This window comes from Synechococcus sp. CS-603 (assembly GCF_977929215.1).
In genome coordinates, this window is record NZ_OZ376778.1 from 1,986,744 (window position 1) to 2,094,747 (window position 108,004).

A 108,004-nucleotide genomic window follows, 5' to 3' on the forward strand; every position below is an offset into this window, starting at 1 on the left:
CCCTGCTGCTGGTGTTCGGCTGCCTGATCGCGGCATTGGTCCAAACCGTGCTGCCGCGCAGCTGGCTGCTGGCCGTGGGAGGGGCACCAACCCTCTCGATCCTCAGCTTGATGCTGCTGAGCCTGGTCGTGTCGGTGTGCTCGAGCGTGGATGCCTTCCTGGCCTTGGGGTTCGCCGCCCAGGTCACACCCGGTGCCCTGCTGGCCTTCCTGCTGCTGGGGCCGGTGATCGACCTCAAGCTGATCGGCCTGTTCGGCGTCTTGCTGCGCCCGCGCGCCATCCTGCTCACGGCAGCAGGAGCAGGTCTGGTGGTGCTGTTGATTGGCCAATGGGCGAATCTGATCCTGTTATGAGCTGGCGACCTGGCTTCAACAGCGGCCTCAAGGCCCTGAGCCTGGGGCTCTGGGGGGTGGTGCTGGTGCAGAGCGGCGCCAGTGGCCGTCTCGACCTGCTCCTGCGCGCCGTCTTCCATCCGCTGGTGTGGATCAGTGGCGGGCTGCTGCTGGCGCTGGCCGTGCTCGAACTGGTCAGCGGTCAGGAGGCGCCGCTACCACGGCGCCAGCGCCTGGGCTTTCTGGCGGGCTGCCTGGCGGCGTTGGCGGTGTTGCTGCTGCCGCCGGTGCCCTCCTTCGCCGACCTGGCCGCCAACCGCAGCCAGGACTTTCAACCGGGCCCGGGCCTTAATTTCGTTGTGCCACCGGGCCAACGCAGCCTCACCGAGTGGGTGCGCCTGCTGCGCAGCGAACCGGACCCCAAGCTGCACCAGGGCGATCCGGTCAAGATCAGCGGCTTCGTGCTACCCGTGCCGGGTGATCGCCCCCAGCTGGCGCGCCTGCTGGTGCGCTGTTGCCTGGTCGATGCGGTGCCGGTGGGCCTGCCCGTGCTCTGGCCTGCTGATCAACCCACCCCCGAAGCCGATCTGTGGTTGGCGATTGAAGGGGTGATGGAGAACGAAACCGTGGCCGGCCAGAATCGCAGTGTGGTGCGGGTGCGCCAGGTCCGCCCGATCCCCCGCCCCCAACGGCCGCTGGAACCATGAAAGGCCTGCGATGAAAGCTTTGGCCCGGAACACGGTGGCTGTGATGTTGCTGGCAGGGGTCGGCGTGGCCCTGGCCCAGCAGCAGCTGTTGGTGCGCATGCCGCCCCGCTTGCAATCCCTGCGCCAGGCGGCGGCCAGCTCAGGACCCGCGGCGCTGAGTCTGGAGTTCAGCCGGCCGATGGAGCGCTCCTCGGTGGCAGCCGGCAGCAGCCTGAACCCGCCGATCCCCTTCAGCCTGCAGGGCCAGTCCAACCCCCTGTTGCTGTTGCCGCAGGCAGGCGAGCGGATCGATGGCCCGCTGGTGCTGGAACTGACCGGTCGCGATCGCCGCGGGCTCGCCCTCGCTGGTGGCCGCTGGCGCTGGGATCCCCGCCCCCACCTGCTCGCGGTGGTGCCGGTGAACGGCGGCGAACAGGTACAGGTGCGCCAGCACGATGGCGCCTGGACCCCGCTCACCCCGGTCTGGCCGTCGATCCCGGAGCTCGAACCCATGGCCGACGGTGGCGGCCTTGGCCTTGTCAGCCGCGATCTGGAGGCCAATCACCAGGTCTGGCGGCTGCCGATCAGCCAGGAAAACCTGGTGGCGCTGCCTGGAAGCCTCCAGCCGGTGGGAGCCGGAACCTTACAGCCCTTCGGCGGGCCGCCCCTGCGCTTTGCCCAGCTCAGCAGCAACCGCCTGGGCGAACTGCTGGTGCAGGCAGCGCCCCGGCAGCCCGGCAACGACCAGCTGGTGCTCTGGGAACGCGGCGGCGGCCGCTCCATTCTCGAAATCGAAAGCAGCGGGCCGGTGGCCCTGCTCCCCCAGGGCGGCGAGCTGATCGTGCCGGAGCAGGAAGGCCTGGCCCTGCGCACCCTGCCGCCCCGGCCGATCCAGCGGCAGGTGCTGCCCGGCAGCCGCGATCTCAGCAGTTTCTGTCCGGTGGCCGGCCGCGCCCTGTTGGTGCGCCACTGGCCCGATTTCCGGCGTTCACTGGAACTGGTGGAACCCGGCCAGGCGCCCCGCTCGCTCTGGCTGGGCAGCGAAGGGCTGGTGGCTAGCGCCTGCTCGCGCAGTGGCGAGCGGGTCTGGGCGCTGTTGATTGAAGGGGTCGGCCAACCCAGGCTCACGCTGCTGGCCCTCAACCGCGCGGGCCAGGTGCTGCAGCGACGCCCCCTGGAGGGCTGGGAGCTGGAGCCGGGCACCGGGCTCGACTACGACCCCACCGGCGACCGCCTGCTGCTGGCCCTGCGGCCCCTGCTCCCCATCGGCGTTGCTGGCAGGAGCGCAGCTCCCCAGGCCCAGGCCGCCCTGATCGATGCCACCAGCCTGGAGCTCACCTTGCTCGGCAAGCCGGTGAGGCAGGTGCGCTGGCTGGTGGCGGGCTGATCCCTAACCGATCGCCCCCTGGCGCGGTGCCAGGGTCAGGGCACCCAGGAAGCCCAGCAACTGCACAATCACCACACAGGGCCCGGACGGCAGGTTCAAGGCCCCCGAGAGCAGCAGGCCCAGCACCGCGCAGAGGGCCCCGAGGCCCGAGGCCAGCAGCACGTAGGAATTGAAGTGGCTGCTCACCAACCGGGAGGCACAGGCGGGGATCACCACAAACGCACTGATCAGCAGCACCCCCACGGCCTTGATCGAGATCGCCACCACCAGGGCCAACAAAAGAATGAACAGCAGACGATGAACGGGAACGGCCACCCCACGCGAGAGGGCGAGCGATTCATCGATGGTGAGCAGGATCTGGTCGCGGCGGGTGAGGGCCAGATAGGCCAGGGCCGTGAGCAGCAGGGCCGAGATCAGGCCCAGATCCAGCCAGGACACACCGAGGATGTCGCCGAATAGCAGGCTCTGGATGTTGCCCTGGTAGGTGCGCACGAAGCTGAGGGCCACCACCGCCACCGACAACGACGAGGAATAGACGATGTTGAGCAGGGCATCGGTGGGCAGGCGGCTGCGCTCCACCAACCGACTCACCAACAGGGCGAAGATCACCGCAAAGGGGATCAACACCAGGGTGGGATTGAGCCCCAGCAGGATGCCGATAGTGATGCCCAGCAACGACGAGTGGCCCAGGGCATCGCTAAAGAAGGAGAGCTGGCGCAACACGGCAAAACTGCCCAGCAGGCCGCCGAGGGCGCCGGTGAGCAGGCCACCGAGGAGGGCCCGCTGCATGAACGGCAACTGCAGCAGCTCCAGGAAGGGGGCGGCTTCGCTCATCAGGAGGATGGGTTGGCGTGGCGATGGTGGTACGGAACGAAACCCCGGCCGTAGACACGCTCCAGCTGGGAGGGGCTGAGGGCGTGATCGGGCGGCCCGGAGCAGCAAAGGCGGCGGTTGAGGCAGAGCACGCCATCGCAGGTCCGGCGCACCATCTCCAGGTCATGGGATACCTGCAGGACAGTCCAGCCCTCGCTGCGGCGCAGGTCGAACAGCAGGCCATAGAACTGCTCGGCCATCTGGCTGTCGAGGCCGGCCTGGGCCTCATCGAGCACCAACAGGCGGCGGGGGCGCACCACGCAAAACGCGAGCAGCACCCGTTTGGTCTGGCCGCCGGAGAGCTCGCTGATCAGGCGATCGGCCAGGTCGCTGCAGTGGGTTTTGGCCAGGGCCCGGCGAACGGCCGCTCGCCGGGCCTCGCCTCCAACCCAGTTGAACCGAATCCCGGCCGGATCCCAGCCCAGGCCCACGAATTCAGCCACGCTGAGTGGGCAGCGGTTGCGCACACCGAAGCTCTGGGGCAGGTAGGCCACCTGGTCGCGCACCAAAGAGGGCAGCTGACCTTTGCGCCCGAGCCGCCGGCCCAGCAGCCGCACCTCGCCGCTCCTGTGGGGAAGGATGCCGAGCAGGGCCTGCACCAGGCTACTTTTGCCGGCACCGTTGGGACCGATCAGGGCGGTATCGCTCTCGGCCGCCAAATCAAAGCTGACGTTCTCCACTGCCACGGCGCCCTCCCGGCAGACCGTCAGCCCGCTGACTTCGAGAACCATTTCCGCCATCAGCCCAGCCTACCCAGTGTTCTGACTCCAGATCAGGGCGCGAAGGCCGCCGCCAGGGCCTTGCCGTTGCGGCGCATCTGGCTGAGGTAGTAGCCAGGCTTGCCGGCCTCGGCCGGGCCGGTTTCAAGCGGATCAAACACGCCGATCTTCACGCCCAGATCGGCGGCGAGGGCATTGAAGGATTGGCGCCCCTCCTGGGGCTCGCTGAGCAGGGTCTTGAGCTCGGTCTGCTCGACCAACTGGCTGACGCGCTGCAGGTCGGCCGGGGTGGGATTCAGCTCGGGAGACTCCACCACAAAGGCGACCTTGAGCTGGTAGCGCTCGGCGAAGTAGGGGGCGAAATCGTGATAGGCCACGAAGGTTTTGCCAGCAAACGGTTTGAGCTGGCTGGCCAACTCGGCATTGAGGGAGCGGAGTTCATCGACGAAGGCAGCGGCATTGGCGCTGAACTGCTCGGCGCAGTCGGGCTTCGCGGCGATCAGGCCATCGCGGATGGTGTCCACCTGCTGGACGGCGCGGAGGGGATCGAGCCAGACGTGGGGATTGATCGGACCGTGATCGTGGCCGTGATCGTGGCCGTCGGCATGGTCGGGGTCTTTGGCGTCTTTTTCAGTGTTCTCCAGGGTGGGGATGCCGGCGCTGGAGTCGATCACCTGGAGGCCGCTGTTGTCGGCGTTGACGATCAGCTTGTCGAGGAAGGTTTCCAGGCCCAGGCCGTTCTTGACGAGCACGTCGGCCTTCTGCAGCCGCACCAGATCACCGGGGGTGGCCTGGAAATCGTGGGGGCTGACCGTGGTTGGCATCAGGGCCTCCACCGTGGCGCAGGTGCCGGCCACAGCTTTGGTGAATTCAGTGATCGGCAGGAAGGTGGTGACCACATGGAGGGCGGCATCGCTGGAGGGCGCAGGCCCAGACGCATCGCTGCCACAGGAAGCCAGCAGGACGGCGGCCAGCAGGGCCATCGGGCGGAGCGGTGCGTTCAAAGGAGTGACCAGAACAAACGGATCGGGCCGCCAGAATCGACCAGCGGCGATTTGAGAATGGTACTCATTCAGGAAGCTATGCAGGCCGGCTTTGGCCAATCAGCCCCTGGCGAGCGGCGACAAGCGAAGCTCACTCCATAGGATCGCGTGGTGTTCTCAGTGCCCTTCGCCATGGCCGCCCAGGTCGCCGATCCAGCGGTCCGCCAAGGTCAGCTCAACCCCAAACAGACCCATCTGCTGGAGCAACTGCAACAGGCCAGCGAGGAACTCACGGGCCAGGAGCTCCATGCTCGCCTGCGCGGAACCCCCCACGGCATGGGTCTGGCCACCGTGTATCGCCACCTGCGCACCCTGCAGCAACGCGGCCTGGTGCGCTGCCGCCATCTGCCCAGCGGCGAAGCCCTGTTCGCTCCCACCGAACGGGATGAGCACCATCTCACCTGCGTCGATTGCGGCAGCACGGTGGTGCTGCAGAGCTGCCCGATGCACGAGGCCCACCTGAGTGCCAGCCAGCTGGGTGGCTTCCAGCTCCTGTTCCACACCCTCGAATTCTTCGGGCTCTGCGCCGGCTGTCAGGAGCGCCAAAACTCGGCTTAAGCCCAAGACTCGGCTGAAGCCCAAGACTCGCCCTCAGCCCAGACCAGCAGCCAAACCAGTTTCTTGATCGATGCCCGGCCCGCTTCAGTCGCCCCAGATCCGCAGCAGGTTGCTGTAGCTGCGGCTGATCAGGTCGAAGGCCTCCCCCTTGCCCTGCTGGCTGAACAGGAGCCGCCGGGCTGTGTCGAGCTCAAACAGAAGTTCCCGTTGCTCGGCGCTGCGGATGCGGCTCTGGATCCAGCCCACGCAGACCAGCCGATCGCCATCGCTCACGGGCTCCACCCGGTGCAGCAGGGTGCTCGGGTAGACGATCAAATCGCCGGCAGGGAGCCGAAAGGTCTCCTCACCATGGGGAAACTCCAGCACCAGTTCGCCGTCGCTATAGGCATCAGGCTCCGATAGAAACAAGGTGAAGGAGAGATCGGATCGCCCCTCCGCCATGTAGGCGTTATCCACGTGGCGGCCATAGCCCTCACCGGGGCCTGAGCGGCAAAAGCGCAAGCTGTGGATCCGCGCCGGCAGGGCGGCTGAGGCCAGCAGGGGATGGCCCTGCAAGGCCTGATGCACCAGCGGCAGCAGGCTTTGATGCAAGGCCGAACCCCGCGGCAACTGGCGGTTGTGCTTCACGGTTCGGGCATGCCAGCCGGCGCTGTCTTGGCCCGGGCGCCAGTCGGCCTCGGGAGCGAGCAGACGACGGCACCAACCGGCGAGCTGGTCGGCTGGCAGCAGCGAGTCGATCTGGAAACGCATCGGAGCAGAAACAAAGGGATGGGGGCGCTGCAGCGGGCGGGCGGGCTGGAGTGGGGCTGGCTGGCGCGGGCCTCGTAACAAAAAGCACCCGGGCGGGTGACCGTTCCAACCCAGCGCTTCAACCCACCGCTTCTGCGACCCACGGCTGCTGAGGCCCATTCAGAATCTCTCTCACACGATTCGGATCGACCATGTCACGACCCAGCATCGCCCTCTTTCTTGCCGCCAGCGGACTGATCGCCGGCGTGGCGGGCTGCGGCATGGTCCCTGGATTGAACGAGCAACGGATGCCCTGGGACAGGGAATCGCGGCGCGATAACGACGACAGGGATGACAACGAAGACCAACAAAGGGAAGGCCGTGAATGGGGCGAAGACAGGGAAGGCGGCGAGGGTGGCGAAGGAGGAGAGGGAGGCGAAGGCGGTGAAGGAGGAGAAGGCGACGACGACTGAAGAGCTCCAGCTCCCTTAGCCGGCGGCCCAACTGCTCAAAGACCACAAACCAGGCCCTTTGCCATCGCAACGCGAACGATTATCATTCTTACCAAGATCCGAGCTGGCTTCGCCACCCGGATGTTGCGCAAACCGTCCGTCCGCCCTCCAGCCGCCCATGTTCACCCGCCTGATCGCCCCTGCAGCCCTGGGTCTGCTCTCCCCTTTGGCCCCCATCCACGCCCCGGCCACGGCTGCTCCCGCCACAGTCCCAGCCACCGTTCAGGCCACCGCGATCAACCTCGCCGCAATCGACGCCTACGCCGCCTCAGCGCGATCAGGCCTGGAGCAGGTCACCAGCATCACCCAGTTCTCCGATGTGCAACCCACCGAGTGGGCCTATCAGGCCCTCTCCAGCCTGGTGGAGCGCTACGGCTGCGTGGCGGGTTATCCCGATGGCACCTTCCGTGGCAAGCGCTCGCTCAGCCGCTGGGAAGCCGCTGCCCTCCTCAACGCCTGCCTGGATCGGATCACCGAGGTGACCGATGAGCTGCGCAGGCTGATGAAGGAGTTTGAAACCGAACTGGCCGTGCTCAAGGGCCGGGTCGATGGCCTGGAGGCCAAAGTCGGCGAGCTGGAGGCCAGCCAGTTCTCCACCACCACCAAGCTCAGCGGCCTGGCCACCTTTGTGGTGGGGGCCAACGCCTTCAGCGGCAGCGCCAATGCCGAGGTGGACTCCGCCCGCGCCCAGGTGGGGGCCACCACCTTCAGCTACGACCTGCAGCTCAGCCTTGACACCAGCTTCACCGGCAAGGACCTGCTGCGCTCGATCCTGCGGGCCGGCAACTTCAGCGATTCGGTCTTCGGTGGCGCCGGACCAACCGGCGGCATCGCCGGCTTGGAAGTGGCCTTCCAGGAAGACTCCGGCCCCAATTCCGTGGGCATCGACAAGCTCTACTACCAGACACCACTCGGCGCCGGCTTCACCGCCACCGTTGGCGGCCGCGTTGGCCAGGAAGACATGCTCGCCCTTTGGCCCAGCGTCTATCCAGCTGACACCGTCTTGAACGTGCTCACCCTCAACGGGGCACCGGTGGCCTACAACAAAAACCTCGGTGCCGGTGCCGGCCTCTGGTGGCAGTCCAACGGCTTCAGTGTCAGCGCCAACTACGTGGCGGCCAACGGCAACCTCGGCAATCCCAGTGAGGGTGGCATCGGCACCAACGCCTCCGCCGGCACCGGCACCGTTCAGATCGGTTACGGCGCCGAGCAGTGGGGCCTCGCCGCGATCTATTCCTACCTACAGGCCGGCGTCGATGTGCCTGGCGCCACGCCTTTCACCGCAGCAGCCCTGGTGGAGAACCCCGCCAGTCGCACCAATGCCGTTGGCCTCAGTGGTTACTGGCAACCGGCCAACTCCGGCTGGATTCCCTCGATCAGCGCTGGCTGGGGGATCAACACCACCTCCTACGACAGCGATCAGAGTGATGGTGCGTTGACCACCAGTCAGTCGTGGATGGTGGGGCTGCAGTGGAGCGATGCCTTCTTTAAGGGCAATGCCCTCGGCATGGCCGTGGGACAACCGGTGTTTGCCACCGCCCTGCAGGGCGGCGAGACCCCCAACGACGGCAATTTCGCTTGGGAGTGGTGGTACAAGGTTCAAGTCACCGACAACATTTCGGTGACCCCAGCGCTCTTCTACCTCAGCCGCCCTTTGGGTCAGGACACACCCTCGGGTGAGAGCTTCCGCCAGCTTGGCGGGCTCGTGAAAACCACCTTCCAGTTTTGATCGCCCGGTCTTAACTATGAAATTGGTCTGGCAACGATCGATCAACCTTCGTGGCCGCCCGTTCCACCAACCTTCATAATCAGATTCGAAACGGTTTCAGCGGGGAACAGCCGCTGAAGGCAACAGGGAAAGTGCCGTTCGAATCGGCCGCTGTCCCGCAACTGTGATTTGGCTTGTTTTCAAGTCGATAAGTCAGGATTCCTGCCGTTTTGCACAATCCAACCGTCTAACCTGCGAGGCACAGTGTGACGACTTTCAAGGCTAAGTCGGCCAGTCTTTTTGGCATGGCAGCACTCAGTGCCGCCATTGTTTTGCTTTCTCCAGCACCTGCCCAGGCGATGCACATCGCTGAGGGGTTTTTGCCTTTTTCTTGGGCCGTCTTCTGGTGGCTGGTGTCCCTGCCATTCCTGCTGATAGGGATGCGCTCGATGGCTCGAATCACCCGTGAGCATCCCGAATTGAAGCTGCTGCTGGCGCTGGCCGGCGCCTTCACCTTCGTGCTCTCCGCCCTGAAGCTGCCCTCGGTGACAGGCAGTTGCTCCCACCCCACCGGAACAGGGCTGGGGGCGATCTTGTTCGGTCCCTGGGTGATGACCGTGCTCGGATCCGTCGTGCTGCTGTTTCAGGCGTTGTTGCTGGCCCATGGCGGCCTTACCACCCTGGGCGCCAACATGTTTTCGATGGCGATCGTTGGTCCGCTGGTGGCCTGGCTGGTGTTCCGCAGCCTCAATTCAACCGGCAACACACGCCTGGCCGTCTTCGCAGCGGCGGCCCTGGCTGATCTCGCCACCTATGTGGTCACCGCCGGCCAGCTGGCCCTGGCCTTTCCCGCTGCCAGTGGTGGATTCAGCGCCTCATTCCTGAAGTTCGGCAGTATTTTCGCGATCACCCAGCTGCCCCTTGCGATCACCGAAGGTCTGCTCACAGTGCTGGTCTGGAACTGGCTGCAGAACTACGGCCAACGCGAACTGACCACCCTCCAACAGCTCGCCCAGAAGGCCTGAAACCATGACAAACCCCAAACCCCAACAACGGGCGCAGCACAACTGGCTGCTGGTGGCCGGCGTGCTGGCCCTGACGATCTTTCCTTTGCTGTTCGTTCGCGGTGAGTATGCCGGCTCTGATGGCCAGGGTCAGGAGGCGATCGAAACGCTTCAGCCCAACTATGAAGCCTGGTTTGAGCCCCTCGTCGAGCTGCCCAGCTCGGAGATCGAGAGCCTGCTCTTTTCCAGCCAGGCAGCCCTGGGAGCCGGTGTGATCGGCTACGTGATCGGTCTCTATCGGGGCCGCAGCGAAGGCAGGAACCAGACCGATTCGGTCTCCAAGTCCACGTGCTCCAAGCCAAAGGATGAGCCTTCGGCTCTATGAGCCACGTCCTCGATGCCCTGGCCCACGGCAATCGCCTCAGGGGGTTGCCACCGGGCCAGAAGTTGGCCTTTTCGGGGATCCTGCTCGCGCTGGCCTTGGTAGCTCCAGCCCCGATCCAGCTGCTGCTCACGTTGTGGGTTGGCGTCTGGATCGTGGGCCATGCCGCCATTCCAGCGCGCCTCTACCTGCCGATCCTGCTGCTGCCCCTTGGTTTTGCCGTGGCCAGCCTGCCGGCCCTGCTGCTTGGCCTGGTGGGAAGCGAGAACTTCGCCAGCGTCCAGGCCGACGTCTGGCAAGGCCTGGGCCATCCGCTGGGGGGCTGGACCTTGTATGTCAGCAAGCTTGGAATCAACCAGGCCTCGTTGCTGCTGACCCGTTCGCTTGCGGCCACCAGTGCGATGCTCTTCCTGCTGCTGACCACGCCGATCCACGAGCTGATCGGGGTACTGCGCAAGCTGCGTTGGCCGCCGCTGCTGCTGGAGTTGATGGTTTATGTCTATGGCTTCATCTTCACGTTGATGGCCATTGTTGAAGACATCCACGTGGCCCAACAGGCCCGTTCGGGCTACATCAGCTGGAAACGATCTCTACACAGCTTCGCTCTGCTGATCGGTCAATTGCTCGAGCGTTCCTTGAACTCCTATCGCTCCTTGTCCATGGGCCTGGCCGCCCGGGGCTTCCGCTCCGAGTTGCGCGTGATCAGCGGTCAAAGCTTTCGTCGCTCCCGGAGCCTGGAAGCGGAGGCTGTTGCTGGAATCCTGCTGCTCAGTGGCCTCAGCCTTGCGCTGCAACCATGAGAGCAGCAGCCGTGAGAGCCGCCAAGCCATCGAGTGAAACTCCATTGCTGGAGTTCGATGCCGTGGATTATCAGTATTCCTGTTCTCTGGCGCCATCCATTCGGCAGTTGAGCCTGCGCATTCCCGAGGGGGCCCGCTGTGGCTTGATTGGCGAAAACGGCTGCGGCAAAACCACCCTGTTCCTGCTTGCCAATGGCCTGCTGCGGCCCCAACACGGCCGGATTCGCTGGCGCGGCGAACCGATTGCCTATCAGCGCCAGGCACTCGCCCAGCTGAGGCAACGGGTGGGGCTGGTGTTCCAAAACCCCGAGCACCAGCTCGTGGCCACCAGCGTGGCCGAAGACCTCTCCTACGGGCTGGTCAACCTGGGCATGGACGACAACGAAATTCTCTGGCGGGTTAAGCAGGCCATCGTCCACTTCGATCTCGAAGCGCTGGTGGATCGGCCGGTGCACGGGCTCAGCCTGGGCGAGAAAAAGCAACTCTCGCTGGCCGACGTGATGATGCTGGAACCTGAGCTGTTACTGCTCGATGAACCCACCGCCTACCTCAGCCCCGGCCATTGCCGCGAGCTATTGCTTCAGCTCCAACGCATCCACGCAGCAGGAACAGCGATCGTGGTGGCCAGCCATGACCTTGATTTTCTTGATGGCTGGGCCGAATGGCTGTTCGTGATGGATCGCGGCGAACTCGTGCTGGAGGGCCCCCCGGCCGAGGTGTTTGCCCAGAGACAACAACTCGAAGCGCTGAACCTGGGGATTCCACCCCGCCTAGCCCTGCTGAAACGCTGGCGTGAGCTGGCCCAGCGGCACTTGAAGCTGCCGCCAGTGGAGCTTGAGGCGCTGGAGCGATTACTGCGTGAGCCGGAACAATCTGATTGCAACCAACAACCCGCCCAAACCCCTGGACTGGGGGATTGAAACCCTCACCGCATCGACTCCCCGCTACGAAACGATGGGCTCAAAGGCGGCAGCCGAACTGGATGTCGCCCTGATCGAGCAGGCGGCCGAGGCGCAGGGCTGCGGCCTCCTCCACCCGCGAAAAGCTGGCTTGCTGGGCAACCACCCAGTCGAGCTCGGCGGGGGTGATCACACCGCTGGACACAGACTCAAGAAACAGCTCTCCGACGGTCATGGAAATGGTTGCGGAATGTAAACATTCTGCCGCACCGGTGGCCCGGCTGCGGGCTAAGCCGTTGCAGCAGCTTGAAACGTCAGACTCACATTTCTTAATCAGATCAGCCATGCTGGGTGAAGTTGATCGCCAACCATGACCACCCTCACCTTGCTGGAAGTGTTCCTTGGCTTCCTCACCGCCGCGATGGCGCTGTGGGCCGTGACCCTCTCCGCCCCAACCCAAGCCTCCCCTCCCTCCCTGGAGAGCATCACCCGATGAACTCCTTTTTGAACCGCTATTTCCTCAAGGAAGGCTGGCGAGCCAGTGCTGGCCTGCTGATCCTCCGCCTGGCGATCGGCACGATGATGATCCACCACGGTTACGAGAAGCTGGCTGATCCCGCCAACTTCGCGGCGGCCTATGTGGAGCCACTGCACCTGCCCTTTCCAATCCTGATGGCCAACGTGGCCGGCCTCTCTGAGGTGATCGGCTCCTGGTTCTTGATCCTCGGCTTCCTCTCGCCCATCGGCGCCCTGGCCCTGGTGGGCACGATGTCTGTGGCGGGATACCACCACATCCTCACCAGTGGCTTCAACATCTATCTGATGGAGCTGGTGGTGCTCTATTTCGGAGGCAGCCTGGCGATCCTGCTGATGGGCCCCGGCCGCATCTCCTTCGATGCCGGCATCGTTACTGGCCTTCTGCAAACCGATGTAGAGCAGGAGTCATTCTTTTCTTCCACCACCGGCCAGCCCATCCCAGTCGAAGTGTCTGATCGGCAAGCAGCCAGCAGGCCAACCGCCGGGCGGCGCTGATCCACGCCAAGGGGCGGCTCCAGGGCATCAGGCTGGTTTCAAGGCGTCAGACTGTGCGCAGAACCAGGCCTTGGGCCGTCCTCCCCTCCATGACCAGCACCACCACGGCATCAACTGCTCCAGCCCCTGATCGCACCGACGCGCTGGTTACGGGCCTGCCGGTGACCATCCTCACCGGTTTCCTTGGGGCTGGTAAAACCACCTTGCTCATCCACATCCTCAGTAATCAGGAGGGGATCAAAACCGCCGTTCTGGTCAATGAGTTTGGCGAAATCGGCATCGACAACGATCTGATCATCTCCACTGGCGACGACACGGTGGAGCTGAGCAATGGCTGCATCTGTTGCTCGATCAATGGCGAGCTGCTTGAGGCCGTTGAACGGATCCTTCAGCGCCCTGACCCCGTCGATTATCTGGTTGTTGAAACCACAGGCCTGGCTGACCCCTTACCGGTTGCCATGACCTTCCTGGGAAGTGAGCTGCGTGACAGCACCCGACTCGATTCGATCATCACTTTGATCGATGCCGAGAATTTTGATGCCGAGCTGGTGAACAGTGAGGTGGGTCGGGCCCAGATCGTCTACGGCGACATCCTCTTGCTGAACAAAGGAGATCTGGTCGAGGAAGAGCGCTTGCTGGCGTTGGAGCAGCAGCTTCTCGAGATCAAGCCGGAAGCTCGGATCCTGCGTTCGATCAAGGGGGCAGTTCCGCTGCCCTTGCTCCTCAGCGTTGGGTTGTTCGAATCCGACCGGATGGCGGAGGAGCAAGCCGCCGAAGCCGCGCACGATCACAGCCACGACGAGCATCACGGCCATGACCATGGGCATCACCATGATCACGGGCATGACCACGGCCATAACCACGAATCCAGCCACGCTGCAGAAGACCCCGCAGAACACCCGTCAGACCATCTGGCGATCGAAGGCTTCACGTCGCTGTCGTTTGCAGCAGAAGGCCCCTTTGGCTTGCGCAAATTTCAGAATTTTCTCGACAATCAACTGCCGCCCGGGGTGTTTCGCGCCAAAGGCATCCTCTGGTTCAAGGAAAGTGAGCGGCGCCATGTGTTCCACCTGGCCGGTAAGCGTTTCTCGATCGACGACAGCGACTGGCCTGGTGAGCGCAAGAACCAGTTGGTGCTGATCGGCAAAAACCTCGACCACGCCAAATTGCGTGAGCAGCTGCGGGCGTGTGTTTCCAAGGACGCCGGCAAGGGATTCGGCTGATCAGCCCCCATACTTGCCATGCAGTGGTTCCCCGGATTCAGCCTGGGGAGGCAACGAGGAAAGTCCGGTGCGGGTCAATCTCCCCAGGGGGATGACCACTCCAGTCCGGCACTGTCCCGCAGCTGTGATGGACCCGGTCAAAAGCTTCGGCCTTGAATCCTGTCCTCAGTCAGAACGCTCGCCCTGTTTCGCCCCTTTTCCATCCCATCGCCGGCGCGGACCGGTCGTACCCACCATGCCAACACCTTCCTTCCTGTCTCCCTCTGGCCGGCAACTCGGCCTGGCAGCCTGCGCCGGCCTGGGGCTGAGTCTGATCGGGGCCGTACCTGCCTCCGCCCACTCCATCGCTGGCGCCGGTTTGGCAACGGGCTTCAGCCATCCGCTGCTGGGGCTTGATCACCTGCTGCTGCTGGTCGGGGTCGGGGCTTCGGCCTCCTTCATCAGCTCAACGCTGTTGCTCTATGCCCTGGCAGGCGCTGCGTTGGGCTCCCTGTTCGGCCTCAGCGGTGGCCAGCTGCCCCTGGCGGAACTGGTCGCGGCCCTGGCTGTCTCGCTGCTCGGTCTGCTGATCCTGCGCAGCCGCCGCCAGGCCGGCGCCCCGCCCGCCACCCTCTACGGGCTGGTGGTGATGGGTTCAGTCGCCGTTCACGCCATGCTGCATGGCCATGAAGCCAGTGGAGCCAACAGCTGGTGGCTGGGTGCTTTCCTGGCCTCAACCCTGGTGGTTGGCGTCAGTTATGGGGTGCTGCGCAAGCTCGGCACAGTCTGGACCCTGCGGCTCGCTGGACTGCTCAGCCTCGCTGGCGGGGTCCTCGCCCTGGCCCAGATCGAGGCCTTGCGGGCCGTCGGTGCCGGTTAACCGGCCTCGGTTGGCAACGATTGGAACAAATTTGCCGCCGATCCTGGCTATTCTTTGGAGACTAAACGCCGGAGACATGGCTGAACTTCTGCTCTTGACCGGCGTCTTCGCCCTGTTTGGCCTCGCCCTGTGGCTCACCACCGACTCCGATGACGACAACTCCGGAGGTGGTCTGATGCAGCCTTCTCTTGTTCCGATCCCGATCCGCTCCTCCAATCGCACCCGCTGAGCGCTTAGCCATCACTTCCCCCGATCTTTGGATCGGGGTTTTTTTATGGGAGCTTGGGCCGCGCCTCCCTTGAAATCACAGGCGGACCATCAGCCGTAGCAAAAGCTACGTTCAGCTGCCCTAATTGATCGGCCCGTTGCTTATGGGGTTCCCTAACTTCAGCCAATTGACGCCTGAGCCGAAGCCGGCGTCTGAATCTGAGGATGCAGGTCCCCAGCATCCCTACTAATGCACATCTAACTCACCCATGCCCACCCACGTTGACCAGTCCAAGACAAAGCATCGCGGCCTCTCCGCCCTGCTGGTGGCTGCGACAGTCGGAGCCCTTGGAATCGCCACGATCGCTTGCACCCCATCGGAAGACTCGCAGCAGACGAAGGAGGTGAATGTCTACTCCGGACGGCACTACAACACGGACAAAGAGCTTTACAAACAGTTCACCGAAGAGACCGGCATCAAGGTGAATCTGCTGGAAGCCAAGGACGACGAATTGCTGGCGCGGCTCAAGACCGAGGGAAACAACAGCCCGGCCGATGTGCTGGTGCTGGTCGATGCGGCCCGGCTGCAGCGGGCCCAGGATGACAACCTGTTTCAGCCGATCGACTCCGAAGCCCTGAACCGCGACGTGCCCGCCGAGTTGCGTGATCCCAAGGGGAACTGGTTCGCCCTGACCCGCCGGGCTCGGGTGATCATGGTCAACCCTGACGTGGTGAACCCTGATCAGGTCACCAGTTACGCCGATTTGACCAATCCCGCTTTGAAGGGCAAGCTCTGCCTGCGCAACAGGGCCAGTGTCTACAACCAATCGCTGGTGGCTGATGTGCTGGTTCAAGAAGGCGAGGCCGACACCGCGCAATGGGTGAAGGGAATGGTGGCCAACGTGACTCAGCCACTCTTCACCAGCGACACGCCGATGCTGCGCGCCCTCGGCAATGGTGAGTGCGGCGTCACGGTGGCCAACCAGTACTACCTGGCCCGCATGCTCTCACCCGAGGCCCCTGCCAACGATCGCGACCCCGCCGCCAACATTCGCGTCGTCTTTCCCAATCCCACCCACGTCAACGTCACCGCAGCCGGTGTCACCAGCAGCTCCAAGAATCCCAAGGCGGCCACCATGCTGATCGAGTTTCTGGCCTCACCTAGCACAGGCAAGGGCTACGCCTCGGCAAACAACGAATACCCACTCACAGGGTTCGGTGACAACCCAATCCTCAACAACTGGGGAAGCTTCACAGCCTCGAAGGTCAGCGTTGAGCAGTTGGCCAACGCGAACAAGCAGGCCACCGAATTGATGGCCGAAAACGGCTGGAAGTAAGCCAGCCGCCCATCCCAACTCCCCTCGCGAGGAATCCACCTGTTACCCACTCCGCGTCGATGACAGCCTCCCCCCTCTCGCAGCCGGCGCTGATCGCCCGCCGGTCCATGCCAGGCGGGAGGCTCAGCATCGTGATCGTCGTTTTGGCGATCTGTCTACTGGCCCTGGTGCCGCTCCTCGCCCTGCTGCGTGATGGCTTCGCCGGCGGGGCCGAGGGGGTGGGGCTCGGCTTCGACGGTCCAGCTCAGATCGTCGGAACTCTGCAACTGGTGGTGGGCGAGGGGATTCTCGGGGCCGTGCTGGGCACCGCCACCGGCTGGCTCACCGCCGCCTGCAGCTTTCCGGGCCGCCGGATCCTGCGCATCGCCCAGCTGATCCCATTGGCCTTTCCCGCCTACCTGCTTGCCGCCAGCCTTATCGACTGGGGCAGCCACCACGGCCTGCGCGTTCATGGCGTCGGTTGGGCCCTGATCTTGCTGACGTTGACCACGTACAGCTACGTGTTCCTACTGAGCACGGAAAGTTTTTCGATCAGTGGCAAGGCCCTGCTCGAAGCCAGCCGCAGTCTGGGGGTGGGGCCATGGCGCAGTTTCTGGCGGGTTGCCCTGCCGATTGCCCTGCCCTCGATCGGAGCCGGTGTGGCCCTGAGCGCGATGGAGGTGGTCAATGACCTTGGTGCGGTGCGCTTGCTGGGAGTTCCGACGCTCTCAGCCGGTATTTTCGATCGCTGGCAGGTGGATGGCGATCCAGGGGGCGCGGCCCTGCTCTCGCTGATCGCCTTGGCGATCGTGCTGTTGCTGGTGTTCGCCGAGCGGACCCTGCGTCGCCGCAGTCGGCGCTGGAATCTGGCGGAAGGCAGCAGCTCCAGGCACATCTGGGAACTGGTGGGTTGGCGTGCCTTAGCTGCCCAGTTGATCACCGCCCTGCCGCCAATCGCCACCTTGACCATTCCGATCCTCTGGGTCGCCGAAGGCTGGCAGGGAATGGGGAACGAGCCCATCCAAGACCTGCTTCCCCTCGCCGGCCGCAGTCTGGGCCTGGCCCTTCAGGCCACAGTGATCACCGCGTTCGCGGCCCTGTTACTGGCGATCATCAGGCGCTGGAGTCCCCAGAACCTGGTGCGCCAGCTCAGTTTTGTCGCGGGCATGGGCTACGCGGTGCCTGGCAGCGTGCTCGCCCTTGGCCTGATGCTGTTCGGTGGGCCGCTGGCGATCAGCCCTCTGATGCTTCTGATCTGGGGTTACGGGGTGCGCTTTTTGGCAGTGTCCAAGCAGGGACTGGATGCGGCCTTGGAGCGGCTCCCCCCAAGCATCGACGAATCGGCCACCAGCCTGGGCTGCTCCTGGTTCGGCGTGCTCAGGCGCATCCATCTGCCTCTGTTGAAGGGGCCGATGCTGGTGGGCAGCCTGCTGGTCTTCGTTGATGTGGTCAAGGAGCTGCCGTTGACCCTCTCGCTGCGCCCCTTCGACTTCGACACCCTGGCGGTGCGGGTGTTCCAGTACGCCAGCGACGAACGGGTGGGGGCGGCCATGGGCCCTGCCCTGATGATCATGGTGCTCGGCTTGGTCGCCTCCATGGCCCTGGTGCCGAGCCTGGAAAGCCTCAGCCAGGACACGCTCAAACGTCAGCCTGTCCAATCCGACCAATTCGCAGCTCAGATCTCGCCGGGATTGCCGGCCAAGGTCCACGCCTGAGCCGTGTGAAATGGGCTACCCGCCATAGTTGCCATTGATCTACACATTTGTCAGAACGTCTGGACAGTCAAACGTCTGGACAATCAGGTCAAGAGCCAACGCTAGAGGCCTCCTATTGATGGATCAATTTCACAGAGCCTCAAGAGACGATCGCAACGATCTTCAGTGCACACACCAGCTCACCAGCCTCCGCGACTGGTGCATGGAACGGTTGTCGATCCTCTCGCTCCAGCCCGACCTGGAGGATGCCCGCGCCATGACCAGGGAATACCAGGAGATGTTGATGGAAACCAGTGCCTCCTCAACACTCTGGATGCAAGTCTGGCGAAGCCGCTGAGCGCTGCCTTGGCGGCGCTGTGTATCTTTTCATACGTTCTCCACGATCAATCGCAACCTGATTGTGATGGCTTCACTTCTTAGCTTGAGAGGTGGAGACATCCAGCCCATTGATTCACCCACAGGAAGAGCGATTGTTCACTGATACCCATCCGACCTTGCTGATCCGGCTGGGTTTCTCCGCCTTGTTATTCACCGTGATTTTTGGTGCGATCGCGGTAGCCAGTGTCGGAAGCAGGCCACTGCAGCTCCAGGTCTTGGAGCTGCCGGGCGATCGCCCGGCTGTGCAAGGGCACAACGCAGATCGCTAGATGTGCTTTCTCACCAGGTCATTCAGCGATCAGCAGCCGCTGGAGGCATTGCTGAGGCGTGAGGCCACCGAGAGCCATGTGGCACCTGCTGCCGTTATAGATCCCCAGATAGCGGGGTAGCCAGCGGTTGCGTTCATCCGATGTTTGGTAGGCGATCACGTAAGCCCATTCCGCCAGGATGGTTTTGATGAACCGTTCGGCCTTCCCGTTGGTCTGCGGCGTGTAGGGCTTGGTGCGGATGGGCTTGAGATCCAAGGCGCGACAGGCTTTTCGCCAGTCTCCAGAGCGGTAGGAGGGGCCGTTGTCTGAGAGGATCCGCCGACAGGTGATCCCCTGCTCAGAGAACCAGCCGACGGCACGGGCCAGGAATCCAACGGTCGTCTCCTTCTGCTCATCAGCCAGCACTTCGACGTAGGCCAGGCGGGTGGCGTCGTCGATCGCGACGTGCACCTTTTCGTAGCCGGCACCTCGGGAGGAGCCTTGACGACGGTCGCCGGTGATGCGGTGGCCGACCCGCTCAAACCTGGCCAGCTGTTTGATGTCGACATGGATCATGTCCCCGGGGCGCTCCCACTGGTAGCGACGAACAAGACGTTTGGGGTCAAGGTTCTTCAGGCGTCCCAGGCCCAGGCCCTTCATGAGCCGACCAACGGTGGAGAGGGGCGCACAGAGAGCCCTGGCGATGCGGCGGAGCGTGCAGCGCTGGTGCCGCAGGTCTACAGCCTGCTGGAGTTGCTGCGGATCGAGCGTCCGCCGCTGGCTGCGGCGAACACTCCGTCGATCCGCCAGTGCCGCTACGCCGCCTGCTCGAAACCTGGAGAGCCACTTGTAGGCCGTACGCAGGCTGATCCCGGCTTGTGCTGCAAGGGCTTTGAGTGGCACGCCTTCATCGAGATGCCGGCGGATGAGCCGTTCCCGACTGATGGGTGTCAGTCGGGCCAGAGGGTGGCTATGCATGGTGTGTGAGGTCTTGGGACGGTGGTGACACTCCGACCCTGGCGACCTCACACCCCCTTGTCAGCTGAACAACGTGGTGGGACTACACAGCTAGAGCCGAATCAAACCCTTGGCTGGGTGTCCTCCTATTCTGATTGTCAATTCAGGTACCACCATGGTTTCAGATGTCATACAAGCGTCCAAAGCTCTGGGGACCGGGGGAAGAGCCGTCTCGCAGCCCCTCGAAGAAGCCCTGCTCGATGGCTTGCAGCAGCACCTGAGCATGGAACTCAATGCCAGTTCGGCCTACTGGGCCCTGGCCATCTGGTTCGCCGAGCGGGAATTCCGCGGTTTCTCGCTCTACTTCAAGCAGGAATCAGATCAGGAACGCGGACACGCCGGCATCTTTGCCGATTATTTGGTTGGTCGCGGTCAGCCTGTCGCCCTCGATGCCATCGACAAGCCCCGCCAGAACTGGGACAGCCTCGAAGAGGTCTTCGCCGCTGTATTCCAGATTGAAACAGAGGTCACCACCTCCCTGATGCAGCTTTATTCGCTGGCGGAACGTTCCGGTGACGTGCGCACCACCGTCTTCCTTGACCCGTTGATCGAAAAGCAAACGGGCGCCGAGGCCGAGTCGGCTCACCTGCTCGGACGGCTTCGGCTGTGCGAAAACAATCCGGCGGCCCTGCTGCTACTCGACGGCGAACTGTTCGCCGGTCAGTCTTCACCCGCCAGCATGGGCAGCTGAGCCTCCGGGCCTTGGGCTGCGCCGGGTGAGTTCCAACAGGAACTCAATTCCGAGCGGGTCGAGATTGGGTTGCTGTTTGAGCTGGCGGGCAATGGCCTGCAGTTCGCACTGACGTTGCTGGAGCTGCTGCTGTTCCGCTCGTAGGCGAGCAAGCAGCCCCTTGGCCTGGCAACAGCCCAGATCCATGGCGATTCTTTTGTTGCGGCCATGGATCCGGCCCATTTCGCGGCAGAGTCCGCCCACCAAGCTGCCGACCTGATTGGGAAGGCGAGGGGGAGGCGCGGTCTGCATCAGCCTTGGATCAGATCTCATGTCGCTTCGAGCGGGGCCGATTCCACCAGCGCTGGAGCCAGTCGCAACACCGCTTCGCCGGCTGGGGATTGCAGCAGATCGGCCTGACGGATCCTGGAGATCAAGCGGGTGGTGGTGACCCGGGTAGTGCCGATCAATTCACCGATTCGCTCATGGGTGAGGCGGAATGGCAGGTCGCACCAGGAACCGCAGCGGCGGCCCAGCCGCCTGACCAGCAGGCCAAGCAAGGCATGGAGGCGTTGCTCAGCGCTGCCGAGGTGGCGGATGCGCAGCAGTTGCAACGTCCACTCATTGACAGGATCGAAGCCGTCACCGCTGAGAGCTTCGGAATCGCTGCGGAAACAGAGAGGCGTGAGTGCTTCGACGCAGACCCCTTCACTGCAGAGCCGATCGGTGCGCAACAGGTCACCGGCCTGAAGAAAGGCCAGGGTCATGCCCTCGGTTTCTTCACAGGGGCAAAACACCCTGGCGATGCCTTCGAGCACTTCAATGCAGTGACCACCAGGACCGGAGCGCGTGCTGGGATCCAGCAGCACCGTCTGGCCGACGGGCATGCGTACGGAAGCGGCTGGCGTGTCAGGCAAAAAGCGAAAAGCCACGGGTCGGGGCTATTGCGAATGACTCGCAATCTAAACAGTCGACCGGCTTTCTTGCAAGTGGTTCTCAATAGCAATTGGTAGTTGCAAATGACCTGGTGCTTTTTGAGCCCCCGATCTGTGCGATCCGCACGCTGGGCCAACGAAGACTGGCGGCAGAGTTTCAGCGACCCGATCCACAACCTCAACGCCATGATCCGAATCCTGGGTGATCGCGACAGCCTGCTGGCCGCTCTCACCGCCCACTGGGCCGACCAATCCATCGGCCTGAGCGCGCCACCACAAGCTGCCGATCGCTTCGCACTCCAGCGTCGTGTTCAGGGCGCTAAGTCGCGCCGATCTGCCGACTAGAAGCTGGATTGGGCGCCCGACTCGCCTCTGTCCTGGCAGTTGCGGCAAAGGGCCCTGACATTGAGAACGCATTCGATCAGGCGAAATCCCTGGGCGCTGGCGGCCTGCTCGCCTGCGGTAAGCACCGGGGCACTCTCGAATTCCTCGGTGCGGCCGCAGCCGATGCAGACAAGATGGTGGTGGTCGCGGTGGGTGTCACTGAACAACTCAAAGCGACGCCCCCCTTCGGGCAGTTCCAGCTCCCGCAACAGCTCCATCGCGCTGAGCAGGCGCAGGGTGCGATAAACCGTAGCCAGCGACACTTTCTCTTCTGCCCCCAGCAGGCGCTGGTGCACCTCCTCAGCGCTGAGGTGACTACCTTCGCCGATGCGTTTGAACAGGGCTAGAACCTTCTGCCGCTGGGGCGTGAGCCTCTGGCCCCGGCCATGCAGGCTGGTGCGCAGTTCAGTGGCCTGCAGTGGTTCGCCGCTGAGGGGGGTGGTACGGGCAGACACGAACACAACCCTGTCGTTCTCAATAGTAAGGGCAGTTGCGAATTTTTGACGACTTAAGCCGTTGGGCCGCTTGGGCCCATGGAGCCGGTGGCGGCCCGGGCTGATCGCCGGCGCTCAGCGGTGGCCACCAGGGCGTCATCGAGCCAGGACGTCAGGGCCGCCAACACGTCGGCCAGGGTGACCAGCAGCCGGTAACTGAGGGCAACCGCCAGCAGTGGGGCCTCAGGGATCTCCAGACCAAGGCGCAACAACAGCACCGCCTCGAACACCCCCAGCCCGCCTGGCGCGCCCGGCACCACCAGACCGACGGTCCAGGCCAGCAGAAAGCCCGCCAACCAACTGGGCCAGGCCAAGCTCAGCTGCTGGTCAAAGGCGAGCACACAGCAGGCGAAACCCAGGAAACGCAGCAACACAAACACCAGCTGGGGCAGTAGCGGCAGCAGCGGATAACCAGGCAGGGCGAATGGCACCAGGGCCTCCACCTCGTCGGGGCGAAGCTCCAAAGCCAATTGGCGAGCCCGACGTCGCTCCAGCCTGGCGAGCAGGGGATTAAGCCAGCGCGGACCCAGCACAACCAATGGCAGCAGGGCCAGCAGGCTCAGACCGCCCTGCCAGCCACCCAGGGGGATCAACAACAGGGCAGCACTGGCCGCCAGGATCGGATCAAGCAGCACGGCCACCAGGGCCTGGGGCGTGGTCAGGCTCGAGCCTGCTGGGACACTCAGCAAGGCGGCTTCGCCATTGGCCTTGGCTTGCTCGCCCAGGCGCAGCCGTTGCACCCTGGCCGCCAGATGCCAGATGCCTCCAGGCAAATACTTAAGCAGGTTGGAGCGCAGGTAGAAGCGCACGCAGGCGTCCCAGGCAGGCCGAAAGCCGAGCCAGCGCAGCCCCACCGTCCAGGCCAGACCATTGACCACCAGGCTCAGCAGGCTGATGCCGATGCCGATCGTCAGCCACAGCCAACCCTGGGGGTCGAGGCGCGTGGCCAGTAGCTGGGGCCCATTGCCGAGCAGGGCGGCGGCGACGAAGCCGAAGCTCAGCAGGCTCACCCAAAGGCGCGACCCACCCGGGAGTGGGTGCTTGGCCAGCCAGGCCGGCCAACGGCGCAGAAAAGAGAGGGAGGGGAACGTCGGCATCAAACGACTCGACCTGTCTGTTCAGCATTGTCGTTGCCGGTGTCATTGCCGATGCCATGCAGCTCGCCATGCTCCAGACCCAGGGCGTGGTTCACGCCATCGCGCAGCTGGCGCAGGCTGAGGCCGTGCTGCCGGGCCAGGGCCGCCAGGTCGTCGTACTCGGGTTTGGTGCGCTCGCTGCCATCGGGAAGCCGGGCCACTTTCAGCCGGACCGGTCCCCAGGGAGTGCTCAGTTGACGCATCCGCCGCGGCAGATGCCAGCGCTGCTGCAGCTGTTCGCGCACCCCCAGGCTGCTGCTGTGGCGCCACCAGATCGCGCGCAAGCCCTCGGCCTGATCAGGGCGTGCAACCAGCGTAATCACCAGGCCGCTGCGGCCTTTCTTCATCTGGGCCGCCTGGGTGAACACCTCCAGGGCCCCAGCAGCCCGAAGCTCCTCGGCCAGGAAGGCCAGATCCTCGGCGCTGGCGTCATCCATCTGGGCTTGCTGCAGCAGCACCGTCTCCAACCGGGGCCCATCGGAGCTTGATGGCGCGTCAGCCAACGGGTCGGGGTTCTGCGCCAACCAGAGGCGCAGCAGATTGGGACGGTCGTCCAGCTGCCGGTGGCCCAGGCCGATCCCCACGGCAGCCGGCACCATCGGCGGCGAGGCGCCAAAACTCTCGGCCCAGGCGGCGATCAGGGCCAGACCCGTGGGCGTGGTCAACTCGCCAGGCGGCAAACCCGCGCCACCTGCCAAAGGGATGCGATGACGGCGGGCCAGCTCCAGCACCGCAGGAGCTGGCAAAGGCAGCAGGCCGTGGGCCGTGGTCACCGAACCATGGCCTGCCGGCAGCGGCGAACAGATCAGCCGATCAACGCCGAAATGCAGCAAGCCAGCGCAGACCCCCACCACATCGACAACGGCATCCACCGCCCCCACTTCGTGGAAATGAACAGACTCCGCGGCATGGCCGTGGACGGCGCCCTCGGCCTCGGCCAAACAACCGAACACCTTGAGCACCTGCTGCTTCAGCGTCGGATCGATCGGGCCGTCGCTGATTCGCTGGCGCAGGTCAAGCCAGGTTCGCTGCGGCGGTTGCGCCTCCAGCAGCTCCAGCGTGAGGCGAGAACCGCGCAGCCCACCACTGCGCGCCTGTTCACAGCGCAAGCGGTAGGCAGCGTCAAATCCGAGGCTGGCCAACGGGCCCTCCACAACGGAATGGGGCAGGCCCAAATCGAACAGGGCCGCCAGCACCATGTCGCCGGCCACGCCGGTGGGGCAATCGAGGTAGGCCAGGCCCATGGCTTCAGCGCATCAGGCGGGGGGCTGCGGCCAGCAGTTGCTCGGCGCGGCTCTCGAGCTGGTCACGCTGCCGGCGCAACAACTGCTCAACTTCCCGGCGCGCCCGCCTTTGCTCCAGCTGGGCTGTGGCCACATCAAATCCCGACAATCCCCACAGCCGCCCGAGCAGGGCCCTGTCATCGCCGCCGCCTCTGGAGCTGCCATAGAGCAGTGTTTCGGCGGCGATACCGGCCTGGAGCACCCGGCTCCAGCGGCGCAGATCTTCGGCTGCCAACTTGGCGTGGGCTGGCGGTTCGAATTCGGTGCTGCCATTGACGTTGAGGCCGGCCCGCAGGCAGGCCAGGCTGCCGATCAACACCCGCCGGATCGGCAGGTCATTGCATTCAGCCAGCAGCGAATGGCCCGCCTCATGGATGGCGATTCGCCGCAGGCGCGCCTGGCCGCCTGGCAGGGCTTCAGCCAGCAAATGCCCGCCGCGCCCACCAAACCGCACCCCATCAACGGTGATCGCCACCAAGGCACCGCCCGCCGCCAAGGCGATCAACCAGGGGGAGATCCCCAGCAGTGGCCCCAACACCGCCAGCGCTGTCACGCTGGCCACGGCGATGCCAGCGCTGAGCGTGGCGACGGAGCCATCGCCGGGATCGCCGGGTGTCCCTGGCGAACGACCAGTTGCCAGGGATTCAGTGGATTTGGGGCGCTCCTCAGGCAAGGTTCAGCCCCCCGGCCGGATGATCGCGCTGCGCAGACCCGCGCGTGGCTGGATCTCGCCATGGCTAGCGCTTGACTTGCCGTTTCGCTTGTTACTGCCGCGATCCTTGCCGCCGCGGTTGCCGCGCTGGGCCACTGGAGCGATCACTTCATAGCGCTCCGTGCACAGATGGCTGCCCTGACGACGTAGGTCAAGGGAAACGAAGTGACGCAGGTGCTCCAGGGGAATCTCGCCCTTGAGCTGCAATTTGAATGGCTGAACGCGGCTGCCGTCGGCGCGGGGCTTCTGGCGGATCTTGATTACCACCTCGCCACTCTCAGGTCGGGTGTAGATCAACTCGCCGCGAACGGAGAAGTAGTCGTCTCCCTCGGGAAGTTCATCGCCGTTGCCTGGGCTCGATTCCGCCGTCTCCACAGGCTCAGCGGCTGTGGGGGAGTCGAGGGTGCTCGGCTCCCAGACGCCAACGATCTGGAGGTGGAGGTTGTCGGTTTCGCGCAGACGTGGGTAGACGACCCAGAGATGGGGAGTGGCCATGTCGAGGTGGCGGCGAACCAGGCTGAGCACACGACCCAGTACAACGGCTTCGATCTCGGTGCCGTCGTCGCTGCGGATCACACCGCGGCTGGGCTGCTCGGCGTCGGTCGGAACGTACTGACCGCGGACCAAGCCAATGGCCCGGTACTGCATCGGTTCGGTAACCGGGGAAATCGGATGGTGACGCATTGTGAGGGGGGGCAACCAATGGCCCAGTGCGCAATCTAGCCAGGCCTCCAGGCAGCAGACTCAGGGGCAAACGAATTCAGCCATGGCTCCCCGCCTGACCGTTGGTGGCATCGTCGGCGCCCCCCGGGGCCTCTGGCTGGGTGGGTCTGCACTGCTTCTCGCCCTTGCCGCGTTGTCGGCCGGCTGGTGGCTGGGCCAGCGCGGCTTCGGCATGGCCGGCGCTGATCGCTCCGAGCAAGAAGCGCTCAAGCAAGTCAATTTGCTCCAGGAGGATCTCAGCAGCGGCAAAGCCACCGCCAGCCAGCAACAACGCTTGCTGGAATTGCTGTTGGCACTTCAAAAGAATGCCGAAGCCACGGCGTTGCTGGAGCGAATGGCGGATCAGCAGCCCGATCGCTGGCCACTGCGGTTGATGCTGGCCGAACTAAGGCGCGATCAGAATGACCGCAAGGGAGCCGAGCGCGAGGTACGCCAGCTGCTCAACATCAAGCCCGACCGGATCGAAGCCCTGCAACTGATGGCCTTGCTCCAATTCGAGCAGGGGCGGGGCGAACAGGCCCAAAGCCAGCTGGAGGCCGCCCACAAGGCAGCGTCCAAGTCCACTCAGCAAGCAGAGCCCGCCCAGCAAGCCAAGGCGCTGCAGGTCGGCCTGCTGCTCGCAGACCTCTTACAACGCCGGGGGAAGCAACAGGAGGCCGATCAGCTCTACCGGAAGCTGGCCAAAGACCATCCCAACAGCATGGAACCCAGCTTGGCTCTGGCCCTGCTCAGCCATGAGCGCGGCCAGACCCAGGCCGCCCTAAACCTTCTCGCTGAAGCCAGGAAACGGCTTCCTGATCCCCAGGATCCCCGGCTGGATCAGGTGGCGGCCTCCTGGGGACTGGCCCCCTTGCGAGAGGCCGCCAATGGCCAGGCTCCTAGGGCGCCATCACCCCTGCCGATCCAGGGATCTGGGGCCCCGCTGGCCCCTGGACCTCCAGCTCCCTGAGGGCACGGTCGACAGCATCGCCGGGATTGGTGGCGTCTTTGAGGCCCTGACTGCGGCGAAGCATGTTCATCAGCTCAAGTGGATTGGTGGCGTCGATGATCCCCTTTTCCTTGGCAGGGCCGTCATCGAAGAACTGTCGCTGCTGCAGCGATTGGCCGCTCCCTGTGCCAACCCCCAAGCCTTCGGCACCGGCCGGAGACAGGAGGAAAGGAACGCTGAGCAAGGCCAAGGCGCTGAGAGCCATGCAACGGGCCATGGCGAAACAGGCGGAGGTTATGGGGCAATGCTAAGGGTCTTCGCCAACGGCTCGACCCGCCCGCCATGCGCATCGCCACCTGGAACGTGAATTCCGTCCGCAGCCGGCTTGAGCAGGTGCTGGCCTGGCTGGAGCGGCAACGCCCCGATGTGCTTTGCCTTCAGGAAACCAAGGTCGAGGACCATCTGTTCCCCGCTGAGGCCTTCGAAGCCCTGGGTTACAGCGCTGCCATCAGCGGTCAGAAGGCTTACAACGGTGTCGCCATCCTCAGCCAACTCCCCCTGGAGGATGTGAAGGTTGGCTTTGGCGCTCTGTTGCCAGGCGATGGGGCCGCCGGACCCTTGAGTGAACAGAAACGGCTGATCAGCGCCCTGGTGGATGGGGTGCGGGTGCTGAACCTCTACGTCCCGAATGGATCGGCTCTGGGCAGCGAGAAATACGCCTACAAGCTCGATTGGCTGTCCTGTTTGCGGCGCTATCTCGAGGCCCAGGGCGAGCAGGCCGAGGCGCTCTGCATGGTGGGAGATTTCAACATCGCCCTGGAGGACCGGGACATCCACGACCCTGGCCGTCTGGGCGGCGGCATCATGGCCAGCGACGCCGAGCGCCAGGCCCTGCGCGCGGCATTAAGCGATCGGCTGCACGATGTCTTCCGTCTCTTCGAGCCCAACGGAGAGCATTGGAGCTGGTGGGACTACCGCAGCGGCGCCTGGGACCGCGACCGGGGCTGGCGGATCGATCACATCTACCTCACAGACGATCTGATCGCCTGCGCCACCGGCTGTGCCATCGACAAAGTGGTCCGCGGCAACACCCAACCCAGCGACCATGCCCCGGTGGTGGTGAATCTGCAGTGGCCAGAAGAAGACATCGATGACGACTAAATCAAGTCGATCAGCCTCGATCAACCGCTGGTCTCTAAGAAGACGGGCATGAACGGGAAAGGGTCCTGGCTCAGAACACTTCCACAGTTTCGGGGACCACATCTGCGCCGATCCCATCCCTGTAGATGGTCAGGCTGCGGGCCCGCCGAGCCGATTCGCCACAACTGCGCGGGGTGGGGAACAGTTTGCCGGGGTTGGCGCGACCTTCGGGATCAAATGCCCGGCGCACCCGTTGCATGGTGGCCAGATCCTCGGGGCTGAACATCCAGTCGAGATAGCAGCGCTTGTCGGAGCCGACCCCGTGCTCACCGGTGATGCTGCCGCCGGCATCAATGCACAGACGCAAAATGTCGGCTCCCAGTTCCTGGACGCGATCCAACACGCCGGGGCTGCTGGCGTCGTAGAGGATCAGGGGGTGAAGATTGCCATCACCGGCATGGAAGACGTTGGCCACCGGCAGTTTGTAGCGGGCGCTCAGGGCTTCAATCGCCGCCAGCACGGCCGGTAGGGCACTGCGCGGAACCACCCCATCCTGAACGTAATAGGTGGGGGTGATCCGGCCCACCGCTGCAAAAGCAGACTTGCGACCTTTCCAGAGCAGGGCCCGATCCGCTTCGCTGCGGGCCCGACGGATCGAGCGGGCACCGGCCAGGCGGCAGAGGTCGATCGTGTGCTCTGCCGCCGCGCTCACTTCCTCGCTGCGGCCATCGAGCTCAATCAGCAGCACAGCGGCCGCATCTCGCGGGTATTCGTCGTGGCCGAAGAGGTCGTCGACCGCATTGATGGTGAAGTTATCCATGATCTCCATCCCAGCCGGCAACACCGCCGCCGCCGTGACACTGCGCACCGCCTCACCGGCGGCCTCCATCGCACTGAAATCGGCAAGCAGCACTTCAACGGTCTGCGGTTGGGGCAGCAGCCGCAGGGTGATGGCCGTGGCAATGCCGAGGGTGCCTTCGCTGCCGATGAACACACCACGCAAATCCAGTCCCGGCATCTCCGCCAACGAACCGCCCAGCCGGGTGATCTGGCCATCGGGCAAGACCACCTCCAGCTCGAGCACGTGGTTGCTGGTGACGCCGTATTTGAGGCAATGCACCCCACCGGCGTTCTCAGCCACGTTGCCGCCGATGCTGCAGACCACCTGGCTGGAGGGATCGGGGGCGTAATAAAAGCCTTCGCCGCTCACCGCCCGGGTCACCCAGCTGTTGACCACCCCGGGCTGCACGGTGATGCGCTGATTCTCCAGATCGAGAGCCAGCACCGAGCGCATGCGGCTGGTCACCACCAGCAGGGCTTCCTGTTCCACCACCGCTCCGCCGGAGAGGCCGGTGCCACTGCCCCGCGCCACGAACGGCACTCCCAGCTCATGGCAGCAGCGCAGAATGGCGGCCACTTGCTCGGTGGTTTCCGGCAGCACCACCAGCGGGGGCTCATGCCGGTGCAGGGTAAGGCCGTCGCTGTCATAGGTGAGCAGCTCCTGGCGCTTCGCCACGAGGGCCCGCGCTGGCAGGATCCGTCGCAGACGTTGCTCAATTCGCTTCCAGGGAAGGCACAAGGTGCTGGGCGTATCCACCAAGGAAAGCAGGTTCAGCCATCTGGACTTTAACGAGCAGGCGCCAGCTCAGCGAAATCGTCCGTTGTTGCGTAAGGATGGGAAATGGTTTCGCATCTGAGGGCTGGTCTTGCCGCTTCAGTTGCCGGAGCACCTCCTGACGTCTGCGGATTCAGCTTTGACTACGGCCCCCGTATCGGCTCCTGCCCTGAACACCGACCGGTCCCAGGAACTGTTCAACGCCGCTCTCAAGCTGATGCCGGGCGGCGTGAGTTCCCCGGTGCGGGCTTTTCGCTCCGTGGGCGGGCAGCCGATCGTCTTTGACCGCGTCAAAGGGGCCTACGCCTGGGATGTGGATGGCAACCGCTACATCGATTACATCGGCAGTTGGGGGCCGGCGATCTGCGGCCACGCCCATCCCGAGGTGATCGCCGCCCTGCATCAGGCCCTCGACAAGGGCACCAGCTTTGGCGCCCCCTGCGCCCTGGAGAACCGGTTGGCGGAACTGGTGATCGAGGCGGTCCCCAGCGTGGAGATGGTGCGCTTCGTCAACTCCGGCACCGAAGCCTGCATGTCGGTGCTGCGGCTGATGCGTGCCTTCACTGGCCGCGAGAAGCTGATCAAGTTCGAAGGCTGTTACCACGGCCACGCCGACATGTTCCTGGTCAAGGCCGGCTCCGGCGTTGCCACGCTCGGCCTGCCCGATTCCCCCGGCGTGCCCCGCAGCACCACCGCCAACACCCTCACCGCCCCGTACAACGACCTGGAGGCCGTTAAAAAGCTCTTTGCCGAAAATCCGGGCGAAATCGCCGGGGTGATCCTGGAGCCGGTGGTGGGCAATGCCGGCTTCATCGTGCCCGAACCGGGCTTTCTGGAAGGCTTGCGCGAACTCACCCGCGACCACGGCGCCCTGCTCACCTTCGATGAGGTGATGACCGGCTTCCGCATCGCCTACGGCGGCGCCCAGGCCAAGTTCGGTGTCACCCCCGACCTCACCACCCTGGGCAAGGTGATCGGCGGTGGTCTGCCCGTGGGGGCCTACGGCGGCCGAGCCGACATCATGGACCTGGTGGCTCCGGCCGGTCCGATGTATCAGGCCGGCACCCTTAGCGGCAATCCCCTGGCGATGACCGCCGGAATCAAAACCCTCGAACTGCTCAAGCAACCCGGCACCTACGAGCGCCTGGACACAATCACCCAGCGTCTCTGCGCAGGCATCCTGGCGGCGGGCAAGGAAGCTGGGCTGCCGATCAGCGGCGCCCACATCAGCGCCATGTTCGGCTTCTTCCTCTGTGATGGCCCGGTGCGCAACTTCGAGGAGGCCAAGGCGGCCGACACCGCCAAATTCGGCCAGCTGCACCGCGCCATGCTTGAGCGGGGCGTGTATCTGGCCCCCAGCGCCTTCGAAGCGGGCTTCACGTCCCTGGCCCACAGCGACTCCGACATCGACGCCACCCTCACCGCCTTCAGGGCCTGCTTCGCCGCGATCGCCTGAGGGTTGCGGCTGCAGGCAGCAAGTGCCAGGTCTGGCGGGCTTGCAGCGAACACTTTCAGGGCACTTGCGGCGAAAGCGATTTCAGCCTGGGCAGCTTCAGCCCAGCATCAGGCCGCCGTCCTCGCGCAGATACTCCTGCCAACTGCGCAGGTCATAAACGAGCTCTTCGAGGCTCAGCAACGCCAGTTCCCGCTCCAGAGCAAGGCGAAGCCGGCGCTCCAGGGCCTGGGCCACCCGTTCTCCAGCCAACTCTGGGCCGGGCTCCAGCCCTTCAGCCACTGACTCTGTAACTGATTCTGGTACTGAATCTGGAGCTGGCTCGCTGACTGGATCAGCGGCCGGATCGGCCCCCACGGCCCTGAGCACCTCCACCAGGGAAATTGCTGCGGGCTTGCGGCTGAGTCGATAGCCGCCGCTGCGGCCCCGCCGCGCCTCCACCAACCCCGCGCGGCGCAGCAGCAACAGCACCTGCTCCAGCATCGGGGCCGGCATCTCCTGGCTGGAAGCCAGATCGGGCCCTGAACGCCAGCGTTCGGGCTCCAACGCAAGCTCCAGCAAAGCCTGGATCGCCTGCAGGCCCCGGCGCTTGAGCATCATTTTACTTGCTCAAGGCGCACACAACCGCCAAACTAGGCCAGCAGGAATTTTCTATTATGCAAACATATGACTTCTGGGTCTGCATAAATTGCAGAAACGAGAAGAACTCCTTTCCGGAACTGGCTCCAGAACTGCTGGTGCTGGTACAAGCTTCTACTCTGAAGACTGGGAGTGCTTAGCCTAGAAAAATATTAATACAGGAATCGCGATCGGGCGGCCCATTTAGCAACTTACGACTAAACTTTTTCATTTTCAGGAGTTCTACGTGCTTGGTAAAATATTGAGCAGGCTCATCACGGGAAAGCCGAGATACAGAAGCGCTCCAAAAATTGAAATCTCAAGTGTAATATCCTATGAAGACTATATAAATATTGCAAATGACGAGCTGAGGACCGACTTAATTAATTTAACATTTGAGAAGAAGCTCGCCCTTGACTCTTCTAAGAAGTTTGCATACAATGGCTACTGCTATGTGTTCAAGGCTTTTGTCGACTTTATTGTAGATTATGATTATGCTTATAAAGTAGATAATATCTTGATGCCAAATTGGAGAGAAAGACTAGCATGTCCAGTCTGTCATCTCAACAACAGAATGCGTGCCGCTGTTCATATATTTAGACTAGAAACTCAAGCAAATGAAAACGCAAAAATCTATATCACTGAACAAACGACTATTCTTTGCAAGCTATTCCAGCAATCTTACAAGAATACATGTGGTAGCGAGTATCTAGGAGAGCTTGTAAGGCGTGGAAGCAGCAACAGCAATGGAATCAGAAACGAAGATCTTACGAACTTATCGTTTAATTCAAACAGATTCGACGCAATATTGTCATTCGACGTTTTAGAGCATATTCCAAACTACAAGAAAGCACTAGAAGAGTGCTACCGCTGCATTAAGCCTGGTGGGTCAATATTTATTAGTGCACCTTTTGAGCTTGCTTCTAAAAAGAATATAATGCGAGCTTACTTGTGTCAAGCAGGAGGCTTGGTCCATCTGCTGCCCCCCGAATATCACGGCGATCCAATTAATCCTGAAGGATGTCTTTGCTTTTATCATTTTGGCTGGGATATTCTCGATGATCTTAGAGAGGTGGGATTTAGTGATGCCAAAGCCCTTCTTTATTGGTCTAAAGAATTTGGGTATTTAGGCGGTGAACAATTAATACTTGTGGCACAAAAAGAATGATAAATATTATACTGCCTAGGAAGTGCATCGACCTAGGCAGCGCGGGCCGCCAGCCGTTCGAGCACATGCTCAAGCGTGTAACCAAATAGCACCGGATCGGGATCGCAGGCATCGATGTCGGCCAGGCCCAATTCGGCCCAGCGCCCATCGAGATGGGCCTCCAGCTCGGCCGGGCGGCTGAGCGGTTCGCCCCAGGCGTGGCGCTTCTCCGGACCGATCTTGGTGGTGGCGTCGATCGCCAGCCTGCCGCCCAGGCCCAGCCGCTCGCTGGCGAAATCAAGTGAATCGAACGGGGTGTCCTCCAACACGAACAGATCCCGCTGGGGATCTACCTGGGCGCTGATCGCCCAGATCACCTGGCGGGGATCACGGATGTTGATGCTGCGGTCGACCACCACCACGAACTTGGTGTAGGTGAACTGGGGCAGGGCGCTCCAGAAGGCCATCGCCGCCCGCTTGGCCTGGCCGGGGTAGGCCTTGTCGATGGCGATCACGGCCAGCTTGTAGCTCAGCCCTTCCATCGGCAGGAAGAAATCGACGATCTCCGGGATCTGCTGGCGCAGGATCGGCGTATAGATCCGGTTCAGGGCGATCGCCAGCATCGCCTCCTCTTTCGGCGGCCGGCCGCTGAAGGTGGTGAGAAACAGCGGGTTACGCCGCTGGGTGACGCACTGAAAGCGCACCAAAGGTGAAGCCTCCACACCGCCGTAGAAGCCCATGTGGTCGCCGAACGGACCATCGGGCAGCTCCTCTCCCGGGGTGATCGTGCCCTCCAGCACCACCTCGCTGTGGGACGGCACTTCCAGGTCAACGGTTTTGCACTTGGCCAGCCGCACCCCTTCACCGGCATAGATGCCGGCGAACAGCCATTCGGAGAGCTGCACCGGAATCGGCGTGGCGGCCGCCATCACCAGCAGGGGGTGGACGCCGATGGCCACCGCCACCTCCAGGGGCTTGCCCATGGCAGCGGCCTTGCGCAGGTGCCGGGCGCCGCCGCGCACGCTCAGCCAGTGCACCGTCATCGTGTTCACCGACTGGCGCTGCAGCCGGTAGACGCCCACATTGGGTACGCCGGTTTCCGGATCCTTGGTGATCACCAGGCCCAGGGTGATCACCCCGCCGGCATCGCCGGGCCAGGGCCGCAGCAGGGGCAGCGCGTCAAGGTTCACCTGATCGCCCTTGAACACCTGCTGGTGGCAGGGGGGAATCAGGTCGCGGTCGGGGCGGGCCTTGACCACATCCCAGAGCACGCCACCGAAGCGCATCGCCTCCTTGAGCCCCTTGGGGGGGCGAGGCTGCTGCAGCAGGGCAAGCCGCTCGCCGAGGTCTTCGAGCTGCTCGGCGTGTTCCATCCCCATGCTCCAGACCACGCGCTGGACGGTGCCGAGCAGGTTCACCGCCACAGGCATCGGGCTGCCGATCACATTTTCAAACAGCAGGCCCGGGCCGCCGCGGGCCAGCACCCGGTCGGCGATCGCGGCGAGCTCCAGATCGGGATCCACCGGGGCGGTGATTCGCCGCAGTTGTCCGCGCTCTTCGAGCAGGGCAAGAAAGCCGCGAAGGTCGCGTGTTGCGCTCTTTGGCAACGCCACCGTCATAGGGGCAAGGATCAGGTGCTGCTTACTGTGACGCACCTCCCCCTTCGGCCGCGCCGTGCAGATCCTCACCTTCCACAGCTCGGAATCCGTGCCGCCGCTGGGGCCCGAAGCAGCGGGCAACCCAGGCGCTGGATCCAGCCCCGATGCCGCCGTGGTGATCGACGTGTTGCGCGCCACAACCACAATCGCCTGGGCCCTGCAGAACGGTGCAGAAGCGGTCCAGGCCTTCGCCGATCTGCAGGCGCTGGAGGCGGCAGCTGCTGGCTGGCCGGCTGAGAAACGGCTGCGGGCCGGCGAGCGAGGCGGCACTCGGGTTCAGGGGTTTGATCTGGGTAATTCCCCCCTGGCTGTCACGCCGGAGTTGGTGGGTGGCAAACGGATCTTTCTGAGCACCACCAATGGCACGCGCTCACTCGATCGGGTCAGCGGCGTGCCCCTGCTGCTGACAGCCTGTCTGCCTAACCGCAATGCCGTTGCCCAGCGGCTGCTCGAGCAAGGGGCCAGCACGGTCTGGATCGTGGGCAGCGGCTGGGAAGGGGCCTACTCCCTGGAGGACACCCTGGCCGCCGGGGCTGTCACCGCCGCCGCCATCGAACTGGGCCTGAAAAGGGGCGAAACGGTGGAGTCAGGCAATGACGAAACGATGGCCGCCCTGGCGCTCTGGCAGCAGTGGAAGCACGACCCTGAAGCCTGCCTGCGACTGGCCAGCCATGGCAAGCGACTGGAGGCCTTGGGGAACCACGATGCCGACTTCCGCTGCTGCGCGGCTCTGGACAATCTGCAAATCGTGCCAATCCAGACCACACCGGGCGTGCTCAAGGCCAGCTGACGCAACGCCACGGGGGCTGCCTGAGGCCCGGAGCCCCTCCCCTACAGTTCCGCCGACCTGCCCTTCTTCTTCGGTGTCGAGCTTCCTTGCAGCTGCCCTGCAAATGACCAGCACGCCGGATCCGGAGGCGAATTTCACCGCCGCTGAGGAACTGATCGAGCTGGCCGCCAGGCGCGGCGCCGAACTGGTTGGTTTGCCGGAGAATTTCGCCTTCATGGGCGATGACTCCCGCCGCCTGGAGTTGGCTCCCAGCCTGGCCGAACGCTGCAGCCGTTTTCTGGTCACGATGGCCCGGCGTTACCAAGTCACCCTGCTGGGGGGTGGATTCCCTGTGCCGGCCGGCGAGCGCGTCACCTTCAACCGTGCCGAGTTGGTGGGCAAGGACGGCCAGCTGCTGGCCCGCTACGACAAAATCCACCTCTTCGATGTGGATCTGCCGGACGGCAACACCTACCGCGAATCGGAAACGGTTCAGCCCGGCACCGCCCTACCGCCGGTTGTCGATGTGCCCGGGCTCTGCAGGGTGGGCTTGTCAATCTGCTACGACGTGCGCTTCCCGGAGCTCTACCGCCATCTGGCTGGAGCTGGAGCAGAGCTGGTGATGATTCCAGCCGCCTTCACCGCCTTCACCGGCAAGGATCATTGGCAGGTGCTGCTGCAGGCAAGGGCGATTGAGAACACCGCCTACGTGCTGGCGCCCGCGCAGACCGGCTTGCACTATGGGCGCAGGCAAACCCATGGGCACGCGCTGGTGATCGATCCCTGGGGAACTGTGCTGGCTGACGCTGGAGTGTCGGTTGGGCTGGCCGTGGCACCGATCGATACCAGCCATGGCCAAAGGGTCCGGGCCCAGATGCCGAGCCTGAACCACCGTTGTCCCTCGCTGTTCTGAGTCTGAGGATGTTTCATCGACCACTGCTGGGGCCACTGAGCCGCGTTCTGCTGGGCGGTGTAGCCCCCCTGGCACTCCTGCTGGGCTCCCTGCCGGCAGAAGCCGCGAGCGCCCTGGCGGCTTGGCGGATCGCCCGTGATGGGGCGCTGGAGCTGCGTACCTCACCGTCCATCTCGCTCACGGCGTTCTATGAGGCCGGCAAGGGTGGCGTCGGACCGCGCATCTGGATCGATCTGCCTGGTGCCCCCAGCCGCACCCGCAGCATTCGCGGCAACGGGGCCCTCAAGGAGATCCGGATCGGCAAACCCGATCCCAACACCACCAGGCTCGTCCTGGAATTTTTACCTGGCACCCGCTTGAACCCGCGCAATATGCGGCTGGTCGGAACAGCCCGTGATCGCTGGAGGTTGGAGCTCGAAGGCCTCCGCTCCGGCAGCATCGCCTCGCTGGGCGAGGGCAGCCTCGAAGCCCCAACCGTGGCCTGGTCACGGCCGGCCAGCACGGGCCCGCTGCCGTCCGTGCCGAGTGGCCGTTTCACCGTGGTCATCGACCCGGGCCATGGCGGCCCCGATCCGGGTGCGATCGGCATCGGCGGACTGCGTGAGACCGATGTGGTGCTCGACATCAGCCTGCAAGCAGCCAGATTGCTGCAGAACCGTGGCGTGCGGGTTGTGATGACACGCACCTCAGAGGTGGATGTCGACTTACCGCCGCGCGTCTCGTTGGCTAACAGCAGCCGCGCCCACGCCTTTGTGAGCATTCACGCCAATGCCCTGAGCATGGCGCGGCCTGATGTCAACGGCATCGAAACCTTCTACTTCCAGAGTTCCCTCTCCAAGGCTCTGGCCAGCTCTGTACAGAGAGAGGTGGTGGGCGTGTCACCGGGCAGCCCGAATCGGGGCGTCAAACCAGGTCGCTTCTTCGTGATCCGCCGAACCGTGATGCCCGCCGCCCTGGTGGAAACCGGCTTCCTGACCGGAAATCTGGACTCCCCCCGGCTGGCCACGGCCTCGCACCGCAGCCAGCTGGCCAACGCGATCGCCCGCGGCATCCTCAATTACCTGGGGGGAGGCTGAATGGCGGCCCGTATCGGCTTGATGGATAGCGGTGTGGGCGGTTTAACAGTGCTTCGGCGGGTGATCGAATGCCACCCCAATCAGGCCTTCCTTTACCTGGGGGACACGGCGCGGGTGCCCTATGGACAGCGATCAAGCGCCGAAATCCGCTTGATTGCCCAGGAAATCGCGTACTGGATGCGACAGGAACAGGTGGACATGGTGGTGATGGCCTGCAACACCACCAATGCCCTGGCCTTCGACCTGGTCGAAGCCGAGGCGGGCGTGCCGGTCCTTGGCTTGATCGACAGTGTGGCCAGCCAGCTGCGGGCCGATCGGGTGGGGGTTCTGGCCACCCCGGCCACTGCGGCCAGTGGCGCCTATGGCCTGGCCCTGCGTGAGCTGCGCCCTGACACGACGGTGGTGGAAGTGGGCTGTCCGGCCTTCGTCCCCCTGATCGAGGCCGGCAACTTCGATGATCCCCGCCTCAGGGAAGCGGCAACGGCCTATCTCAAGCCCTTGCTGAACGCCCGGGTGGAAGCGATTGTGCTGGGCTGTACCCACTACCCCCTGCTGGAGGAGCTGCTGCGTGACCTGCTCCCCGCCGAGATCACCCTGGTGGACCCAGCGGTGGCCACCGTCGAGCGGCTTGGCGCTCTTCTCCAGCAAGCCCCGGTTCCGGCCAGTTCGCGCTGCGGACTCCACCCCAGCAAGTTGACAACCCACGCCGGCCGTTTCTGCGTCACCGGCGACCCCGACGCCTTCGCTCTTGCCGCCACCCCCTGGCTGGGTTGGCAGCCCCAGGTGGAGAAGGTTGGCCTTCACTCGCCGGTGAGCTCCTCCTAGGATCATCCAGACGGGCGGAGGACATGGCAACGGTTGCGGAATTGCTCCAGCCAGTTGAAAACGATCTAGAAGTTCTGCTCAGTGATCTGCGCAGCTTGATCGGCGCCGGGCATCCGATCCTGCAGGCGGCAGCTGAACACCTTTTCAGTGCAGGCGGCAAGCGCATCCGCCCGGGGATCGTGCTTCTGCTCTCGCGGGCCCTCTCGCCCGATGGCGAGCTCGGCAGCCGCCATCGCCGGCTGGCAGAGATCACCGAGATGATTCATACCGCCTCCCTGGTCCACGACGACGTCGTGGATGAAGCCTCAACCCGGCGCGGTGTCGACACGGTTCATAGCCGCTTCAACAATCGTCTGGCGGTGCTCGCCGGTGACTTTCTCTTCGCCCAGGCGAGCTGGCACCTGGCCAACCTGGACGATCTGGCCGTCGTCAAGCTGCTCTCCCGCGTGATCATGGATCTGGCTGATGGCGAGGTGCGCCAAGGCCTCTATCGCTATGACACCGGCCAGAGTTTCGAAACCTATCTCGAGAAGAGCTACTGCAAAACGGCCTCGCTGATCGCCAACAGTGCCAAGGCCGCCGGCGTGCTCAGCGGCCTGGAGGTGGGCCAGCTCGACCAGCTCAATCGCTTCGGCCGTCAGTTGGGCCTGGCCTTCCAGGTGGTCGATGACATTCTCGACTTCACCGGCAGTGATCAGCAACTGGGCAAACCGGCCGCCAGCGACCTGGCCGCCGGCTACCTCACCGCCCCGGCCCTCTATGCCCTCGAAGAGCGGCCCGCCCTGACCGGCCTGATCGAGCGGGAATTCTGTGAGCCCGACGATCTCTCCCAAGCCCTTGAACTGGTGCGGGGCTGCGAGGCGATCCCCCGCTCCAGGGCCCTGGCCGAGGGCTTTGCAAAGGAAGCCGGAGAGGCCCTCGATTGGCTGCCGAGTTCGGAAGCCGGAACCGCCCTGCTGGCTCTACCCGAGTTTGTGCTCAGCCGCCTCTATTGATCACCCGGCTGCCTGAGGGCTGGTTGGCCACCAACAGCAGCCCACCGATGATCGCCATGTTCTTGAGCAACTGGATCCGCTCGCCCGCATCCGACACCTCGCCGTGGAAGATCAGGCTGGTGGGAATCAGAAAGATCAGCAGCAGCAGGGCACCAACTCGGCTGTGCCAACCACTGATCAGCAGCAAGGAACCCACCGCCAACAGCACCATGGCCAGCGACAACAGCAAAGGAGCGAAGGGGAGTCCTTTGGCACTGATTGCGGCGGAAACGCCAGCGAAGCCTGTCACCTTGCCGAGCAGGGCATGCAGGAAAACAAGCCCAATCAGAACGCGGCCGATGGCATCGACGAGGCGGTGGGTCGTCATGGGGCAGGGCCAAGGATCTTGGCCGGGGAATCACGGCGACCAGTCTGGGGGCAGAGCTGTGGGGATCCAGCCATGAGCGCAACCCTGCTCACGGCGCGGCAGAGGCGAAAGCAAGACGAAGGCGACGACGCCCTCTTTTACGCCGAGCCCCGCTTCGTGCACCATCTCGATGCCGGCTTTCGCCAGCGGCTCACGGCGCTGTACCAGCAACGTCTGCCGCAGGGTGCGGTGCTGCTGGATCTGATGAGCAGTTGGGTCAGCCACCTACCCGAGTCAGGCCACTACGGCGAGGTGATCGGCCATGGCCTCAATGCGGCCGAATTGGCTGCCAACCCGAGGCTGGATCGTCACTTTGTTCAGAACCTCAACAAATCTCAGACCCTGCCGCTGGCCTCGGCAAGCCTGGATGCGGTCTTGGTTGTGGCCGGCTGGCAATACCTGCAACACCCCGAGGCGATCGCCGCCGAACTGGCCCGGGTGGTGCGTCCGGGAGGGGAGGTGATCGTGGCGTTCAGCAACCGCATGTTCGCCAGAAAAGCCCCCGTCGCCTGGCTGGAATCGAGCGACCGTGAGCGACTCACCCTGGTGGGCCAGTTGTTGGTGCAGGCCGGTTGGAGCATCGACGCCGTCATCGCCGAAGACACCCCGGCCAGTGGCCCGCTCGGCTGGTTGGGGGGCAAGGGCGATCCATTTTTCGCCGTGGTCGCCAAGGCCTGATGGCTTCTAGGGCGGATCTCCGTAGGATCGAGTTCAGGAGGCTGCTTCCATCTGTCCGGCAGTTTTTGGTCATGGCGATCGTGCCCTTTCGCTCCACCCTTCTGCTTGTTGCTTTGATCGTTGGTTCTGCTGGCACCAGCTGGGCCGGGTCCAGCACCGCCGACTCGGTCTGGGACGAAGAGAATGCGCGCCAGCGGGCAATCGAGCAGATCCCGGCTGGGGCGGTCGTCGGCACCACCAACTGTGAAAGCTTCTCCGTGGGAATGGGCAACACCCGTTACAGGTGCACGGTGAATTACACCCCGTCGGCAACAGGCAACGAAGCGCCTCCCCAAGGCAACTGACGAACCGTTGGATCGCTTCTGATCGAACACCTTTCAAGCTTCCCCTCTGATTGATCTCTTCTGAACTCTCGCCACTGATCCAGAGCCTCGCCAGGCCTTCGATCTACCCAGCTGAAGCCTGGGGCGATCTGCCGCTTTGTCAGCGTCACGTCGAGCTGATTGAGACCCACATCAGCGTGATTGCGCTAACAGCGCGGCGTGCCTACAAGCTCAAGAAGCCTCTACGTTTTTGGGATCTGCTCGACTACAGCAGCCTGGAGCTTCGCCGTCACTACTGCGAAGAAGAGGTGCGGCTGAACCGTCGGCTGGCTCCCGATCTTTATCTGGGGGTCACCGAACTGGCCACCCCTTCCGGGCCCGAAGCATCGGTGGTGATGCGCCGCTTCGATCCAGCCACCAGCCTGATGGTCCAGCTGGAGGAGGGGCGTGCCGGAGCGCCGGAGCTGCAGGCCGTGGGGCAACGAATAGCCGCTTTCCATGCCGATCACCCCCTGGTTGCCGCCAAGCCGGCCGCTCTGCTGAGGAGCTTTGCGCGGTTTGTACACAGCAATCTGCGCGCAACCCGCGGTTCAGGCGAAGCCCTGATTCCTGAGGCCGTGCACCGGCTGCTCGACCAGCGTCTGGCCATGGCCCTGCGGCGGCAACGGCGTTTACTGCTCAGCCGACTGGAGGGTGGCTGGGCTGTCGATGGCCATGGTGATCTGCGCCTGGAACATGTGTTGATGGACGGCCCGATCGCCGTGATCGACTGCGTTGAGTTCAATGCCGAGCTGCGCCACATCGATGGGGGCTCCGATCTCGCCTTCCTGGTGATGGAGCTGCAGGCCAACGGCCAGGCGGACCTGATCGCCCCCTTGCTGGAGGGCTACAGCAGAACGATCGAGCCCGCCGTTCTCGCCCTGTTCTGCGCCTATCGGGCCCATGTGCGCGCCAAGGTGGCGGTGGTGAGCGGCCGGGAAGCCCGCGGCCAGCTCAGCCTGGCCCTGGCCTACGCCAGCTCTAGCCAGGCCGCACCCGCCCTCATCCTGCTGCGGGGATGCTCCGGCAGCGGCAAAAGCCACCTGGCCGCAGAGCTGGCCCCCTGGTTACTGGCCGAGCACCTGGGCAGTGACAGGATTCGCAAACAACTCCACGGATTGCAGCCACAGCAGCGAACCAGCGGCAGGGAGAGGGAGAGGCTGTATTCAGCCGAAGCCAACCGGCGTACCGAAGCATCCTTGCTGGAGAACGCCCGCCTCAGCCTGGAGCGTGGCCAGGCCGTGTTGCTCGACGCCACTCACCTGCGACAAGACAGCCGCCAGCACGCGATCGCCCTGGCCGAGCAACAGAGATCGCCCTGGTTGATCCTCAACCTCCACACGCCCCAGGGGCTGATCGAGCAACGGCTCAAGCAACGCCAGCTACGCGATGACGACCCCAGTGACGCCGATGGGCCGATCCAGGCCGCCCAGCGCGCCTACAGCCAGCCCCTCACAGCCGCAGAATCGGAGAGAACCATCAATTACCACTTCCGCTACCACCCCAACCGCCCGAACCCTCCAGAAGATCAGGCAACAGCGCCTGTGATCACAGACCCCTTTGCCCTGCTGATGGAGATCTGGACAAGGCTGGCGGCGGCAGGGGGCTCAAGCGGGAGGCCGCTCAGGCTTTCAGCAAGGCGTTGATCCCCTGGGCCAGGTCCACATCGAGGGAGGAGAGTCCATCGGTGTCATGGGTGGTGAGATCAATCGTCACGCGGTTGTAGACATTGCCCAGCTCCGGGTGGTGGCCCATCGACTCGGCAATCAGCGCCACCTGGGTCAGAAAGCCGAAGGCTTCAACGAACGAGTCGAAGATCAAGCCGCGGTGCAACTTTCCGTTCTCCACGCTCCAATCGGGCAGGTCGGTTCCCAGGCTGGCGATCTGCTGGGGAGAGAGGGGCTGGGCAGGCATGGGCGCTTCCGCTGTTCAACAGCTCCAGGTTGGCAAAACAGGGAAGAGCTCGCCATTCCCTCTCGCCCTGCCCTGCTCAGGTGCCGCCCTGTTGATGGTCACAGAGCGCGTGGAGACGGTCGATCATCAGATCCACCTCTGTGTCGAGATCCGTGTCGCCGTCGGCATCGACGCCGATGCTGCTGCGCCGCATCACCTCAGTGTTGATCCGCTCGGCATTGCGACGCGCCAGCCACTGGGAGGGTGTGGCCAGGGCGCCAGCCTCCTGAGCCTGAGCGGGCTCGATCACCCCGCCGAGCTGGGCGAGGGTGGCACCCAGGGCCGCCAGTTCGGCGTTCATGGCCCTGATCTCTTCTTGCAGGGCAACCATCCGGGCACTGAGGTTCAGCATCGCGGCGGCGAGGGCCGGTGCCAGAGCAGGGGTGGGCGCCCCGGTGGTGGAAGCGGGGTCGTAGCCAGGCATCTCCAATCTCCAGGGCACGCAACGGATCCCATGATCCCCCGGGCGTTGGGGGATTCCCCATAGGCTTAAGACACGTGATCGCTTGCCTTCCCTGGTCCGTCCATGCGCTGTCCTTACTCCTTGTCTCCCCTGGCAGCAAGCCTCTGCCTGATCGGCTCCTTGGCGCTTCCCACGGGCGGCGCCCAGGCGCAGGAAGTGGTCCCCAAGCTGCAGGCCATGTGCCCACTTGGCTACGTCGACACCTTCAACGGCAAGTGCAGCCCCCTGGGGGTGATCACCTATACCGTGGCTCCCACGCGCGGTGAGGCCTGCGATTCGGGCTGGGTGAACATCGGCGGCGGCTATTGCCGGCGCCAATAGGCAGGCGGCTTCAGTCCAGCTGATCCCAGCGCACCAGCTGGAGCCGCAGGGCGATCACCGCGGCATGGGTGCGGTTGCGGGCCATCAGCTTCGTTTTCACCGCCTTGCAGTGGCTGCGCACCGTTTCCGGCGAAATACCCAGGCGGCAGGCGATCTCGTCGTTGTCGCAGCCGCGCACCAGCTCCTCGAGCACCTGACATTCCCTGGGCGTCAGCCGTGCCGGGCTTCCATCGATCTGGCCCCGGCTGGTGCGGTGCAGCATCGCCGCCACCGGCCCGTCCATGTAGGCCCCACCGCCGAGCACGGCCTTGGTGGCAGCCAGCAGGTTGCCGAAGCCCACCAGTCGCTCCAGGCAGATGCCATCCGCATTGGATTCGAGTGCGGCCAGCAGCAGGTCGGGGCTGTCCTGCTCAAGCAAAAGCAGAATGGACAGATCGGGATAGCGCTTCTTGGCCTGGCTCACCAAGGCGAGGCCACTGCCCTGCTCCAGCGGATCGGTCACGATCAGCAGATCCGGACGCTCCCGCTCCAACAGGGCCAGAGCCTGCTGCTCGCAGGTGGCGGCGCCGATCCAGCAGGAGGACGGGCCAATCGAGCCGGTGATCAGGCTGATTGTGAGGCGTCGACCACTGGCGATGAGCAGCCGACGATCCCTGAGCAACGCGATCGCTTGCTCGCGTGCCTGATCCAATCGCGCCAACAGCGGGGTCAGGTCCATGGCCTTCAGGCCAGAGATTTAAACGATGCTGCTCCCGCTCCCGTTGGCAAGGCCATATGGGGATTAGCTGACAATGAAGAAGTGGGGCCGACGGCTGGCCGGCGCCCCTCAGTAGCGGTGGGGGTTCAGGGCAATGGCCAGCCGCACTTCGCGCAGAAAAAGCAGCAGGCTTGCGATCAGCGAGAGCATCGCCAACACGAAAATGGGCACCACGATCGCAGCCAGATCAATGACTGCCACCACACTGATGAACAAAACCGCCACAACAACGGCGATCAGCAACGCCGTGATCGTGGCGAACAGGATGGCGCGGTTGATCAGGTAAAGGCGTCGGCGCTGAACCGTTAACACCGACTTCAGCGCCTTGACCTGGCCAATGCTGCCCCGGTCCATCGTCTCTTGAATGATCCTGATGCGGTCGATGATGCGACCCAGCCTTGCCGAAAACGTCCCCAGCAGGCCGGCAATGCCCGTGAGCAGAAAAACTGGTGCCACCGAGAGCTGAATCGCCCGTGACAGCCCGGCCACCGCAGAGGCGTCACTCGGGCCCATCACCAGCTGGCTCGGCAAGACGCTCCAATGTAGCGATAGCAATCTCAGAAACCATGGCCCAACCTGCGTTGGAGACCCTCGGCGCCCACCTGCGCGACACCCGTCTGCTCGGCAGCATTCACAGCACCCTCTACTGGGATCAGAACACGCTGATGCCGCCTGCCGGGGCCTCCTGGCGCGGCGAACAACTGGCCCTGCTGGCCCGCCAGCTGCACCAACGTCAGAGCAGCGACGCCTACGCCGAGCTGCTGGCCGCCGCCGAAGCAAGCGAGCCAGCAGGTGAGGGCTGGCGGCGGAACCTGTCGTTGCTGCGCCAGGACCTGGAGCGGCAACGTCGGCTGGACCCCTCCCTGGTGGCCGAACTGGCGCTGGCCCAGGCCAACGGCTACAGCCTCTGGCAGCAGGCTCGCGCCCAGGCTGACTTCAGCAGCTTCGCTCCGGCCCTGCGCCGCCTGATCGCCCTGCGCCAGGAGCAGGCCCGCCAGCTGGCACCGGTGGAGACAACTGCCGATGGCCAGCCGCGCAGCTGCTGGGAAATCCTGGCCCAGCCGTTTGAACCCGGGATCAGCAAGCAACGCCTCAACCACCTATTCTCTCCGCTGCGTCAGCGCTTGCCGGAGCTGATTGCGCGCTATGCCGGCCCTGGCTCCAGACCCTTCCCCCAGCCCAGCGACCTGCCCGATGCCGCCCAGCAGAGCCTCTGCCTGGAACTGCTGCAGGCCTGGGGGTTCGATGCCGAGAAGGCCGTGCTGGCACGCTCGCCCCATCCGTTTTCCACCACCCTCGGCCCCCGCGATTTCCGCATCACCAGCCGGGTGGTTCCAGGCCAGCCGTTTTCGGCCTTCCTGGCGACAGCCCACGAATGGGGCCATTCCCTCTACGAGCAGGGCCTGCCCCGTCAGGACAACCAATGGTTCGCCTGGCCGCTGGGAGATGCCACTTCGATGGGAGTTCACGAGAGCCAGAGCCTGTTCTGGGAATGCCGGGTGGCGCGCAGCGAAGCCTTCGCCCGGCGCTGGCAACCTCGCATCGCCCAGGCCCTGACCGGCTCGGGATCGTTGTTCCAGGCCCTCAACCCGCGCCGGCCTGGGCTGAACCGGGTGGAGGCCGATGAGCTCAGCTACTGCCTCCACATCGTTTTGCGCTACGACCTGGAGCTGGCCCTGCTGGAGGGCGATCTGTCGGTGGAGGAGCTTCCAGCCGCCTGGAACCGGCAGATGAAGGAGCTGCTGGGCCTCGAGCCTGCAGATAACGCCCAGGGTTGCCTCCAAGACGTCCATTGGAGCGAGGGACTGTTTGGCTATTTTCCCTCCTATGCTCTGGGACACCTGATCTCAGCCCAGCTGGCCGAGGCGATGGAGCGGGAGACAGGCCCGATCGAAGCGTGCGTGGCCGCCGGCGAGGAAGAGAACATGCGGCAGTGGCTGGGCCGGCACGTTCACCCCCTCGGGCGCAGCGTCAGCAGCGAGGAGCTGGTGGAGCGGGTCTGTGGCAAGCCCCTGGGCCCGGAGGCTTTTCTGTCCTATCTCGAAACGAAGCTGGAGAGACTCGCGGCCTGGGATTCGTAGACTCCGCAGCGCAACCTTGCCCTTGCTCCATGGCGAACATCGACCATGCCCCCAGCCGGACGATGCTCAATCTGCTGCACGTGTTGCCGGCATTCGCCGATGAAGCAGAGCTGCGTCTCAACGCGATCGTGGAGCTCAACTCCAACACGATCAACAAATACGAACTGATCACCGAAACCGGCCATCTCAAGCTCGATCGCGTCGGCTACTCCTCCCTGGCCTATCCCTTCGCCTACGGCTGCATTCCCCGCACCTGGGACGAAGACGGTGACCCGCTCGACATCGAGATCGTGTCCGTCACCGAGGCGTTGGTGCCAGGCAGCCTGGTGGAGGCTCGGATCATCGGCATCATGACCTTTGACGACGGCGGCGAGGTTGACGACAAGGTGATCGCCGTTCTCGCCGACGACAAGCGGGTGGATCACATCACCAGCTTCGAGCAGCTCGGCGCCCAATGGGTCAAGGAAACCACCTACTACTGGGAGCACTACAAAGACCTCAAGAAACCAGGCACCTGCAAGGTCAACGCGTTTCTCGGGGTGGATGAGGCGATGCGGATCGTCAAAACCTGTGAGGCGCGCTACAACAGCGAGATCGAGGCCAAACTCGTCAACTGACCGTCAACGTCGTCCCATGCCCTCCCAGCCTCCCCGCTCCAACCGTGCCGGCGCCAAGATGCGACGCCTGAGCAACGCTTCCTCAATGCTGAAGGCCCTGGGACTGAGCCTCGGCTTGGGCATGCTCCCGGCCCAGGCCCAGAACAAGCGGGCCCCCGCATGGGAAACGGTCGGTGCCGCCACGGCCCCGGCTCCGGAGGCTCCCTCCAGCCCCGCTGCAACGTCAACGGCCATCCCGACAGCGCCGCCGGCCGTAGTGCCCACACAGGCCCTGCCCACCCCCACCGCGATCGCCGTTCCGATCAGCGAATCCAGAATCCTGCTGGCTCTCGGCCGGCGTGAGATCCGTCTGGAGCGCGATGGCAAGATCTACGGCCCCTGGCCCGTGGCGATCGGCGATCCCAAGACCCCCACACCCACGGGCACCTTTGCCGTGAAGAACAAGGTGGTCAATCCTCAGTACGCCAGCACCAGGACCGGCAAGGTCAACCCCACGGTTGGACCGAATGGACCACTCGGCGATCGCTGGATCGGCTTCAAGACCCAGGGTCCCAACCAGTTCGGCATCCACGGCACGCCTTGGCCCACCTGGGTTGATCAGCGCGCCGCCGTCACCAATGGTTGCGTGAGGATGAAGCACGAACACGTGCGCAAGCTCTTCGACCTGGTGGATCTCGGCACCGCTGTTGTGATCACCCGCTGATCAGGCTGTGATCGTCTGAAATCATGCCGTCATCGCCTGATCAAGAACGGCCTGCCTGGCCAAAGCCCTGGCCAGGCTGTCACGGCAGGCCAGGCCGAGCAGGTCTTGCACCCGTAATCCTCCAGCTGGTAGGCCGTCAGGCAACTTGGCCCCAAACCTGCCGTTGATCCCTTCCTGCCACTCAAATACCGGTAGCTGACGCAGGCCATTGGGGCTGAGCTGATCCTCGAGTTCGGAGAGATTGGCCGTGCTTGGCAGCCAGATCAACTCGGAGCGACGGCAGCCGATCAAGTTGAGCTCCAGCTCTTCAGCCTCAGTCCCAGCAGCAGTACGCAGGGCCAGGGCCTGAGCCGTGATCGCCCGTTGCAGATCAGTGAGGGTCAGCAGGCCGACCACCCAGCCCTCCTGCTCGATCAACAGGCAATGGCCTCGCTGCTCAATCAGCCGGGCCAACGCGAGCTGCGGTGTCAGCGCGGCAGGCAGAACCAGGGGAAGATCCGGCTCCAGTGCCGCGCTGATGGCCAGGGCCGACAGGCCGCGACGGCGCTGCTCCTCCTGAGGATCAGGGCCCAGCAATCCAGGGTCAGCCAGACCTAACCAGCGCTCCATCAACAGGGCACTCAGTCCGGTGGCGGCCATCAGCGGCAGGACGATGCGGATGTCGTGGGTGAGCTCAAACAGCAACAGCAGGGCCGTGAGCGGTGCCCTGGCACTGCCGGCCAGCACAGCTGCCATGCCCACCATCGCGTAGGCCGGTGGTTCGGCAACGGCCCAATGCAGGCCGCTCTCGCCCAGCCACTGGCCATAGCAATTACCCAGCACGGCCCCAAGGAACAGGGAAGGAGCAAAGCCACCGCCGACAAAACCCGTGGCATTGCTGAGCCCGGTGGCCAGCAGCTTCACGACCAGCAAGGCCAGCAAGCTGGAGAGGGCAAGGCCGCTCTGAGTGCCGAGCAAGGCTTCGATCGTGTCGTAGCCAACCCCGAGCACCTGGGGAAAGCCCAGGGCCATTACTCCCACCCCTAGCCCACCGAGGGCATTGAGCAACCAGGGATCGAGCCGTTCCAGCTGGCGTTGGACCGGCCCACTGCGGCCTGCCGCCAACAGGCTGACCAAGGCCCAGGACATCAGGCTGGCCAGCACCCCGAGGCCGAGGTAAAGCGGCAACTCCAACAGGGAGCGCACCTCATAGGCGGGCAGGCGAAATATCGGCTCATCGCCAAGGCACAGCTGGGTGATCAGGGAGGAACTCACTGCCGCCACCAGCACCGCGCGCAGGCTGGCCCGCCCTGGAATCGCGCCCGAGACCCCTTCAAAAGCGAAGAAAACGCCAGCGATCGGGGCCCGGAAGCCCGCCGCCAGCCCTGCCGCCAGGCCCGCTGCCACCAGAGCTTTCTGGGATTGCGGCGAGAGCGCTGCACGCACACCCACCCAGAGGCCGATGTTGCCGCCGCCCTCAACACTCGGACCCTCAGGCCCGAGTGAGGCGCCACTGCCCAGGCTCAAGGCTGCTGTCACCAGCCGCAGAAACGGCAGCTTCGGTGCCGCCGGCACCAGACCATCAGCCATCGCCATCAAGCTGGGCAATCCTGGACCCAGGTCTTTGGCGCGTTGACGCAGGCCACCAACGAGCACCCCTCCCAGCATCGGCGCCACCAACACCGGCCACAAGCTCAGCCAGTTGAGAGCCTGGGGGACCGCCGGCTCCGCCAAAGGCGCCGGTGGAGGCGGCAGAAAGCCGATCCCACCGAGGCCGATCTGCAGTAACGCTTGGAGTGGCGTACTGGCTTCGGGGTCTGGACTGAAAACCTCGAGGGGGGCCGGCTTGGCTGCCAGTGTCCCCACCAGCCCCATCACCCCCTCGACCAGGCCGCCGAACAGGAACCGGTTGGTGAAGCCCAGCAGAACGTGAAAGCCCACCACGGCAGCACCGCTGAGAACCCCCACGAGAGCCGCCCAAGCCAGCAGATTCCATTGGAAAGGAGCCGCCCTGAGCGGACCCTGAGCAGGGGCCTCTGCACCCTCCTCGCCAGCCTCCTCAGTGACCGCGTCCGACGGTGGCAAAGATGTCCTCCAGGATCTCTCCTGCTCCCTGGGAGCGCAGGCGCTTGGCCAGGTCGATCCCGATCGCTTCTGGTTCGATGGCTGCGCCGCGAGCCTGATCACGGATCAGGCGCTGGCCATCGAGGCTGGCCACCATGCCGGTGAGCACGAGCTGCTCGCCCTCAAAGCTGGTGTTCACGCCAATCGGCACCTGACAACCCCCTTCCAACTGGCGCAGAAAGGCCCTCTCCGCCAGGCAGCGGCGGGAGGATGGCGTGTGCTCCAACGCCTTGAGCTGGCTGATCACGCGGTCATCGCCATGGCGGCACTCGATACCGAGGGCTCCCTGGCCAACGGCATGCAAGGAAATGGAGGGGTCGATCCGTTCATGGATGCGCGCCGTCAAACCGAGGCGTCCCAGGCCCGCCGCCGCCAGGATCAGGCAGTCGTACTGGCCGGCATCGAGTTTCTCCAGCCGGGTGATGACATTGCCACGCACATCCTTGAACACAAGATGGGGAAAGTGGTGACGGAGTTGGGCCAAGCGGCGCAGGGAGCTGCTGCCCACCACACTGCCTTCGGGCAGTGTGGCCAGGGTCTTGTCCTGATGCTTGGCGTGGACCACAAGGGCATCGGCCGGATCTTCCCGTTCGGTGATACAGCCAAGGATCAAACCTTCAGGCAGGTTCGTGGGCAGGTCCTTGAGGCTGTGGACAGCAATATCAGCCCGATCGAGCAGCATCTGGGCCTCCAGTTCCTTGGTGAACAGGCCCTTGTCGCCGATCTTCGCCAAAGCGACATCGAGAATCTTGTCGCCTTGGGTCGCCATCGCCTCGACGCTGATCTCCAGGTCGGGGTGAGCCTTGGCCAGTTCATCGCGCACCCAATGGGTCTGCACCATCGCCAACTGGCTGCGGCGGGTGGCGATGCGCAATGTGGAGCCAGCCATCAAGTTCAGTCCTCGAACCGGCCACAGGGCCGCTCAACAGCCGTCAAGCCTAAGGACCGATGGGCCTCGGCCTGCTGGACCGCTTCAAGATCGTGATCAGCCAAAGAAATCGAGGGGAAAAGGCCCCCAGGTGCCCTCAGCCGCTGAATCGTCCGGCTGGTGTCCGGTGATCAACAAGCCCTCACCAAGGCCGGTTTCGCTGCGCAGCCGATAGAGGCCCGTCGCTTGATTCCCCTTGAGAAAAACCGGACCCGCAGCGGGCTCGTCGCCATCTACCACCAGGGGGGACCAGCCCAGGGCCTGTTGGCAGGAGCCGAGGGCCTTCACCGCGGCCGTCGTCGATGGGGCCATCACCCCAATGGTGAACCAGGCACAACCGGCCAGGCGGGCCGCCAGCTCCTCGCTCAGACGCTGCCGTTGCGGGGCCTCAAGCATTGGAGCTGTGCGCAGGCCGCAGAGAGCGGAAAGGGAGTCAAGGCTGGGGGAGGTGGTCAAAGCGGAACTCGATTAGGTAGCAAACTCCGCACACCTCAGGAGTCGTTCCGGCCGTGCTTGACAGCTGCAGATGGCATGAACCACACGCTCGGTCATTGCCGCCAGATTGAACCGCCGATTGAAGCGGTAGCTGAAGGCGCCCAAGTAGCGATCAGCGTACTTTTCGAAGCGAAGGGCATGGAAGCTGCCGCTGAAGCTGGTTTTCAAGTTGCTGAGCACCGTGTTAATCCAACGGAATTCTGGTAATTCATTGGGATGACGACCCTTTACGACCACAGGATGATGGAAGCAACCGACTTCTGCAACGGCGCGAAAGCAAGCCAGCCCATCGGAGATCACTTCACAGCCTATCGCCAGTGAATCTTGGGCCCAATCAGCAATAGCGGCAAAAGAGAACGTGGGCACGGTGGCAAGTTTTATATACCGGGGGTGGCCCGCCTCATCGACAGAGACGGCTGCCACGACCGGCACCTTGTTCTCCGATCCACGACCAGGCTTGCCACCACAGCGTTCTCCGCCAAGGTAGGCATCATCCACCTGCACCCTTCCTCTGAGGACATAGGCGCCATCACGTTCTTTCATTGCCTGCATGATCTTGTTCTGAAGCAACCATGCCGTTCGGTAGTTCACACCGAGATGACGCCTCAGAGCTAGTGAGGAGATTCCTGTCTTGGCTTGGCCGACGAGGTAGAAGGCAAGGAACCAGGTGGTCAGAGGTAACTTTGTTGCCTCCAAGATGGTACCGGCCGTGAGGGTGGCTTGATGACGACAGCTCCGGCACTGATAGCGCTTGTGGCGCCTGCCAATGATGAGCCCGTACTCCTTGCCCTCACAACGTGGGCAACGGAAACCATCAGGCCAGCGCGCCTGTTCCAGGGCAACTTCACATTTTTGCTCGGTTCCGTAGAGCTCAATAAACTGGGGCAGCGACAGGCTGGCCTGGAACTGGATCCGATTCATAGCCATGGCAGTGACGACTGGTATATGCGTACCAGCCTAGGTCCCAAAAGGGCTGCCTGCGGAGCTTGCTGCCTAATCAAGAAGCGGAATGCCGCGGTTCCGTTCACTCTGGCTGGCCAGGCTGACCTTCCAACCGGTTAGGCAGATGGTCAGCCAGATGAAGCCCACTGCAGCGCCAGCGACGATGTCGGTGAACCAGTGGACACGGCAGTAGAGGGTGCTGATCCAGATCAAAGCGACCCAAAGGGTGGATCCCAGGTAGAGCGGCTGGCGCAGGTGGGGATAACGCTTCGAGAGAATCGCGCACATCAGGAAATAAAACACCACCGCCCCGGCCGCATGGCCACTGGGGAAACTGCGGCCACTCACCTCCACCAACCGGCCGAGGGGCCGGGCGCGATCGAACAGAGGCTTCAACCATTGATCGACGATCAAAAGGATTCCCGCCGTACCGATCGCCAGCCAGGTCAGATCGTTCCAGGCCCTCTTCAGGCTCAGGAACAGCAAGGAAGCCATCACCAGCAAAGCCGTGACCCGGGTTCCACTGACCTGATACACCACCACAAGAAATCTGCCCAGGGGGGCGGGGATGGCGTCACCCAGCCAAAGAAGAACGGCTTCATCGGCCTCCGGGCTTTTGTCGTTGCCGATCGTCAGCTCAATCGCGATGACAACGGCCATGGCCGCCAGACAGGCCAGCAGCCGCCACGGCCCTAGGCAGCGGAACCAACGACGGAGGCCGCTCAAGGCTGGGACCGACCTGCCAGATCGGCACGGTTCACACGCCACAAGCGGTGGTTGCCGCGATCCGCGATGGCTTGAACAGAGGAGGGATCAAGGTCGAAACGGCGCAGATTGCGTTCTTCTCCGAATAACAAAACAGTGGAAGCAGCAGCGCTTTCAGCCGATCCAGCAGAGGTGGCATCTGGGCTGCGGCTGTTGTCATTCACGCTGTTGTCATTCCCACTGTTGCTAGGTCCACTGCTGTTGCTCCCACTCGTTTTGTTCCTGCTGGTGTCGTCGTCGCGCAGGTGCTCTCTTGCCCCTTGGACACTGTCAAAGAAGCTCACAGGTTGCTTGCTGTAATACACAACGCTGTATCGCATATAGCCGATCACAAGCAGTTCTTCGTTGGGCTCTGACACCTGTCCAGCCAGCACCGCCAGATCTTTGAGCGGTTGTTGGCGCTGGGCCTGCATTAAGGGAGCCAGGCCTGGCACCACCAGCAGCAGCAGGCCGGCGAAGCCCAGCAGATTCGGGGCCCAGAAACAGCGCGGCGACCCTTTTTGAACCAGTAGAGAAAAGAACCCAACAGCAGCGACAGCCAACACGATCGCGAGCACCAGTGGCAGGCCTGAGCTCTCCAGAGCCTGGGCGAAATCCGGGTAGGCCGGATCGGTGGCCGCCCAGCGTGGTGCAAAGGCAGCGGCAATCGCCATCACCGCGAGCACCAAGGCATTGAAGCTGCCCATCCAGCGCTGGGGCCAATCAGGGCCAATGGCCCTTGGCGGTGACCCGCGCAAGGGGATCCAATACAGGCTGATCAGCAGCGCTCCTGCAGGCACCAGCGGCAGGATGTAGCCAGCCAATTTAGTGGCGGCGGCGGAGAAGAACAACAACACCACCAGGAACCAGACCAGGCAGAACGGGGCCAACTGGGAAGCTCTGGGCTGCTTGCGCCACCAGCCCAGCCGCCAGTAGCCGAGCCTGGCGACGGCCAGGGGCCAATAGAACGACCAGGGCAGCAGCAGCAGCAGGCACCAAGGCAGATAGAAGTACCAAGGCCCGGCGTGGCCGTACAGCACGGAGGTGTAACGCTCCAGATTGCTGAAACCGAAAAAACCACCCAGAAAGGCCATGCCATGGGCTTGGGCAGCCAGCGCGTACCAAGGGGTGGCCACAGCAAAGAAAAGCAGGGCCATCGCCAGCATCGGCATCTGGCGCAGCACGACCCATAACTGCCCCTGCAGGAGCAGAAACACCACAATCACCAGACCTGGCAGCACCAGCCCTACGGGCCCCTTGGCCAGCACCGCAATGGCGCTGAACACTGGCATGGCGACATAACCCAGCCGGCGCAACCAGGGCCGTTCCTGTTGGCTGTAACTGAGGAAGAAACCAAATAAACTGAGGCTTATCGCGCTCGCCAGGAACATGTCGGTCACCGAGCTGCGGCCCCAACCCACCCAACCAGGATTGAGGGCCAACACGGCGGCAGCAAGCCAGGCCCGTCGCCAGCGTTGCCCGCTTGCCTCGTCGGGCCCAGCGATGGTCAGGAGCAGACCAAAGCCAGCTAACACAACAGAACTTGCAGCCAGGGCCACCGGTAGCCGGGCTGCCCATTCCGACACTCCGAAGATTCGGAAACTGAGACCCACCATCCAGTAGCCCCAGACGGGATAGTCAAAGAAGAGCTCGTTGTTCCAGTAAGGGGTAACCCAGTCGTTGCGCAGCATCATCTGATGCCCGACTTCAACGAACAGGGCTTCGGTTTTGTCCATCAGGCTGAGGGTGCCCAGATGGTTGAAGAAAGCCAGCCAGCAGAGCAACCCCAGCCCCACAAGGCTGATCACAGCCAACCGCCAGGGAGATCTGCCCAGCGACGATCTCGACTTCAGCACAGACGCCTGGACATCATTCAAACGATGATCACGCAGATGAACCATCCCGACCGGGTCATGGATTGGGGGGGAGGCTACCAAGCAGTGAGACCAAGGTCTTACTTGATGTATTCCTTGAGCACACCGTTGCGGTTGGGGTGGCGCAGCTTGCGCAGCGCCTTGGCCTCGATCTGGCGGATGCGTTCCCTGGTGACATCAAAGATCTGGCCAATCTCTTCAAGGGTTTTCATGCGGCCATCGTCGAGGCCATAACGAAGGCGGAGCACGTCACGCTCCCTGGGGCTGAGCGTTGCCAATACGCCCTCCAGATCTTCCCGCAGCAGATTCTTGGCCACATCTTGCTCGGGATTCTCAATATCGGCTTCGATGAAATCACCGAGGCGTGAATCCTCCTCCTTACCAATCGGAGTTTCCAAGGATATCGGCAGTTGGGCCGATTTGGCGATGAAACGAAGTTTTTCGATCGTCATCTCCATGCTTTCAGCGATCTCCTCTTCCGTTGGCTTACGGCCGAACTCTTGACTGAGAACCTTGGTGGTTTTCTTGATACGGGAGATGGTTTCGTAGAGGTGAACCGGCAGACGGATCGTGCGGCTCTGGTCAGCAATGGCGCGGGTGATCGCCTGACGGATCCACCAAGTGGCATAGGTGGAGAACTTATAGCCCTTTTCGTGGTCGAATTTCTCGGCGGCACGGATCAGGCCCAGGCTTCCTTCTTGAATGAGGTCCTGAAAGGAAAGCCCCCGATTCATGTACTTCTTGGCGATCGACACCACCAGGCGCAAGTTCGACTGCACCATCTTCTCCTTGGCCCGCCGGCCCAGCATCAGCCGGCGACGGAACTTCAGCAAGGTCATGTCAACGAGAACGGCCCACTCCTTCACATCGGGGTAGTGACCGTTGTCCTGCTCGAACTGGTTCGCCAGTTCCTCAAGCAGCAGCAGGTCGGCGATCTTGCGCGCCAGCTCGATCTCTTCGTCTGGGCGCAACAGACGGATACGGCCGATTTCCTGGAGATAGACCCGGATCGAATCCTCGGTGTACACCCCTTTGGGTCCCACCTTGATGCTCGCCAAGGCCTTGGCCCCAGCGGCTTTCTTTTCCTTGGTCGCCGTCGCGGCATCGGCCGCTGTCAACAGTTGTTCGGCGGCGCTGTCCTGCTGCTGGCTCGCAGCGGCGGAGGCAGGAAGGGAGGCACCCACCTTGGTCTTGCCGGAGGTCTTGCTGGCAACCGCCTTACTGGAAACCGCTTTTCCTGAAGCCGGCTTCGCGGAGGAGGCTTTGGTTGTGGAGGTTTTGGTCGTCGAAGTTTTGACGGCGGCAGCCTTCGCCGCCGGAGGCTTACGGGTGCGCGTCACCTTGTTGGAGGCCACGGCAGGGGTCTCAGCCGTGCTGGGCTCGGCTGCCGCCTTGGACTTCGAGCTGGCCTTGGCTGCGGAATCCTTTGGCTTGCTTCGTGAAGCCTTCGGCTTTGCCTCGACACTCACCCCTGCTCCCGAAAGGGAAGCGACCGTGAGAATTTCCTGGTCGGGCTTCTTGGATTTGACGGCGGCGACAGGACTCATAAGAACAACAGAAGAAAGTAGAGGCGGGAGGGAGAAAGGGGGAAGGAAACGCCGGCGAGGTGGTTTCGAAGTGCTTCTTCACGGCAACGACGCACCAAGGCTGGGGAAGGCATCAGTAGAGACACTCCCGGTCCGTCAACAGATAGAGATTGAAACGGGACCGTCGGCCTCTCAGAACACAATCAACCAGACCAAACGACAAGGATCGACACGGATGCCAATGCAGGGTTGTCAGGGGAGGTCGCAGACTGGGAGGCTGGATGGAGGGTGACTCCAGTCGCTGCTCACTTCAAGTCTTCCCACTGGACGGAACACTGCCGGATCCGACTGCAGCTTCATCAACTGCTCAACACCCTCATTCTAAGAAAACTGTTTGGGGTTTGCAAGGAAACGAGCGGATGCGACCACGGTGATTCAAGAACTGACATGCTCCCAGGTGTGGCTGGAGGCAGGCCCGGAGGGCCGTGTTTTCACCTACACCAACCCCCAGAACCTTGTTCTGGCAGTGGGTGATCTGGTCAGGGTCCGCTTACGGGGCCGCCGGCACATCGGCCTGATCGTCGAAACCCCGGTCGCCTTTCCCCAGAACATCGACCCGATCAAGTTGTTGCCAATCGAGGCGATCCAGCAGAGCGGTGCCGCCGATCCCAGCTGGCAAGAGGTGCTCCAGCAGGTGGCCTCTGACTGCCACACCAGTCTGTTCAAGACGCTCAAGACAGCCTTGCCACCGGGTTGGCTTGGCCAGCGCCCCGCCTCCGCCCAGGGAGCAACGCCTGAGCGCCAATGGGTGGCACTGCTGGCCGGTGGGGCCATTGCGGAGGCTCGAACAGCACGTCAGCGAGCCTTGCTCGAACGTTTGGCCCTTCAAGACGGTGGCGGGGCCTGGTTGCAGGCGGTGGTGACGCAGTGGGGATTCAGCCGTTCGCTGGTCCAGGGGCTGGCCACACGATCGGTGCTTCAGCTGAGCCGACGGCCTGCCCCAGTAGCACCACGACAGGCCAGCACGCTGTCCGAGCCCGGCATGGCTAGGGGCCTGGAGCCCCCTCGCCAACTGAACCTGGCCCAGGCCCAGGCCCTCGCCCAGATTCTCTCCTCAGCAGACGATGCCGAACTGCTGCTCTGGGGTGTCACTGGTTCGGGCAAAACCGAGGTGTATCTCCAGGCTGCGGCGGCCTGCCTGGAGGAGGGCCGCAGCGCCCTGCTGTTGACCCCGGAGATCGGCCTGATCCCCCAGCTGATCGACCGCTGCCTGGCCCGCTTCGGCGACCGGGTTCTCGGCTATCACAGCGGTCTCAGCGATGCTGAGCGGATCAGGGTCTGGAGGCGCTGCCAGGGAACAGCGCAGCAGGCCGGCCCGCTGCTGGTGGTCGGCACCCGTTCCGCCATCTTTTTGCCCCTGGCCCCTCTCGGTCTGATCGTGCTGGACGAGGAGCACGACAGCTCCTACAAGCAGGAGGCTCCGATGCCCTGCTATCACGCCAGGACGGTGGCCAGGCGCCGAGCCGCCAGCGGCCCGGCAAGGCTGCTGCTCGGCAGCGCCACCCCCTCCATCGAAACCTGGCTGCGCTGCCAGGCGGGGCCAGGTGAACGTCAACCCCAGACCGGGCTGTTGCGGCTGCCCGAGAGGATCAGCGGCCAGACCGCGGCCCCGGTGCGGGTGGTCGACATGCGCCTGGAGCTGGCCGATGGCCACCGGCGCCTGATCAGCCGGGCGCTGAAGGGCCGGCTCGATCGGCTCAAGCAAGTGGGTGAGCAGGCGGTGGTGCTCGTGCCCCGGCGGGGCTACAGCAGTTTCCTGAGTTGCCGCAGCTGCGGGGAGGTGGTGCAGTGTCCGCACTGCGATGTCTCGCTCACCGTCCATCGCCACCGCGATGGTCTGGAGTGGTTGCGCTGTCACTGGTGCGGCCACCGCCAGCAGCCAAGCGAGCGCTGCAGTCACTGCGGCTCCACTGCCTTCAAGCCATTCGGCGCGGGAACCCAGCGGGTGATCGAGCAACTGGAAACGGAGCTCGAAGGGCTACGCCTGCTGCGCTTCGATCGCGATACCACCCGGGGACGGGATGGACACCGACGCCTGCTGGCACAGTTCGCCGCTGGCGAAGCCGATGTGCTGGTGGGAACCCAGATGCTCACCAAGGGGATCGACCTGCCGCGGGTGACCCTGGCGGCGGTGCTGGCGGCCGATGGCCTGTTGCATCGCCCCGATCTGCGGGCCGGAGAACAATGCCTGCAGGTGTTGCTGCAACTGGCCGGCCGCGCCGGCCGTGGCGAACGCCCCGGCGAAGTGATCGTCCAGACCTATTCCCCCGATCATCCCGTGATCCGCCATCTGATCGATGGCCGCTACGACCACTACCTCACAGGCGAACTCCAGCAGCGCCGGGCGGCCTCTCTGGTGCCCTTCAGCCGCGCCTGCCTGCTGCGGCTCTCCGGTACCACGGCCACCACCACGGCCACCGCCGCTGCCAGCCTGGCCGAGCGGATCCGGGGTGACCTGGAGTCCGCCGGTTGGCTCCTGGTCGGACCAGCCCCGGCACCGGTGGCGCGGGTGGCCGGCCGCCATCGCTGGCAGATCCTGCTGCACGGCCCCGCCGGCAGCCTGTTGCCATTACCAGCGGAAGCTGATCTGCGCTCAGGGCTCGATCGCCAGGTGAACCTCAGCATTGATCCCGACCCACTGGAGCTCTAAGACTCTTCATCAACGGAAGGAGAAGGCAATTCCGGCCAGCCAAAACCGGCCTGCCAGCGCAGCCGCTGCAGTCCGAGGGCCAGACCAAGCAACACCAGGATCACAACAGCCCCCACCCCCAGGCGGCTCCAGCGCCAGCAGACCAGTTCGATGCGGTTGAGAGCGCCGGGCTGCAACGGCCAGCGGATCCCATCGGCATCGGGCACGGCGGCCAGAGGCAACGCCAAGCGCAGGGCAGCAGGGGCCAGCGGGCCGAGCTGAACGCCGAGCTCCAGTCCCGGAAGTCCCCTGACAGCGCGCAGATCCACTTCCAAGCTGAATTGCTGGTGAGCCCCTACCAACCAATTGCGTTCCTTCAGCTGCAAATCCGGGGCTGGCAGCTCGATCCCCCCAAGCTGGGCGGCCGTGGCCACAGTGCTCTGCAGCAGCCTGGAAATCTCCGCGCTGTTCAAGTTGGCGCTCCTCAGGCTGACCACCCCCTGGCGGGTTTCAAGCTCCAGGCGAGGTTTCGGTGCTGGTGCCGCTGCCTGCAGCTCCTGGCTGAATTGGCGCTGAAAGGGGAGCAGGCGTCCGGACTCGCTGCTCAGGGTCTGCTGGAGCTGGAGCCGGCCGGGAGGACCGAAGCGCAGATCGGTCTCGACCCGCAGGCAGCCTGAGAGCAGGGAGCCAAGCAGCAGAAGCACGGCCAGCACGGCGATGGCAAAGCCAACCGGGCCGCGGGTGGGTCCAGTCGGTGGTGGCAGCGGCGACGGTGGCCCCGGCGCACGCTGGCGGCGCCGGGGACTGGCGCCGGGTTTCAAGCGACCCTCCAGGGGCGCGGCCTCCGTGATGGCCGGCAATGTCAGCGACCAGTTGGCCGGACGCGGCAGGGCCGGTGCTTCGAGAATCAGCTGCAGGTCCTTGGCCTGGGCCCGAATCTCCAGGTCCCGGCAGACGCGCAAACTGCGGCAACAGCTGGCGGCCTGCTCATCGTTGCCCTGGCCCAGCAGGGCCGTGACCATCAGCAAGCGCAGGCTGCCCCCCAAGGGCGTAGCGGCCGGATGGAGCAGGGCGAGGGGTTCGAGCAACCTCAGGCAACGCCCGTAGTCGCCCCTCTCCAGCGCCTGGCGGGCTGGTGACAGCGGGTCCTCAGTCATGACCGGCCGGCGCGGCTGCCGGCGCCAGACGGCCGACCACCATCGTACCGATGCCGGCATCGGTGAACACTTCCAAGAGCAAGGCGTGGGGAACGCGGCCATCGACGATATGGGCAGCCCCGACCCCCTGGGCGAGGGCACGGATGCAGCATTCGGTCTTGGGGGTCATGCCGCCATCGACCACCCCGCTGGCGATCAGCTCACGGGCCTCCGACAGGCTGAGCTGACGCAGCAGCGAACCAGGATCGTCGCGATGGCGCAGGATTCCAGGGGTATCGGTGAGCAGGATCAGCTTCTCGGCCTGGAGGGCGGCGGCGAGTTCACCGGCCACGGTGTCGGCATTGATGTTGTGCGACTGACCCTGGGGGTTGGCCGCCACGCTGGAAATCACTGGGATGTAGCCATTCTCCAGCAGGGGAGTGAGAACGTCGGGGTTGACAGCCGCCACATCCCCCACCAGCCCGTGGGAGCCATCCCCCAAGACCCTCGCTTCGACCAGGCCGCCATCACTGCCACAGAGCCCCACCGCCCGGCCACCGAGGCGGTTAAGCCCGTTAACGATCTGCTTGTTGACCCTGCCGACCAGCACCATCTCGACCACATCCATCGTCTCGGCATCGGTGACCCGCAGGCCATCAACGAACCGGGGCTCGATCGACATCCGGCTCAGCCATTGGTTGATCTCAGGCCCGCCGCCATGGACCACCACCGGTTGCAAACCCACGCAGGCCAGCAGAGCCAGATCACGGAAGACCGCCTCACGCAGCGCCTCGTTCACCATCGCCGCCCCCCCATACTTCACCACCACACGGCGGCCGGAAAACCGCTGGATGTACGGCAGGGCCTCACTGAGAACGGAGACCCGCAGGCTGTCCTCGGCACTGATCAAGGGGTCATGACTCAAGTTCGACAACGACGACGGGGAATCAGGACGGCACGGCGTCCAGCTGACCATCGCTGATGGCAGGGTCAACCGGACCCAGGATGAGTTCAAGTTCAGTGTCCGTCAACGGGGCCAGCGTGGCCACAAGCCCAGGTCCGAAAAAACGGCCAAGCCGCTCCTGCTTGGCTTGCCAGCGCTCATACGGCACCCCATGGCTGCGAAAACGCAGGCCCAGGCCATAGCCACCATGTTCCTCCAGTTCGCGCACGCTCAGGAGTTCGGGCGGCTGATCGTCGTTCCAGAGCTTGAGGGCCTCCAGCGAGCTCTCCAGGTGAGCCTTCTGGCCATAGCGCCAACGGGTCACGTCCTTGAGCAAGGTGCTGAGCGGTTCGCTCTCAGGTTGCTCGCGCAGGGCACGGAATTCAGCAGGTTTGGTCAGACGGATCGCGGGCGGCAGTTCCGAGGACTTCAGGGCCAGACCGCCCAGCAGCAGTGGAATGCCATAGAACACGCCAGCCAGGCTGATGTTGGGGCTATCGGTCGCGTAGGCGATCGTGCCGACCACGGTAAGAACGGCGCCAAGGAGGGTGAGCAGGCTGCCGGGTGAGGTGATTGCTTGCATGGCGACCATCCTCCCGCAAGGGCGTGCGCAACAATCGAAACCATGTTGGGTCCAACTCTGCGATGACTGCCTCCAACTCCGCTGAATCCTCCAGGCCTATCGGTGCCGAGCCCGATCGGGTCGAACCAGTGGCGGCTGAAGTCCAAAACGTGGCTCCAGAAACTGCTGAAGAGCTCAGCAGCACGGCCTTGATCGAGCAGCTCAGCGCCGATCGACTGTGGCTGTTGCGCCAGATCGATGGGGGCCGTTGGCCTGATCTGCGCCTCGACCTGGCGGCCCTGGAGCGGGAGCTGGGCCAGATGATCGATCTGGCCAGCGAACGGCTGACTGGAAGCTGAGGGGCCTGGCTTCAGAACGGGATGTCGTCGTCGTCGCTGAGCTCAGGCACCAGCGGCGAAGTGTTCCAGGTGGGAACCTCAGGCGCCGGGGTCGCTGGAATCGCAGCAGCGGCGGTCGTGGAGCCAGCCACAGCAGCCCTGGCCGGCACGGGCCTGGGCACTGAGCGGGGTTGCCCCCCGGCGGGGGGCAACGGGGCAGGCCTTGTGTCGCCGGCCGGGGAAGGGCCTTCGGCCAGGGGATGGAGACGGGAGAGGGTGAACTCGGCCCGTTTCTCCTTGAGGCCATCGGCGCGGGTGATGGTGCTGATGCGCAGGCGCCCCTCCAGCATCAACCGCTGGCCCACCTGGACCCTGTTCTGGAGATCCTGGGCCAGATTGCCCCAGCCCACCACCTTGATCTGGCCGGACGGGTCGTCGGGCCGCAGACCCTCGAACTGCACCGACATTTCGGCCACAGGGGTCTGGTTGTCCTGGGTGTAGCGCAACTGGGGCGCCTCGATCACCTCCACTTCCAGCAAACAGTGATTCAAAACCGGATCAAAAATACCGGTCCCCATCCTGGTGCACGATCCCGCTGATGCACGCTGCTGCTGAACAGAACAGTCCTGCCCTTGAACAGCCCCGTTGATGCCCAGCCTTGATCCTCAGCAGCGACGCCGGCTCTGGCTGATCGCCGGCACCGGCGAGGGACCCGCCCTGGCCAGGGTGTTGCTGGAGCGGGGCTGGGGCGTGACTGTGGCTGTGGTGAGCGCCAGCGCCTGCCGTGCCTACGACGCCCACCCCGATCTGCGCCTGGAGGTGGGAGGCCTGGCGGGACCAGCGGCCATGGCCGCGCGGCTGCGCCAGGCGACGCAGGGCGGGCAGCCGTTTGGTTGGGTAGTGGATGCCAGCCATCCCTTTGCCAGCCGGGTCAGCTCCGACCTGGCCGCCACCTGCCGGAGCCTGGGCCAGCCGCTGCTGCGTCTGTTGCGCCCCAATCTTGAAGCCGAAGCCGTCGACTGCACCCTGCTGGCGGGCTGTGAGGAGCTGGCCTGCCTAGACTTGGCGAGGGAGCGCCTGCTGTTCGCCATCGGTGCCCGCCATCTGCCCAAAGCCCTGGCCCTGGTGGCCCCTGCCGTGAGCTTTGCCCGCCTGCTGCCCAACCCCGCGAGTCTGCGGCAGGCACGGGCCGCCGGGCTGCCGGAGGCCCATCTGGCCTGTCATCGCCCCGGCACAGGAGCGGGCCTGGCCCCGCTGGCTCTTGAAGCGGCCCTGATTCGCCAGTGGGGCATCACCGCCGTTGTGTGTCGCCAATCCGGTGGCACAACCGAACGGTGCTGGCACACCCTTTGCCGCCGGTTCGGGCTGAGGCTGCTGCTGCTGCAACGGCCTGAGGAACCGGAGGGCGTCGAGCAACTCGAGCTGCCAGATCTGATCGCCCGGCTGGGGGCCTGCGGCTGATCAGCCCAGGTGCTCGGCGACCAGGTCAGGCAGAGAAATGGCGGGGCGCGGTCCCAGCTGGGTGATCACCTGGCCGGCACAGAGGGATCCCAGCTGTCCGCAGCGTTCCAGCGAGTCACCCCGGGTGTGGCCGAAGAGAAAACCGGCGGCATAAAGATCGCCAGCCCCGGTGGTGTCCACCAGTGGGCCGAGCCGGTAAGGCTCGATCTCCAGGGTGGTTGAACCCTGCAGCACGACCGATCCCCGTTCGCTGCGGGTCAGCACGGCCACCTGGCAGCGCCCCCGCACATGTTCGCGAGCCTCCTCGAAGCTGGAGCTGCCATAGAGGGCCATGATCTCGACCTCATTGGCAAAGAGCAGATCGACATGGCCGTCGACAAGCTCCAGAAAGCTCTGACGGTGGCGCTCGACGCAAAAAGCATCCGAGAGGCTCAGGGCCACCTGGCCACCACTGCGGCGCATCACCTCGGCCGCGGCAAGGAAGGCGCGCTTGGCCGCTTCGCTGTCCCAGAGGTAGCCCTCCAGATACAACACTTTGGCCTGGGCCACAAGCTCCAGATCAAGGTCTTGGGGCTCCAGCCCCACCGAGGCCCCCAGGTAGGTGCACATCGTGCGCTGGGCATCGGGGCTGACCAGGATCATGCAGCGGGCCGTGGAGGGTCCGCTGCTGGCAGCGGGCGTGTCGAAGCGGGTGCCGACGGCGCGAATGTCGTGGGCGAAGATCGCGCCGAGCTGGTCGTCGCGGACGCGGCCGATGAAGGCCGCCTGGCCGCCGAGCTGGGCGATGCCGGCCAGGGTGTTGGCGGCCGAGCCACCGGACGTTTCCAGACCCGGACCCATGGCGGCATACAGCCGCTCGGCCTGGGCTTCATCCACCAGGGCCATGGCGCCTTTGTGGAGTTGGTGGTCTTCGAGGAAACGGTCGTCGCTCTGAACGAGGACATCGACGATGGCATTGCCGATGCCGATGACATCGAGAACCTTGCTGATCTCAGGCATTGAGGAGGGCTCGCTTCGGTCCGTGGATCGGATCCTCCACCACGATGGTCTGGTCCCGGTGGGCGCCAAGCGACACGATCGCGATCGGCACTTCCATCAGTTCAGCCAGGAATCGCAGATAGGCCATGGCCGTTTCCGGAAGCTGCTCAAGGCGACGACAATCGGCCGTTGAAGACTGCCAACCCGGCAGGCTGACATAGATCGGCTTGCAGCGGGCAAAGAGTTCGGCGCTGCTGGGGAAATGGTCGATGCGCTCGCCATCGAGCTCATAGGCCACGCAGACCTGGATGGAATCAAGTTCGTCGAGCACGTCGAGCTTGGTGATCGCCAGGCAGTCGAGGCCGTTGACCTCCACCGCGTAGCGGCCGATCACGCCATCAAACCAACCGCAACGACGGCGACGCCCGGTGGTGGTGCCGAATTCGTGGCCCCGGTCACAGAGGTGATCGTTGAGGCTGCCTTCGAGTTCGGTGGGAAAGGGACCTTCCCCAACGCGGGTGGTGTAGGCCTTGGCCACACCGATTACGCGGTCGATCAGCGTCGGGCCGACCCCGGCACCGATGCAGGCACCACCCGAGACTGGGTTCGAGGAGGTCACATAGGGATAGGTGCCGTGGTCGAGATCCAGCAGGGTTCCCTGGGCCCCTTCAAACAGGATGTTTTTGCGGGCCCGCGCCGCCTGGTGAATGGTGCGGGTGCAGTCGACCACATGGGGAGCCAGCCTGGCCCCGTAACCCGCATATTCAGCGATCATGGCCTCGCAGTCGAGCGGCTCGATGCCGTAGATCTGCTCGAGCAGCTGGTTCTTCTCCGCCAAGGGGGCAGTGAGGCGATCGCGCAGCCGCTCTTCATCGAGCAGATCAACCACCCGGATGCCATTGCGCTCGGCTTTGTCGGCATAGGTGGGACCGATGCCCCGGCCGGTGGTGCCGATGCGTCTATCGCCACGACGCTGCTCCATCGCCTGATCGAGCAGGCGGTGGTAGGGCATGGTGACGTGGGCCGTGGAGGCCAGTTTCAGCCCGTCAATGGCGATGCCATAGGCGAGCAGCATATCGAGCTCGGCAAGCATCACCTTGGGGTCCACCACGGTGCCTGAACCGATCAGGCAGATCGTTTCGGGATAAAGAATTCCAGAAGGAATCAGGTGCAGTTTGAGAACCTTGTCGTCAACGACGATGGTGTGGCCGGCATTGACGCCGCCCTGATAGCGCACGACCACATCGGCGGAGCGGCTCAGGAGATCGGTGATCTTGCCCTTCCCCTCGTCGCCCCACTGTGCACCGATGACGACAACGTTGGCCAAGGACACAGCGGCCCGAAGCCGCTTCTAAGCACAAGGATGGAGCCTGTCAGATCAAAGGCCCTTCCGTCAAAGAGCCGGACTGATCGTTGGCACTGTTCAGTCAGCGGGCCATTCAGGCGCCGCGGGTCACGTTCGCTTCGGCTTTGCGTAGTTCCTTGGCCACGCGGGTCTTGAGGGCCTCGGGCAGGGGACGGTTCGGATAATTGGTGTAGTGACCGGCCAGGGAGTTGATCGCGGTCTGCATGGTGGTGAACGAGCTCAGGCCGTTGACCTTGCCCCTGGGGCGGTAGAAGGCGACGTAATCCTTGACGAGGGTGCGGGCGGATGTTTCGGCCTCTGCCCTGGCGGGATCGTCGTCGGCAATCGCGATTGTGCTCAGCAGGGCCTCGGCCACCACCATCGTGTCGTCGAGGTAGGTGCCGCTCAGAGGCGCCGCCGGACTGCCGCAGGCACTGAGCAACAGGCTGAGGCTGAGGCAGATGGCGATCAGGCGGGCCGTCGACCGACGGACCTGCTCACCCAAGATTCCGCTGAGTGTTTGCAGCGACCAGGACTGGACCCAACGGTCCCACGCAGCGGCCATCAGCGCCTCAATTCGATAATGGCTACTTTAGAAGCACCATGCCTCGACAATCTAGGCAGGCCTAAGGCTTGGCTGAGCTGTTCTCCAGGGGATCGAAGCGCCGGTCACTCAGACCGGTTCCTCGTCGGGGAGCAGCCCTCGGCGCCCAGCCTCGATCCGGGGCTCGAGCCAGGGCAACAGGGCGTCGGCAGCCAGCTCATGCTTAACGCCACCGGCGCGTTCCACCACTTCCACCATGCCTGTGGCGGCCCCGCGGCCCACGACCACGCGCCAGGGGATGCCGATCAGATCGGCATCCTTGAATTTCACCCCGGCCCGCTCGGCACGGTCATCAAGCAGCACCTCGATCCCCGCGGCCGCCAACGCGGCATAGAGCTGCTCGGCCAGGGCCAGCTGCACGCCGTCCTGGGCATTGGCGATCACAACAATCAACTCGAAGGGGGCGATGGCCAGTGGCCAGCAGATGCCCTGAGCGTCATGGTGCTGCTCCACCGCCGCCTGGGCTAACCGGGACACACCGATGCCATAACAACCCATCACGAGCGGTTCATCGACGCCGTCTTCGGTCGTGAAGCGAGCCTCCAGGGCTTCGGAGTACTTACTGCCGAGCTGAAAGATATGGCCCACCTCGATACCGCGGCTGGCCACCAGCCGTTGCTCCGGGTCGTGCTGGCAGCGATCACCGGGCTGGGCCGCACGCAGATCAACCAGCTCCGGCAAAGGCGTTTGGGCATCCCAGCCGGCGACCAACTGGTGGCTGCCGTCCTGGTTGCTGCCGCAGACGAACGCGCCGAGGCACTCCAGGCTGGAATCGGCCAGCCGCTCGAAGCGTGGTGCCCAATCGCGGGCAGCGGCGAGAACCCCATCGCTGAGCTGGGGCCCGAGAAACCCGAAGGGCAGGGGAGCCAGCTCCTGGGCCGCCACCTGGTCGGCTGTCAGGGGCTGGAGATCAATCAGGGGATGCCCTGACCCGGCCAAACGGCTGGTCAGGGCATTTCTGAGCTTCACCTCATTGAGCTGTTGATCACCGCGCAGGCAAACCAGCACCGGCTGGGGGGGCAGGCCGGCGAAACGGGCCAGCAGCAGCAGCACCTTGACGATCTGGCTGGGCTCGAGGCCATGGCCCTGACAGAGGGCCTCGATCGATCCCTGCGCCGGGGTCGAAAACGGGCCCAAGGGTCTGGAAGGCTCCAGGGGGATCGCCTCGCTCTCGAGCGAAACGGCCCGTTCCTGGTTGGCGGCATAACGGCCATCGGCGCTGGAGAGGATCAGGTCCTCGCCGACCTCGGCGGTCACCATGAACTCCTGGCTGGCGCTGCCACCGATGGCGCCGCTGTCGGCTTCAACGGCCACGGCCCTCAGACCGCAGCGCTGGAAAATGCGCCGGTAAGCCTGATCCATCTCCCGATAGGTGGCGGCAAGGCTGGCCCCATCGGCATGGAAGGAATAGGCATCCTTCATGATGAATTCACGTGCACGCATCAGCCCGAAACGGGGGCGGATTTCGTCGCGGAATTTGGTCTGGATCTGATAAAGGCAGACCGGCAGCTGCCGGTAGGAACGGAGCAGGTCGGCGGCTAGGGCCGTCACCACCTCTTCATGGGTGGGGCCGAGCCCCATGGAGCGGTCCTGGCGATCGACCAGGTGGAACATGATCCCCTCGCCGGCGGTGTAGCCCTGCCAGCGGCCGCTGCGTTCCCAAAGGTCGGCGGGCTGGAGCTGGGGCAGCAGGGTTTCCAGGGCACCGATCCGGTCCATTTCCTGGCGGACGATGCCGTTGATCTTGGTCAGCACCCGCCAGAGCAAGGGGAGATAGGCATACACACCGGCGGAGATCCGGCGGGTGTAGCCGGCTCGCAACAACAGCCGGTGGGAGGGGATGTCAGCCTCGGCCGGATCGTCGCGCAGTGTCACCAGCATCAGGCGGGTCACACGCATCTCACTAGCCGGGCGAAAGGGGTTGGAACCTATCACCTAGTTGCAGGACGTCCGACGCACAGCCAACCGAAACAAGCAGCCAGGAAGGTCTGGACGGAGGCCCCAGGGAGCGGGAGACTTCTGCTATGGTCGACTCATCAATCCCATTCGTCTCAGGATAGTCTCATGGCTGCGGCTCCCCATGGTTCCAGCGGGGGGATCGCCCCTTCCGGCCACAGGGTTGAGCCGTTCACTTCCATGCCCGGCCAGATCAGCCCGCCGTTGATCGGCCTCCCAGGCGGCGAATCGGCCACGCCAGAGGAGCACCTGATCGGCATCGACGACGTTCAGAGCGCCCTGAACCGTTCTCGCGCCTCGGTGTACCGCTACACCAACACCGATCCGCGCAACCTCAATCCCCCCTTCAACCCCCGCCGCCTCAATCCGGAATACCGCACGGATCAGAAGGAACCGTTGCAGTTCCACCCCCACGAAGTGGCTCGCTTTGCGCGGGATGTGCTGCGAATCAAGGAAGTCACCGTGGAGGTGCTCAATTCGCCTTCAACGGCCACCCAGCAGTTGTTGGGCTCCATTCTCGAAGAGCTCCAAGCGATCCGTTCCTTGATGAACCGCATGGAAGCAGCGCCCACCGATCTCAGCAGCAAGCGCGACGGCTTTGATCAGTCCCGGCCCGCCGCCTGAACAACTGCAGGCCCACTTGGTGTCAGAATTGAAAAGACTGTTTGTTAACGGCGGTGCCGCTGAATTGCTCAGTTGGTTTCTGCCAGAGACGTCCCGTTGCTTCCCGATCAACCTGATTCCGGCTCTTCAAGGGCGGTCTCAGCTTCCAGGGAGGGTATTCCTTAACCCCAGTCCATGGACTCCGACCAGCCCCGACATTCTTCCGAGGCCTTCCCTCACCCCGCCAAGGATCACGACAGCGAAGCCTCAGAGGACCCGTTCAGTCCGGGCTCGATGTTGCAAACCGGTTCTTCGTTGTTTGGAGGGCTGATTGGTTTCCTCGCCCTCTTCGTTCCTATTGCCGGAGTCGTCAGTGATCGGCTCACGCTTGAGAACACAGTCGTTCCCCCATCGCCAGCCCTAGTCCACGGGCATCAGTAATCCGGTCGCCTCAGCGGCAGCTGGGTTGCTCCTTAGCGTCGCCACGAACCCTTGCACACCTGCCCTCAACGACCGCGCGGGCAGGTAGGTTTGGAGGTGCCGTGTACCTCCGCAGTCCGTGCCCACCATCCGTTTTGAACAGGAAGGCCAGCAGGTTGGATGCATTGAGGGAGCCAACCTCCGCAAGGCGGCACTCGATGCCGGCATCAACCCCTACAAAGGGGTGAACAACTTCAACAACTGCGGTGGCCTCGGCCAGTGCGGCACCTGCGTGGTGGAGGTGCTTGATGGCGCCCGCAACCTCTCCCCCCGCAGCGATGTCGAGCAGGTTTATTTGGCTGATCGGCCCGCGAGCTATCGCTTGAGCTGCCGTACCACCGTCAACGGTGATGTCAGCGTCCGCACCCGCCCTGATGCGGCGGTGGGTAAGGGCTCCAACAGCCTGGTGGGTGCGCTGAAGGCGCTGATCGGCAAAGCTTGAGCCCAGGTCCCCTCAAGCTTTACAGCTACTCCCGCTGCTCAACCTGCCGCAAGGCAATCGCCTGGCTCGACCAAAAGGCGATCGCCTACAGCCTGGTTGATATCACGCTGACCCCGCCTTCACGGGCCGAGCTTGCCTTGGCTTGGGAACGGCTGCCTGTGCCTCGGCGGTTGTTCAACACCAGTGGGTTGAGCTACCGCGCTTTGGGGCCAGCGGTCGTTAAGGAGATGGAACCTGAGCAGGCCATCGACGCCCTCTCTGCTGACGGCAAACTGATCCGCAGACCCTTCCTGATCAGTTCAGACGGCTCGTCGCTGCTGGTGGGCTTTGGCTTTGATCCTCTGGCCTGGTCCCAGGTCCTGGTGAAGCTTCTGCCGGAACCATCAGCTGATCCAGCTCTCGAATCAGGGCATTGATCCCGGTGCGGTTGATCTGGCCCAGGTAGTTCAGCTTGAGTTCCTCCAGCAGCGTGCAGAGCAGCTGCTGGCTGCGCTCAAGCGCCACGCTGTTCTCCAGGGAATCGGCCAGTTCCTCCCAGAAGCGGTCCAGAACGCGCTCCAACAGGTCGATCTGCTGGTTATCCGGTTTCTGGATCCGATCCCCAGCGCTGCGTGAAAGATCGAGCAGGCTCTGGACCACGCCGCTGGCCAATTGCTTGGAGAGGCCAAGCTCCAGCTGCAGCAGGGGCTGAAGCTGGCGAAGGCCAGGGGGTACCACCATTCCCTGCAGGGTTTGTTGCAGAGAATGGCTGAGCACGGCCTCCAGTTCGGGGCCAAGGCGCGGAGCGACCTGACGCAGCAACAACGGGCCCCAGATCCGCGTCAGTTCCACCACCTCCCGCTCGTCATTGAGGTTCACGTTCTGGTGGCTCGGCAAGCGCCGGATGCGCTCGGGCCATTGGGATGAACGGATCAGGCCCTGGGCTCCATCCATCAATTGCAGCGCCAGCACCTCGAACAGTTCCACTGCCAGCAAGGCGACCACGACACGGCTGACCACGGCCCGCAGGGGCTCAAAATTGGCCAGTCCACTGGTCTGCAACCGCTCGACCACCGGAATCACCCGCAGCAGGGGCCAGAACGGCAGCAGCAGGGGCAGATCGGTCCAGCGGCGCAACAGGGCCTGACCCCAGCTCAGCCCCGGCAATCGCCGCCTGGAGCGGATCACCCGCAGCAGGATATCGACCAGAAAGACACTCTGAAAAAGAAGTAGATCGCCGCGCCAGAAGTGGTCGGTGGGCCGGCCGTTCTCATCGATCGAGCGCCAGTAATTGGTGGCCACCAGGGGCAGGATTTGCTGGCGCCAGAACTGCCGTTCCTCGGGCCAGGGGTTCTGGGCCAGCCAGTCATCGCTGAGCAGGACAGCGGCGGATTCCTTGGAGGAATCCAGGTCAGCACGGTCCCGTAAGCGGTTCTTGATCTTCTCGAGGGTGCCCGAGCCGCCCGAGGCCAGAAAAGGGTTCTCGGCAATCATCTCCTGGGCGAGTTCCACCTGGGCGCGCCTCAGATCTGGCGCCGCGGAGCCGGCCGTCAGGGCCTGATCGAGTTCGTTGAAGCGTTCGCTGAAAGCCTGGGTTTCGCGGTGGGGTTCGATCCCCTTGATGGGGTCATACAGCGGCGTGATGTTCGGCAGCCAACGCAGCCGCAACACCAGAGGCACCGATGGCAAGGGATAGAGGTTGCGCTGCAGCCAGAAGGTTCGCAGCGGCACGTAGCTGATGTCGAAGCAGATCCAGAGCAGGTTGAGGCTCGCCCAGAGTGCGACGAACTGATCCCAGCGCCTAGCCAGCCGGCTCTCACCGTTGCTTCGCAGGGTCTGCCAGCGGGGCCTTGCCATGGGGCCGTTGCAATCCGCACCAGGGTAGGGAGGGGGTCGCCGAGCTCAGCACGTAGGGTTCAGGTCTGGTCCAGCCGCACGAGCCAGGACCTGCCATCCAGACGCCATAGGTGCTTTGACTGCCGAGGATCCCCCGTCACCACTTCTGGGGCCGCCACAGAAATCAGAATCCACCAACCCCCGGCCCCAAGAGAGTGCCTGGGCCTTCTGGCGCAGTGTGGTGTTCACCCTGGCGCTGGCCCTTGGGATCCGCCATTTCCTGATTGAAGCCCGCTTCATTCCATCCGGCTCGATGTTGCCGGGGCTTCAGATCCAAGACCGGCTGCTGGTCGAGAAGATCAGCTATCGCGGCCGCAACCCTGAGCGCGGAGAAATTGTGGTGTTCAATTCACCATTCCATTTCGATCCTGCCCTCAGGGTGGATCACCAGGCAGGCCCGCTGCGCTGCCTGCTGGTGAACCTGCCGCTGCTGGGCTCGATCCCGGGCATCCAGTCGCCCGCCTGTGACGCCTACATCAAACGGGTCGTGGCCATTGCCGGCGACCGCGTGACAGTCAATCCCCAGGGGCAGGTCTGGCTCAACGGTCAGCCGCTGAGCGAACCCTATGTTCAGAATTTCTGCCAAACCGATGAACAGGGGATCGGACCCTGCCGCAGTCTGAACACAGTGGTCCCCCTGGGCCATGTGCTGGCCTTGGGGGACAACCGCGCCAATAGCTGGGATGGCCGTTTCTGGCCCGGGGGTGCCTTTCTGCCTGAGAAGGAAATCATCGGCAGGGCCTTCTTCCGGTTCTGGCCGCTCGACCGCACCGGTGAGCTTGGTGAAGGCGATGGGCTTACCCCGCCAGCCCCCGCCAAAGTTCCGGCAGCAACCCCGTCGCCAGCACCTGCCCCGTAAGCGACTGGTCAGCAAACGGCTGATTGGCAGCCAGGGATCCATGGATGTCGGAGGCCGGCTGCCAGACCTGGCCGGGGTCGAACAGCAGCCAACGCTGGTCGCCGATCGCCAACGACTCCTCAGCCAACCCCAGGTAGCGGGCAGGGCCCCAACAGAGGGCGTCCCAAAGCGCCTCCACCGTCCAGCCGTGGCCTACCACCAGCTCCTGCCAGAGAGACGGCAGGACGTGGCGATGGCCGGCAAGACCTGGACGACGCTGATCGATCGGCAGCAGCCGTTCTTCGGCGTCGAGGGGAAGGTGATGGACTGCCACAGCGCTGAGCACCCCATCGGCCAGCCCGGCCACCAGGGCTCTGCGGTCAGCAGGCCCGCCGAGGGAGGGGGTCAGTCGCCAACCCTCGGCGCTGGGATCAAGCCGGCCACTGTCGGCCACCAGATGCCACCAGCAGACACTGGCCGGCAGCGTGCCGTTGCCAGCGCGCAGCAGGGCAACGCCAGCGGCCGTGGAGAGGTTGCACAGGCGGAGTTCCTGGCCGCTGAGGGTTTGGCTCAGGGCCAATACGCTCTGCAGGGGCAGGGTTTCGCTGATTGTTGGATCGGGCGGCCAGCCGGCCCTGAGGGCTTCGACCCCCTCGCGCACGAAACCTTCCATGGCCAGCGCAGGGTCGCGCGGAGCGAGCAACACCGGTCGCCCCGCCGCTTCGCCCAGCCGTAATCCACGTTCAACCAGGGCCAAAGGGGGCAACTGGTCGTCGTCGGCCAGGCCGATCGCGCCTGCGGCGATCAGTTCGGCGTGGGGGGCCAGGTCAAGGCCGGAGCCACCGAGGCTGAAGCCGCCCCAGAGCGGCAACTGAAACGGCGGTGGACAGCGCAGCTGCAGCCGCTCGGGCCGGTCCCGCCAGCTGCGGCTGCGCGGCAGCAGTGCCACGGTGCCGTAACCCGCAGCCGAGGCTGAGTGCACCAGGCTCTCGAGGGTTTCGGCCGTGCCGTCCTCGGGCCGCTCCAACAGGCTGTGTGGATCCACCAGGGCCGGAGCCAACAGCCAATCAAGGGCAGGACGTGGGGCCAAGCCCAGGGCTTCGGCTGCGGCCACAGCCCCCGGCCCAAGGGCCTGCAGCCGTCCGTTCTCCAGGAGCACATCCTCGTGGCGCAAGCGATGGCCTGGACCCTCCAGAAAGCGGACGCCCTGAAGAAAACAGGCCGTCATCAGAGCGCCCCGGCTGCGGTCTGATCGAGCACACCGCCGAGATGGGTGGTCAGATTCAGGCAGGTCACCACCGGCTGCCGCTGGCCAAACGGGCCGCTCTCCTCGCCAGATGGCAGGGGCGCCGGGTAGTCGATCACGCTGACCCCGCCGTTGCCCTGCTTGACCATCCAGATCGCCGCTGGGCCGAGGCCAAGGAGGTCGCAGAGGATCGTTTTATTGACGGCATCATGGGCAACGACCAAGGCCGTTTCATCGGCATCGAGGCCAGCGGCGATTCGCCCGAAGCTGGCGACGGATCGGTGCCAGACATCCTGAAGCGTTTCACCCTCGGGCATCTGCACCGTGTGGGGCGCGAGCTTCCAGGAGTTCAGCAACTCGGGCCAACCCGCCTGGATCTCGGCTTCCAGTTGCCCTTCCCAAAGGCCATGGCCAATTTCCACCAGTCCCTTCAGGCAGGTGAGCGGGATGTCGGAGCGCCCGGCCAGGATGCATTCGGCGGTCTGACGGGGGCGGGCCATTGAACTGGCGTAGGCGCGCTGGATCGGCACAGCGGCCAGGCAGCGGCCAGCCGCCTCCGCCTGGACAAAACCTTGGCTATTGAGCGGAATATCGATCTGGCCCTGGAAGCGGCCCTGGCGATTCCATTCGGTCTCGCCGTGGCGCACCAGCAGCAACCGCGGACCAGGACCCTTGACTGGCAACGCCGGGCCGAGATGGGCCGTGCTGTTCAGTGATTCAATCTGCAGCTCGGGAGTGCCGCCAGCAGCGGCGCTCAGATTCAGGACCGAAAGGGAGCAGTTATCGATCCGTAAGCGCTGAAAGCAGCTGGCAGGCAACCCCAACAGGTTCAGCAACAGGCACCGCAAGATGGCGCTGTGGGCCACAACGAGAACGGTTTGATCAGCGGCGCCGGGGGGATGGAGCCGCTTTAACTTCTCCAGCCACTGGCCTGCCTGAAGCATCAGTTCGGCGATCGGCCGATAGGGGCTGCCGTCGTGGCGCCTGAGCTCAAGCTGGTCAGGGGCCTGGAGCCAGAGCCGATAGGACTCAGGAAAACGTTGTTTGAGTTCGCTGCTCAGCAGGCCGGTCCAGGGTTCGAAGTCCACCTCAAGCAGGCCCTCCTCGAGCTGGGCGCTGAGGCCGCCAGCCTGGGCGCCCAGCAGCAGGGCCGCCGTATCCCGGGCCCGGCTGAGTGGGGAGCTGTAGGCCGCCGTGATGGTCAGGGGCTTCAGCGCCGCGCCTGTGACCAAGGCCTGCTCCCGGCCCTGGTCGCTCAATGACGACAGATCGTCACGGCCCTGCACCCGGCGTTCAAGGTTGAAGCTGCTCAGTCCATGGCGGACCAGCAGGAGCCTGAGGGGCACGAAACAAAGGCCGAAAACGTGGCCATCGTATGGGAGGGCTCCGGGTGAGAATCGAGCGATCGAGGAAGGACGGTTGAATCCAGGCGAAAATCGGCAACGCAAGTTGCCTTGGAAGCTGGGGCTGGCCATGGTCTGTTTGGCCTTGAGCGTGCTGCTCTGGGTCAATGGGCTGGTGGAAAGCCTGGGGCGGCCATCGGTCGGCAACGATCTCATGCGCCGCCAGCTGGAGCTGGCGGCTCTGGCCGAGCCACAGGTGCCCCCATCGCTTCGCCCTTTGCTGATTGGAGAAAATCCGCAGGCAGCCCTTCTCCAAGAACTCGACCGGCAAGCCACGGCCAGTGACCAGCTGCTGCGGGCCCTCTTGCAACGCAACAGTACCGAGCCCGAACGGGCTAGGCCCGTGCTCGAGGAGCTACGCAACAGCGGCGATCCGATCAGCCGCGCCCTGGCGACAAGGCTGCTGGAGATTGCCGTTCTCCCTGGGGGGCAAGCGATCCCTGCCGATCAACTGCCCGCCGATCCGCTGCTGCAGAGGCTGAGCTGCCAGGCCCTTGGGGCAACCCCGTCCAGCTGCGCCAATCCCCAGGCGGAGGGGCGGGCCGTGCTTCAACTGGCCGGGATCAACCTCGTTCCAGCCCTGGCCCTGCTGGCCGGTGTGGTTCTGATTGCTCGCGAAGGCTGGTTGCGCTGGCGCGGCAAAACCCCACCACTGCCCCCCTTGCTCGGCCCCCAGCTCGGGGTGATCGATGTGATCCTGCTGATCGCCGGCGGTTTTGTGTTGCTGGGCGCCCTGGTCACCCCACTGCTGATCAGTCCCTTGATCAGCCGGCTGCTGGCCGTGCTCCAGGTCGGGTCTCCCCTGGCCGAGGGGCTGACGGTGCTCCTTCTCTACTTAGGACTGATGGCGGCGCCCCTGGCCATTCTCAGACTGATGCTCAACGGTGAGCCTCCCCAGGGGGGCTGGCTGCAATACCGCTGGCGACCGCCTGGTCCGCCGTTGGCTCAGGCGTTCAAGGGCTTCCTGATCGTGTTGCCCTTGGTCAGCCTGACCGGCTGGCTGCAGCAGCTGGTCTGGAGCGACCCGGGCGGAAGCAATCCCTTGCTGGATCTCGTGCTGCGCAGCGACAGCGGCTGGACACTCTTCTGCTTTGCCTTCGCGGCGATCGTGCTGGCTCCCCTGTTTGAGGAAACCATTTTCCGGGGGGTGTTGCTGCCGGTCATGGCCCGCAAGCTTGGCCCGATCTGGGGCGTGGTGCTCAGCAGTGCGATCTTCGGACTGGCCCATCTCAGCCTCGGCGAGCTCTCGCCGCTCTTCGTTCTCGGCTTGGCCCTGGGATGGCTGAGGCTCTCGAGCGGCCGGCTGAGCTCCTGCATCTGGATGCACGCGCTATGGAACGGTCTCACCTTCAGCAATCTGGTCTTGCTGGGAAGCTGATCTGTGCCTTGCTGAGCCTCTAGGTGCATGGTTCACTTGCACAGGCTCCTTTCAGGTTTCAGTGGTTGCTGCCTCGTCGTCCCCACGCTCCGGCCATCGGCGTTCTCTTGACTTGATCCAGGGCTCGATGTCGGCACGCAAGGTGGCCAGGCAGGCCCCCGTGCTGGCTGGCCTGCACCGGGTTGCCGATGGGCTCCTGCTGGCCCTGGGTGGATCGATGATCGGCCTTTCCGTTCTGACGCTCCACTGGCAGGGGGCCTGGACCAAAAGTTTTCAACAGCTCGAGGCATCGCAGACACTCGAACATCGCCTCCAGGAGTCCACCTCCCAGCTGGAGCAGCACCACCTGGCGATGGCGCGGCGTCCGGGTCAACTCGTTCCCACCACCATCAAAAACCTGATCCATCTCCCCCCGGTCCCCGAGAGGGCCATCGAGGTCTCGCAGCCTGTTTCGCTCCAGGCTGTAGCACCTTCTGCGGAGCAGACAGTGGAGCAGATCATTCCCTTGATCCGTCCGGGCTATTGAGGTGCTGACACGTTCATCACCGGCCAAGGCCCGCCTCCACCGCCAGGGTCGCCATCCGGGGGGGCAATCTGATCGGGGCCATCGAGAGGCGGCACGACACCGCCGGGTGATTCATTTCCAGCCGGTTCCAGCGGCCCGGCTGGTGCTTGTTTTTCTGATAATGGCCACAGCCTTGGTGGGGCTGTCGATCCGTTTGGCCTGGCTGCAGGTCAAGGAAGGTGACCAGCTTCAGGCCAGGGCCAGGGCGATCCAGACCCAGCAGGTGCGTCCGATCGGCAAGCGGCGCCAGATCATCGATCGACAGGGCACGTTGGTGGCCCTTGATGAGGAGCGCTTCACCCTGTGGGCCCATCCCCGCTACTTCAATTTTCCAGGTGACGATCCCACCGCCATCCGCGGCGCCCTTGACGTGGCGGAGAAGCTCTCAGAAGTTATGGCACTGCCGGCTTCCGATCTCACCCGAACCATGGGAAGCCAGCGCAGCGGCATCAAGCTCGCCACTGACCTTGACGGGGAGACAGCCGAGCGAATCCGCGACCTCGGGATCAGTGGACTCGACCTTGAGGCGTTCCCCCAGCGGATCTACCCCCAGGGACAGTTGTTCGCCAATGTGGTGGGTTTCCTGAATCAGGACCGGGTCGCCCAGGCCGGCCTTGAACAAAGCAGAGACAAGGAGATGTGGCGGCAGGAGAGCGCCCGCTCGATGAAACGGGGGGCCGATGGCACGCCGCTTCCCGCTGGCCTCGAGGCCGGAGTGCTCTACACCGACGACCTGCGACTGCAGCTGACACTCGACACCCGCCTGCAACAGGTGGCCTACCAGGCGCTGACCCGCCAGCTCAAGGAGTGGAAAGCGAAGCGAGGAGTCGCCATGGTGATGGATGTGCGCAACGGCGAGATGCTGGCGCTGGCCTCGGCGCCCACCTACAACCCGAACCGTTTCTGGGACTTTTCACCCGCCCTGTTCCGGGAGTGGTCGGTGCAGGATCTCTATGAACCGGGCTCCACGTTCAAGCCGATCAACCTGGCGATCGCTCTCCAGGAAAAGGCGGTCAAGCCCAGCGACAAGATTAACGATTCCGGCTCCCTGATGATCGGAGGGTGGCCGATCTTTAACCATGACCGGCGCGCCAATGGCGTCATTGATTTTCCCACCATCCTGCAGGTGTCCAGCAACGTGGCCATGGTGCAGACGATGCGGCAGGTCAAACCCAGCCACTTCTGGCAATGGCTGGAGAGAATCGGGATCGACACCGTGCCTGACACCGATCTACCCGGTGCCGTGGCCGGGCAGCTCAAAAGCCGGCAACAGTTCACCAGCCAGCCGATTGAACCGGCCACCGCCTCCTTCGGTCAGGGTTTTTCGCTGACCCCCCTGAAGTTGCTTCAGCTGCACGGGATGCTCGCCAACGACGGCAAGCTGGTCAGCCCTCACATCACCCGTGGTCTGCGCTCCGGCGATGCCTTGGCTGGAGCCGCCGGTCCCGGCGAAGGGATCCAGCTGCTTGATCCCGCCGTCACCCGTCAGGTGATGGGCTGGATGGAAACAGTGGTCGAGGCGAGCAGCGGCGACGGCGTCAAGGTGGAGGGTTATCGGATCGGCGGCAAGACGGGCACAGCCCAGAAGGCACTCAATGGCGTCTACATCCCCGGAGCCAGGATCTGCAGTTTCGTGGCAAGCCTGCCGATCGATGACCCACGCTACGTGGTTCTGGTGGTGGTAGACGAGCCCCAGGGGGGCAATGCCTACGGCTCCACCGTGGCGATGCCGGCGGCCAGGGAAATCATTGAATCTCTCCTGGTGATCGAGAAGGTGCCGCCAAGCAAGCCGAAGGTACGGGGATGATCACCCGGGAGATGGCCCAGCGCCAACCTGGTTAAGTTGAAGTCTCGACAGACGCTTCGCTCCATGGCCAACTTGCTTGATCAACTCGCCGGGATGACCGTGGTGGTCGCCGACACCGGCGAACTCGAAGCCATCAAGCAATTCACTCCCCAGGACGCGACCACCAACCCGTCCCTGATACTGGCGGCAGCCCAGATCCCCCTCTATCAGGGGTTGATCGACAGCTCCTTGAAGGCTTCACGGGACCTGCTGGGCCCCGATGCTCCAGCTGAGATGGTGGTGCTTGAAGCCCTCGACGAAATCTGCGTCAATTTCGGCAAGGAAATTCTGCAGATCGTGCCTGGGCGGGTCTCCACCGAAGTGGACGCCAGGCTCAGTTATGACACCGCTGCCTCCATCACCAAGGCGCGCAAACTGATCGCTCTCTATCACGAGGCCGGCATCAGCAAGGATCGTGTCCTGATCAAGATCGCCTCCACCTGGGAGGGCATCAAGGCTGCAGAGCAGCTTGAGCTCGAAGGGATTCACTGCAATCTCACCCTCCTGTTCAGCTTCACCCAGGCCGTGGCCTGCGCTGAGGCCAAAGTCACCCTGATCTCCCCCTTTGTGGGGCGCATCCTCGATTGGTACAAAAACGACACCGGACGTGATCACTACCCCGGGCCTGAAGATCCTGGCGTGATCTCGGTGACCCAGATCTTCAATTACTTCAAGACCCACGGCTACAAAACCGAAGTGATGGGGGCCAGTTTTCGTAATACCGAGGAAATTGTCGAACTCGCCGGCTGCGACCTGCTCACCATCTCCCCCAAACTGCTTGACCAGTTGCGCCAGCAGCAAGGGGAACTGAAGCGCCGGCTGAATCCTTTCGATCCCGGCCCAACGGAACCCCGTTTCACGCTCAAGGCCTCCGATTTCGAGCAGCGCATGGCCGCGGACCGCATGGCCCACGAAAAACTCGATGAGGGCATTCGCGGCTTCAGCAAGGCCATCGAAACCCTCGAAGCCCAGCTGGCCCATCGCCTCGGTGAGCTGGAGGGTGAAGCGGCCTTCGCCCATGCCGCCCAGGAGATTTTTCTGCTCAACGATTTCGATGGTGATGGTTGCATCACCCGCGAAGAATGGCTGGGCAGCGATGCGGTCTTCGATGCCCTCGACACCGACCACGACGGCCGTCTTGCTCCTGAAGACGTGCGCGGTGGCCTGGGTGCGCCGTTGGCGGTTTCCGCCGCTGCCAGCAGCTAAGCCTGTTTTGCCCGCTGCTACCCCAGACTGGTCTGCTGATTCCACTCGGTTCTGCCCGTGAACGCTCTCGACACCATGCGCGCCCTCGCCGATCAAGGCGAAGTTCGTCAGCTTGAGCCGGGGGAAAAGGTTTTCAGTGCTGGAGAACCTGGCTCCTGCATGTTCGGAGTTTTAGAAGGCAGGGTCCAGCTCAGCTGGAATGGCGATGCCGGCCACGAGGAGATCGAAGCGGGCGATGTCTTCGGAGCCGGGGCGCTGGTGACATCCGATCACCGCCGTTACGGCGATGCCAAGGCCCTGACCGCGTGCCGGATCTTGGTGATGAACAGGGAGAAGTTCCTGTTTGCCGTTCAGGAGGCCCCGATGTTCGCGATCGAATTGCTCGGCTCGATCGACAGTCGCCTCCGGCAGCTCAAGGATTGCCTGAGGCGCTGAACAACAAGCGGCGGATCACGCGCTGGGCAATATCGCCGTAGCCCATCTCGCCGGAGAGGATCTGAGCGATGCGACGGGGAGCGGTGGGGCGCTTGATCCCCAGTTGGTAGCCGAGCTTCGGCACCCGATAAAATACCTGGGCGATCCGTCGTCCCCAGGCCATCGACTGGCCCCATTCCCGCCGCATCGTGCCGGTGTATCCCGCCAGGGCTGCCCCGTCGCCCGACAGCCAGTCGTCGAGGGAGGCAGCGGCTCTGGTGCCACTGAGCAGGGCAGGCCTGAGCCCCTCGGCCAGGAAGGGATCACAGAGCGAGGCCGCATCACCGACGACCAGCACACCAGGACCGTGCAGTCGGTGGTGGCCATCCCAGACCCGCAGGGGCCAGGACCGGCGCACACCGGCGTCAGCCGCGCAACCGAGGCTGGGCAACAGCGCAGCCATCACCTCATCGGCATTGGCCAGATCGCGTCCCAGGAACGTGCCGACCCCGATGCTGTAGCCGCCTTGACGGGGAAAGGCCCAGCAGAAGCCATGGCGCACCAGTCCGAATTCAAAGCGAGCACTGTTGGGATCGGCAACAACTCCCTCCACCTCCACCGAAAGGGCGGAGGCGTAGCGGGGCTTGAGGGCTCCGAGGCCCAGTGGAGCGTTGAAGCGACTGCGGGCCCCGTCGGCGATCACCACGGCACGGGCGAGCAGGGTGCTGCCCTGCTCGGTCCGCACGCGCCAGTGCTCGCCGCTCGGCTCGATCGACACCACCGGCGTGCCCTCGAGTAGATCGGCACCAGCCGCCACGGCTTTGGCCGCCAGAAAGGGATCCAGCACGGAACGGCGCACGATCCAGAACGGTGATTCGCCAGGAAGTTCCGCCACCACGGGATCCTCCAGGCACCAGGTGAAGCGCACCTGGTCGATCACCTGATCGACAGCAGGGCGAAGATCGAAGGGGAACCACTTCTGCACTGACGCGGCCATGCCACCGCCGCAGGGCTTGCCGCGGGGTTGGCGGAGGGCTTCAAGCAGCTTCACCTGGCGGCCCCGGGCCGCCAGGTGATAGGCCGCCGCTGAGCCGGCGACACCAGCCCCAACGACGATCACATCGGCGTCAAGCTGGCTCAAACTTTGAGAATGTCGCGTTCCTTCTCACTGAGATGCTTCTCGAGTTCGGCGATGGTGCGGTCGGTGATCTTCTGCACCTTCTCCTGTTCATCGCGGCTTTGATCCTCGGAGAGGTCACCGTCCTTTTCCTGTTTCTTGATCTGGTCGATCGCCTCACGACGAATGTTGCGCAAGGACACCTTTCCCTCTTCGGCGTACTTGGAGGCAAGTTTGCAGAACTCTTTGCGGCGATCTTCGGTCAAAGGCGGAATGTTGATCCGGATGACCTTGCCGTCGTTGTTGGGCGTGAGCCCCAGATCACTCATGGCGATGGCCTTTTCAATCAGGGCCATCGAACCACTATCGAACGGCTGGATCTGGATGGTCTGGGAATCTGGGGTCGAAAGTGTAGCCAGGGAACGCAAAGGTGTTTCGGCGCCGTAATACTCGACCGAGAGCTTGTCGAGCAGGGAAGGGTTGGCACGGCCCGTGCGGATTGTGTTGAAGGTGCGCTGGGTGGCTTCCACCGACTTGCGCATGCTCGCTTCGATATCCATGTCCATGACGTTGCAATGGGGAGAAAGCCGGAGCTAGCCGGCGGGAGTGATGCTGGTGCCGATCGGCTCGCCGGCGACCGCCCTGCCGATATTGCCCTGACCGAACAGATCGAAAACAACGATCGGGATGGAGTTGTCCTTGCAGAGGGCGATGGCTGTGCTGTCCATGACAGCCAACTCACCGCTGAGCACATCCTGAAAGGTGAGGGTGTCGTAACGGACGGCATCCGGGTGATGGGCCGGGTCCCGGTCGTAGACGCCATCCACCTTGGTGGCTTTGAACACCACATCGGCGTTGATTTCGGCGGCCCTCAACGCTGCTGCGGTGTCGGTGGTGAAGAAGGGGTTGCCGCAACCAGCCCCGAACACCACCACACGGCCCTTCTCCAGGTGGCGAATGGCCCGACGACGGATGTAGGGCTCCGCCAACTCCTGCATGTCGATGGCGGTCTGCACCCGGGTGGCCACACCCACGCGCTCCAGGGCATCTTGCAGGGTGATCGCGTTCATGACTGTGGCCAGCATGCCCACGTAATCAGCCGTGGCACGCTCCATGCCGGCGGCCGAACCTTTAAGGCCGCGGAAGATGTTGCCTCCACCCACCACGATGGCCAACTGGGTGCCAGAGGCAACAACCTCAGCCACATCGCTGGCAATCGACTGCACGATGGCCGGATCGATGCCGTAGCCCTGATCTCCCATCAACGCTTCGCCGCTGAGCTTGAGGAGGACTCGCCGATAAGCCATCGGGTTCAGCGCTCGGCTCGTTCAAACGGCCGAACAGTAGCAACGCTCCGGCTCAATACTCGATACCGACCTGCGCTTTGATCCCCTTCTCGCGGAATGGGTGGCGCACCAGCCGCATCTCCGTGACCAGGTCGGCACGCTCCAGCAGGGCCGGCGGCGCCCCACGACCGGTCAAGGCCACATGGGTGAGCTCAGGGCGCCGGTCCAGGCCTCCAAGCACCTGATCAAGCTCCAGGTAGCCCAGTTTCAGGGCCACGTTGATTTCATCGAGCACCACCAGCTTGCGTTGGCCATCGGCCAGATGGAGCAGCGACTGCTGCCAGGCCTCCTGGACTAATTGCCGGTCCCTGTCGCGGTTCTGGGTTTCCCAGGTGAAGCCTTCCCCCAGCGACTGCCAGACCAGGGCATCGCCGAAGATCTCCAGGGCTTTGGCCTCTCCCGGCTGCCAGCCGCCCTTGATGAACTGGACGACGGCCACCCGCTCGCCATGGCCGAGGGTGCGCAACACCAGACCAAGGGCTGCCGTTGTCTTGCCCTTGCCATCGCCGGTGAACACCAGCACAAGCCCCTGCTCAAGATTGCGCTCCCCCACGCGCTGCTGCTGCACCTCCTTGCGGCGCTCCATCCGCCGCCGGTAGCCCTCGGCATCCGGCTCGGGTGCCAGTACCCCACCCGGGCCGAGCTCGGCGGCCTGGCGATCGAGTCCAGCGACGGCGGAATTGTGGTCAGCCATGGAATTCAAACGGGGATGGGCTGGTTGCACTCTGGCCGACTCAGGCCACTCGGCGCCTGGCCAGGGCCGCATCCACCGCCTGTTGCTGGTCGCGACGGGTGATCCAGTGGTGGTAGGTGCGGGTGTGAATCGTCACGGAGTGACCCATCATCCGGGCCGCCACGGTGTCAGGCAGGCCGATGTGGATCGTGCGCACGGCCCAGGCGTGGCGAAGGTCGTAGGGGGTGATCGGCAGGTCGTAGCGGCGGAACTGCTCGGCCACCCGGCGGCCCACCTGCTGGAGGGTGGTGCGGGTCAGATCGGTACGCACCGCCGGCAGGGCACCGGCTGCTTCCACCAGTTTCGGCAATTCGAAAAGCTCCACCCATTCGGGATGGAAGGGCCAGACCTGATGTTCACCGGTCTTGCTGGTGGGCAGCACCCGCAGTACGCGGTCGCCGCCTGGCGCCAGGGGGGAGAGATCGCAGAAAAACACCTCGTGGTTGCGCAGGCCATAGGTCGCCATCAAGCCATAGGCCAGCCGCCAGGCAGGGTTGGGGATCCGGGCCACATGCGCCTGGACGTCGTCATCGCTGGGCAGCTGGCGGAACTGGGCTTGATGGAGCCCGTAGCCACCGGAGCGTTCCCCCCAGTCCTCGGCGAGGGAGAGTCCCAGTTGGCGGCCAAGGGCGGCCAGGGCGGTGCCGCATTGCTGCCGGCTGCGGCTGGCCGCCGGATAGCTCTCCAACACCTGAAGGAAGAGATCGGGGTCGAGTTGCCGGTGCTGACGGGTGGCTGCCGCCAGCAACCGTCTCAGGTACGGGAGGTAGGCCCCCTGCCAGGTGGAGCGGCTGCCGGACGGATGGCGGCGGCGGCGTGGGTCAGCAAAGAAGCTGGCCTCGAAATGCTCGAGCACCGCCGCAGTTGAAGCCGCAGTTGAAACCGTGGATGGCTCCGACGTGGGCGGGCTGCTCGGATGGCTCCAGGCCTGCCAGTCGAAGCGCTGCTGCTGAAGCTGCTGCTGCAGGCGGCGCAGGTCGCGGCGGGCCTGGGTGAGGCCTGCCGCAGTGGCGGGTAAGCCGAGACTGATCCGCTGGACGGGAAAGTTGCCACCACCACGCCTGCACGGCAAGGGGCCCCGCAGCACCAGACGCTGGCCACGCCGCTCGAGCCGCAGGGACACCCCACTGGCGGCCAGCAAGTCGTTGTGCCGCCTCAGTTCCGAATCAAGCGCAACCTGGTCCAAAGCCGTTGCCGGGGCACGGCCGACCCTATCGATCCAGGCCAGGGGCGGCCAGGGGTCGGCGGGCGGCGTTACGCTCAGCGCTAATGAAGGAGTCGTTCGGGCATGGCCAGGGTCGGCGTGGTGCTGCTGAACCTCGGTGGGCCGGAGCGAATTGAAGATGTCGGCCCGTTCCTTTACAACCTGTTTTCGGATCCGGAGATCATTCGCCTGCCGATACCAGCCCTACAAAGGCCTCTGGCCTGGCTGATCAGCACCCTGCGCAGCGGCAAGTCACAGGAGGCCTACCGCTCGATCGGTGGGGGCTCTCCCCTGCGACGCATCACCGAGCAGCAAGCGCGCGAACTCCAGAGCGAACTGCGCCAACGCCACGTCCAGGCCACCACTTACGTGGCCATGCGCTACTGGCATCCGTTCACGGAGTCTGCTGTTGCCGATCTCAAGGCTGATGCCGTTGATGAGGTGGTGGTGCTTCCCCTCTATCCCCACTTCTCGATCAGCACCAGCGGCTCCAGCTTCCGGGAGTTGCAACGCCTCCGCCAGGCCGACCCGGAATTCAATCGGCTGCCGATCCGCTGCATCCGCACCTGGTACGACCACCCCGGTTATGTGCAGGCCCTGGCCGAACTGGCCGCCACCGAACTGAGGGCCTGCAACGACCCCCCTACGGCCCATGTCTTTTTCAGTGCCCATGGCGTTCCCAAGAGCTATGTGGAGGAAGCGGGCGATCCCTACCAGCAGCACATCGAAGCCTCGACCGCCCTGGTGATGGCCGAGCTGGAGCGTCAGCTCGGCCATCACAATCCCCACACCCTCGCTTATCAAAGCCGGGTCGGTCCGGTGGAGTGGCTCAAGCCCTATACCGACGAAGCCCTGGTCCGCCTTGGTGGCGAGGGCGTCAAGGAACTGGTGGTGATCCCGATCAGTTTCGTGAGCGAGCACATCGAAACCCTCGAGGAAATCGACATCGAGTACCGGGAGATCGCGACGGAAGCTGGAATTCAGAATTTCCGCCGGGTCCCGGCCCTCGATACCTACCCCACCTTCATCAAAGGCCTGGCCGATCTGGTCGAAACCGCCCTCGCTGGACCGGAGGTCAACCTCGATCAAGCTGCCAAGCTCCCCACCAAGGTCAAGCTCTACCCCCAGGAGAAGTGGGTCTGGGGCTGGAACAACAGCTCCGAGGTCTGGAATGGGCGGCTGGCGATGCTTGGCTTCTCGGCTTTTCTGCTTGAACTGATCAGCGGCCAAGGCCCTCTGCATGCCCTTGGCCTCCTCTAAGCCGGCACAACCGCTCACTCGATCCTGGAGATATCTTGCGGTGCATGGTCAAGAGCTGCCGCTAACGTCCACCCAGACCTTAATGTTAGCTCTCTAGATGAGTGCGTCCCTGCTGCCGTGACCCTCACGTCCGTTCCCACCACAAGCCAAGTTTCCGTCACGCAGTCGGAAGCTGATCAGGCTGCTGAAGTCCAAGCAGCGGTCCATCCCTTGCCGGTGACCATGAGCGGCGCCGAAGCCCTGATGGATGCCCTGCATCGTCACGACGTTCAGCACATTTTTGGCTATCCGGGCGGCGCCATCCTGCCCATTTACGACGCCCTGCATCAGGCCGAAGCCAAGGGCTGGCTCAAGCACATCTTGGTGCGCCACGAGCAAGGTGGCACCCATGCTGCCGATGCCTACGCCCGCTCCACCGGCCGGGTGGGGGTGTGTTTCGGAACCTCAGGCCCCGGCGCCACCAATCTGGTCACGGGCATCGCCACCGCCCAGATGGATTCGGTGCCGATAGTCGTGATCACCGGCCAGGTGAGCCGCGCCTCGATCGGCACCGATGCCTTCCAGGAAACCGACATCTTCGGCATCACTCTGCCGATCGTGAAGCATTCCTGGGTGGTGCGCGATCCAGCCCAGATCGGTCGGATTGTTGCTGAGGCGTTTCTGATCGCCTCCACCGGCCGGCCCGGTCCGGTTCTGATCGATGTCCCCAAGGATGTGGGTCTCGAAGTCTTTGCCTATGAGCCCGTCGAACCGGGCAGCGTGATTCCGAAGGGCTATCAGCTGGCAGCTCCACCCAGGCCCCAGGTCATTGACCAAGCACTTGAGCTCATCCGAAACGCCAGGCGGCCGTTGTTGTACGTCGGCGGCGGCGCGATCAGTTCTGGCGCCCACGAAGCGGTGAAGCGGCTGGCTGAACGCTTTGAGCTGCCTGTCACCACCACCTTGATGGGCAAAGGCTCCTTCGACGAACGCCATCCCCTGGCCGTGGGCATGCTGGGCATGCACGGCACGGCCTACGCCAACTTCGCCGTCACCGAGTGCGACCTGCTGATCGCCGCCGGTGCCCGCTTCGATGACCGCGTCACTGGCCGCATCGACAGTTTTGCGCCTCGCGCCCAGGTGATCCACATCGACATCGATGCCGCCGAAGTGGGCAAGGTGCGCCTTCCCGAGGTACCGATCGTTTCGGACGTGCGCCTGGCCCTTGAGGCCCTGTTGGCAGCCTCAGCCCATGAACCGGACTCTCAGCGCACCAGGGCCTGGCTAGAGAGAATTGAGAGCTGGAAACAGCATTACCCCCTGAATGTGCCCGAAGAAAAGGGCGCCATCGCTCCTCAGGAAGTTCTGATCAGTTTGCGGCAGCTGGCACCGGAGGCTTTCGTCACCACCGATGTCGGCCAGCACCAGATGTGGGCGGCCCAGTACCTCAATAACCCTCCGCGCCATTGGATCAGCAGCGCCGGTCTGGGCACGATGGGATTTGGCCTGCCGGCAGCCCTTGGCGTGCAGGTGGCCCATCCCGGTGAGGCGGTGATCTGTGTGGCGGGCGATGCCAGCATCCTGATGAACATTCAGGAGCTCGGCACCCTGTCGCAATATCAGCTGCCGGTGAAGGTCGTGATCATCAACAACGGCTGGCAGGGGATGGTGCGCCAATGGCAGGAAAGTTTCTACGGCGAACGCTATTCCGCTTCTGAAATGGTGGCAGGCATGCCAAATTTCCCCGCCTTAGCCGAAGCTTTCGGCGTCCGGGGAGTTCTGATCACCGAGCGCTCCAGGCTTAAGGAACAACTGGCTGAAGCCTTCGCCCATCCAGGTCCCGCTGTGATCGACGTACGGGTTCGCCGCAACGAGAACTGCTATCCAATGGTCCCGCCTGGCGCCAGCAACGCCCAGATGGTCGGGCTGCCCAGCCATCCAGAACTCGCGATCGACACCACCCGCGCGTGCGGGTCCTGTGGATCGAGCACCGTCAGCGCCCATCTCTACTGTCCCAGCTGTGGCGCCAAGCTCTGACGCCCTCCTCTCCGCCAAGCACACGATCCCGTTCAATCGCCCAGATCCTGAGACTGGGCCTGGGGCTGGCCATGGCTTTGCTTGTTTTATTGGGCCAGGTTGCGGTGGTGGCTGCCGCCGAGGTCCTGCAAGTCCGGAGCGGAAACCTGTTGCAAGTCGGAGATCAGAACCGCAGCTACCCGGTGCGCCTGGGTTGCATCGCCGTCGATCCCGCTGATTCCCAGGCTGCCGCTGAGTGGTTGCGACAACGGTTGCCACGCCAAGCCCGGGTCAACCTTCGTCCGCTGGGCTCAGAGTCGGGTGTGTTGATCTCCCAGGTGACCCTTCTCTCCAGCGGAGATGATCTCGGTTCAGGCCTGGTGGGAGCTGGCCTGGCCAGGCGCCTCTCTGCTGAGGCGGCACCGATGGCCTGCCCCGACCCCAGCCCAGCAGAGCTGACAACCCAAACGAGACAGGAATGAGTCTGAATCGCACGGCCAAAGGCATCGTGCTGGTGCCAAGCCTGCTTCTGGGTGGGGCCTTTCTCTCCGCAGGGGTTTGGCTGCAGGGTGAGGCCGCTGCCAACCGCACTCTGGCCCTGGCGCTGGGTGGTCTGCTGCTGGCAGCCGGGTTGTTGACCCAGCTTCTGCCCGAACCGCCCCAAGCAAGCCCAGAGCCGACGCAGGGGCAGAGCGAGCAGAGCAGCCCCACGGATGAGTCACAGCCATGAGCCGAGCAGGCCTTGGCTACCGAAACGGCCGATAGCCGCCCCTCTACCCTGCCAAGACAGGTTGCGACAGACCATGACCACAGGCGGGGATGCTCCCAGTCCCAGCACCGTTGAAACGGGGACCAAGCCCTGGGTAGCCCGGCCGGGGGTCTGGGGGTTGGCCGCCAGCTTGGTCGGGGTGCAAGCCCTGGTGGCCAGCGGCGCTCTCAGTGCCCAGGTGCTAGTGCTCCTTCCCGCCAACGGGCCGGTGGCCAAGGGCAATCATGGGCTTCTGCGCGGGTACGCGCTGGCCATGGATGAAGCCAGAGCGTGTGACGCCAGAACCCCGTCAACAGAACTGGGATGGTTGCCGGTAGATCAGGATCCCAGACCGCTGTTCGAGGGCAGAACCACCCCGAAACTGTTGGTGGCACCGGCGGCCGTCTCGATGCTTCCCTACGGCCTGCTGGCCCAAGACAGAAGGATCAACGTGCTGTTTCCGCTGCAGCGCGGTGACTCACTCCAACGACTGCCCGGCCAGCTCGGGGCCGATTGGCTCTGGCCCGTGTCGCCGGCCCGGAGCCTGGAAGCAGACCGATTGGCCCGGGGTCTGCTTGAGCAGGAGAAAGCGAAGGTGATGATCATCCATGACGGCAGCGTCGAACAAAAGGCCCTGGCCGATCGCTTCACCGAGACGCTCGCAGGAGGCGGCGGATGGGTGGTGGGTCCCACAAACGCTCCCCTCGCCGTCCCCAAAACCGACAAGGAAGCGATCGAACAGCTGAGTGAGGATGTGGATTGGTACAAGCCCCAGTCCCTGGCCGTGATGGCAGCTCCAGGGGGTGCTCTGGCCAAGGCCGTACTCAGCGCCCAATGGCCCGCCAACTTGACCCTGGTCTGGCCCTTTCCCGTCAAGGAGCCGCTGGCGACGGCCCAGCTGGGAGTTGAACCGCTCAGCCAGGGAGCTGGCTGGAGCCGCTTTGCGAAGGCTTTCCAGGCCCGTTTTGGCTTTGAACCAGGCCTGGTTGAAGCGGCCGGTTACGACACCGGTCAATTGGCCGTTCTGAGCGCCCAGGTTGGAGGCGATGACGGCCGTTGGCAGCTGAGCTGGCTGGATCCAAAGGCTCCTCAACTTGAGCTTTGTGCTGCCCTCAAAGCCCTTGGAAGTGGCTCGCCGCTGGCTGTCAAAGGCGCCGGCAGCCGCCTGGACCTATCCCCTGGCCTCTCGCCAACCGGAGAGATCCGCCTGACACCGCTCGCACCCGCCGTTCAACAGGCGGAAGGCTGAACGAAACGGGGAGCCGCGCCACCCGGGCCCGGGGAGTCCGCTTGTGGGCTCACTTGAGCCAGTTGCCAAACCAGGACCGCATACGCGCTGTAGCGAACAACGCTGAACACAGCCAACGCGACGCAGAGAGGGCAATGGCTCAAACCCATGGAGATCGCACCACCGAGCCGCTTCAAGGTCCCCAAGCTTGGCAGTGGGCAAGCGGATCCGAGGGCGAGCTGCTGAAATGGTCGAGAAGTGACATCCCTTGACGGGCAGGCAGCGTGCTCCGGCTGAGCGAACTCAAGCTGCCACTTGATCACAGCGATGGCGATCTGCGTCAAGGGGTGCTGAAGCGCCTCGGAATTCCCAGTGAAGACCTGGTCGATCTGCGCGTGGTGAAGCGCAGCGTCGACGCCCGCAAGCGTGAGGCCATTCAATTCAGCTACAGCCTGGATCTCGAGCTGCGCGATCCAGATCGAATCCTGAAGCGCTTTCGCCGCGACCCCCAGCTCAAGCCCAGTCCGGACACGACCTACCGGTTCGTGGGCCATGCCACGGCGCAAGACGGCGGCAACGCCCTGCGGCCGATCGTGATCGGGGCTGGGCCCTGCGGCTACTTTGCTGCCCTGCTGTTGGCCCAGATGGGCTTCCGCCCCCTGCTGCTGGAGCGTGGCAAGCCGGTGAAGGAGCGCAGCGCCGACACCTTCGGATTCTGGCAAGGAAAGCAGCCGTTCGACCCCGAATCCAACGTGCAGTTCGGCGAGGGTGGAGCCGGTACTTTCTCGGATGGAAAGCTCTACAGCCAGGTGCGCGATCCCCAGCACCATGGCCGCAAGGTGCTGGAGGAGTTGGTGGCCTGTGGTGCCAACCCCGACATCCTCAGCCTGCATCGCCCCCACATCGGCACCTTCAAGCTGGCCACCGTGGTGCGGGGGCTGCGCTCCCGGATCGAAGCCCTGGGTGGCGAAATCCGCTTTCAGTGCAAGGTCGAGCAACTCGAGACCGTAATGGCGACCGACTCTGGCACCCAATCGGAGCTCCAGCGTGTGGTGGGGGTGCGCCTGGCTGATGGCCAGGTCTTGCCAGCCGATCAGGTTGTGCTGGCCGTCGGTCATAGCGCCCGCGACACTTTCGCCATGCTGCACCGCCAGGGTGTGGCCATCGAAGCCAAGGAGTTTTCGATCGGGCTGCGGATCGAGCATCCCCAACCGATGGTCGACCAGGCTCGCTGGGGGGCCTTCGCCGGCCATCCACGTCTGGCCGCTGCCGAGTACAAGCTTGTCCATCACTGCCGCAATGGACGAACCGTCTACAGCTTCTGCATGTGCCCAGGGGGCCTGGTGGTGGCCGCCGCCTCCGAAGCAGGCCATGTGGTGACCAACGGCATGAGTCAGCATTCACGCAATGAGCGCAATGCCAACAGCGGCATCGTTGTGGGGCTGGAGCTCAGTGACCTGGCTCCATTCGGCTCTGGGCCTGGGGATCCCCTGGCAGGGGTGGCGTTCCAGCGTCACTGGGAAGCCAGAGCCTTCGCTCTCGGCGGTAACAGCTATCGGGCCCCGTACCAAAGAGTTGGTGATTTTCTGGGCAAGCAGACCGTAGGAAAACAGAACAAAGCCAAACAGACAAACGACAAACAGACAAACGAAACGTTTGGGTCGAAACCCAAGCTCAGGCCAGAACCATCACATCAGCTTGTTCCACAACCCTCCTATGAGCCGGGGGTGATCTCAGCCGATCTGGGTGATTGCCTGCCCGACTTTGTGACCGAGGCCATCCGCGAAGCATTGCCAGCGTTTGAGCGCAGCATTCCTGGCTTCAGCAGGGCTGACGCCCTGCTCACGGGAGTGGAGACACGTACCTCCTCTCCCGTGAGGATTCCCCGCGGGGAGAACCTGGAGAGCCTGAATACCCTGGGGCTCTATCCCGCCGGCGAAGGAGCTGGCTATGCCGGCGGCATTCTTTCGGCGGCGATCGACGGGATCAAGGTGGCAGAAGCTCTTGTGCTCACTCGTCTTCTTCTTCAGCGCCAAAGGGGACCAGGCGAATCTGCTTGCGACCTAGTTTGATTTCAAATTCATCGCCTGGCTTGAGATCCAGCAAGCTGGTGTAGGCCTTGCCTACCATCAAATTGCCATTGAACTGAATTTTGGTGGTGAAGCTGAGCTTGCGTCCCCCCTTGCCGACCTTGGAGCCAAGACCAAAATCCACACCTTTGGCGTTGAGGAGTGCTTCATAGAAGGCGGTGAAGTTCAGGCGCTCACTGCCATCTTTCTTAGCTGAGACATAGCCACAGGCGCGAACAATATCAGATTTGCCCACGTCCCCCAACTCTTTGACTTTAGCGAGCAGATCGTTACCGGTAAGCATGTTGTTTCAGTTGACGCATAAACTTTATTGTATAAGGCAGTCGTCCATCTGGCAAGTTTTCGCAATGATTTCCCGGCCTGCTCAAGTGATCCCAGCGATCCCAGTGGGCATGATCCAAACAGTGCAACAAGTCAAAACAACGCGTCAATGCAGCCAGCGCATGCATGACGGCTGCAGCACTGCATGATCAGAACGCAGGCAACGCTTCGGAGCGATGTTCGGAAATGAATACTCCGCATCAAACATCGCCCACTTCGAATGATCAGCCTTGGGGTGATCAGCCTTGGGAGACAATGCCACTCCATTGCACCGCTTTGACCTGGTCGCGGCGCCAGGAATGGAACAGGAGTGCTTCCGCCACGGTGCAAAGAGGGCAGACCGTGATCTGGGACTCCAGCAGACCTTCGAACTGCAGTTGGCCAAGGGTCGCCGCTCGGATGTCCAGGCGGTAGCGGCCGGGTTCTGGATCCTCCAGCAGGGCCCCAGCGCGCGCCAACACGGCCAGAGGATCGGAGGACGCTTGCCGCTCCAGGCTTCTTGCCACCTGCAGGGCCACATCCGCCTGCACCTGATAGGCGGAGCCACTGATCGCCGGACCGAGGGCCACCAGAAGATCCTGACGACGACTGCCGAAGCTCTCCAGGTGACGAATCGCCTCGGGAAGAATGCGCCCCGCCACTCCTCGCCAGCCTGTGTGGCAGGCCGCCACCCGTCCGCTGACTGGATCGGCCATCAGCACCGGCGTGCAATCCGCGCCACAAACCCACACACTTTCGCCGCCGCCCAAGCTGAACAGGCCATCGGCCTCCGGCCAGGGCTCTGCGCTGGCCTGATCCGACCCCAGCACCACAGCACTGTGGATCTGGCGGGTCCGGTGCACGCTCACGCCGGCGCTGATCGCTGCTGACAGCTCTCGAGGACCACGCCCCGCCCACTGGCGTGTGAAGAAAGCATGTTCGAAATCCGCTAGCAGGTCGGCCTGCAGAAAGGTGCCGCCGTAGGTGCCGACCCAGGTCCAGCCCGGCAGGTTGTTGAAGCCCAGATCGGGCCGATCGAATGGGGGTTCGAGGGCTTCAGCCACTCAGAGTTCCGGCAAGTCACGCAGCAGCCAGAAACCATCGAAACGCTCCGAATCAGGATCGCTTTGCACGGCAATGAACTGCATCCCGTGGGCCTCGGCTCGGGACGCCTCGAAGGCCTTGCTGGCGGCGTCGGCTTCGGCCTGATCCACGGCGCCAAGCAGCCAGCAATTCTCCAGGCTCGCCTCAAGCAACAGCGAGGAGGCACCAATACGCAGACGCACCGGTTCGAGTCCGGCCATCCAGCCGGCGATGGCCAAGGCCCGGCTGGCACTGAACAGGCGAATGCCGGGAACCACAGCCTGATCAGCCAGTCCATCGGGCAGGCGCAGCAGCCCATCGAAGCCAATGTCCCAGTCGGCGGCCTCCCGCAGCGCTACCGCCGGCAGGGTGGCCCAGCTCCAGTTGTCACCCCTGACCGATTCGGGCAGTTGCACCGGAGGCTGAGGTACCGGTACCGGCACCGGAGCCAGGGGACCGGCCATGTAGCCCGGTTCTGCGGGATAGACCTGAAGCTCCCGTTCGCGCAGCCATTCGACCAGGGCATAACAGCGGCGACTGGGCACAACCTCCAGCCCGATCGCCTCGGCCGCCCTTTGCACCATGGTTCGCATCGAAGCGCGCCAGCAGCGAAGTCGGCGAGGTGTGCGGTACCCCTCCAGTGCAGCGGCGGCGATCGCCTCAAGCAGGGCTTCCTGGAGCCAGATCGAATTGACGCTGCTGGCGGGACAGAGCTTGACCCAACGGAATCCGGCATCGCTGCCGGCAAAGGTCGGCGTGGAGCAGATCAGAAGCTCCCAGCGTTTCTTGCCATCGGCCTCCATGACGGGGCGTGAGTAGTAGTCGAGTTCCCAGTCAGCGGCGACTGCAACGGAGAGGGCGCTGCTCATCCGGCGGTCTGCTCCTGCTGGCGCTTGGCATTGCGGGCTCTCGAGGCCCGGTCCTCGGCTTCCGCCATCACCTTGTCCTTGTCAATCAGCAATTCGCCGGGCTGGTTCTCAAGCAACGCTGTGCTCAGGCCGATGCGGCCCCGGGAGGGATCGATCTGGGTGATCAGTGCCTTGAGGCGATCGCCATGGCCAAACACCTCGCCCAGCTCCCTCAGGCTCCCGCCGGTGACGGAAGAACGGTGCAGCAGGCCGCTGACACCACCGAGATCCACGAACAGGCCATAGGGCTTGACCGCCACGACCTGACCTTCGACCAACTGCCCCACCTCCAATTCCTGAAAGCGAGCCGCCGTGGTTGCACGCTTTTCCGAGAGCACCAATTTGCGGGTCTCGAGGTTGACCTCCAGGAAAGCAACGCCCAGGGTCTGACCCACCAGCTCTTCGTGCGACTCGCCCCGCAGCAATTGCGAGCGCGGAATGAAAGCCCGCAGCCCTTCGAGATCACAGGTCACGCCGCCGCGGTTGAAGCCACTGACTTTGACCTGAACGACCTTGCCGTCCTTCTCCATCTGCTTGACGTGCTCCCAGCTCTGACGCAGGGCTAGGGCGCGGGCACTCACCGTGACCATGCCATCGGCGTTCTGTTCCCCGGTGACGAGCACTTCGACCGCAAGCCCCTTGGGGAAGCGTTCCTTGACATTGACGATCACCCCAAGGCCGCATTCGCCCTTCGGCATGAAGCCGGGCGCCTTGCCACCGATGTCGACGTAGACCCCATCGCTCTCGACGGTGATCACCACGCCCTTGACCACTTCACCGGTGGCGCCCACTGGTTCGTTCTCATCGAGAGCGGCCAGGAACGCCTCTTCATCAAAGTCGAACTCATCGACCGTGCGGGCCGGCCGGGCAGAGGATTTCACAGCGCCTTGCTCTGCTCCGGCAGCCCCACCCTTTCCGGCAGTAGCCCCGCCCTTGGAACGGCCCGGACCCAGCAGGTCGGCCATGGTCAATCCTTCGAAGCTGGCCGTCTCGAAGCGTTCGTCATCGGAGAGCAGCGCCGCTGCGCCACTGCTGGCTGAGGCAACGGCCTTGCGGGGCGCATCGGGTCGGGCCGGTTCAGTGGCTCGTTCCTTCTGTTCCAACACGCGGGGGCTGGCGGCAGAGCCCAGACCTGAATCAGCGCTGGCGGCGTTGGCAACGGTTGCCGGCTCCTCTTCCTTGCGGCTGAGATGGAGCAGCTGCAGCGGTTTGCGCAGGGGAGTCTGGGGCTGGAGACGGCTGGCGGGAGGGGGAACGGGCCGCGGCGATTCCCCCTGGGGCTGCCGCGTTGACTGCTGCTCGGATCCGGCCATGGTCCCCACGGAACACTGGTAGTTCCACACTGTAAGGATCACGAGCTCGGAGACCTTCAGCCATGGCAAGCGCTGCCCCAGGCGATGGTGCCGCCCCAGCCGATCCTGCCGGGACGAAACCGCAACGGGCCCTTGAGCGGCTCAGCTGGCCTTCGGTGCAAAAGGCCGCAGCGCGCCCAGGCAGCACCGTGATCTGGCCGTTCGGGGCAATCGAGCAGCACGGTCCCCACCTCCCCCTGGGAACCGATGCGCTCTTCGCAGAGAGGATTCTCGAGGCGGTGCTCGACAGCCTGCCCGCCGACCTGCCGATCTGGCGTCTTCCGCTCTCCAGCATTGGCTTCTCGCCGGAGCATCGGGGCTTCCCTGGCACCCTCAGCCTTCCTGCTGAAACTGTCATCGCCCAGGTGATGGCCGTTGGTGAGGATCTGGCGGCCACCGGCTTCAAGCGGTTGCTGTTGTTCAACGCCCATGGCGGCCAGATCGCCCTGCTGCAGGTGGCAGCGCGGCAGTTGAGAGCCAGCCGGTCCTCCCTGGCCGTGCTGCCCTGCTTTCTCTGGAGCGGACCACCGGGGCTGGACGCCCTGGTGCCCGAACCCGAACGCAGCCAGGGGCTCCATGCCGGCCTGGCTGAAACCAGCCTGATGCTGCACCTGGCCCCCGAGCTTGTAGGAGCCGAGCGGCCGGTGGATGGCCAGCTCGATGGCTTGGGAGCTGGGGGTGGAGCAGGCGGTGGGAAACCCCCACCGCCTGGGTGGAGCCTGGAGGGGGCTGTACCCACGGCCTGGCTGACAGCGGATCTCTCCAGCTCCGGGGTGATTGGTGATGCCCGCGGCGCCAATGCCCAGCTGGGTGAAGCCCTCTTCAACACGCTGGTGCACGGCTGGAGGCAGCTACTGGAAGGGCTGCTCGGCAGCAGCTGGCCCCCGGGGGATTGAACCGTTTCGTCCCATGATGGTTACAGTTGTGGTCTTCACTGACTGCCTGGTTGCCATGCCCGTTGCCGAGAGCACCACGGACCATCTCGACACCCTCCTTCTGGACACCCTTCCCGACTTCACCACCAGCGCCTACAAGGACGCTTACAGCCGCATCAACGCGATCGTGATCGAAGGTGAACAGGAAGCCCACGACAACTACATCTCTCTGGGCACGCTGATTCCGGATCAGGCCGAAGAGCTGGCGAAGCTGGCCCGCATGGAGCTCAAGCACATGAAGGGATTTCAGGCCTGTGCCAAAAATCTCAGCGTCGTCGCTGACATGCCCTTCGCTGCTCGCTTTTTCTCACCGCTGCATGGCAACTTCCAGACTGCCCTTGCCGAAGGCAAGGTGGTCACCTGCCTGCTGATCCAAGCGCTGTTGATCGAAGCCTTCGCGATTGCCGCTTATCACATCTACATTCCCGTCGCCGATCCCTTTGCCCGCAAGATCACCGAAGGAGTGGTGAAGGATGAATACACCCACCTGAATTACGGCCAGGAATGGCTCAAGGCCAATCTTGAGGCCAGCCGGGCTGAGCTCGAGGTGGCCAACCGCCAGAATCTTCCCCTGGTTCGCCAGATGCTCGATCAAGTGGCCGCCGATGCCGCTGTGATTGGCATGGAGAAGGAAGGACTGATCGAGGATTTCCTGATTGCCTACCAAGAGGCCTTGGGCGAGATCGGCTTCAGCAATCGCGAGATTGCCCGCATGGCCGCCGCTGCCCTGGCAGGCTGAACATCTCGCCTAAACCACAGTCCCGAAGCCAAACCATGGCCCCGATCCCTCGGGGCCATGGTTCTGTGTGTGGGGCTGCGATGTATCGTGCGCAACCAAGCGTCCTCAAGACCACTGTCTCTCTGCAAAGGGTTCGCTTCCCAAGAATTCGGTTTTTATGTTCGGTTTAATTGGCCACTCGAGTAATTTCGAGGAAGCGCGTCAGAAAGCCCGCGACCTCGGCTACGAGGAGTATGCCGATGGTGATCTCGACATGTGGTGCAGCGCACCGCCTCAGATTGTTGAAACGCTGAGCATCACCAGCGCCACGGGTCAGACGATCGAGGGCAGCTACATCGATTCCTGCTTTGTACCGGAGATGTTATCTAGGTTCAAGACGGCGACTCGAAAGGTGCAGAACGCCATGGAGCTTGCCCAGAAACAGGACATCGCCATCACGGCACTGGGAGGGTTCACCTCGATCATCTTCGAGAACTTTGATCTCTCCAAGTTCCAGCAGATTCGCTCCACCACGCTGGAATGGGAGCGCTTCACAACTGGCAACACCCACACCGCCTGGGTGATTTGCCAACAAGTTGAGATCAACGCCCCTTTGCTTGGAATTGATCTGAGTACGGCCAAAGTTGCCGTGGTTGGCGCTACCGGTGACATCGGCAGCGGTGTCTGCCGCTGGCTGCAACAGAAAACCGGCGTTGGCGAGCTGCTGCTGGTGGCCCGTCACCAACAGCGGCTGCTCGATCTCCAGACCTCCCTTGGCGGTGGTCGCATCCTTGCGCTTGAGGAGGCACTTCCGGAAGCTGATGTGGTGGTTTGGGTGGCGAGCCTTCCCCAATCACTGACCATCGATCGGGAGAGCTTGAAAAAGCCTTGCCTGATGATTGATGGGGGCTATCCCAAGAACCTTGACAGCAAAGTGGCCGGCACCGGCATTTATGTTCTCAAAGGCGGAATCGTTGAATTCTTCAGCAACATTGATTGGAAGATGATGGCTGTGGCTGACATGGAGAATCCCCAACGCCAAATGTTTGCCTGTTTCGCTGAGGCGATCTTGCTGGAATTCGAAGGTTGGCATACCAATTTCAGCTGGGGGCGCAACCGCATCTCCATCGACAGCATGCAAACCATCGGCCAGGCCTCCATGCGCCATGGCTTCAAGCCCTTGGGGCTCAATCCGGCGACTCTTCCCCTTCTGGCCAGCACGGCTCACTGAAACAGACGCCCTGAACGTTTCCCACTCTCCTGCTTTCGCCGATGGCCCGACGACCCTTGCTGGAATTCGAAAAGCCCCTGGTGGAGCTTGAGGAGCAGATTGAGCAGATCCGTCAGCTCGCCAAGGATTCTGAAGTCGATGTCAGCCAGCAACTCCTCCAACTCGAAACCCTGGCCACCCGCCGGCGCGAGGAAATCTTCAGTGCCCTGAGCCCCTCCCAGAAGATTCAGGTGGCCCGCCATCCACAGCGGCCCAGCACGCTCGATTACATCCAGGTCATCAGCGAAGAATGGCTGGAATTGCATGGCGACCGCCGTGGCTCTGATGACCAGGCGCTGGTGGGGGGCATCGGCAGAATCGGCGACCAACCCGTTGTGCTGCTCGGCCACCAGAAAGGACGGGACACCAAGGAGAATGTGGCCCGTAATTTCGGCATGGCCTCACCGGGCGGCTATCGCAAGGCCATGCGTCTGATGGACCATGCCGATAGGTTCCGCCTGCCGATCCTCAGCTTCATCGATACTCCCGGCGCCTATGCGGGTGTGTTGGCAGAGGAGCAGGGCCAGGGAGAGGCGATTGCCGTCAATCTGCGGGAGATGTTTCGCCTGCGGGTTCCGGTCATCGCCACCGTGATCGGCGAAGGGGGGTCCGGCGGCGCCCTCGGCATCGGTGTCGCCGACCGCCTGTTGATGTTTGAGCACAGTGTCTACACCGTGGCCAGCCCGGAAGCCTGTGCCTCGATTTTGTGGAGAGATGCCTCCAAAGCGCCGGCAGCGGCGGCGGCACTGAAAATCACCGCCGCCGACCTGCTTCAGCTCGGGGTCGTCGATTTGGTGCTGCCTGAACCCTCCGGAGGCAACCACTGGTCACCGGTCCAGGCGGCCAACACCCTGCGTGAGGCCTTGCTGGAGCAGTTGACCGAGCTCAAGGCGTTGAGCGAATCGGAGCTGCTGAAGCAGCGCTACGACAAGTTTCGGCGCGTCGGTCGCTTCATTGAGGCAGAGGCCACAGATTCTTCGCTAAGCACTTAAAATTCTTACGGTACGTGTTGATTTTCTGAAACCTTGGCTGAAGCCGTGTCTGAAAGTGTGTTTGAAACGGTGATGGTTTGCCTGCTGTCCTGATCACCGGTGCCTCAAGGGGCATCGGTGCTGCTGCAGCAAGACGTTTTGCAGGTGCTGGCTGGGATCTTTTGCTCTTGGCCCGTTCCAGCTCCGAACTTGACGACCTGGCTGAATCGCTGCGATCCTGCGGTCGTCAAGTTGGGGTCGTCTCGGCCGATCTCAGCGTGCCTGAATCCATTCAGCGATCCATCCAGGAATTGCTTTCCTTTGGCATCACACCCAGGGTCGTGATCAACAATGCAGGAGCCGCTTACACCGGATCACTTGCCGAGATGACCCTCAAGCATTGGCAATGGTTGATCCAGCTCAATCTCACCAGCGTGTTCCAGGTCTGTCAGTCCGTTTTGCCGATTTTACGGCAATCGAAAGATGGCTTGATCATCAACGTGAGTAGCCATGCAGCCCGCAAGGCCTTCCCCGAGTGGGGGGCTTATTGCACATCAAAAGCTGCGCTCGAAGCCTTCAGCCGATGCCTCTCCGAGGAGGAACGTGGTAATGGCGTTAGGGTCAGCACCCTGACGCTTGGTGCGGTTGACACCCCCCTCTGGGGTACGGATACCGTCCATGCCTCCTTCGACACCCGTGCCATGCTTGCAGCAGATCAAGCGGCTGAAGCCCTGCTGTTTATGGCTCAGCAACCTTCTTCCCAAGTGGTCGAAGATCTGACCCTCATGCCCGCCACTGGCGCGCTCTAACTTCTCCCATGACCTCCACTCTCCCGACCAATCCCTTTTCCCTGGCCAAGACACCGGAGGTGGGACCTGCCCCCGTGAGCCTCCGCATTCGCGAGCGCCTCCAAAACTCCGGGGTATCCTTCTTCGCCAATGACAACATCGCCGACCATCTCCTCGATGGAGAGCTCGACCAGCTGGAGGTTGAGGTGGCTGGCAAGGTGCGGGAAATGCTGCGCAGCCTGGTCATTGATATCGACAACGACCACAACACGGAAGAAACGGCTGAACGGGTTGCCCGTATGTACCTCCACGAGGTATTCAAGGGTCGCTACCACAAGCAACCCAAGATTGCCAGTTTCCCGAATGTCAAAAAACTTGATGAGATTTACACCGTAGGACCGATCAGTATTCGTTCTGCTTGTTCCCACCACCTGGTACCCATCCTTGGCAATTGCTGGATTGGCATCAAACCAGGTGATCGGGTGATCGGTCTTTCCAAGTTTGCGCGTGTTGTTGATTGGGTGTTCTCAAGGCCACACATCCAGGAAGAAGCTGTCATGATCCTGGCTGATGAGATTGAACGTCTTTGCTCACCGCAGGGCTTAGCGATTTTGGTCAAGGCCCAGCACTACTGCATGAAGTGGCGTGGTGTGAAAGAACCCCAAACCAGCATGGTGAATTCCGTCGTTCGTGGAGATTTCCGCCACGACCCTAGTCTCAAGCAAGAATTCTTCGAGTTGGTGCGCCAACAGGAATCGATGCTGTCCACCTGATAGCAAGCTGACTCCAGAACGAATTCAAGCCTTTCTTGACGAGAGCGATTTTGAAGGCGAAAGCGTTCTTGAATCGCTCCAGCAAGACCTTATTGCAATGACAGGCCTTCCTTCAACAAGGAAGGCTTTTCATGTCTTGCTACTCTTGGCACTCAGCGCAGAGGACAGCTTTAGGGTTCAAACTGTTTGAATATAATATTTTCAATCCGGCCTATTTGATTGAATATGACCTTTTTGGATGCTATCATTTTGGATCTGACCTATTAGGACTAAACTGGCTAGAATCAAATACAATTTACAATTAAATCCAAGGAAAGGCCAAAGAAAGAGTCAAAGTTTGAATTGCAGCCGGCATTAGGCCGGTTCCACCGTTAAGGCTGAACAATCGGTCCCAGTGGTTTTGAGCTCTGCCGCTGTGTCGTCTCCCCGGATTGGATCACCGAAACAACCATCAATTGCTGGTCTAAATCGGCCGTTGTGACCACATAAGTGGTTCCTTCGGCGCCTTCGATCAGCTGCCAGACCTGCTGATCTGGCGCCAGGCGATACCAATGGAACTCTGATGTGGTGGCCGGAAGTGAGGCTGTCAGCACAGCTCCAACCAGCGCAGGGCCACTAAGCAGAACCTGCTCAACGGCTTTCATCTGTTGATCGATTCCACCCTCTATCGCCTGGTCGGCGCTGATGGCCTGGCGCAGGATTTTGATCTGCTGCTCCGGGTCTGTGCTCAATCCCGGCACGCACTGGAGGCTTCCGTTGACCAGCTGGCAGCCGGGCAGCATGCCCTGGGCGCTGGCGATAACAGGGAACAACAACAGGACCAGCAGGGCACGCGCTGGGGAACGAAAGAACAGGGTCAAGGCAGGCTGAGCGACGGGAGGGGTCGTGAGAATGTGGTTGGTCATTGGGCAATCCTGGCTCCCATCGCCAAACACTGCCACTTCTGAGGCTCGCATCAATCCAGGCCCGCCCCCTTGACGCTCTTCACCAGCTGGATTACCCGCGCGAGGTCCTTGTCCCCGGGGGCAAGTTCCAGCGAACTCGACGCATCGAGGCCATCGGGTTGGACCGCGCTCAGAACCGCACCCACCGTTTCCGGCGAAATACCGCCCGCCAGCCACCAAGGCACCCCAGGGCGGAAGCCTGCCAACCATTCGAGCGGGATCCGCCGGCCACTGCCGCCGAGCTGGCCCGGCACCCAGGCATCGAGCAGCACCGCTTCGACCACCCCGCTGTAGGCATGCACCTGGTTGAGGTCACTGGGCTTGGCGATGCGCAGGGCCTTCCAGAGGGGACAGCCCAGCAGGGTTGACAGTTGCACGCATCGCTCCGGTGTCTCCTGGCCATGCAGCTGAAGCAGCGCATGGCCGCCCTGCTCGGGGCGTAACGGATCAAGATCCCCGTCCTCCGGGTCTGCGACCACCAGCACACCCCGGCAGTGGGGGTTGGCACGCCCCATGGCCCCAAACAGGGCCGGGCGCTCCGCCGGATTCAACCAGCGGGGGGTACCCGGCACAGCAATCACTCCGAGGGCATCCACGCCGAGAGCCGCCACCGCCGCCGCCTGATCCGCTCGGCGCAGGCCACAGATTTTCAGCAACGGAGCAGGCACGGTGTGGATGGAGCGGAAGTGTTTCTAGGATCAGGCCTTGACGTCTTCAGGCTCTACCTGGGGCAGTAGCGGATTGAATCGCGTGGGCGAAGGATGGTTGCTGTTGAAGATTCGGGGCATTCCCCTGAGGATCCACCCCAGTTGGTTCGTGATCCTGGGCCTGGCCACCGTCAGCTTTGAGCAGCAGTACGGCGCACGCTTCGCCGGCCAGGCCTCCGTTCTAGGGCTCTGGCTGATGGCCCTGCTCACCGCCTTGCTGCTGTTCGTCTCGGTGCTGCTCCACGAACTGGGCCATTCCTTTGTGGCCATGGCCTACGGCGTCAAGGTCCGCAGCATCACCCTGTTCCTGCTTGGCGGTGTCGCCACGGTGGAGCGGGAATGCAGCACGGCCCTGTCAGCCCTGCAGGTGGCGGCCGCCGGTCCCCTTGTCAGCCTGGTGCTGGCCTCGGTCCTGCTGCTGGGCAGCCATTCGGTGTCCCATGCCTGGCCCCTGGCCGGTGAGGTGGTGCAGCAGCTCGGCGTCCTCAACCTGGTGCTGGGGCTGTTCAATCTCCTGCCCGGTCTGCCCCTCGATGGCGGCTTGATCGTCAAGGCCCTGGTCTGGCAATTCACCGGCAGCCAGCGCCGTGGCATTCAGGTGGCCGCTGCCATCGGTCGCTTCCTGTCGCTGATGGCGATCGGCATGGGCACGCTGTTCGTGCTGCGTGGCGGCGGCTTCGGCGCCTTCTGGTTGATCCTGCTGGGCTGGTTCGGCCTTGGGGCTTCGCGCAACCAACTCCAGCAGCTCTCGCTGGAGGAGGCGATGCGCGAACTCAAAGTGGGAGACGCCGCAGCCCGTCGCTTTCGGGTGCTGGAATCTGATGCTTCCCTGCGGGACCTCAGCCAGCTGCGCCTCAGCGACGATTCCTCCCTGCCCGCTGACTGGGTTCTGATCTGCGACCGGGGGCGATGGCAGGGGGTGATTGACGACCAGGCCCTGCAGTCGTTGCCCGTGCAGCGCTGGGACGGCGAGCGCGTGGGTGATCATCATCAGCCGTTAGATAGCCTGCCCTCGATCACCAGCGGCGAACCGCTCTGGCAAGCCGCCCTCAAACTCGATGCCGACGGCGTCAACCGTTTGCTGGTGCTCAGCAATGCCGGGCTGCCCTCGGGCACCATCGAGCGCCCGGAACTCTCCGACGCCGTGTTGAAGCGCCTGGGCCTACGCCTGCCCGCGCCACTGATAGAAGCGGCCCGGCGTCAGGGGGCCTATCCCCTGGGGCTGGCCCTGGGCCAGGTGGCCCGGAGCATGGCCAACGCCGCACCAGCGGATCCAGACCCCGAACCACTCACAGCAGCGAAGCAGGCTCCGCTGGGCTGAGGCGGAAGCGCTGCCGGCGCGGCGCAATCGCCGCGAGCTCCTGGGGCTGCAAGGGCAAAATATCAAAGCCCGCAGGGGCTAACTGCCTTTCAGCGAAGCGGCACAAGTGCTCTGCCAGTGCCGATCCGCTGAGCGGCAGGGGATCGAGCTGGGGTGGATCGGCAGCGAACACCTCCTGCCAGAGCTGACGACAAGGATCGAGCTGCACGCTGCCGTGCTGCAACAACTGGCCCTGTCTCCAGAGCTGGGCACTGCCAACCCGTTTCACCCCCTGGGCGGCATCCACCAGATCGGCCGTAGTGCTGCTGGCAAAACAACTGCTGGCCTGCAGGCTGACTGCCGCTTCCCCGAAGCGCAGGGGCTGCCCCAGCTCCTCCATAGCCTGTCGCAGCCAGTCAGTAGCGAGGCCGTAGGCCAAGGCGGGAGGCCGGGGGGCATGCGGCCAGAGCAGGGCATAGGTGAGACAGCCCCCATGCAGTACCGCCCGGCCGCCACTGGGCCGGCGCACGATGGCGATCCGCCCCTGCTCCTGCAGCAGGCGCCAGCTGGGCTCCACCCGGCGTTGGTGGAAGCCCAACGACAGGGTGGGCCGCGCCCAGGTGTAAAGGCGCAAAACCGGAGAACCTTCGCCGGCCACGAGTTGATCGAGAAGCCAATCGTCGATGGCCATCTGCCAGTCGCCCGTCCAAGCCAGCGGTGGAATCCAACGCCAGCGACGTGGCAGGGGAGGGGGGATGGTGGATCCTGGAGCCAATGGCCACCAACGCTCTAGGCCCAATCATGCCGTTGGAGCTTCTGCCCCTGATCCCGCTGGGCCTGCTGGCGGGGGTCTTCTCTGGCCTGCTGGGCGTCGGCGGCGGCCTGGTGTTCTCCCCAATCCTGCTGCTGCTGGGCCTCAGCCCCCACCAGGCCCTGGCCACCAGCACCCTGGCGATCGTTCCCACCACCTTGGGGGGCACCGTCTCCCACCTGCGGGCCGGCCGGCTGCCGCTGCGCTCTGGCGCCTGCGTCGGACTCAGCGCTGTGGCCAGCGGGCTGATCTTCAGCCGGCTGGGCGGGCTGCTGAGTGGCTGGCACCTGCTGGCCCTGCAGGCGTTGATGTATGGCCTGCTGGCCCTGACGATCGACCCGACCGAGAAGACCCTCAGCCAAAGCGAGGATCGCCCGGCCGCGGTGGCCGGCCTGATCGGGGTCGGGGCTGTCGGCGGCTTTGCCGGCGGACTCCTGGGCCTGGGCGGGGGCCTGTTGATGGTGCCGCTGATGGTGCGGGGCCTGCGCGTGCCGTTGCGCCAGGCGATCCGGCTCAGCACCCTGGCGGTGCTCTGCTCCAGTTCGGCAGCCTCGCTTCAGTTTCTGGCCGGTGAACGGGTCAACACGGCGATGGCCCTGCTGCTCGGAGGTGCTGCCGCGTTCTCTGCCCGTTGGTCAGCGGCCCGGCTCGACCGGGTCAGCGAGCGCAAACTCGCCTGGTCGCTGCGCTTGATCACCATGCTGCTGGCCGCCGACTGGGGCCGTCGCGCCCTCATGCTGGCCTTGGCGAATTAGGGTAGGGCTTCCCAGAACGACGGATCGAGCTCAAAACCCAGCATCGCCGCCACCTGGCCCAGGCTCTGGCGACAACGAAGTCCGTGCAGGGCACTCCAGTCGTCGAGCAGGAACAGTCGGTGGGTGATCCACAGCTCAAGCGATTCCGGGGCAAAGCGGATGCCTTCGTTGCGGCTGAATCCATGGGGAAGCAGCATCGCCACATGGCGGCAGAGCTGGCCCGTACTGCGCTCCAGCACCAGCGGCAGCCAGGGATGGAGTGCATCGGCACGGAGAGTCCAGAGCCGCAGCTCTGGCCATTCAGAGAGCTCGCGGGGATCTCCTTCAGGCCGGGGCCAGTCGAAATGGAGTTCCAGTTCGCCGGCCTGCTCCAGCAGCACAGCCGGTGGCAGATCATGCCAGTGCTGCAGGGGGCTTAGATCCAGGCGACGGATCTGGTCGGCATGGATCGTGATCGAAGTCGGGGAGGAAGCCATCAAGAGCTATGACAACCCACTGCCAGGACGTGGCGGGGGGCGGGATCGAGCTGAACAATGGTGGCGACATTTGTTATCGGTCGCCTGCCATGGTCACAACACTCAGTCAGGCAGAAGTGCTCATCGCCCTTGTGGTCGCCGCCCATGCCGGCGTGCTGGCCATTCGCCTCTGCGTCAGCCTCTACAACGCCTGATCGGCCGTTGGCCCTTGGCAGTGGGGCCTGGAGCTGCTAGAAGCAAGCCAGTACCGCATCGGTCCATTGGCCTCCGCGCAGCGTCTTGTGCCCCCAGGGGCGGATCAAACCAGGGTTTTGACGCGGAAACCCGAGGATCAAAGACGCGGACGGGGCAAAAGAGGTGACGCAGCCGGTGCCATCAAGGCCGTTCCCAGCCGCGTCTCCGCCTCCCCTCGGGTGGTTCCAATCCCGTCCGGTGAGCGGCAGGAGCTGCTCTGCAGCGTGATTGGCCTCACCGTCAAGCTGGGGGTCGGCCTTGTTGCTGGCGTGAGCTTGACCCACCTGGCTTCGGCGTATCAGCAACGGCTCGACAGTCACAGCGAAGTCAGCGCCATCCTTGAGCTCGAAACGGCACGGCTGCGCCGGGCCCAGAACCGTTTCGACAAACTCTTTTCCACCGAAGGACAGGAACGGCTGATGCGCGAGCAGGAGCAGTGGATTGCTCCAGACCGTTTGCGCGTTGTCTGGGAAGCTCCCCAGCAACCGGCCAAGCTCCAATCCCAGCTCTGATCGAGCGGCCCAGACGCCAATCCTTCAGGGCTCCAACCATTTCCTTCTGTTGAATTCTCAGGGCCATGGCCCTCTGAAGACCACTCTCTGTCGTTAGGTAAGGGCAACTTGAAGTGAAGCGCCCGAATGGCGTCAGATCCGTCCCCTTCCTCCGGCACCGTGATGATCACCGGCTCCTCCTCGGGAGTTGGTCTCTACGCCACCAAGGCCCTGACTGATCGAGGCTGGCATGTGGTGATGGCCTGCCGCGATACCGCCAAAGCGCGGGCGGCGGCCACGGAACTCGGCATAGCCCAGAGCGCCGTCACCCATCTGCAGGTCGACCTCGGGGATCTCGAGAGCGTGCGCCGACTGGTTGATGCCTTCAAAAGCAGCGGTCTGCCACTCGATGCCTTGGTCTGCAATGCGGCCGTCTATTTGCCGCTGCTCAAGGCACCGCAGCGCTCCCCCCAGGGCTATGAGCTGTCGATGGCGACCAATCACTTCGGCCATTTCCTGCTGATCCAGCTCCTGCTTGAGGATCTCAAGCGCTCCAATCACCCGTCACGCCGGCTGGTGATTCTGGGAACGGTCACGGCCAACTCCAAGGAGCTGGGTGGCAAGATCCCCATCCCTGCACCGGCGGATCTCGGCGACCTCTCCGGTTTCAAATCGGGATTCAAAGCCCCGATCGCCATGGCCAGCGGCAAGCCCTTCAAACCTGGCAAGGCCTACAAGGACAGCAAGCTCTGCAACATGATCACCACCCAGGAGTTGCACCGTCGCTTGCATGGAAGCAGCGGAATCGTGTTCAGTTCCCTCTATCCCGGCTGCGTGGCCGACACACCACTATTCCGCAACAGCTATCCGCTGTTCCAGAAGATCTTCCCCTGGTTCCAAAAGAACGTCACCGGTGGCTACGTCAGCCAGGAGCTCGCCGGGGAGCGAGTCGCCCAGGTGGTGGCCGATCCCGGCTTCGCCGTCTCCGGGGCCCACTGGAGCTGGGGTAACCGCCAAAAGCAGGGCGGCAAACAGTTTGTTCAGGAGCTCTCAGAAAAGGCCAGCGACCCCGGCATCGCCAGCTTGACCTGGGATCTCTCGATGC

The 108,004-nt window shown here is 63.8% G+C and carries 117 protein-coding genes, 1 pseudogene and 2 riboswitches (2 of these 120 only partly in view); of the genes and pseudogenes, 65 read left to right on the forward strand and 53 right to left on the reverse strand.

Annotation, left to right across the window (positions count from 1 at the left end; translation table 11 throughout):
- The 3 genes in view from ACXMDM_RS10420 to ACXMDM_RS10430 are tightly spaced (at most 10 nt apart) and all read left to right on the forward strand, a layout consistent with a single transcriptional unit that may run on beyond the window.
- Positions 1–353, forward strand: partial view of a permease gene (locus ACXMDM_RS10420; RefSeq protein WP_259722855.1) — the 3' portion only. Its footprint begins 616 nt before the window's first position; only the last 353 of its 969 coding nucleotides appear in the window; its start codon lies off the left edge, out of view; the stop codon is at positions 351–353.
- Positions 350–1,039: a TIGR03943 family putative permease subunit gene (locus tag ACXMDM_RS10425; RefSeq protein ID WP_071801679.1), complete on the forward strand. Its 690-nt coding sequence runs from the start codon at positions 350–352 to the stop codon at positions 1,037–1,039. Before ACXMDM_RS10420 ends, ACXMDM_RS10425 begins: the two co-directional genes overlap by 4 nt.
- Positions 1,040–1,049: 10 nt before the next feature.
- Positions 1,050–2,405 carry a hypothetical protein gene (locus ACXMDM_RS10430; protein ID WP_071801680.1) on the forward strand — a complete coding sequence of 452 codons (1,356 nt, stop codon included), beginning with the start codon at positions 1,050–1,052 and terminating at the stop codon, positions 2,403–2,405.
- 3 nt (positions 2,406–2,408) lie between these two features.
- On the opposite strand, the gene ACXMDM_RS10435 is transcribed toward ACXMDM_RS10430, so the two are convergent.
- Genes ACXMDM_RS10435 through ACXMDM_RS10445 form a run of 3 tightly spaced genes read right to left on the reverse strand, consistent with a single transcriptional unit; the run spans position 2,409 to position 5,001 of the window.
- Entirely contained in the window at positions 2,409–3,239 is an 831-nt protein-coding gene (locus ACXMDM_RS10435) for a metal ABC transporter permease (protein WP_071801681.1), read from the reverse strand.
- Positions 3,239–4,018 carry a metal ABC transporter ATP-binding protein gene (locus ACXMDM_RS10440; RefSeq protein ID WP_071801682.1) on the reverse strand — a complete coding sequence of 260 codons (780 nt, stop codon included), beginning with the start codon at positions 4,016–4,018 and terminating at the stop codon, positions 3,239–3,241. Before ACXMDM_RS10440 ends, ACXMDM_RS10435 begins: the two co-directional genes overlap by 1 nt.
- Positions 4,019–4,050: 32 nt before the next feature.
- Positions 4,051–5,001, reverse strand: coding sequence for a metal ABC transporter solute-binding protein, Zn/Mn family (locus tag ACXMDM_RS10445; protein WP_233830811.1), 951 nt, complete (start codon positions 4,999–5,001; stop codon positions 4,051–4,053).
- Positions 5,002–5,172: 171 nt separating this feature from the next.
- Here ACXMDM_RS10445 and ACXMDM_RS10450 point away from each other — a divergent pair, with 171 nt between their 5' ends.
- The gene (locus tag ACXMDM_RS10450) at positions 5,173–5,598 is read left to right on the forward strand and encodes a Fur family transcriptional regulator (protein ID WP_071802312.1); all 426 of its coding nucleotides are present in this window, start codon (positions 5,173–5,175) and stop codon (positions 5,596–5,598) included.
- Between the two features lie 84 nt (positions 5,599–5,682).
- Here the strand turns inward: ACXMDM_RS10450 and ACXMDM_RS10455 are convergent, their stop codons facing one another.
- The gene (locus tag ACXMDM_RS10455) at positions 5,683–6,348 is read right to left on the reverse strand and encodes a Fe2+-dependent dioxygenase (protein WP_071801683.1); all 666 of its coding nucleotides are present in this window, start codon (positions 6,346–6,348) and stop codon (positions 5,683–5,685) included.
- Between the two features lie 191 nt (positions 6,349–6,539).
- Between ACXMDM_RS10455 and ACXMDM_RS10460 the strand changes: the two genes are divergently transcribed.
- The 6 genes from ACXMDM_RS10460 (at position 6,540) to ACXMDM_RS10485 (ending at position 11,653) form a co-directional block, all read left to right on the forward strand.
- The gene (locus tag ACXMDM_RS10460; RefSeq protein ID WP_071801684.1) at positions 6,540–6,800 is read left to right on the forward strand and encodes a hypothetical protein; all 261 of its coding nucleotides are present in this window, start codon (positions 6,540–6,542) and stop codon (positions 6,798–6,800) included.
- 157 nt (positions 6,801–6,957) lie between these two features.
- Positions 6,958–8,568, forward strand: coding sequence for an iron uptake porin (locus tag ACXMDM_RS10465; RefSeq protein WP_071801685.1), 1,611 nt, complete (start codon positions 6,958–6,960; stop codon positions 8,566–8,568).
- Positions 8,569–8,642: 74 nt separating this feature from the next.
- Positions 8,643–8,791: riboswitch (cobalamin riboswitch) on the forward strand.
- A 61-nt stretch (positions 8,792–8,852) separates the two neighbouring features.
- Positions 8,853–9,572, forward strand: a complete 720-nt coding sequence (locus ACXMDM_RS10470; RefSeq protein ID WP_071801686.1) for an energy-coupling factor ABC transporter permease — start codon at positions 8,853–8,855, stop codon at positions 9,570–9,572.
- 4 nt (positions 9,573–9,576) lie between these two features.
- Positions 9,577–9,936 (forward strand): energy-coupling factor ABC transporter substrate-binding protein, encoded by a 360-nt coding sequence (locus ACXMDM_RS10475; RefSeq protein WP_071801687.1) that lies wholly within the window; start codon positions 9,577–9,579, stop codon positions 9,934–9,936.
- Complete coding sequence (gene cbiQ, locus ACXMDM_RS10480) at positions 9,933–10,733, forward strand: cobalt ECF transporter T component CbiQ (protein ID WP_071801688.1); 801 nt, start codon at positions 9,933–9,935, stop codon at positions 10,731–10,733. Before ACXMDM_RS10475 ends, cbiQ begins: the two co-directional genes overlap by 4 nt.
- Positions 10,730–11,653 carry an energy-coupling factor ABC transporter ATP-binding protein gene (locus ACXMDM_RS10485; protein ID WP_499569566.1) on the forward strand — a complete coding sequence of 308 codons (924 nt, stop codon included), beginning with the start codon at positions 10,730–10,732 and terminating at the stop codon, positions 11,651–11,653. Before cbiQ ends, ACXMDM_RS10485 begins: the two co-directional genes overlap by 4 nt.
- Before the next feature lie 40 nt (positions 11,654–11,693).
- On the opposite strand, the gene ACXMDM_RS10490 is transcribed toward ACXMDM_RS10485, so the two are convergent.
- A complete protein-coding gene (locus ACXMDM_RS10490; RefSeq protein WP_162922887.1) occupies positions 11,694–11,867 on the reverse strand; it encodes a PM-15 family protein in 174 nt (57 codons plus the stop codon).
- A 135-nt stretch (positions 11,868–12,002) separates the two neighbouring features.
- On the opposite strand from ACXMDM_RS10490, the gene ACXMDM_RS10495 reads away from it, so the two are divergent.
- From ACXMDM_RS10495 to ACXMDM_RS10530, 8 genes are all read left to right on the forward strand, one after another.
- A complete protein-coding gene (locus ACXMDM_RS10495; protein WP_255448148.1) occupies positions 12,003–12,128 on the forward strand; it encodes a hypothetical protein in 126 nt (41 codons plus the stop codon).
- Positions 12,125–12,664, forward strand: a complete 540-nt coding sequence (locus ACXMDM_RS10500) for a DoxX family protein (RefSeq protein WP_083544575.1) — start codon at positions 12,125–12,127, stop codon at positions 12,662–12,664. Before ACXMDM_RS10495 ends, ACXMDM_RS10500 begins: the two co-directional genes overlap by 4 nt.
- Positions 12,665–12,753: 89 nt before the next feature.
- A complete protein-coding gene (locus ACXMDM_RS10505; protein WP_071801690.1) occupies positions 12,754–13,887 on the forward strand; it encodes a CobW family GTP-binding protein in 1,134 nt (377 codons plus the stop codon).
- A gap of 7 nt (positions 13,888–13,894) precedes the next feature.
- A riboswitch (cobalamin riboswitch) is annotated at positions 13,895–14,086 on the forward strand.
- A 36-nt stretch (positions 14,087–14,122) separates the two neighbouring features.
- Positions 14,123–14,746, forward strand: coding sequence for a HupE/UreJ family protein (locus tag ACXMDM_RS10510; protein ID WP_071801691.1), 624 nt, complete (start codon positions 14,123–14,125; stop codon positions 14,744–14,746).
- A gap of 76 nt (positions 14,747–14,822) precedes the next feature.
- Positions 14,823–14,975, forward strand: coding sequence for a hypothetical protein (locus tag ACXMDM_RS10515; RefSeq protein WP_162922888.1), 153 nt, complete (start codon positions 14,823–14,825; stop codon positions 14,973–14,975).
- A gap of 247 nt (positions 14,976–15,222) precedes the next feature.
- Positions 15,223–16,290, forward strand: a complete 1,068-nt coding sequence (locus ACXMDM_RS10520) for an extracellular solute-binding protein (protein ID WP_071801692.1) — start codon at positions 15,223–15,225, stop codon at positions 16,288–16,290.
- Positions 16,291–16,397: 107 nt separating this feature from the next.
- Positions 16,398–17,984: an ABC transporter permease gene (locus ACXMDM_RS10525; protein WP_120352867.1), complete on the forward strand. Its 1,587-nt coding sequence runs from the start codon at positions 16,398–16,400 to the stop codon at positions 17,982–17,984.
- Between the two features lie 211 nt (positions 17,985–18,195).
- Positions 18,196–18,321, forward strand: a complete 126-nt coding sequence (locus tag ACXMDM_RS10530) for a hypothetical protein (protein WP_499569571.1) — start codon at positions 18,196–18,198, stop codon at positions 18,319–18,321.
- Between the two features lie 328 nt (positions 18,322–18,649).
- Here the strand turns inward: ACXMDM_RS10530 and ACXMDM_RS10535 are convergent, their stop codons facing one another.
- Positions 18,650–19,588, reverse strand: a complete 939-nt coding sequence (locus ACXMDM_RS10535) for an IS481 family transposase (protein ID WP_071801696.1) — start codon at positions 19,586–19,588, stop codon at positions 18,650–18,652.
- Between the two features lie 154 nt (positions 19,589–19,742).
- Between ACXMDM_RS10535 and ACXMDM_RS10540 the strand changes: the two genes are divergently transcribed.
- Entirely contained in the window at positions 19,743–20,318 is a 576-nt protein-coding gene (locus ACXMDM_RS10540) for a ferritin (RefSeq protein WP_071801698.1), read from the forward strand.
- Here the strand turns inward: ACXMDM_RS10540 and ACXMDM_RS10545 are convergent.
- Entirely contained in the window at positions 20,295–20,609 is a 315-nt protein-coding gene (locus ACXMDM_RS10545; protein ID WP_071801700.1) for a hypothetical protein, read from the reverse strand. The genes ACXMDM_RS10540 and ACXMDM_RS10545 overlap by 24 nt on opposite strands.
- 17 nt (positions 20,610–20,626) lie before the next feature.
- The gene (locus ACXMDM_RS10550) at positions 20,627–21,229 is read right to left on the reverse strand and encodes a helix-turn-helix domain-containing protein (protein WP_071801702.1); all 603 of its coding nucleotides are present in this window, start codon (positions 21,227–21,229) and stop codon (positions 20,627–20,629) included.
- Between the two features lie 117 nt (positions 21,230–21,346).
- Here ACXMDM_RS10550 and ACXMDM_RS10555 point away from each other — a divergent pair, with 117 nt between their 5' ends.
- Positions 21,347–21,577 (forward strand): hypothetical protein, encoded by a 231-nt coding sequence (locus ACXMDM_RS10555; protein ID WP_145536804.1) that lies wholly within the window; start codon positions 21,347–21,349, stop codon positions 21,575–21,577.
- Here ACXMDM_RS10555 and ACXMDM_RS10560 read toward each other — a convergent pair.
- From ACXMDM_RS10560 to patR, 5 genes are read right to left on the reverse strand one after another with little or no spacing between them, the layout of a single operon-like run.
- Positions 21,574–22,071, reverse strand: a complete 498-nt coding sequence (locus ACXMDM_RS10560) for a Fur family transcriptional regulator (RefSeq protein WP_233830815.1) — start codon at positions 22,069–22,071, stop codon at positions 21,574–21,576. The genes ACXMDM_RS10555 and ACXMDM_RS10560 overlap by 4 nt on opposite strands.
- A 53-nt stretch (positions 22,072–22,124) precedes the next feature.
- Entirely contained in the window at positions 22,125–23,207 is a 1,083-nt protein-coding gene (locus tag ACXMDM_RS10565; protein ID WP_083544576.1) for a lysylphosphatidylglycerol synthase domain-containing protein, read from the reverse strand.
- Positions 23,207–24,490, reverse strand: coding sequence for a nickel pincer cofactor biosynthesis protein LarC (gene larC / locus ACXMDM_RS10570; protein WP_071801705.1), 1,284 nt, complete (start codon positions 24,488–24,490; stop codon positions 23,207–23,209). Before larC ends, ACXMDM_RS10565 begins: the two co-directional genes overlap by 1 nt.
- Positions 24,491–24,494: 4 nt before the next feature.
- On the reverse strand, positions 24,495–25,169 hold the full coding sequence (locus ACXMDM_RS10575) for a hypothetical protein (RefSeq protein WP_071802315.1): 675 nt from the start codon (positions 25,167–25,169) through the stop codon (positions 24,495–24,497).
- A 36-nt stretch (positions 25,170–25,205) separates the two neighbouring features.
- On the reverse strand, positions 25,206–25,925 hold the full coding sequence (patR, locus tag ACXMDM_RS10580) for a heterocyst master regulator PatR (protein ID WP_233831378.1): 720 nt from the start codon (positions 25,923–25,925) through the stop codon (positions 25,206–25,208).
- A gap of 82 nt (positions 25,926–26,007) precedes the next feature.
- On the opposite strand from patR, the gene ACXMDM_RS10585 reads away from it, so the two are divergent.
- A complete protein-coding gene (locus ACXMDM_RS10585; RefSeq protein WP_071801708.1) occupies positions 26,008–26,913 on the forward strand; it encodes a tetratricopeptide repeat protein in 906 nt (301 codons plus the stop codon).
- Here the strand turns inward: ACXMDM_RS10585 and ACXMDM_RS10590 are convergent.
- Positions 26,843–27,157 carry a hypothetical protein gene (locus ACXMDM_RS10590; RefSeq protein ID WP_083544577.1) on the reverse strand — a complete coding sequence of 105 codons (315 nt, stop codon included), beginning with the start codon at positions 27,155–27,157 and terminating at the stop codon, positions 26,843–26,845. The two genes, ACXMDM_RS10585 and ACXMDM_RS10590, sit on opposite strands and share 71 nt — an antisense overlap.
- A gap of 77 nt (positions 27,158–27,234) precedes the next feature.
- Here ACXMDM_RS10590 and xth point away from each other — a divergent pair, with 77 nt between their 5' ends.
- A complete protein-coding gene (xth, locus tag ACXMDM_RS10595; protein ID WP_071801710.1) occupies positions 27,235–28,053 on the forward strand; it encodes an exodeoxyribonuclease III in 819 nt (272 codons plus the stop codon).
- A 70-nt stretch (positions 28,054–28,123) separates the two neighbouring features.
- Here the strand turns inward: xth and ACXMDM_RS10600 are convergent, their stop codons facing one another.
- Entirely contained in the window at positions 28,124–29,629 is a 1,506-nt protein-coding gene (locus tag ACXMDM_RS10600; protein ID WP_233831380.1) for an FAD-linked oxidase C-terminal domain-containing protein, read from the reverse strand.
- A 187-nt stretch (positions 29,630–29,816) separates the two neighbouring features.
- Here ACXMDM_RS10600 and hemL point away from each other — a divergent pair, with 187 nt between their 5' ends.
- Positions 29,817–31,103, forward strand: coding sequence for a glutamate-1-semialdehyde 2,1-aminomutase (gene hemL, locus ACXMDM_RS10605; RefSeq protein ID WP_071802316.1), 1,287 nt, complete (start codon positions 29,817–29,819; stop codon positions 31,101–31,103).
- A gap of 96 nt (positions 31,104–31,199) precedes the next feature.
- Here the strand turns inward: hemL and ACXMDM_RS10610 are convergent, their stop codons facing one another.
- Positions 31,200–31,700: an Rrf2 family transcriptional regulator gene (locus tag ACXMDM_RS10610; protein ID WP_233830817.1), complete on the reverse strand. Its 501-nt coding sequence runs from the start codon at positions 31,698–31,700 to the stop codon at positions 31,200–31,202.
- 280 nt (positions 31,701–31,980) lie between these two features.
- Here ACXMDM_RS10610 and ACXMDM_RS10615 point away from each other — a divergent pair, with 280 nt between their 5' ends.
- Entirely contained in the window at positions 31,981–32,886 is a 906-nt protein-coding gene (locus tag ACXMDM_RS10615; RefSeq protein ID WP_259722707.1) for a class I SAM-dependent methyltransferase, read from the forward strand.
- A 32-nt stretch (positions 32,887–32,918) separates the two neighbouring features.
- On the opposite strand, the gene ACXMDM_RS10620 is transcribed toward ACXMDM_RS10615, so the two are convergent.
- Positions 32,919–34,484: a UbiD family decarboxylase gene (locus tag ACXMDM_RS10620; RefSeq protein WP_071801713.1), complete on the reverse strand. Its 1,566-nt coding sequence runs from the start codon at positions 34,482–34,484 to the stop codon at positions 32,919–32,921.
- A gap of 55 nt (positions 34,485–34,539) precedes the next feature.
- Between ACXMDM_RS10620 and ACXMDM_RS10625 the strand changes: the two genes are divergently transcribed.
- The 5 genes from ACXMDM_RS10625 (at position 34,540) to sds (ending at position 39,101) form a co-directional block, all read left to right on the forward strand.
- The gene (locus ACXMDM_RS10625; RefSeq protein WP_071801714.1) at positions 34,540–35,313 is read left to right on the forward strand and encodes a 2-phosphosulfolactate phosphatase family protein; all 774 of its coding nucleotides are present in this window, start codon (positions 34,540–34,542) and stop codon (positions 35,311–35,313) included.
- A gap of 73 nt (positions 35,314–35,386) precedes the next feature.
- Complete coding sequence (locus tag ACXMDM_RS10630) at positions 35,387–36,205, forward strand: carbon-nitrogen hydrolase family protein (RefSeq protein ID WP_071801715.1); 819 nt, start codon at positions 35,387–35,389, stop codon at positions 36,203–36,205.
- A gap of 8 nt (positions 36,206–36,213) precedes the next feature.
- Positions 36,214–37,281, forward strand: a complete 1,068-nt coding sequence (locus ACXMDM_RS10635; RefSeq protein ID WP_083544578.1) for an N-acetylmuramoyl-L-alanine amidase — start codon at positions 36,214–36,216, stop codon at positions 37,279–37,281.
- A complete protein-coding gene (murI, locus tag ACXMDM_RS10640) occupies positions 37,282–38,106 on the forward strand; it encodes a glutamate racemase (RefSeq protein ID WP_071801716.1) in 825 nt (274 codons plus the stop codon).
- A gap of 23 nt (positions 38,107–38,129) precedes the next feature.
- Positions 38,130–39,101: a solanesyl diphosphate synthase gene (sds, locus tag ACXMDM_RS10645; protein ID WP_071801717.1), complete on the forward strand. Its 972-nt coding sequence runs from the start codon at positions 38,130–38,132 to the stop codon at positions 39,099–39,101.
- On the opposite strand, the gene ACXMDM_RS10650 is transcribed toward sds, so the two are convergent.
- Entirely contained in the window at positions 39,085–39,468 is a 384-nt protein-coding gene (locus tag ACXMDM_RS10650) for a DoxX family protein (RefSeq protein WP_071801718.1), read from the reverse strand. The two genes, sds and ACXMDM_RS10650, sit on opposite strands and share 17 nt — an antisense overlap.
- Positions 39,469–39,540: 72 nt before the next feature.
- On the opposite strand from ACXMDM_RS10650, the gene ACXMDM_RS10655 reads away from it, so the two are divergent.
- The 3 genes from ACXMDM_RS10655 (at position 39,541) to ACXMDM_RS10665 (ending at position 42,193) form a co-directional block, all read left to right on the forward strand.
- Complete coding sequence (locus ACXMDM_RS10655) at positions 39,541–40,185, forward strand: class I SAM-dependent methyltransferase (RefSeq protein ID WP_071801719.1); 645 nt, start codon at positions 39,541–39,543, stop codon at positions 40,183–40,185.
- A gap of 71 nt (positions 40,186–40,256) precedes the next feature.
- Complete coding sequence (locus tag ACXMDM_RS10660) at positions 40,257–40,529, forward strand: hypothetical protein (protein WP_071801720.1); 273 nt, start codon at positions 40,257–40,259, stop codon at positions 40,527–40,529.
- Positions 40,530–40,579: 50 nt separating this feature from the next.
- Positions 40,580–42,193: a bifunctional aminoglycoside phosphotransferase/ATP-binding protein gene (locus tag ACXMDM_RS10665; protein ID WP_071801721.1), complete on the forward strand. Its 1,614-nt coding sequence runs from the start codon at positions 40,580–40,582 to the stop codon at positions 42,191–42,193.
- Here the strand turns inward: ACXMDM_RS10665 and ACXMDM_RS10670 are convergent.
- Together ACXMDM_RS10670 and ACXMDM_RS10675 are read right to left on the reverse strand one after the other, a co-directional pair.
- Complete coding sequence (locus ACXMDM_RS10670; RefSeq protein ID WP_071801722.1) at positions 42,171–42,461, reverse strand: 4a-hydroxytetrahydrobiopterin dehydratase; 291 nt, start codon at positions 42,459–42,461, stop codon at positions 42,171–42,173. The genes ACXMDM_RS10665 and ACXMDM_RS10670 overlap by 23 nt on opposite strands.
- Before the next feature lie 76 nt (positions 42,462–42,537).
- Positions 42,538–42,942: a hypothetical protein gene (locus ACXMDM_RS10675; protein WP_145536807.1), complete on the reverse strand. Its 405-nt coding sequence runs from the start codon at positions 42,940–42,942 to the stop codon at positions 42,538–42,540.
- Between the two features lie 84 nt (positions 42,943–43,026).
- Between ACXMDM_RS10675 and ACXMDM_RS10680 the strand changes: the two genes are divergently transcribed.
- Positions 43,027–43,284, forward strand: a complete 258-nt coding sequence (locus ACXMDM_RS10680; protein ID WP_071801724.1) for a hypothetical protein — start codon at positions 43,027–43,029, stop codon at positions 43,282–43,284.
- A 10-nt stretch (positions 43,285–43,294) separates the two neighbouring features.
- Here the strand turns inward: ACXMDM_RS10680 and ACXMDM_RS10685 are convergent, their stop codons facing one another.
- Positions 43,295–44,002, reverse strand: coding sequence for a response regulator transcription factor (locus ACXMDM_RS10685; protein ID WP_071801725.1), 708 nt, complete (start codon positions 44,000–44,002; stop codon positions 43,295–43,297).
- A gap of 108 nt (positions 44,003–44,110) precedes the next feature.
- Complete coding sequence (locus ACXMDM_RS10690) at positions 44,111–44,572, reverse strand: DUF2721 domain-containing protein (RefSeq protein ID WP_233830819.1); 462 nt, start codon at positions 44,570–44,572, stop codon at positions 44,111–44,113.
- A 35-nt stretch (positions 44,573–44,607) separates the two neighbouring features.
- On the opposite strand from ACXMDM_RS10690, the gene ACXMDM_RS10695 reads away from it, so the two are divergent.
- Genes ACXMDM_RS10695 through ACXMDM_RS10705 form a run of 3 tightly spaced genes read left to right on the forward strand, consistent with a single transcriptional unit; the run spans position 44,608 to position 47,442 of the window.
- Complete coding sequence (locus ACXMDM_RS10695) at positions 44,608–46,122, forward strand: carboxypeptidase M32 (protein ID WP_071801726.1); 1,515 nt, start codon at positions 44,608–44,610, stop codon at positions 46,120–46,122.
- Between the two features lie 29 nt (positions 46,123–46,151).
- Positions 46,152–46,739 carry an inorganic diphosphatase gene (locus tag ACXMDM_RS10700; RefSeq protein ID WP_071801727.1) on the forward strand — a complete coding sequence of 196 codons (588 nt, stop codon included), beginning with the start codon at positions 46,152–46,154 and terminating at the stop codon, positions 46,737–46,739.
- A 16-nt stretch (positions 46,740–46,755) separates the two neighbouring features.
- Positions 46,756–47,442 (forward strand): L,D-transpeptidase, encoded by a 687-nt coding sequence (locus ACXMDM_RS10705; RefSeq protein ID WP_233830823.1) that lies wholly within the window; start codon positions 46,756–46,758, stop codon positions 47,440–47,442.
- 21 nt (positions 47,443–47,463) lie between these two features.
- Here the strand turns inward: ACXMDM_RS10705 and ACXMDM_RS10710 are convergent, their stop codons facing one another.
- The 7 genes from ACXMDM_RS10710 to rpoD all read right to left on the reverse strand — a co-directional run bounded on the left by ACXMDM_RS10710 (position 47,464) and on the right by rpoD (position 56,075).
- The gene (locus tag ACXMDM_RS10710; RefSeq protein WP_499569583.1) at positions 47,464–49,506 is read right to left on the reverse strand and encodes a chloride channel protein; all 2,043 of its coding nucleotides are present in this window, start codon (positions 49,504–49,506) and stop codon (positions 47,464–47,466) included.
- Positions 49,481–50,434, reverse strand: coding sequence for a hydroxymethylbilane synthase (hemC, locus tag ACXMDM_RS10715; protein ID WP_071801728.1), 954 nt, complete (start codon positions 50,432–50,434; stop codon positions 49,481–49,483). Before hemC ends, ACXMDM_RS10710 begins: the two co-directional genes overlap by 26 nt.
- 96 nt (positions 50,435–50,530) lie before the next feature.
- Positions 50,531–50,929 (reverse strand): DUF1824 family protein, encoded by a 399-nt coding sequence (locus ACXMDM_RS10720; protein ID WP_071801729.1) that lies wholly within the window; start codon positions 50,927–50,929, stop codon positions 50,531–50,533.
- A gap of 12 nt (positions 50,930–50,941) precedes the next feature.
- Positions 50,942–51,895, reverse strand: a complete 954-nt coding sequence (locus tag ACXMDM_RS10725; protein WP_071799713.1) for an IS1595 family transposase — start codon at positions 51,893–51,895, stop codon at positions 50,942–50,944.
- A gap of 66 nt (positions 51,896–51,961) precedes the next feature.
- Positions 51,962–52,636, reverse strand: coding sequence for a phosphatase PAP2 family protein (locus tag ACXMDM_RS10730; RefSeq protein ID WP_259722974.1), 675 nt, complete (start codon positions 52,634–52,636; stop codon positions 51,962–51,964).
- The gene (locus ACXMDM_RS10735) at positions 52,633–54,462 is read right to left on the reverse strand and encodes an ArnT family glycosyltransferase (protein ID WP_259723008.1); all 1,830 of its coding nucleotides are present in this window, start codon (positions 54,460–54,462) and stop codon (positions 52,633–52,635) included. The genes ACXMDM_RS10730 and ACXMDM_RS10735 overlap by 4 nt, the downstream gene beginning before the upstream one ends.
- A 146-nt stretch (positions 54,463–54,608) precedes the next feature.
- Complete coding sequence (gene rpoD, locus ACXMDM_RS10740) at positions 54,609–56,075, reverse strand: RNA polymerase sigma factor RpoD (protein ID WP_071801732.1); 1,467 nt, start codon at positions 56,073–56,075, stop codon at positions 54,609–54,611.
- A 409-nt stretch (positions 56,076–56,484) separates the two neighbouring features.
- Between rpoD and priA the strand changes: the two genes are divergently transcribed.
- On the forward strand, positions 56,485–58,764 hold the full coding sequence (priA, locus tag ACXMDM_RS10745; protein ID WP_071801733.1) for a replication restart helicase PriA: 2,280 nt from the start codon (positions 56,485–56,487) through the stop codon (positions 58,762–58,764).
- Here the strand turns inward: priA and ACXMDM_RS10750 are convergent.
- From ACXMDM_RS10750 to ACXMDM_RS10760, 3 genes are read right to left on the reverse strand one after another with little or no spacing between them, the layout of a single operon-like run.
- Positions 58,761–59,900 carry a DUF3153 domain-containing protein gene (locus tag ACXMDM_RS10750; RefSeq protein ID WP_071801734.1) on the reverse strand — a complete coding sequence of 380 codons (1,140 nt, stop codon included), beginning with the start codon at positions 59,898–59,900 and terminating at the stop codon, positions 58,761–58,763. The genes priA and ACXMDM_RS10750 overlap by 4 nt on opposite strands.
- Positions 59,893–60,813, reverse strand: coding sequence for an acetylglutamate kinase (gene argB / locus ACXMDM_RS10755; protein ID WP_071801735.1), 921 nt, complete (start codon positions 60,811–60,813; stop codon positions 59,893–59,895). The genes ACXMDM_RS10750 and argB overlap by 8 nt, the downstream gene beginning before the upstream one ends.
- 13 nt (positions 60,814–60,826) lie before the next feature.
- Positions 60,827–61,405, reverse strand: coding sequence for a DUF2854 domain-containing protein (locus tag ACXMDM_RS10760; RefSeq protein WP_071802322.1), 579 nt, complete (start codon positions 61,403–61,405; stop codon positions 60,827–60,829).
- 62 nt (positions 61,406–61,467) lie between these two features.
- On the opposite strand from ACXMDM_RS10760, the gene ACXMDM_RS10765 reads away from it, so the two are divergent.
- Positions 61,468–61,743: a DUF8666 family protein gene (locus ACXMDM_RS10765; protein ID WP_233830830.1), complete on the forward strand. Its 276-nt coding sequence runs from the start codon at positions 61,468–61,470 to the stop codon at positions 61,741–61,743.
- An 11-nt stretch (positions 61,744–61,754) separates the two neighbouring features.
- On the opposite strand, the gene ACXMDM_RS10770 is transcribed toward ACXMDM_RS10765, so the two are convergent.
- Positions 61,755–62,273 (reverse strand): single-stranded DNA-binding protein, encoded by a 519-nt coding sequence (locus ACXMDM_RS10770; RefSeq protein WP_071802324.1) that lies wholly within the window; start codon positions 62,271–62,273, stop codon positions 61,755–61,757.
- Between the two features lie 97 nt (positions 62,274–62,370).
- Here ACXMDM_RS10770 and ACXMDM_RS10775 point away from each other — a divergent pair, with 97 nt between their 5' ends.
- Positions 62,371–63,183 carry a precorrin-6A/cobalt-precorrin-6A reductase gene (locus tag ACXMDM_RS10775; RefSeq protein WP_071801736.1) on the forward strand — a complete coding sequence of 271 codons (813 nt, stop codon included), beginning with the start codon at positions 62,371–62,373 and terminating at the stop codon, positions 63,181–63,183.
- Here ACXMDM_RS10775 and ACXMDM_RS10780 read toward each other — a convergent pair whose 3' ends face one another.
- From ACXMDM_RS10780 to ACXMDM_RS10795, 4 genes are all read right to left on the reverse strand, one after another.
- Positions 63,184–64,182, reverse strand: a complete 999-nt coding sequence (locus tag ACXMDM_RS10780; RefSeq protein WP_259722975.1) for an adenosine kinase — start codon at positions 64,180–64,182, stop codon at positions 63,184–63,186.
- Positions 64,175–65,494: an adenylosuccinate synthase gene (locus tag ACXMDM_RS10785; RefSeq protein WP_233830832.1), complete on the reverse strand. Its 1,320-nt coding sequence runs from the start codon at positions 65,492–65,494 to the stop codon at positions 64,175–64,177. The genes ACXMDM_RS10780 and ACXMDM_RS10785 overlap by 8 nt, the downstream gene beginning before the upstream one ends.
- Before the next feature lie 106 nt (positions 65,495–65,600).
- Positions 65,601–66,071 carry a photosystem II protein Psb27 gene (psb27, locus tag ACXMDM_RS10790; protein WP_083544582.1) on the reverse strand — a complete coding sequence of 157 codons (471 nt, stop codon included), beginning with the start codon at positions 66,069–66,071 and terminating at the stop codon, positions 65,601–65,603.
- Positions 66,072–66,179: 108 nt separating this feature from the next.
- Positions 66,180–68,009 (reverse strand): proline--tRNA ligase, encoded by a 1,830-nt coding sequence (locus tag ACXMDM_RS10795; protein WP_071801740.1) that lies wholly within the window; start codon positions 68,007–68,009, stop codon positions 66,180–66,182.
- A gap of 237 nt (positions 68,010–68,246) precedes the next feature.
- Here ACXMDM_RS10795 and ACXMDM_RS10800 point away from each other — a divergent pair, with 237 nt between their 5' ends.
- The 3 genes and pseudogenes from ACXMDM_RS10800 to ACXMDM_RS10810 form a co-directional block, all read left to right on the forward strand.
- Positions 68,247–68,690, forward strand: coding sequence for a DUF8631 domain-containing protein (locus ACXMDM_RS10800; RefSeq protein ID WP_233830834.1), 444 nt, complete (start codon positions 68,247–68,249; stop codon positions 68,688–68,690).
- 538 nt (positions 68,691–69,228) lie between these two features.
- Positions 69,229–69,591 carry a 2Fe-2S iron-sulfur cluster-binding protein gene (locus ACXMDM_RS10805; protein ID WP_071801741.1) on the forward strand — a complete coding sequence of 121 codons (363 nt, stop codon included), beginning with the start codon at positions 69,229–69,231 and terminating at the stop codon, positions 69,589–69,591.
- Positions 69,588–69,860: pseudogene (locus ACXMDM_RS10810) on the forward strand (glutaredoxin domain-containing protein); the annotation flags it as partial. The gene ACXMDM_RS10805 and the pseudogene ACXMDM_RS10810, both read left to right, overlap by 4 nt.
- A gap of 25 nt (positions 69,861–69,885) precedes the next feature.
- Here ACXMDM_RS10810 and ACXMDM_RS10815 read toward each other — a convergent pair.
- Entirely contained in the window at positions 69,886–71,427 is a 1,542-nt protein-coding gene (locus ACXMDM_RS10815) for a hypothetical protein (RefSeq protein ID WP_071801743.1), read from the reverse strand.
- 217 nt (positions 71,428–71,644) lie between these two features.
- Here ACXMDM_RS10815 and lepB point away from each other — a divergent pair, with 217 nt between their 5' ends.
- Positions 71,645–72,325 carry a signal peptidase I gene (gene lepB / locus ACXMDM_RS10820; RefSeq protein WP_083544687.1) on the forward strand — a complete coding sequence of 227 codons (681 nt, stop codon included), beginning with the start codon at positions 71,645–71,647 and terminating at the stop codon, positions 72,323–72,325.
- On the opposite strand, the gene ACXMDM_RS10825 is transcribed toward lepB, so the two are convergent.
- Both ACXMDM_RS10825 and ACXMDM_RS10830 read right to left on the reverse strand, forming a co-directional pair.
- The gene (locus tag ACXMDM_RS10825; RefSeq protein WP_071801744.1) at positions 72,264–73,532 is read right to left on the reverse strand and encodes an amidohydrolase family protein; all 1,269 of its coding nucleotides are present in this window, start codon (positions 73,530–73,532) and stop codon (positions 72,264–72,266) included. The two genes, lepB and ACXMDM_RS10825, sit on opposite strands and share 62 nt — an antisense overlap.
- On the reverse strand, positions 73,532–74,896 hold the full coding sequence (locus ACXMDM_RS10830; RefSeq protein WP_071802327.1) for a histidine phosphatase family protein: 1,365 nt from the start codon (positions 74,894–74,896) through the stop codon (positions 73,532–73,534). The genes ACXMDM_RS10825 and ACXMDM_RS10830 overlap by 1 nt, the downstream gene beginning before the upstream one ends.
- 127 nt (positions 74,897–75,023) lie before the next feature.
- Here ACXMDM_RS10830 and ACXMDM_RS10835 point away from each other — a divergent pair, with 127 nt between their 5' ends.
- The 5 genes from ACXMDM_RS10835 (at position 75,024) to ACXMDM_RS10855 (ending at position 80,383) form a co-directional block, all read left to right on the forward strand.
- The gene (locus ACXMDM_RS10835) at positions 75,024–76,331 is read left to right on the forward strand and encodes a CPBP family intramembrane glutamic endopeptidase (RefSeq protein WP_259722976.1); all 1,308 of its coding nucleotides are present in this window, start codon (positions 75,024–75,026) and stop codon (positions 76,329–76,331) included.
- A 127-nt stretch (positions 76,332–76,458) separates the two neighbouring features.
- On the forward strand, positions 76,459–76,857 hold the full coding sequence (locus tag ACXMDM_RS10840) for a hypothetical protein (protein WP_145536812.1): 399 nt from the start codon (positions 76,459–76,461) through the stop codon (positions 76,855–76,857).
- A 160-nt stretch (positions 76,858–77,017) separates the two neighbouring features.
- Positions 77,018–78,703 (forward strand): peptidoglycan D,D-transpeptidase FtsI family protein, encoded by a 1,686-nt coding sequence (locus tag ACXMDM_RS10845; protein ID WP_083544688.1) that lies wholly within the window; start codon positions 77,018–77,020, stop codon positions 78,701–78,703.
- A 63-nt stretch (positions 78,704–78,766) separates the two neighbouring features.
- Complete coding sequence (locus ACXMDM_RS10850; protein ID WP_071801747.1) at positions 78,767–79,948, forward strand: transaldolase; 1,182 nt, start codon at positions 78,767–78,769, stop codon at positions 79,946–79,948.
- 57 nt (positions 79,949–80,005) lie between these two features.
- A complete protein-coding gene (locus ACXMDM_RS10855) occupies positions 80,006–80,383 on the forward strand; it encodes a Crp/Fnr family transcriptional regulator (RefSeq protein ID WP_071801748.1) in 378 nt (125 codons plus the stop codon).
- On the opposite strand, the gene ACXMDM_RS10860 is transcribed toward ACXMDM_RS10855, so the two are convergent.
- Genes ACXMDM_RS10860 through ACXMDM_RS10880 form a run of 5 tightly spaced genes read right to left on the reverse strand, consistent with a single transcriptional unit; the run spans position 80,361 to position 84,744 of the window.
- Positions 80,361–81,503 carry a geranylgeranyl reductase family protein gene (locus tag ACXMDM_RS10860; RefSeq protein WP_071801749.1) on the reverse strand — a complete coding sequence of 381 codons (1,143 nt, stop codon included), beginning with the start codon at positions 81,501–81,503 and terminating at the stop codon, positions 80,361–80,363. The genes ACXMDM_RS10855 and ACXMDM_RS10860 overlap by 23 nt on opposite strands.
- Positions 81,500–82,039, reverse strand: a complete 540-nt coding sequence (gene frr, locus ACXMDM_RS10865) for a ribosome recycling factor (RefSeq protein ID WP_071801750.1) — start codon at positions 82,037–82,039, stop codon at positions 81,500–81,502. The genes ACXMDM_RS10860 and frr overlap by 4 nt, the downstream gene beginning before the upstream one ends.
- A gap of 33 nt (positions 82,040–82,072) precedes the next feature.
- Complete coding sequence (gene pyrH / locus ACXMDM_RS10870; RefSeq protein WP_071801751.1) at positions 82,073–82,786, reverse strand: UMP kinase; 714 nt, start codon at positions 82,784–82,786, stop codon at positions 82,073–82,075.
- 52 nt (positions 82,787–82,838) lie between these two features.
- Positions 82,839–83,519 (reverse strand): cob(I)yrinic acid a,c-diamide adenosyltransferase, encoded by a 681-nt coding sequence (gene cobO, locus ACXMDM_RS10875; RefSeq protein WP_071802329.1) that lies wholly within the window; start codon positions 83,517–83,519, stop codon positions 82,839–82,841.
- Positions 83,520–83,559: 40 nt separating this feature from the next.
- Complete coding sequence (locus tag ACXMDM_RS10880) at positions 83,560–84,744, reverse strand: site-specific integrase (RefSeq protein ID WP_071801752.1); 1,185 nt, start codon at positions 84,742–84,744, stop codon at positions 83,560–83,562.
- A gap of 102 nt (positions 84,745–84,846) precedes the next feature.
- On the opposite strand from ACXMDM_RS10880, the gene hemH reads away from it, so the two are divergent.
- The 6 genes from hemH (at position 84,847) to ACXMDM_RS10910 (ending at position 92,065) form a co-directional block, all read left to right on the forward strand.
- A complete protein-coding gene (gene hemH, locus ACXMDM_RS10885; protein ID WP_071801753.1) occupies positions 84,847–86,022 on the forward strand; it encodes a ferrochelatase in 1,176 nt (391 codons plus the stop codon).
- Positions 86,023–86,244: 222 nt separating this feature from the next.
- Positions 86,245–88,038: a biosynthetic-type acetolactate synthase large subunit gene (ilvB, locus tag ACXMDM_RS10890; protein ID WP_499570407.1), complete on the forward strand. Its 1,794-nt coding sequence runs from the start codon at positions 86,245–86,247 to the stop codon at positions 88,036–88,038.
- 71 nt (positions 88,039–88,109) lie between these two features.
- Positions 88,110–88,499, forward strand: a complete 390-nt coding sequence (locus tag ACXMDM_RS10895) for a hypothetical protein (protein ID WP_259722978.1) — start codon at positions 88,110–88,112, stop codon at positions 88,497–88,499.
- Complete coding sequence (locus tag ACXMDM_RS10900; RefSeq protein ID WP_071801756.1) at positions 88,496–88,747, forward strand: GIVxVP protein; 252 nt, start codon at positions 88,496–88,498, stop codon at positions 88,745–88,747. The genes ACXMDM_RS10895 and ACXMDM_RS10900 overlap by 4 nt, the downstream gene beginning before the upstream one ends.
- A gap of 73 nt (positions 88,748–88,820) precedes the next feature.
- Positions 88,821–90,014: an ABC transporter substrate-binding protein gene (locus tag ACXMDM_RS10905; RefSeq protein ID WP_259722979.1), complete on the forward strand. Its 1,194-nt coding sequence runs from the start codon at positions 88,821–88,823 to the stop codon at positions 90,012–90,014.
- Positions 90,015–90,277: 263 nt separating this feature from the next.
- Positions 90,278–92,065 (forward strand): NAD(P)/FAD-dependent oxidoreductase, encoded by a 1,788-nt coding sequence (locus tag ACXMDM_RS10910; protein WP_259722980.1) that lies wholly within the window; start codon positions 90,278–90,280, stop codon positions 92,063–92,065.
- Here the strand turns inward: ACXMDM_RS10910 and ACXMDM_RS10915 are convergent.
- The 4 genes from ACXMDM_RS10915 to ACXMDM_RS10930 all read right to left on the reverse strand — a co-directional run bounded on the left by ACXMDM_RS10915 (position 92,004) and on the right by ACXMDM_RS10930 (position 95,687).
- Complete coding sequence (locus ACXMDM_RS10915) at positions 92,004–92,366, reverse strand: AbrB family transcriptional regulator (RefSeq protein WP_259722981.1); 363 nt, start codon at positions 92,364–92,366, stop codon at positions 92,004–92,006. The two genes, ACXMDM_RS10910 and ACXMDM_RS10915, sit on opposite strands and share 62 nt — an antisense overlap.
- 277 nt (positions 92,367–92,643) lie before the next feature.
- A complete protein-coding gene (gene pgeF, locus ACXMDM_RS10920) occupies positions 92,644–93,447 on the reverse strand; it encodes a peptidoglycan editing factor PgeF (protein ID WP_071801760.1) in 804 nt (267 codons plus the stop codon).
- Positions 93,448–94,335: a Tab2/Atab2 family RNA-binding protein gene (locus ACXMDM_RS10925; protein WP_071801761.1), complete on the reverse strand. Its 888-nt coding sequence runs from the start codon at positions 94,333–94,335 to the stop codon at positions 93,448–93,450. It abuts the gene before it with no gap.
- Positions 94,332–95,687, reverse strand: coding sequence for a S1 RNA-binding domain-containing protein (locus tag ACXMDM_RS10930; RefSeq protein WP_259722982.1), 1,356 nt, complete (start codon positions 95,685–95,687; stop codon positions 94,332–94,334). Before ACXMDM_RS10930 ends, ACXMDM_RS10925 begins: the two co-directional genes overlap by 4 nt.
- Before the next feature lie 62 nt (positions 95,688–95,749).
- Between ACXMDM_RS10930 and ACXMDM_RS10935 the strand changes: the two genes are divergently transcribed.
- The 6 genes from ACXMDM_RS10935 (at position 95,750) to folE (ending at position 101,181) form a co-directional block, all read left to right on the forward strand.
- Positions 95,750–96,622, forward strand: coding sequence for a creatininase family protein (locus ACXMDM_RS10935; protein WP_259722983.1), 873 nt, complete (start codon positions 95,750–95,752; stop codon positions 96,620–96,622).
- Positions 96,623–96,677: 55 nt separating this feature from the next.
- A complete protein-coding gene (locus ACXMDM_RS10940) occupies positions 96,678–97,400 on the forward strand; it encodes an aldehyde oxygenase (deformylating) (RefSeq protein WP_259722984.1) in 723 nt (240 codons plus the stop codon).
- A 157-nt stretch (positions 97,401–97,557) separates the two neighbouring features.
- Positions 97,558–98,610, forward strand: a complete 1,053-nt coding sequence (locus tag ACXMDM_RS10945) for a long-chain acyl-[acyl-carrier-protein] reductase (RefSeq protein ID WP_259722985.1) — start codon at positions 97,558–97,560, stop codon at positions 98,608–98,610.
- 41 nt (positions 98,611–98,651) lie between these two features.
- Entirely contained in the window at positions 98,652–99,641 is a 990-nt protein-coding gene (locus tag ACXMDM_RS10950; RefSeq protein WP_071801765.1) for an acetyl-CoA carboxylase carboxyltransferase subunit alpha, read from the forward strand.
- Positions 99,642–99,718: 77 nt separating this feature from the next.
- On the forward strand, positions 99,719–100,429 hold the full coding sequence (locus ACXMDM_RS10955; RefSeq protein ID WP_071801766.1) for an SDR family oxidoreductase: 711 nt from the start codon (positions 99,719–99,721) through the stop codon (positions 100,427–100,429).
- Positions 100,430–100,437: 8 nt separating this feature from the next.
- On the forward strand, positions 100,438–101,181 hold the full coding sequence (folE, locus tag ACXMDM_RS10960; RefSeq protein ID WP_071801767.1) for a GTP cyclohydrolase I: 744 nt from the start codon (positions 100,438–100,440) through the stop codon (positions 101,179–101,181).
- Positions 101,182–101,552: 371 nt separating this feature from the next.
- Here the strand turns inward: folE and ACXMDM_RS10965 are convergent, their stop codons facing one another.
- Both ACXMDM_RS10965 and ACXMDM_RS10970 read right to left on the reverse strand, forming a co-directional pair.
- On the reverse strand, positions 101,553–102,041 hold the full coding sequence (locus ACXMDM_RS10965; RefSeq protein WP_233830838.1) for a hypothetical protein: 489 nt from the start codon (positions 102,039–102,041) through the stop codon (positions 101,553–101,555).
- A 95-nt stretch (positions 102,042–102,136) separates the two neighbouring features.
- Entirely contained in the window at positions 102,137–102,793 is a 657-nt protein-coding gene (locus tag ACXMDM_RS10970) for a phosphoribosylanthranilate isomerase (protein WP_233830840.1), read from the reverse strand.
- Positions 102,794–102,875: 82 nt separating this feature from the next.
- Between ACXMDM_RS10970 and ACXMDM_RS10975 the strand changes: the two genes are divergently transcribed.
- Positions 102,876–104,153, forward strand: a complete 1,278-nt coding sequence (locus ACXMDM_RS10975) for a site-2 protease family protein (protein WP_259722986.1) — start codon at positions 102,876–102,878, stop codon at positions 104,151–104,153.
- Here ACXMDM_RS10975 and ACXMDM_RS10980 read toward each other — a convergent pair.
- Positions 104,122–104,823 carry a lipoyl protein ligase domain-containing protein gene (locus ACXMDM_RS10980; protein ID WP_259722987.1) on the reverse strand — a complete coding sequence of 234 codons (702 nt, stop codon included), beginning with the start codon at positions 104,821–104,823 and terminating at the stop codon, positions 104,122–104,124. The genes ACXMDM_RS10975 and ACXMDM_RS10980 overlap by 32 nt on opposite strands.
- Before the next feature lie 110 nt (positions 104,824–104,933).
- Between ACXMDM_RS10980 and ACXMDM_RS10985 the strand changes: the two genes are divergently transcribed.
- On the forward strand, positions 104,934–105,698 hold the full coding sequence (locus tag ACXMDM_RS10985; RefSeq protein ID WP_259722988.1) for a sulfite exporter TauE/SafE family protein: 765 nt from the start codon (positions 104,934–104,936) through the stop codon (positions 105,696–105,698).
- Here ACXMDM_RS10985 and ACXMDM_RS10990 read toward each other — a convergent pair.
- Positions 105,695–106,174: a CRR6 family NdhI maturation factor gene (locus ACXMDM_RS10990; RefSeq protein WP_259722989.1), complete on the reverse strand. Its 480-nt coding sequence runs from the start codon at positions 106,172–106,174 to the stop codon at positions 105,695–105,697. The two genes, ACXMDM_RS10985 and ACXMDM_RS10990, sit on opposite strands and share 4 nt — an antisense overlap.
- Before the next feature lie 89 nt (positions 106,175–106,263).
- Between ACXMDM_RS10990 and psaM the strand changes: the two genes are divergently transcribed.
- The 3 genes from psaM to ACXMDM_RS11005 all read left to right on the forward strand — a co-directional run.
- Positions 106,264–106,368, forward strand: coding sequence for a photosystem I reaction center subunit XII (gene psaM, locus ACXMDM_RS10995; protein ID WP_071802334.1), 105 nt, complete (start codon positions 106,264–106,266; stop codon positions 106,366–106,368).
- Positions 106,369–106,587: 219 nt separating this feature from the next.
- The gene (locus ACXMDM_RS11000; protein WP_259722990.1) at positions 106,588–106,920 is read left to right on the forward strand and encodes a hypothetical protein; all 333 of its coding nucleotides are present in this window, start codon (positions 106,588–106,590) and stop codon (positions 106,918–106,920) included.
- 126 nt (positions 106,921–107,046) lie between these two features.
- Positions 107,047–108,004, forward strand: partial view of a protochlorophyllide reductase gene (locus ACXMDM_RS11005; protein ID WP_259722991.1) — the 5' portion only. Its footprint extends 20 nt past the window's final position; only the first 958 of its 978 coding nucleotides appear in the window; the start codon lies at positions 107,047–107,049; the stop codon falls past the right edge of the window.

What these genes read in the sequence shown, in the direction of transcription:
- ACXMDM_RS10425 (WP_071801679.1), top strand. Translation starts at nt 350, where the DNA reads ATGAGCTGGCGACCTGGCTTCAACAGCGGCCTCAAGGCCCTGAGCCTG.
- ACXMDM_RS10430 (WP_071801680.1), top strand. Translation starts at nt 1,050, where the DNA reads ATGAAAGCTTTGGCCCGGAACACGGTGGCTGTGATGTTGCTGGCAGGG.
- ACXMDM_RS10435 (WP_071801681.1), bottom strand. Translation starts at nt 3,239, where the DNA reads ATGAGCGAAGCCGCCCCCTTCCTGGAGCTGCTGCAGTTGCCGTTCATG.
- ACXMDM_RS10440 (WP_071801682.1), bottom strand. Translation starts at nt 4,018, where the DNA reads ATGGCGGAAATGGTTCTCGAAGTCAGCGGGCTGACGGTCTGCCGGGAG.
- ACXMDM_RS10450 (WP_071802312.1), top strand. Translation starts at nt 5,173, where the DNA reads ATGGCCGCCCAGGTCGCCGATCCAGCGGTCCGCCAAGGTCAGCTCAAC.
- ACXMDM_RS10455 (WP_071801683.1), bottom strand. Translation starts at nt 6,348, where the DNA reads ATGCGTTTCCAGATCGACTCGCTGCTGCCAGCCGACCAGCTCGCCGGT.
- ACXMDM_RS10460 (WP_071801684.1), top strand. Translation starts at nt 6,540, where the DNA reads ATGTCACGACCCAGCATCGCCCTCTTTCTTGCCGCCAGCGGACTGATC.
- ACXMDM_RS10465 (WP_071801685.1), top strand. Translation starts at nt 6,958, where the DNA reads ATGTTCACCCGCCTGATCGCCCCTGCAGCCCTGGGTCTGCTCTCCCCT.
- ACXMDM_RS10470 (WP_071801686.1), top strand. Translation starts at nt 8,853, where the DNA reads ATGGCAGCACTCAGTGCCGCCATTGTTTTGCTTTCTCCAGCACCTGCC.
- ACXMDM_RS10475 (WP_071801687.1), top strand. Translation starts at nt 9,577, where the DNA reads ATGACAAACCCCAAACCCCAACAACGGGCGCAGCACAACTGGCTGCTG.
- cbiQ (WP_071801688.1), top strand. Translation starts at nt 9,933, where the DNA reads ATGAGCCACGTCCTCGATGCCCTGGCCCACGGCAATCGCCTCAGGGGG.
- ACXMDM_RS10485 (WP_499569566.1), top strand. Translation starts at nt 10,730, where the DNA reads ATGAGAGCAGCAGCCGTGAGAGCCGCCAAGCCATCGAGTGAAACTCCA.
- ACXMDM_RS10490 (WP_162922887.1), bottom strand. Translation starts at nt 11,867, where the DNA reads ATGACCGTCGGAGAGCTGTTTCTTGAGTCTGTGTCCAGCGGTGTGATC.
- ACXMDM_RS10495 (WP_255448148.1), top strand. Translation starts at nt 12,003, where the DNA reads ATGACCACCCTCACCTTGCTGGAAGTGTTCCTTGGCTTCCTCACCGCC.
- ACXMDM_RS10500 (WP_083544575.1), top strand. Translation starts at nt 12,125, where the DNA reads ATGAACTCCTTTTTGAACCGCTATTTCCTCAAGGAAGGCTGGCGAGCC.
- ACXMDM_RS10505 (WP_071801690.1), top strand. Translation starts at nt 12,754, where the DNA reads ATGACCAGCACCACCACGGCATCAACTGCTCCAGCCCCTGATCGCACC.
- ACXMDM_RS10510 (WP_071801691.1), top strand. Translation starts at nt 14,123, where the DNA reads ATGCCAACACCTTCCTTCCTGTCTCCCTCTGGCCGGCAACTCGGCCTG.
- ACXMDM_RS10515 (WP_162922888.1), top strand. Translation starts at nt 14,823, where the DNA reads ATGGCTGAACTTCTGCTCTTGACCGGCGTCTTCGCCCTGTTTGGCCTC.
- ACXMDM_RS10520 (WP_071801692.1), top strand. Translation starts at nt 15,223, where the DNA reads ATGCCCACCCACGTTGACCAGTCCAAGACAAAGCATCGCGGCCTCTCC.
- ACXMDM_RS10525 (WP_120352867.1), top strand. Translation starts at nt 16,398, where the DNA reads ATGCCAGGCGGGAGGCTCAGCATCGTGATCGTCGTTTTGGCGATCTGT.
- ACXMDM_RS10535 (WP_071801696.1), bottom strand. Translation starts at nt 19,588, where the DNA reads ATGCATAGCCACCCTCTGGCCCGACTGACACCCATCAGTCGGGAACGG.
- ACXMDM_RS10540 (WP_071801698.1), top strand. Translation starts at nt 19,743, where the DNA reads ATGGTTTCAGATGTCATACAAGCGTCCAAAGCTCTGGGGACCGGGGGA.
- ACXMDM_RS10545 (WP_071801700.1), bottom strand. Translation starts at nt 20,609, where the DNA reads ATGCAGACCGCGCCTCCCCCTCGCCTTCCCAATCAGGTCGGCAGCTTG.
- ACXMDM_RS10565 (WP_083544576.1), bottom strand. Translation starts at nt 23,207, where the DNA reads ATGCCGACGTTCCCCTCCCTCTCTTTTCTGCGCCGTTGGCCGGCCTGG.
- larC (WP_071801705.1), bottom strand. Translation starts at nt 24,490, where the DNA reads ATGGGCCTGGCCTACCTCGATTGCCCCACCGGCGTGGCCGGCGACATG.
- patR (WP_233831378.1), bottom strand. Translation starts at nt 25,925, where the DNA reads ATGCGTCACCATCCGATTTCCCCGGTTACCGAACCGATGCAGTACCGG.
- ACXMDM_RS10585 (WP_071801708.1), top strand. Translation starts at nt 26,008, where the DNA reads ATGGCTCCCCGCCTGACCGTTGGTGGCATCGTCGGCGCCCCCCGGGGC.
- ACXMDM_RS10590 (WP_083544577.1), bottom strand. Translation starts at nt 27,157, where the DNA reads ATGGCTCTCAGCGCCTTGGCCTTGCTCAGCGTTCCTTTCCTCCTGTCT.
- xth (WP_071801710.1), top strand. Translation starts at nt 27,235, where the DNA reads ATGCGCATCGCCACCTGGAACGTGAATTCCGTCCGCAGCCGGCTTGAG.
- ACXMDM_RS10610 (WP_233830817.1), bottom strand. Translation starts at nt 31,700, where the DNA reads ATGATGCTCAAGCGCCGGGGCCTGCAGGCGATCCAGGCTTTGCTGGAG.
- ACXMDM_RS10620 (WP_071801713.1), bottom strand. Translation starts at nt 34,484, where the DNA reads ATGACGGTGGCGTTGCCAAAGAGCGCAACACGCGACCTTCGCGGCTTT.
- ACXMDM_RS10635 (WP_083544578.1), top strand. Translation starts at nt 36,214, where the DNA reads ATGTTTCATCGACCACTGCTGGGGCCACTGAGCCGCGTTCTGCTGGGC.
- murI (WP_071801716.1), top strand. Translation starts at nt 37,282, where the DNA reads ATGGCGGCCCGTATCGGCTTGATGGATAGCGGTGTGGGCGGTTTAACA.
- sds (WP_071801717.1), top strand. Translation starts at nt 38,130, where the DNA reads ATGGCAACGGTTGCGGAATTGCTCCAGCCAGTTGAAAACGATCTAGAA.
- ACXMDM_RS10650 (WP_071801718.1), bottom strand. Translation starts at nt 39,468, where the DNA reads ATGACGACCCACCGCCTCGTCGATGCCATCGGCCGCGTTCTGATTGGG.
- ACXMDM_RS10655 (WP_071801719.1), top strand. Translation starts at nt 39,541, where the DNA reads ATGAGCGCAACCCTGCTCACGGCGCGGCAGAGGCGAAAGCAAGACGAA.
- ACXMDM_RS10660 (WP_071801720.1), top strand. Translation starts at nt 40,257, where the DNA reads ATGGCGATCGTGCCCTTTCGCTCCACCCTTCTGCTTGTTGCTTTGATC.
- ACXMDM_RS10670 (WP_071801722.1), bottom strand. Translation starts at nt 42,461, where the DNA reads ATGCCTGCCCAGCCCCTCTCTCCCCAGCAGATCGCCAGCCTGGGAACC.
- ACXMDM_RS10680 (WP_071801724.1), top strand. Translation starts at nt 43,027, where the DNA reads ATGCGCTGTCCTTACTCCTTGTCTCCCCTGGCAGCAAGCCTCTGCCTG.
- ACXMDM_RS10685 (WP_071801725.1), bottom strand. Translation starts at nt 44,002, where the DNA reads ATGGACCTGACCCCGCTGTTGGCGCGATTGGATCAGGCACGCGAGCAA.
- ACXMDM_RS10695 (WP_071801726.1), top strand. Translation starts at nt 44,608, where the DNA reads ATGGCCCAACCTGCGTTGGAGACCCTCGGCGCCCACCTGCGCGACACC.
- ACXMDM_RS10700 (WP_071801727.1), top strand. Translation starts at nt 46,152, where the DNA reads ATGGCGAACATCGACCATGCCCCCAGCCGGACGATGCTCAATCTGCTG.
- ACXMDM_RS10705 (WP_233830823.1), top strand. Translation starts at nt 46,756, where the DNA reads ATGCCCTCCCAGCCTCCCCGCTCCAACCGTGCCGGCGCCAAGATGCGA.
- hemC (WP_071801728.1), bottom strand. Translation starts at nt 50,434, where the DNA reads ATGGCTGGCTCCACATTGCGCATCGCCACCCGCCGCAGCCAGTTGGCG.
- ACXMDM_RS10725 (WP_071799713.1), bottom strand. Translation starts at nt 51,895, where the DNA reads ATGGCTATGAATCGGATCCAGTTCCAGGCCAGCCTGTCGCTGCCCCAG.
- rpoD (WP_071801732.1), bottom strand. Translation starts at nt 56,075, where the DNA reads ATGAGTCCTGTCGCCGCCGTCAAATCCAAGAAGCCCGACCAGGAAATT.
- ACXMDM_RS10750 (WP_071801734.1), bottom strand. Translation starts at nt 59,900, where the DNA reads ATGACTGAGGACCCGCTGTCACCAGCCCGCCAGGCGCTGGAGAGGGGC.
- ACXMDM_RS10760 (WP_071802322.1), bottom strand. Translation starts at nt 61,405, where the DNA reads ATGCAAGCAATCACCTCACCCGGCAGCCTGCTCACCCTCCTTGGCGCC.
- ACXMDM_RS10765 (WP_233830830.1), top strand. Translation starts at nt 61,468, where the DNA reads ATGACTGCCTCCAACTCCGCTGAATCCTCCAGGCCTATCGGTGCCGAG.
- ACXMDM_RS10775 (WP_071801736.1), top strand. Translation starts at nt 62,371, where the DNA reads ATGCCCAGCCTTGATCCTCAGCAGCGACGCCGGCTCTGGCTGATCGCC.
- ACXMDM_RS10780 (WP_259722975.1), bottom strand. Translation starts at nt 64,182, where the DNA reads ATGCCTGAGATCAGCAAGGTTCTCGATGTCATCGGCATCGGCAATGCC.
- psb27 (WP_083544582.1), bottom strand. Translation starts at nt 66,071, where the DNA reads ATGGCCGCTGCGTGGGACCGTTGGGTCCAGTCCTGGTCGCTGCAAACA.
- ACXMDM_RS10795 (WP_071801740.1), bottom strand. Translation starts at nt 68,009, where the DNA reads ATGCGTGTGACCCGCCTGATGCTGGTGACACTGCGCGACGATCCGGCC.
- ACXMDM_RS10800 (WP_233830834.1), top strand. Translation starts at nt 68,247, where the DNA reads ATGCCCGGCCAGATCAGCCCGCCGTTGATCGGCCTCCCAGGCGGCGAA.
- ACXMDM_RS10815 (WP_071801743.1), bottom strand. Translation starts at nt 71,427, where the DNA reads ATGGCAAGGCCCCGCTGGCAGACCCTGCGAAGCAACGGTGAGAGCCGG.
- ACXMDM_RS10825 (WP_071801744.1), bottom strand. Translation starts at nt 73,532, where the DNA reads ATGACGGCCTGTTTTCTTCAGGGCGTCCGCTTTCTGGAGGGTCCAGGC.
- ACXMDM_RS10835 (WP_259722976.1), top strand. Translation starts at nt 75,024, where the DNA reads ATGGTCTGTTTGGCCTTGAGCGTGCTGCTCTGGGTCAATGGGCTGGTG.
- ACXMDM_RS10840 (WP_145536812.1), top strand. Translation starts at nt 76,459, where the DNA reads ATGTCGGCACGCAAGGTGGCCAGGCAGGCCCCCGTGCTGGCTGGCCTG.
- ACXMDM_RS10845 (WP_083544688.1), top strand. Translation starts at nt 77,018, where the DNA reads ATGGCCACAGCCTTGGTGGGGCTGTCGATCCGTTTGGCCTGGCTGCAG.
- ACXMDM_RS10850 (WP_071801747.1), top strand. Translation starts at nt 78,767, where the DNA reads ATGGCCAACTTGCTTGATCAACTCGCCGGGATGACCGTGGTGGTCGCC.
- frr (WP_071801750.1), bottom strand. Translation starts at nt 82,039, where the DNA reads ATGGATATCGAAGCGAGCATGCGCAAGTCGGTGGAAGCCACCCAGCGC.
- pyrH (WP_071801751.1), bottom strand. Translation starts at nt 82,786, where the DNA reads ATGGCTTATCGGCGAGTCCTCCTCAAGCTCAGCGGCGAAGCGTTGATG.
- cobO (WP_071802329.1), bottom strand. Translation starts at nt 83,519, where the DNA reads ATGGCTGACCACAATTCCGCCGTCGCTGGACTCGATCGCCAGGCCGCC.
- hemH (WP_071801753.1), top strand. Translation starts at nt 84,847, where the DNA reads ATGGCCAGGGTCGGCGTGGTGCTGCTGAACCTCGGTGGGCCGGAGCGA.
- ilvB (WP_499570407.1), top strand. Translation starts at nt 86,245, where the DNA reads ATGAGCGGCGCCGAAGCCCTGATGGATGCCCTGCATCGTCACGACGTT.
- ACXMDM_RS10895 (WP_259722978.1), top strand. Translation starts at nt 88,110, where the DNA reads ATGGCTTTGCTTGTTTTATTGGGCCAGGTTGCGGTGGTGGCTGCCGCC.
- ACXMDM_RS10900 (WP_071801756.1), top strand. Translation starts at nt 88,496, where the DNA reads ATGAGTCTGAATCGCACGGCCAAAGGCATCGTGCTGGTGCCAAGCCTG.
- ACXMDM_RS10905 (WP_259722979.1), top strand. Translation starts at nt 88,821, where the DNA reads ATGACCACAGGCGGGGATGCTCCCAGTCCCAGCACCGTTGAAACGGGG.
- ACXMDM_RS10915 (WP_259722981.1), bottom strand. Translation starts at nt 92,366, where the DNA reads ATGCTTACCGGTAACGATCTGCTCGCTAAAGTCAAAGAGTTGGGGGAC.
- ACXMDM_RS10925 (WP_071801761.1), bottom strand. Translation starts at nt 94,335, where the DNA reads ATGAGCAGCGCCCTCTCCGTTGCAGTCGCCGCTGACTGGGAACTCGAC.
- ACXMDM_RS10930 (WP_259722982.1), bottom strand. Translation starts at nt 95,687, where the DNA reads ATGGCCGGATCCGAGCAGCAGTCAACGCGGCAGCCCCAGGGGGAATCG.
- ACXMDM_RS10935 (WP_259722983.1), top strand. Translation starts at nt 95,750, where the DNA reads ATGGCAAGCGCTGCCCCAGGCGATGGTGCCGCCCCAGCCGATCCTGCC.
- ACXMDM_RS10940 (WP_259722984.1), top strand. Translation starts at nt 96,678, where the DNA reads ATGCCCGTTGCCGAGAGCACCACGGACCATCTCGACACCCTCCTTCTG.
- ACXMDM_RS10945 (WP_259722985.1), top strand. Translation starts at nt 97,558, where the DNA reads ATGTTCGGTTTAATTGGCCACTCGAGTAATTTCGAGGAAGCGCGTCAG.
- ACXMDM_RS10950 (WP_071801765.1), top strand. Translation starts at nt 98,652, where the DNA reads ATGGCCCGACGACCCTTGCTGGAATTCGAAAAGCCCCTGGTGGAGCTT.
- folE (WP_071801767.1), top strand. Translation starts at nt 100,438, where the DNA reads ATGACCTCCACTCTCCCGACCAATCCCTTTTCCCTGGCCAAGACACCG.
- ACXMDM_RS10980 (WP_259722987.1), bottom strand. Translation starts at nt 104,823, where the DNA reads ATGGCCATCGACGATTGGCTTCTCGATCAACTCGTGGCCGGCGAAGGT.
- ACXMDM_RS10985 (WP_259722988.1), top strand. Translation starts at nt 104,934, where the DNA reads ATGCCGTTGGAGCTTCTGCCCCTGATCCCGCTGGGCCTGCTGGCGGGG.
- ACXMDM_RS10990 (WP_259722989.1), bottom strand. Translation starts at nt 106,174, where the DNA reads ATGGCTTCCTCCCCGACTTCGATCACGATCCATGCCGACCAGATCCGT.
- psaM (WP_071802334.1), top strand. Translation starts at nt 106,264, where the DNA reads ATGGTCACAACACTCAGTCAGGCAGAAGTGCTCATCGCCCTTGTGGTC.